The 111,809-nt window shown below is 61.7% G+C and carries 118 protein-coding genes (2 of these 118 cut by a window edge); 62 read left to right on the forward strand and 56 right to left on the reverse strand.

Annotation, left to right across the window (positions count from 1 at the left end):
* The 9 genes from phnG to ASE04_RS10695 all read left to right on the forward strand — a co-directional run.
* Positions 1–118, forward strand: partial view of a phosphonate C-P lyase system protein PhnG gene (phnG, locus tag ASE04_RS10655; protein ID WP_056816338.1) — the final stretch only. 350 nt of this gene lie to the left of the window's left edge; only the last 118 of its 468 coding nucleotides appear in the window; its start codon lies off the left edge, out of view; its stop codon occupies positions 116–118.
* Positions 118–741, forward strand: coding sequence for a phosphonate C-P lyase system protein PhnH (gene phnH / locus ASE04_RS10660; protein WP_056816341.1), 624 nt, complete (start codon positions 118–120; stop codon positions 739–741). The genes phnG and phnH overlap by 1 nt, the downstream gene beginning before the upstream one ends.
* Before the next feature lie 3 nt (positions 742–744).
* Entirely contained in the window at positions 745–1,854 is a 1,110-nt protein-coding gene (locus tag ASE04_RS10665; RefSeq protein ID WP_056816343.1) for a carbon-phosphorus lyase complex subunit PhnI, read from the forward strand.
* Complete coding sequence (locus ASE04_RS10670; protein ID WP_056816346.1) at positions 1,851–2,732, forward strand: alpha-D-ribose 1-methylphosphonate 5-phosphate C-P-lyase PhnJ; 882 nt, start codon at positions 1,851–1,853, stop codon at positions 2,730–2,732. The genes ASE04_RS10665 and ASE04_RS10670 overlap by 4 nt, the downstream gene beginning before the upstream one ends.
* The gene (gene phnK, locus ASE04_RS10675) at positions 2,729–3,505 is read left to right on the forward strand and encodes a phosphonate C-P lyase system protein PhnK (RefSeq protein ID WP_056816349.1); all 777 of its coding nucleotides are present in this window, start codon (positions 2,729–2,731) and stop codon (positions 3,503–3,505) included. Before ASE04_RS10670 ends, phnK begins: the two co-directional genes overlap by 4 nt.
* Before the next feature lie 64 nt (positions 3,506–3,569).
* Positions 3,570–4,280, forward strand: coding sequence for a phosphonate C-P lyase system protein PhnL (gene phnL / locus ASE04_RS10680; RefSeq protein WP_056816352.1), 711 nt, complete (start codon positions 3,570–3,572; stop codon positions 4,278–4,280).
* Complete coding sequence (locus ASE04_RS10685) at positions 4,277–4,894, forward strand: DapH/DapD/GlmU-related protein (RefSeq protein WP_056816354.1); 618 nt, start codon at positions 4,277–4,279, stop codon at positions 4,892–4,894. Before phnL ends, ASE04_RS10685 begins: the two co-directional genes overlap by 4 nt.
* 343 nt (positions 4,895–5,237) lie before the next feature.
* Complete coding sequence (locus ASE04_RS10690; RefSeq protein ID WP_056816358.1) at positions 5,238–5,639, forward strand: hypothetical protein; 402 nt, start codon at positions 5,238–5,240, stop codon at positions 5,637–5,639.
* A gap of 78 nt (positions 5,640–5,717) precedes the next feature.
* Entirely contained in the window at positions 5,718–6,245 is a 528-nt protein-coding gene (locus ASE04_RS10695; protein ID WP_056816361.1) for a ribonuclease H family protein, read from the forward strand.
* 93 nt (positions 6,246–6,338) lie between these two features.
* Here the strand turns inward: ASE04_RS10695 and ASE04_RS10700 are convergent, their stop codons facing one another.
* Positions 6,339–6,551: a hypothetical protein gene (locus ASE04_RS10700; RefSeq protein ID WP_056816364.1), complete on the reverse strand. Its 213-nt coding sequence runs from the start codon at positions 6,549–6,551 to the stop codon at positions 6,339–6,341.
* Positions 6,552–6,814: 263 nt separating this feature from the next.
* On the opposite strand from ASE04_RS10700, the gene phnC reads away from it, so the two are divergent.
* The 9 genes from phnC (at position 6,815) to ASE04_RS29945 (ending at position 14,747) form a co-directional block, all read left to right on the forward strand.
* Positions 6,815–7,660 carry a phosphonate ABC transporter ATP-binding protein gene (gene phnC, locus ASE04_RS10705; RefSeq protein ID WP_056816367.1) on the forward strand — a complete coding sequence of 282 codons (846 nt, stop codon included), beginning with the start codon at positions 6,815–6,817 and terminating at the stop codon, positions 7,658–7,660.
* A gap of 87 nt (positions 7,661–7,747) precedes the next feature.
* Positions 7,748–8,653 (forward strand): phosphonate ABC transporter substrate-binding protein, encoded by a 906-nt coding sequence (gene phnD / locus ASE04_RS10710; protein WP_056816370.1) that lies wholly within the window; start codon positions 7,748–7,750, stop codon positions 8,651–8,653.
* A gap of 70 nt (positions 8,654–8,723) precedes the next feature.
* On the forward strand, positions 8,724–9,704 hold the full coding sequence (gene phnE, locus ASE04_RS10715) for a phosphonate ABC transporter, permease protein PhnE (RefSeq protein ID WP_056816373.1): 981 nt from the start codon (positions 8,724–8,726) through the stop codon (positions 9,702–9,704).
* 8 nt (positions 9,705–9,712) lie between these two features.
* Positions 9,713–11,053, forward strand: coding sequence for a phosphonate ABC transporter, permease protein PhnE (gene phnE, locus ASE04_RS10720; RefSeq protein WP_056816375.1), 1,341 nt, complete (start codon positions 9,713–9,715; stop codon positions 11,051–11,053).
* Between the two features lie 132 nt (positions 11,054–11,185).
* The gene (locus ASE04_RS10725; protein WP_056816378.1) at positions 11,186–11,881 is read left to right on the forward strand and encodes a DUF1045 domain-containing protein; all 696 of its coding nucleotides are present in this window, start codon (positions 11,186–11,188) and stop codon (positions 11,879–11,881) included.
* A 12-nt stretch (positions 11,882–11,893) separates the two neighbouring features.
* Positions 11,894–13,033 (forward strand): alpha-D-ribose 1-methylphosphonate 5-triphosphate diphosphatase, encoded by a 1,140-nt coding sequence (locus ASE04_RS10730; protein WP_056816381.1) that lies wholly within the window; start codon positions 11,894–11,896, stop codon positions 13,031–13,033.
* On the forward strand, positions 13,030–13,629 hold the full coding sequence (phnN, locus tag ASE04_RS10735; RefSeq protein WP_056816384.1) for a phosphonate metabolism protein/1,5-bisphosphokinase (PRPP-forming) PhnN: 600 nt from the start codon (positions 13,030–13,032) through the stop codon (positions 13,627–13,629). Before ASE04_RS10730 ends, phnN begins: the two co-directional genes overlap by 4 nt.
* A gap of 14 nt (positions 13,630–13,643) precedes the next feature.
* Complete coding sequence (locus tag ASE04_RS10740; protein ID WP_056816386.1) at positions 13,644–14,150, forward strand: GrpB family protein; 507 nt, start codon at positions 13,644–13,646, stop codon at positions 14,148–14,150.
* 96 nt (positions 14,151–14,246) lie between these two features.
* A complete protein-coding gene (locus ASE04_RS29945) occupies positions 14,247–14,747 on the forward strand; it encodes a thermonuclease family protein (protein ID WP_082597314.1) in 501 nt (166 codons plus the stop codon).
* A 343-nt stretch (positions 14,748–15,090) separates the two neighbouring features.
* Here ASE04_RS29945 and ASE04_RS30960 read toward each other — a convergent pair whose 3' ends face one another.
* From ASE04_RS30960 to polA, 4 genes are all read right to left on the reverse strand, one after another.
* A complete protein-coding gene (locus tag ASE04_RS30960; RefSeq protein ID WP_056816389.1) occupies positions 15,091–15,312 on the reverse strand; it encodes a hypothetical protein in 222 nt (73 codons plus the stop codon).
* 9 nt (positions 15,313–15,321) lie between these two features.
* Positions 15,322–15,699 carry a VOC family protein gene (locus ASE04_RS10755; RefSeq protein WP_056816391.1) on the reverse strand — a complete coding sequence of 126 codons (378 nt, stop codon included), beginning with the start codon at positions 15,697–15,699 and terminating at the stop codon, positions 15,322–15,324.
* 247 nt (positions 15,700–15,946) lie between these two features.
* Positions 15,947–18,346, reverse strand: coding sequence for a DNA translocase FtsK (locus ASE04_RS10760; RefSeq protein WP_056816394.1), 2,400 nt, complete (start codon positions 18,344–18,346; stop codon positions 15,947–15,949).
* 172 nt (positions 18,347–18,518) lie between these two features.
* The gene (gene polA / locus ASE04_RS10765) at positions 18,519–21,515 is read right to left on the reverse strand and encodes a DNA polymerase I (RefSeq protein ID WP_056816397.1); all 2,997 of its coding nucleotides are present in this window, start codon (positions 21,513–21,515) and stop codon (positions 18,519–18,521) included.
* A 419-nt stretch (positions 21,516–21,934) separates the two neighbouring features.
* On the opposite strand from polA, the gene ASE04_RS10770 reads away from it, so the two are divergent.
* Positions 21,935–22,351 carry a MarR family winged helix-turn-helix transcriptional regulator gene (locus tag ASE04_RS10770; protein WP_056816400.1) on the forward strand — a complete coding sequence of 139 codons (417 nt, stop codon included), beginning with the start codon at positions 21,935–21,937 and terminating at the stop codon, positions 22,349–22,351.
* A 6-nt stretch (positions 22,352–22,357) separates the two neighbouring features.
* Here the strand turns inward: ASE04_RS10770 and ASE04_RS10775 are convergent, their stop codons facing one another.
* Positions 22,358–24,727: a bifunctional diguanylate cyclase/phosphodiesterase gene (locus ASE04_RS10775; RefSeq protein WP_056817633.1), complete on the reverse strand. Its 2,370-nt coding sequence runs from the start codon at positions 24,725–24,727 to the stop codon at positions 22,358–22,360.
* Between the two features lie 185 nt (positions 24,728–24,912).
* On the opposite strand from ASE04_RS10775, the gene ASE04_RS10780 reads away from it, so the two are divergent.
* Positions 24,913–26,301: a M20/M25/M40 family metallo-hydrolase gene (locus tag ASE04_RS10780; RefSeq protein WP_056816403.1), complete on the forward strand. Its 1,389-nt coding sequence runs from the start codon at positions 24,913–24,915 to the stop codon at positions 26,299–26,301.
* A 412-nt stretch (positions 26,302–26,713) separates the two neighbouring features.
* On the opposite strand, the gene ASE04_RS10785 is transcribed toward ASE04_RS10780, so the two are convergent.
* Positions 26,714–26,896 carry a hypothetical protein gene (locus ASE04_RS10785; RefSeq protein WP_056816405.1) on the reverse strand — a complete coding sequence of 61 codons (183 nt, stop codon included), beginning with the start codon at positions 26,894–26,896 and terminating at the stop codon, positions 26,714–26,716.
* Positions 26,897–27,065: 169 nt separating this feature from the next.
* Complete coding sequence (locus tag ASE04_RS10790) at positions 27,066–27,392, reverse strand: GCG_CRPN prefix-to-repeats domain-containing protein (RefSeq protein ID WP_056816408.1); 327 nt, start codon at positions 27,390–27,392, stop codon at positions 27,066–27,068.
* 291 nt (positions 27,393–27,683) lie between these two features.
* Here ASE04_RS10790 and ASE04_RS10795 point away from each other — a divergent pair, with 291 nt between their 5' ends.
* From ASE04_RS10795 to ASE04_RS10815, 5 genes are all read left to right on the forward strand, one after another.
* Complete coding sequence (locus tag ASE04_RS10795; protein WP_056816411.1) at positions 27,684–30,125, forward strand: transglycosylase domain-containing protein; 2,442 nt, start codon at positions 27,684–27,686, stop codon at positions 30,123–30,125.
* Between the two features lie 236 nt (positions 30,126–30,361).
* On the forward strand, positions 30,362–32,278 hold the full coding sequence (gene dnaK, locus ASE04_RS10800; protein WP_056816414.1) for a molecular chaperone DnaK: 1,917 nt from the start codon (positions 30,362–30,364) through the stop codon (positions 32,276–32,278).
* A gap of 84 nt (positions 32,279–32,362) precedes the next feature.
* Positions 32,363–33,487, forward strand: a complete 1,125-nt coding sequence (dnaJ, locus tag ASE04_RS10805; RefSeq protein WP_056816418.1) for a molecular chaperone DnaJ — start codon at positions 32,363–32,365, stop codon at positions 33,485–33,487.
* 207 nt (positions 33,488–33,694) lie between these two features.
* Positions 33,695–35,590: an adenylate/guanylate cyclase domain-containing protein gene (locus tag ASE04_RS10810; protein ID WP_056816422.1), complete on the forward strand. Its 1,896-nt coding sequence runs from the start codon at positions 33,695–33,697 to the stop codon at positions 35,588–35,590.
* Positions 35,591–35,723: 133 nt separating this feature from the next.
* The gene (locus ASE04_RS10815) at positions 35,724–35,930 is read left to right on the forward strand and encodes a hypothetical protein (protein ID WP_056817635.1); all 207 of its coding nucleotides are present in this window, start codon (positions 35,724–35,726) and stop codon (positions 35,928–35,930) included.
* 54 nt (positions 35,931–35,984) lie between these two features.
* Here the strand turns inward: ASE04_RS10815 and ASE04_RS10820 are convergent, their stop codons facing one another.
* Positions 35,985–36,332: a helix-turn-helix domain-containing protein gene (locus ASE04_RS10820; protein ID WP_056816427.1), complete on the reverse strand. Its 348-nt coding sequence runs from the start codon at positions 36,330–36,332 to the stop codon at positions 35,985–35,987.
* 311 nt (positions 36,333–36,643) lie between these two features.
* Here ASE04_RS10820 and mbfA point away from each other — a divergent pair, with 311 nt between their 5' ends.
* Positions 36,644–37,627: an iron exporter MbfA gene (gene mbfA, locus ASE04_RS10825; RefSeq protein WP_056816430.1), complete on the forward strand. Its 984-nt coding sequence runs from the start codon at positions 36,644–36,646 to the stop codon at positions 37,625–37,627.
* A 56-nt stretch (positions 37,628–37,683) separates the two neighbouring features.
* On the opposite strand, the gene ASE04_RS10830 is transcribed toward mbfA, so the two are convergent.
* Together ASE04_RS10830 and ASE04_RS10835 are read right to left on the reverse strand one after the other, a co-directional pair.
* Positions 37,684–38,283 carry a transglutaminase-like cysteine peptidase gene (locus ASE04_RS10830; protein ID WP_056816432.1) on the reverse strand — a complete coding sequence of 200 codons (600 nt, stop codon included), beginning with the start codon at positions 38,281–38,283 and terminating at the stop codon, positions 37,684–37,686.
* A gap of 238 nt (positions 38,284–38,521) precedes the next feature.
* The gene (locus ASE04_RS10835; protein ID WP_056816436.1) at positions 38,522–39,322 is read right to left on the reverse strand and encodes an alpha/beta hydrolase; all 801 of its coding nucleotides are present in this window, start codon (positions 39,320–39,322) and stop codon (positions 38,522–38,524) included.
* A gap of 175 nt (positions 39,323–39,497) precedes the next feature.
* On the opposite strand from ASE04_RS10835, the gene infC reads away from it, so the two are divergent.
* From infC to pheT, 12 genes are all read left to right on the forward strand, one after another.
* Positions 39,498–40,034 (forward strand): translation initiation factor IF-3, encoded by a 537-nt coding sequence (infC, locus tag ASE04_RS10840; protein WP_056817636.1) that lies wholly within the window; start codon positions 39,498–39,500, stop codon positions 40,032–40,034.
* Between the two features lie 172 nt (positions 40,035–40,206).
* Positions 40,207–40,782, forward strand: a complete 576-nt coding sequence (locus ASE04_RS10845) for a hypothetical protein (protein WP_056816441.1) — start codon at positions 40,207–40,209, stop codon at positions 40,780–40,782.
* 138 nt (positions 40,783–40,920) lie between these two features.
* A complete protein-coding gene (locus tag ASE04_RS10850; protein WP_056816444.1) occupies positions 40,921–41,442 on the forward strand; it encodes a PepSY domain-containing protein in 522 nt (173 codons plus the stop codon).
* A gap of 3 nt (positions 41,443–41,445) precedes the next feature.
* A complete protein-coding gene (locus tag ASE04_RS10855; protein ID WP_056816449.1) occupies positions 41,446–42,087 on the forward strand; it encodes a response regulator transcription factor in 642 nt (213 codons plus the stop codon).
* A 23-nt stretch (positions 42,088–42,110) separates the two neighbouring features.
* Entirely contained in the window at positions 42,111–43,451 is a 1,341-nt protein-coding gene (locus ASE04_RS10860) for an ATP-binding protein (protein ID WP_056816452.1), read from the forward strand.
* Positions 43,452–43,711: 260 nt separating this feature from the next.
* The gene (gene rpmI, locus ASE04_RS10865) at positions 43,712–43,915 is read left to right on the forward strand and encodes a 50S ribosomal protein L35 (protein WP_056816455.1); all 204 of its coding nucleotides are present in this window, start codon (positions 43,712–43,714) and stop codon (positions 43,913–43,915) included.
* A gap of 38 nt (positions 43,916–43,953) precedes the next feature.
* Positions 43,954–44,358 (forward strand): 50S ribosomal protein L20, encoded by a 405-nt coding sequence (rplT, locus tag ASE04_RS10870; RefSeq protein ID WP_056816458.1) that lies wholly within the window; start codon positions 43,954–43,956, stop codon positions 44,356–44,358.
* Between the two features lie 100 nt (positions 44,359–44,458).
* Complete coding sequence (locus ASE04_RS10875; RefSeq protein ID WP_156408756.1) at positions 44,459–45,292, forward strand: serine/threonine protein phosphatase; 834 nt, start codon at positions 44,459–44,461, stop codon at positions 45,290–45,292.
* A gap of 21 nt (positions 45,293–45,313) precedes the next feature.
* Positions 45,314–46,396, forward strand: coding sequence for a phenylalanine--tRNA ligase subunit alpha (pheS, locus tag ASE04_RS10880; protein ID WP_056816460.1), 1,083 nt, complete (start codon positions 45,314–45,316; stop codon positions 46,394–46,396).
* A gap of 4 nt (positions 46,397–46,400) precedes the next feature.
* Positions 46,401–46,637: a DUF4160 domain-containing protein gene (locus ASE04_RS10885; RefSeq protein ID WP_056816463.1), complete on the forward strand. Its 237-nt coding sequence runs from the start codon at positions 46,401–46,403 to the stop codon at positions 46,635–46,637.
* Positions 46,618–46,893 (forward strand): DUF2442 domain-containing protein, encoded by a 276-nt coding sequence (locus tag ASE04_RS10890; protein WP_244490384.1) that lies wholly within the window; start codon positions 46,618–46,620, stop codon positions 46,891–46,893. The genes ASE04_RS10885 and ASE04_RS10890 overlap by 20 nt, the downstream gene beginning before the upstream one ends.
* A gap of 37 nt (positions 46,894–46,930) precedes the next feature.
* Positions 46,931–49,366, forward strand: coding sequence for a phenylalanine--tRNA ligase subunit beta (pheT, locus tag ASE04_RS10895; protein WP_056816466.1), 2,436 nt, complete (start codon positions 46,931–46,933; stop codon positions 49,364–49,366).
* A gap of 276 nt (positions 49,367–49,642) precedes the next feature.
* On the opposite strand, the gene ASE04_RS10900 is transcribed toward pheT, so the two are convergent.
* Positions 49,643–50,002 (reverse strand): nuclear transport factor 2 family protein, encoded by a 360-nt coding sequence (locus tag ASE04_RS10900; protein ID WP_056816470.1) that lies wholly within the window; start codon positions 50,000–50,002, stop codon positions 49,643–49,645.
* 94 nt (positions 50,003–50,096) lie between these two features.
* Positions 50,097–51,092 (reverse strand): aldo/keto reductase, encoded by a 996-nt coding sequence (locus ASE04_RS10905; protein ID WP_056816474.1) that lies wholly within the window; start codon positions 51,090–51,092, stop codon positions 50,097–50,099.
* A 123-nt stretch (positions 51,093–51,215) separates the two neighbouring features.
* Between ASE04_RS10905 and ASE04_RS10910 the strand changes: the two genes are divergently transcribed.
* Entirely contained in the window at positions 51,216–52,106 is an 891-nt protein-coding gene (locus tag ASE04_RS10910) for a LysR family transcriptional regulator (RefSeq protein WP_056816476.1), read from the forward strand.
* Between the two features lie 44 nt (positions 52,107–52,150).
* Here the strand turns inward: ASE04_RS10910 and ASE04_RS10915 are convergent, their stop codons facing one another.
* Entirely contained in the window at positions 52,151–52,645 is a 495-nt protein-coding gene (locus tag ASE04_RS10915; RefSeq protein WP_056816478.1) for a YciE/YciF ferroxidase family protein, read from the reverse strand.
* Between the two features lie 143 nt (positions 52,646–52,788).
* Between ASE04_RS10915 and ASE04_RS10920 the strand changes: the two genes are divergently transcribed.
* A complete protein-coding gene (locus ASE04_RS10920; RefSeq protein ID WP_056816481.1) occupies positions 52,789–53,406 on the forward strand; it encodes a hypothetical protein in 618 nt (205 codons plus the stop codon).
* On the opposite strand, the gene ASE04_RS10925 is transcribed toward ASE04_RS10920, so the two are convergent.
* Positions 53,396–53,839, reverse strand: coding sequence for a GNAT family N-acetyltransferase (locus ASE04_RS10925; RefSeq protein WP_056816482.1), 444 nt, complete (start codon positions 53,837–53,839; stop codon positions 53,396–53,398). The two genes, ASE04_RS10920 and ASE04_RS10925, sit on opposite strands and share 11 nt — an antisense overlap.
* Before the next feature lie 13 nt (positions 53,840–53,852).
* Positions 53,853–54,800, reverse strand: a complete 948-nt coding sequence (locus ASE04_RS10930) for an aldo/keto reductase (RefSeq protein WP_056816487.1) — start codon at positions 54,798–54,800, stop codon at positions 53,853–53,855.
* A gap of 181 nt (positions 54,801–54,981) precedes the next feature.
* Between ASE04_RS10930 and ASE04_RS10935 the strand changes: the two genes are divergently transcribed.
* Positions 54,982–55,968, forward strand: a complete 987-nt coding sequence (locus ASE04_RS10935; RefSeq protein WP_056816491.1) for a Gfo/Idh/MocA family protein — start codon at positions 54,982–54,984, stop codon at positions 55,966–55,968.
* Here ASE04_RS10935 and ASE04_RS10940 read toward each other — a convergent pair whose 3' ends face one another.
* Together ASE04_RS10940 and ASE04_RS10945 are read right to left on the reverse strand one after the other, a co-directional pair.
* Entirely contained in the window at positions 55,969–56,346 is a 378-nt protein-coding gene (locus ASE04_RS10940; RefSeq protein ID WP_056816494.1) for a GtrA family protein, read from the reverse strand. It abuts the gene before it with no gap.
* Entirely contained in the window at positions 56,343–57,356 is a 1,014-nt protein-coding gene (locus ASE04_RS10945) for a glycosyltransferase (protein ID WP_082597315.1), read from the reverse strand. The genes ASE04_RS10940 and ASE04_RS10945 overlap by 4 nt, the downstream gene beginning before the upstream one ends.
* 143 nt (positions 57,357–57,499) lie before the next feature.
* Here ASE04_RS10945 and ASE04_RS10950 point away from each other — a divergent pair, with 143 nt between their 5' ends.
* Positions 57,500–59,335, forward strand: coding sequence for a hypothetical protein (locus ASE04_RS10950; RefSeq protein ID WP_056816497.1), 1,836 nt, complete (start codon positions 57,500–57,502; stop codon positions 59,333–59,335).
* 3 nt (positions 59,336–59,338) lie between these two features.
* On the opposite strand, the gene ASE04_RS10955 is transcribed toward ASE04_RS10950, so the two are convergent.
* Entirely contained in the window at positions 59,339–59,581 is a 243-nt protein-coding gene (locus tag ASE04_RS10955) for a hypothetical protein (protein ID WP_056816500.1), read from the reverse strand.
* Positions 59,582–59,716: 135 nt separating this feature from the next.
* Entirely contained in the window at positions 59,717–59,980 is a 264-nt protein-coding gene (locus ASE04_RS10960) for a spike base protein, RCAP_Rcc01079 family (protein ID WP_056816502.1), read from the reverse strand.
* Between the two features lie 199 nt (positions 59,981–60,179).
* Here ASE04_RS10960 and xseA point away from each other — a divergent pair, with 199 nt between their 5' ends.
* Both xseA and ASE04_RS10970 read left to right on the forward strand, forming a co-directional pair.
* A complete protein-coding gene (gene xseA, locus ASE04_RS10965; protein WP_056816505.1) occupies positions 60,180–61,778 on the forward strand; it encodes an exodeoxyribonuclease VII large subunit in 1,599 nt (532 codons plus the stop codon).
* Complete coding sequence (locus ASE04_RS10970; protein WP_056816508.1) at positions 61,779–62,381, forward strand: NAD(P)H-dependent oxidoreductase; 603 nt, start codon at positions 61,779–61,781, stop codon at positions 62,379–62,381.
* A gap of 90 nt (positions 62,382–62,471) precedes the next feature.
* Here ASE04_RS10970 and ASE04_RS10975 read toward each other — a convergent pair whose 3' ends face one another.
* The 5 genes from ASE04_RS10975 to ASE04_RS10995 form a co-directional block, all read right to left on the reverse strand.
* Positions 62,472–63,725: an aminopeptidase gene (locus tag ASE04_RS10975; protein WP_056816512.1), complete on the reverse strand. Its 1,254-nt coding sequence runs from the start codon at positions 63,723–63,725 to the stop codon at positions 62,472–62,474.
* A gap of 75 nt (positions 63,726–63,800) precedes the next feature.
* The gene (ybaK, locus tag ASE04_RS10980) at positions 63,801–64,274 is read right to left on the reverse strand and encodes a Cys-tRNA(Pro) deacylase (protein ID WP_056816515.1); all 474 of its coding nucleotides are present in this window, start codon (positions 64,272–64,274) and stop codon (positions 63,801–63,803) included.
* 3 nt (positions 64,275–64,277) lie between these two features.
* On the reverse strand, positions 64,278–64,628 hold the full coding sequence (locus ASE04_RS10985) for an ArsC family reductase (RefSeq protein ID WP_056816518.1): 351 nt from the start codon (positions 64,626–64,628) through the stop codon (positions 64,278–64,280).
* Positions 64,629–65,687, reverse strand: coding sequence for a M14 family zinc carboxypeptidase (locus ASE04_RS10990; RefSeq protein WP_056816521.1), 1,059 nt, complete (start codon positions 65,685–65,687; stop codon positions 64,629–64,631).
* Positions 65,688–65,752: 65 nt separating this feature from the next.
* Positions 65,753–66,370, reverse strand: a complete 618-nt coding sequence (locus ASE04_RS10995; RefSeq protein ID WP_056817640.1) for a 2'-5' RNA ligase family protein — start codon at positions 66,368–66,370, stop codon at positions 65,753–65,755.
* Between the two features lie 123 nt (positions 66,371–66,493).
* On the opposite strand from ASE04_RS10995, the gene ASE04_RS11000 reads away from it, so the two are divergent.
* Together ASE04_RS11000 and ASE04_RS11005 are read left to right on the forward strand one after the other, a co-directional pair.
* Positions 66,494–67,723 carry a glycosyltransferase gene (locus ASE04_RS11000; protein WP_056816526.1) on the forward strand — a complete coding sequence of 410 codons (1,230 nt, stop codon included), beginning with the start codon at positions 66,494–66,496 and terminating at the stop codon, positions 67,721–67,723.
* Positions 67,724–67,831: 108 nt separating this feature from the next.
* On the forward strand, positions 67,832–68,392 hold the full coding sequence (locus tag ASE04_RS11005) for a methylated-DNA--[protein]-cysteine S-methyltransferase (protein ID WP_056816529.1): 561 nt from the start codon (positions 67,832–67,834) through the stop codon (positions 68,390–68,392).
* 2 nt (positions 68,393–68,394) lie between these two features.
* Here the strand turns inward: ASE04_RS11005 and ASE04_RS11010 are convergent, their stop codons facing one another.
* From ASE04_RS11010 to ASE04_RS11030, 5 genes are all read right to left on the reverse strand, one after another.
* Positions 68,395–68,784 carry a type II toxin-antitoxin system VapC family toxin gene (locus tag ASE04_RS11010; RefSeq protein WP_056816533.1) on the reverse strand — a complete coding sequence of 130 codons (390 nt, stop codon included), beginning with the start codon at positions 68,782–68,784 and terminating at the stop codon, positions 68,395–68,397.
* A complete protein-coding gene (locus ASE04_RS11015; protein ID WP_056816536.1) occupies positions 68,781–69,071 on the reverse strand; it encodes an AbrB/MazE/SpoVT family DNA-binding domain-containing protein in 291 nt (96 codons plus the stop codon). Before ASE04_RS11015 ends, ASE04_RS11010 begins: the two co-directional genes overlap by 4 nt.
* Positions 69,072–69,138: 67 nt before the next feature.
* Positions 69,139–70,701, reverse strand: a complete 1,563-nt coding sequence (guaA, locus tag ASE04_RS11020; RefSeq protein WP_056816540.1) for a glutamine-hydrolyzing GMP synthase — start codon at positions 70,699–70,701, stop codon at positions 69,139–69,141.
* A gap of 92 nt (positions 70,702–70,793) precedes the next feature.
* A complete protein-coding gene (locus tag ASE04_RS11025; protein ID WP_056816542.1) occupies positions 70,794–71,432 on the reverse strand; it encodes a 5'-methylthioadenosine/S-adenosylhomocysteine nucleosidase in 639 nt (212 codons plus the stop codon).
* Complete coding sequence (locus ASE04_RS11030; RefSeq protein WP_056816544.1) at positions 71,429–71,878, reverse strand: PaaI family thioesterase; 450 nt, start codon at positions 71,876–71,878, stop codon at positions 71,429–71,431. The genes ASE04_RS11025 and ASE04_RS11030 overlap by 4 nt, the downstream gene beginning before the upstream one ends.
* Positions 71,879–72,088: 210 nt before the next feature.
* Here ASE04_RS11030 and ASE04_RS11035 point away from each other — a divergent pair, with 210 nt between their 5' ends.
* A complete protein-coding gene (locus ASE04_RS11035; RefSeq protein WP_056816548.1) occupies positions 72,089–73,153 on the forward strand; it encodes a glycoside hydrolase family 25 protein in 1,065 nt (354 codons plus the stop codon).
* Between the two features lie 8 nt (positions 73,154–73,161).
* On the opposite strand, the gene ASE04_RS11040 is transcribed toward ASE04_RS11035, so the two are convergent.
* The 10 genes from ASE04_RS11040 to ASE04_RS11085 all read right to left on the reverse strand — a co-directional run bounded on the left by ASE04_RS11040 (position 73,162) and on the right by ASE04_RS11085 (position 83,951).
* On the reverse strand, positions 73,162–73,614 hold the full coding sequence (locus ASE04_RS11040; RefSeq protein WP_056817642.1) for a TspO/MBR family protein: 453 nt from the start codon (positions 73,612–73,614) through the stop codon (positions 73,162–73,164).
* Between the two features lie 100 nt (positions 73,615–73,714).
* Positions 73,715–74,812 (reverse strand): DUF1513 domain-containing protein, encoded by a 1,098-nt coding sequence (locus ASE04_RS11045; RefSeq protein WP_056816552.1) that lies wholly within the window; start codon positions 74,810–74,812, stop codon positions 73,715–73,717.
* A 4-nt stretch (positions 74,813–74,816) separates the two neighbouring features.
* Positions 74,817–75,908 (reverse strand): imelysin family protein, encoded by a 1,092-nt coding sequence (locus tag ASE04_RS11050; RefSeq protein WP_056816555.1) that lies wholly within the window; start codon positions 75,906–75,908, stop codon positions 74,817–74,819.
* Positions 75,908–77,446, reverse strand: a complete 1,539-nt coding sequence (locus ASE04_RS11055) for a di-heme oxidoreductase family protein (RefSeq protein WP_056816559.1) — start codon at positions 77,444–77,446, stop codon at positions 75,908–75,910. The genes ASE04_RS11050 and ASE04_RS11055 overlap by 1 nt, the downstream gene beginning before the upstream one ends.
* 45 nt (positions 77,447–77,491) lie before the next feature.
* A complete protein-coding gene (locus ASE04_RS11060) occupies positions 77,492–78,772 on the reverse strand; it encodes an imelysin family protein (RefSeq protein WP_056816561.1) in 1,281 nt (426 codons plus the stop codon).
* A gap of 232 nt (positions 78,773–79,004) precedes the next feature.
* Positions 79,005–80,294: an RsmB/NOP family class I SAM-dependent RNA methyltransferase gene (locus ASE04_RS11065; RefSeq protein ID WP_056816564.1), complete on the reverse strand. Its 1,290-nt coding sequence runs from the start codon at positions 80,292–80,294 to the stop codon at positions 79,005–79,007.
* 147 nt (positions 80,295–80,441) lie between these two features.
* On the reverse strand, positions 80,442–80,804 hold the full coding sequence (locus ASE04_RS11070) for a septal ring lytic transglycosylase RlpA family protein (protein ID WP_056816567.1): 363 nt from the start codon (positions 80,802–80,804) through the stop codon (positions 80,442–80,444).
* 406 nt (positions 80,805–81,210) lie between these two features.
* On the reverse strand, positions 81,211–82,086 hold the full coding sequence (locus tag ASE04_RS11075) for an SDR family oxidoreductase (protein ID WP_056816569.1): 876 nt from the start codon (positions 82,084–82,086) through the stop codon (positions 81,211–81,213).
* Positions 82,086–83,246 carry a tRNA epoxyqueuosine(34) reductase QueG gene (queG, locus tag ASE04_RS11080; protein WP_056816572.1) on the reverse strand — a complete coding sequence of 387 codons (1,161 nt, stop codon included), beginning with the start codon at positions 83,244–83,246 and terminating at the stop codon, positions 82,086–82,088. Before queG ends, ASE04_RS11075 begins: the two co-directional genes overlap by 1 nt.
* Before the next feature lie 12 nt (positions 83,247–83,258).
* The gene (locus tag ASE04_RS11085; protein ID WP_056816575.1) at positions 83,259–83,951 is read right to left on the reverse strand and encodes a glutathione S-transferase family protein; all 693 of its coding nucleotides are present in this window, start codon (positions 83,949–83,951) and stop codon (positions 83,259–83,261) included.
* A gap of 265 nt (positions 83,952–84,216) precedes the next feature.
* Between ASE04_RS11085 and ASE04_RS11090 the strand changes: the two genes are divergently transcribed.
* Positions 84,217–85,014, forward strand: a complete 798-nt coding sequence (locus tag ASE04_RS11090; RefSeq protein ID WP_056816577.1) for an undecaprenyl-diphosphate phosphatase — start codon at positions 84,217–84,219, stop codon at positions 85,012–85,014.
* 149 nt (positions 85,015–85,163) lie between these two features.
* Here ASE04_RS11090 and ASE04_RS31165 read toward each other — a convergent pair whose 3' ends face one another.
* From ASE04_RS31165 to dnaN, 7 genes are all read right to left on the reverse strand, one after another.
* Positions 85,164–85,316, reverse strand: coding sequence for a hypothetical protein (locus tag ASE04_RS31165; protein WP_007799501.1), 153 nt, complete (start codon positions 85,314–85,316; stop codon positions 85,164–85,166).
* A 284-nt stretch (positions 85,317–85,600) separates the two neighbouring features.
* Positions 85,601–86,581 (reverse strand): complex I NDUFA9 subunit family protein, encoded by a 981-nt coding sequence (locus ASE04_RS11095; RefSeq protein ID WP_056816581.1) that lies wholly within the window; start codon positions 86,579–86,581, stop codon positions 85,601–85,603.
* A 112-nt stretch (positions 86,582–86,693) separates the two neighbouring features.
* Complete coding sequence (locus tag ASE04_RS11100; protein WP_056816583.1) at positions 86,694–86,981, reverse strand: DUF1330 domain-containing protein; 288 nt, start codon at positions 86,979–86,981, stop codon at positions 86,694–86,696.
* Between the two features lie 25 nt (positions 86,982–87,006).
* The gene (pyrF, locus tag ASE04_RS11105) at positions 87,007–87,702 is read right to left on the reverse strand and encodes an orotidine-5'-phosphate decarboxylase (protein ID WP_056816586.1); all 696 of its coding nucleotides are present in this window, start codon (positions 87,700–87,702) and stop codon (positions 87,007–87,009) included.
* A 1-nt stretch (position 87,703) separates the two neighbouring features.
* Entirely contained in the window at positions 87,704–88,291 is a 588-nt protein-coding gene (locus ASE04_RS11110; protein ID WP_056816589.1) for a histidine phosphatase family protein, read from the reverse strand.
* A 4-nt stretch (positions 88,292–88,295) separates the two neighbouring features.
* Entirely contained in the window at positions 88,296–88,889 is a 594-nt protein-coding gene (gene pmtA / locus ASE04_RS11115) for a phospholipid N-methyltransferase PmtA (protein WP_056816593.1), read from the reverse strand.
* Between the two features lie 116 nt (positions 88,890–89,005).
* Positions 89,006–90,124: a DNA polymerase III subunit beta gene (gene dnaN, locus ASE04_RS11120; protein WP_056816596.1), complete on the reverse strand. Its 1,119-nt coding sequence runs from the start codon at positions 90,122–90,124 to the stop codon at positions 89,006–89,008.
* Positions 90,125–90,393: 269 nt separating this feature from the next.
* Between dnaN and rsmI the strand changes: the two genes are divergently transcribed.
* The 9 genes from rsmI to ASE04_RS11165 all read left to right on the forward strand — a co-directional run bounded on the left by rsmI (position 90,394) and on the right by ASE04_RS11165 (position 99,729).
* Positions 90,394–91,296, forward strand: coding sequence for a 16S rRNA (cytidine(1402)-2'-O)-methyltransferase (gene rsmI / locus ASE04_RS11125; protein ID WP_056817646.1), 903 nt, complete (start codon positions 90,394–90,396; stop codon positions 91,294–91,296).
* Positions 91,286–91,651 carry a YraN family protein gene (locus ASE04_RS11130; RefSeq protein ID WP_056816599.1) on the forward strand — a complete coding sequence of 122 codons (366 nt, stop codon included), beginning with the start codon at positions 91,286–91,288 and terminating at the stop codon, positions 91,649–91,651. Before rsmI ends, ASE04_RS11130 begins: the two co-directional genes overlap by 11 nt.
* Positions 91,652–91,776: 125 nt before the next feature.
* On the forward strand, positions 91,777–93,075 hold the full coding sequence (locus tag ASE04_RS11135) for an extracellular solute-binding protein (RefSeq protein WP_056816602.1): 1,299 nt from the start codon (positions 91,777–91,779) through the stop codon (positions 93,073–93,075).
* Between the two features lie 79 nt (positions 93,076–93,154).
* Entirely contained in the window at positions 93,155–94,132 is a 978-nt protein-coding gene (locus tag ASE04_RS11140) for an ABC transporter permease subunit (protein ID WP_056816606.1), read from the forward strand.
* Between the two features lie 13 nt (positions 94,133–94,145).
* Entirely contained in the window at positions 94,146–94,988 is an 843-nt protein-coding gene (gene ugpE / locus ASE04_RS11145) for a sn-glycerol-3-phosphate ABC transporter permease UgpE (RefSeq protein WP_056816611.1), read from the forward strand.
* 11 nt (positions 94,989–94,999) lie between these two features.
* Positions 95,000–96,109 (forward strand): sn-glycerol-3-phosphate import ATP-binding protein UgpC, encoded by a 1,110-nt coding sequence (locus tag ASE04_RS11150; RefSeq protein ID WP_056816615.1) that lies wholly within the window; start codon positions 95,000–95,002, stop codon positions 96,107–96,109.
* Between the two features lie 79 nt (positions 96,110–96,188).
* Positions 96,189–96,695 (forward strand): cupin domain-containing protein, encoded by a 507-nt coding sequence (locus ASE04_RS11155; protein ID WP_056816619.1) that lies wholly within the window; start codon positions 96,189–96,191, stop codon positions 96,693–96,695.
* A 95-nt stretch (positions 96,696–96,790) separates the two neighbouring features.
* Positions 96,791–97,738: a glutathione synthase gene (gshB, locus tag ASE04_RS11160; RefSeq protein WP_056816622.1), complete on the forward strand. Its 948-nt coding sequence runs from the start codon at positions 96,791–96,793 to the stop codon at positions 97,736–97,738.
* A 458-nt stretch (positions 97,739–98,196) separates the two neighbouring features.
* The gene (locus ASE04_RS11165) at positions 98,197–99,729 is read left to right on the forward strand and encodes a YifB family Mg chelatase-like AAA ATPase (RefSeq protein WP_056816625.1); all 1,533 of its coding nucleotides are present in this window, start codon (positions 98,197–98,199) and stop codon (positions 99,727–99,729) included.
* Between the two features lie 50 nt (positions 99,730–99,779).
* On the opposite strand, the gene cysK is transcribed toward ASE04_RS11165, so the two are convergent.
* Positions 99,780–100,742: a cysteine synthase A gene (gene cysK / locus ASE04_RS11170; RefSeq protein ID WP_056816629.1), complete on the reverse strand. Its 963-nt coding sequence runs from the start codon at positions 100,740–100,742 to the stop codon at positions 99,780–99,782.
* Positions 100,743–100,873: 131 nt separating this feature from the next.
* Complete coding sequence (locus ASE04_RS11175) at positions 100,874–101,491, reverse strand: LysE family translocator (protein ID WP_056816634.1); 618 nt, start codon at positions 101,489–101,491, stop codon at positions 100,874–100,876.
* Between the two features lie 227 nt (positions 101,492–101,718).
* Here ASE04_RS11175 and ASE04_RS11180 point away from each other — a divergent pair, with 227 nt between their 5' ends.
* Entirely contained in the window at positions 101,719–102,237 is a 519-nt protein-coding gene (locus tag ASE04_RS11180; RefSeq protein WP_056816638.1) for a Dps family protein, read from the forward strand.
* Between the two features lie 7 nt (positions 102,238–102,244).
* Here ASE04_RS11180 and ASE04_RS11185 read toward each other — a convergent pair whose 3' ends face one another.
* On the reverse strand, positions 102,245–103,141 hold the full coding sequence (locus ASE04_RS11185) for a DMT family transporter (RefSeq protein WP_056816641.1): 897 nt from the start codon (positions 103,139–103,141) through the stop codon (positions 102,245–102,247).
* A gap of 106 nt (positions 103,142–103,247) precedes the next feature.
* Between ASE04_RS11185 and ASE04_RS11190 the strand changes: the two genes are divergently transcribed.
* Positions 103,248–103,703, forward strand: a complete 456-nt coding sequence (locus tag ASE04_RS11190) for an Lrp/AsnC family transcriptional regulator (protein ID WP_156408758.1) — start codon at positions 103,248–103,250, stop codon at positions 103,701–103,703.
* 3 nt (positions 103,704–103,706) lie between these two features.
* Here the strand turns inward: ASE04_RS11190 and ASE04_RS11195 are convergent, their stop codons facing one another.
* Positions 103,707–104,606 carry a GNAT family N-acetyltransferase gene (locus ASE04_RS11195; protein ID WP_056816644.1) on the reverse strand — a complete coding sequence of 300 codons (900 nt, stop codon included), beginning with the start codon at positions 104,604–104,606 and terminating at the stop codon, positions 103,707–103,709.
* Entirely contained in the window at positions 104,606–105,076 is a 471-nt protein-coding gene (gene dut, locus ASE04_RS11200; protein WP_056816646.1) for a dUTP diphosphatase, read from the reverse strand. The genes ASE04_RS11195 and dut overlap by 1 nt, the downstream gene beginning before the upstream one ends.
* A 91-nt stretch (positions 105,077–105,167) precedes the next feature.
* Between dut and ASE04_RS11205 the strand changes: the two genes are divergently transcribed.
* Positions 105,168–106,751 (forward strand): peptide chain release factor 3, encoded by a 1,584-nt coding sequence (locus ASE04_RS11205; RefSeq protein ID WP_056816649.1) that lies wholly within the window; start codon positions 105,168–105,170, stop codon positions 106,749–106,751.
* A 4-nt stretch (positions 106,752–106,755) separates the two neighbouring features.
* On the opposite strand, the gene ASE04_RS11210 is transcribed toward ASE04_RS11205, so the two are convergent.
* The gene (locus tag ASE04_RS11210) at positions 106,756–107,469 is read right to left on the reverse strand and encodes a hypothetical protein (RefSeq protein WP_056816653.1); all 714 of its coding nucleotides are present in this window, start codon (positions 107,467–107,469) and stop codon (positions 106,756–106,758) included.
* A 311-nt stretch (positions 107,470–107,780) separates the two neighbouring features.
* Here ASE04_RS11210 and tsaA point away from each other — a divergent pair, with 311 nt between their 5' ends.
* Positions 107,781–108,305: a tRNA (N6-threonylcarbamoyladenosine(37)-N6)-methyltransferase TrmO gene (tsaA, locus tag ASE04_RS11215; protein WP_056816658.1), complete on the forward strand. Its 525-nt coding sequence runs from the start codon at positions 107,781–107,783 to the stop codon at positions 108,303–108,305.
* Here tsaA and ASE04_RS11220 read toward each other — a convergent pair whose 3' ends face one another.
* The 3 genes from ASE04_RS11220 to ASE04_RS11230 are packed head-to-tail and all read right to left on the reverse strand — an operon-like array spanning position 108,306 to position 111,044.
* A complete protein-coding gene (locus ASE04_RS11220; RefSeq protein ID WP_018898137.1) occupies positions 108,306–108,515 on the reverse strand; it encodes a TOBE domain-containing protein in 210 nt (69 codons plus the stop codon).
* Between the two features lie 57 nt (positions 108,516–108,572).
* Positions 108,573–110,087 (reverse strand): choline-sulfatase, encoded by a 1,515-nt coding sequence (gene betC / locus ASE04_RS11225; protein ID WP_056816660.1) that lies wholly within the window; start codon positions 110,085–110,087, stop codon positions 108,573–108,575.
* 21 nt (positions 110,088–110,108) lie between these two features.
* Complete coding sequence (locus ASE04_RS11230; RefSeq protein WP_443216862.1) at positions 110,109–111,044, reverse strand: choline ABC transporter substrate-binding protein; 936 nt, start codon at positions 111,042–111,044, stop codon at positions 110,109–110,111.
* A 111-nt stretch (positions 111,045–111,155) separates the two neighbouring features.
* On the opposite strand from ASE04_RS11230, the gene ASE04_RS11235 reads away from it, so the two are divergent.
* Positions 111,156–111,809, forward strand: partial view of a choline sulfate utilization transcriptional regulator gene (locus ASE04_RS11235; RefSeq protein ID WP_056816667.1) — the 5' portion only. Its footprint extends 267 nt past the window's final position; only the first 654 of its 921 coding nucleotides appear in the window; its start codon is at positions 111,156–111,158; its stop codon lies beyond the right edge, outside the window.

Genomic DNA, 111,809 nt, shown 5'->3' on the forward strand with positions numbered 1-111,809 from the left:
CGAGCAGGCGCTTCTGCAGCCGATCGCTGCACGCGTGGCCGATGCCGATCGCCGCAAGGCCGATGAGACGGCGGCAACCCGCGTCGATTTCTTCACCATGGTTCGCGGAGACGACTGATGAGCCTCAAGACGGAAGCCCCCAAGAATGATGCGTTGGCCGGCGGCTTTGCCGAACCAGTCTTCCACGCCCAGAGCGTCTTCAAGCTGATGATGGATGCGATGGCGCGTCCGGGCACGATCCAGACGGTCGCCCCCGACGCCTTGCCGCCGGCACCCCTCGGCGTTGCGGCCGGTGCCATCGCGCTGACGCTCTGCGATCACGACACCCCGGTCTGGCTGTCATCAGGGCTGGCAAAATCCGCCGTGCCGCAATGGCTCGGCTTTCACACCGGTGCGCCGGTCACGCCGGAGAAGGCCGAAGCGCGCTTCGCGTTCGTCGAAGCCGGAACGCCTCTGTCGTCCTTCGGTCTCTTTGCCGCCGGCACCCAGGAATATCCGGACCGTTCGACGACTGTTGTCATCGAGCTGGCGGATATCGAGGGCGGCCGCAAGCTGGCGCTGATGGGTCCCGGCATCAAGACCGTGACCGATATCGCGCCGCTCGGCCTGCCCGACAGCTTCCTGCGCCTCTGGACGGAGAACCGCGCCCTCTTCCCGCGCGGCATCGATATCGTGCTGACCTCGGGCAGCCGGTTCCTCTGCCTGCCGCGCACCACCAAGATCACCGCAACGGAGATGTGACCCATGTATGTTGCTGTTAAGGGTGGCGAAGCCGCCATTGCCAACGCCCATCGCCTGCTGGCGGATCGCCGTCGCGGTGACCGTTCGTTGCCGGCTATCGGTATCGATCAGATCGTGGCGCAGCTGGCGCTGGCCGTCGACCGCGTCATGGCCGAAGCCTCGCTCTACGATCGCACGCTTGCCGCTCTCGCCGTCCGCCAGTCGCGCGGCGACATGATCGAAGCGATCTTCCTGCTCCGCGCCTACCGCACGACGCTGCCGCGCTTCGGCTATAGCAAGCCTGTCGATACCGCCCGCATGAAGATCGAGCGCCGCGTCTCCGCCACCTACAAGGATCTTCCGGGCGGCCAGTTGCTCGGTCCGACCTTCGACTATACGCATCGCCTCCTCGACCCGTCGCTCCTGACTGACGAAGCCGTCGAGGAACCGACGCTTCGCGATGCGGAAACCGGCCGTGTCATGCGCGTTTCGGAAATCCTCGCGCAGGAAGGTCTGATCGAGGGCGATGGCGAAATGCCCGAGGATCACGAGATCGGTGACCTCACGCGCGAGCCGATGGAGTTCCCGATGACCCGCGATCTGCGCCTGCAGGCGCTGGCCCGTGGCGACGAAGGCTTCCTCCTGGCGCTCGGCTATTCGACCCAGCGCGGTTACGGCCGCAACCATCCCTTCACCGGCGAAATCCGCATCGGTGAGGTCGAGGTCGAATTCGATGTTCCCGAACTCGGCTTCGCCGTTTCGCTCGGGACCATCCAGGTCACCGAATGCCAGATGGTCAACCAGTTCAAGGGTTCGTCCAAAGCGCCGCCGCAGTTCACCCGCGGCTATGGCCTCGTCTTCGGCCAGAGCGAGCGCAAGGCAATGTCCATGTCGCTCGTCGACCGTGCGCTGCGCGCCGAAGAACTCGGCGAGGACATCACCGCCCCGGCGCAGGACGAGGAATTCGTCATCTCCCATGCCGACAACGTGCAGTCGACCGGCTTCGTCGAGCACCTGAAGCTGCCGCATTACGTCGACTTCCAGGCTGAACTCGATCTGGTCCGCCGCATGCGCAACGAATTCGAAGCCAACCGCATCGGCGGCGACGATACCATCAAGGAGGCTGCGGAATGACCGATCTGGCCACGTACAATTTCGCCTATCTCGACGAGCAGACGAAGCGCATGATCCGCCGCGCGATCCTGAAGGCGATCGCCATCCCTGGCTATCAGGTTCCCTTCGCGTCGCGCGAAATGCCGATGCCCTACGGCTGGGGCACCGGCGGCGTGCAGGTCACGGCCTCGATCATCGGGCCGGATGATGTGCTGAAGGTCATCGACCAGGGCGCCGACGATACGACCAACGCAGTCTCCATCCGCGCCTTCTTCCAGAAGGTCGCGAATGTCGCGGTGACGACACACACCAAGGACGCGACGATCATTCAGACACGCCACCGCATCCCTGAAGAAAAGCTCGGCACCAACCAGGTGCTGGTCTACCAGGTGCCGATCCCCGAGCCGCTGCGCTTCCTCGAGCCACGCGAGACCGAAACCCGCAAGATGCACGCGCTTGAGGAATACGGCCTCATGCATGTGAAGCTCTACGAGGACATCGCCCACAACGGCCGCATTTCCAAGACCTACGCCTATCCGGTCAAGGTCGCTGGCCGCTACGTCATGGATCCGTCGCCGACGCCGAAGTTCGACAATCCGAAAATGCACATGTCGGATGCGTTGCAGCTCTTCGGGGCAGGGCGCGAGAAGCGCATCTATGCCGTTCCGCCCTATACCGAAGTCGTCAGCCTCGATTTCGACGACTACCCCTTCGAGATCCAGCGCTTCGGCAAGCCCTGTGCGCTCTGCGGCGCCGAAGAGGTCTACCTCGACGAAGTCATCCTCGACGACAAGGGCGGGCGCATGTTCGTCTGCTCCGACACCGACCATTGCGAAGACCGCCGCGCCCACGGGCATGCCGGCGAGATGTTGGCACCCAATCAGGAGGCCGCCGAATGAGCGACACCCCGCTTCTCAAAGTCAACGACGTCTCGAAGTTCTATGGCAACCGCATCGGCTGCCGGAATGTCTCCTTCGAGCTCTGGCCTGGCGAAGTGCTCGCCATCGTCGGTGAATCCGGCTCGGGCAAGACGACGCTGCTCAACTGCATCTCGACCCGCCTGATGCCGACGACGGGCAGCGTCGAATACCAGATGCGCGATGGCGCCTATCGCGACCTCTACCGCATGAACGAGGCCGAGCGCCGCTTCCTGATGCGTACCGACTGGGGTTTCGTGCATCAGAATCCGGCTGACGGCCTGCGCATGACGGTCTCGGCCGGTGCCAATGTCGGCGAACGCCTGATGGCGATCGGCGACCGTCACTACGGCAACATCCGCTCAACCGCCATTGACTGGCTGCAGCGCGTCGAAATCGACGAAGGCCGCATCGACGACCAGCCGCGCGCCTTCTCCGGCGGCATGCGCCAGCGCCTGCAGATTGCCCGCAACCTGGTGACCGGCCCGCGCCTGGTGTTCATGGACGAGCCGACCGGCGGCCTGGACGTGTCGGTGCAGGCTCGCCTGCTGGATCTCGTGCGCGGCCTAGTCAACGATCTTGGCCTTGCCGCCATCATCGTCACCCACGACCTCGCCGTCGCGCGCCTGCTGTCGCACCGCATGATGGTGATGAAGGACGGCCATGTCATCGAGCACGGGCTGACCGATCGCGTCCTTGACGATCCGCGTGAGCCGTACACGCAGCTCCTCGTTTCCTCCATCCTGCAGGTCTGATCGCGAATGCCGTTCTGACTCCGGCTACCGGTGTCCGTGGCAAGCGAAACTAAGGAAAGAAATCATGGCAACGCCACTCGTTGTTTCTGAAGTCGTCAAGAGCTTCACCATGCACCTGCGCGACGGCATCAAGCTGCCGGTTGTCTCGGATGTATCCTTTTCCGTGGCATCAGGGGAATGCGTCGTCCTCGGCGGCCCGTCGGGCATCGGCAAGAGTTCGCTGCTGAAGATGATCTACGGTAACTACGCCGTCGATAGCGGCCAGATCCTCATCAAGCATCACGACAAGATCGTCGATCTGGCAACTGCGGACCCGCGTACTGTCATCGCCGTGCGCCGCGATACGCTCGGCTATGTCAGCCAGTTCCTGCGCACCGTCCCGCGTGTTGCGGCCATCGACGTGGTGGCAGAACCGCTGGTCGCCCGTGGCCTAACTGCGGAAACAGCGCGCGAGAAGGCCGCAAACCTTCTCTCGAAGCTGAACCTGCCGGAAGCGCTCTGGCAGCTTCCGCCCGCGACCTTCTCCGGCGGCGAGCAGCAGCGCGTCAACATCGCCCGCGGTTTCATCACCGACCACACCGTCCTGTTGCTCGACGAGCCGACCGCCTCGCTAGATGCCAGGAACCGCGCCGTCGTCGTCGGCATGATCGAGGAGAAGAAAAAGGCGGGTGTCGCCCTCCTCGGGATCTTCCACGATGAAGAGGTGCGCGAGGCCGTCGCCGACCGCATTCTCGACGTCCAGAAGTTCTCGCCGCGAAAGGCAATCGCCGCATGAGCCGCAAGATTGGCCTCGAGCCCTATTTCCACGAAACCGCATCCGTGAAGAACGCCACCTTCGGGCGCTTCACGGAGGTTTCCGAGCGTTGCCGCATCGAGGAAGTCGAGTTCGGCGACTATTCCTACGTCATGCAGGACGGCGCCATCTGGTGCGCGACGGTCGGCAAGTTCGTTAACATCGCCGCCTCGGTGCGCATCAATGCCACCAATCACCCGACCTGGCGCGCAACGTTGCATCACTTCACCTATCGCGCCGCCGATTATTGGCCGGATGCCGATATGGAGACCGACTTTTTCGAATGGCGCCGCTCCAATCGCGTCGTCATCGGCCATGATGTCTGGATCGGCCACGGCGTCACCATCCTGCCCGGTGTCACGGTCGGCAATGGAGCCGTCATTGGCGCTGGTGCCGTCGTCTCGAAAGATGTCGCTCCCTACACCATCGTCGGCGGCGTCCCTGCCAAACTGATCCGCGAACGCTTCCCGAAGGGCGTCGGCGAACGCATGGACAAGCTCGCCTGGTGGGATTGGGAGCACGACCGTCTGCGCGTTGCCCTGGCCGATTTCCGTGCGCTGAGCGCTGAAGATTTCCTCGCCCGCTACGAAGCATGATCGGGCGCCCCGGACAGGGGCGCTCATGCCGCCCGGAGTTTGGCCGGCCCAAAGCCGTCGATATTGTCGCTCGCCTGGGCGTTTAAAAACCTGCAGCCGACGAAGCATCGGGGAGCCCCATTGTCACAATAGTAGCGTCTGTCCCTGCTAGGAAAGAACAGGAGGCGACCTCTGTTTGTCGCAGGGATAATCATGCGTCTTGGCCATGGATGAGCTTGCGCGAATGCCAGTTCCTGTAAGAATTGGAAACACATTGTGACTAAGTCGTTACAAAAGCTACAATTTTCCGGCTTGTCTCGCAAACGTACTTCATGGATATTAGACTGATCTTGAGGAAGTCGTCATGATCAGAATGATTGAAGATCCGGCAGAATTGGCCGGCGAAGATATCACTGGCAAGTATATTCTGCGGAAGCTGAACTATCATTGGTTCGCTTACGGCAAGGCTGCGATCGTGACGGCTTGCAAGGGCACGATCCTGGAGCTTGACCGCGAGGAAACAGTCTATTCGGAACGGTGGGGCCGCCGCGCCTACACGGGAACCGGCAAGCGCTATCCAGGTGGCATCTGTCCGATATCGGCGGTCGCCTGCGTCTGCGATACCGCGGACGACGTAAATGCCGTGATCCAGCTCGATGTCGAAGCACAGGACGAGTTTTATCAGTTGATCGCCAAGACGGAAGCCAAGGTTCGCGCCCTTGCGTCGCCGGCGGAGAATACGGTGTTTCTGGCTGCTGCCGAATAGGTCTGGCGTTCCGGTGGTTCGGTATAGAGCCGAGCGTCCCGCGATCCGCCCCTCGCGGATGGATGTCCACAAGGCCAGATGACCGATCACACCGACACGATCCTCCTCCCCGAAAATATTGCCGCCAGGAGTCTCCACGTCTTCGCCGATGGTTGCTACGAACCTAATTCAGGAGAGGGCGGATGGGCGTTCGTGGTCTATCGCGACGATGCGGAAGTCGCTTCCGGCTTTGGTGGCGTCAAGCAAGCCGCCAACAACACGACGGAACTGATCGCGCTTCTCGAAGCCGTGACCTGGGTCAACGGCAACGTTACGGTGGAAACAGCGGTCGTCTGGTCCGATTCGGCGTACGCGGTCAGAGGCTGCAATCAGTGGCGCCACATCTGGAAGAACAACGGCTGGAAGAAGATAAGCGCCAATGCGAACGTCCGAAGCCGAACCATCGCAAATCCGGAGCTCTGGAAGGCGATCGACGATCAGCTGTCCCGCAATCGCCTGCTGACCATTGCTTGGTGCAAGGGCCATTCGGGCCTTGCCGGCAACGAGCGCGCCGATGAACTCGCGGAGCACGGCCGCCTGTCGTTGGGTGGTAAAGCTACCCGCTGAACGCTTGCCCCAACCATGCCCGCGGGCAGCTGCGCCGGTTGCCGATAGGCGCCGCCACGTAACCGTGCCGCGATCAACTCTCGGCTTCGGCCCTTACGCCCACGGGTTCTTCGCGAGCTGCCATTCTCCGGTCTCGTCCGGTTCGACGCGCTTGTTGCCGCGATAGAAGATCGGCAGTCCGGTCTTCTTGTCCATGGAGAAACGGCTGGGCGTGAACTTCTCATCCTCGTGTCCGCGGATGGCGAGACCGAGTGCCTCTTTGAACTTCCCGGCGTTGCACAGGTTTTTGAAGAGTGTCTGGTCCATCGCTTTACTCCAGTATCGTCGCGGTCTCGAAATTGCCTGCCATCGACCGCCGCTCGGGTCAACCGCCAACGGCAACAGGCTCGGCTTGAAATACCCGAACAGGCGGCAATTTGCGGCTTTTCGGCTATCAAGAGCCCGGCCGGCTTCCAGCGCCCGCCAAAGCTTCGATTATGACAGTCCTTACATAAAACTGACATTGGAGCTTCATGAACCGGGACTAATGCACTCCCCCATATCGCACCTGGACTATGAGGAAGAGCATGATGTTCGAACTGAAGAATGTCACCCGCCGTTTCGGAAACAAGACTGCCGTCGATTCCGTGACGCTCGACATTCCTCAGGGCCAGATGGTCGGCATCATCGGCCGTTCCGGCGCCGGCAAGTCCACGCTTCTGCGCATGATCAACCGCCTGCAGGAGCCGACATCGGGTTCGATCCATTTCGCCGGCGTCGAAGTCTCGCGTCTGCGTGGCCATGCGCTGCGCAACTGGCAGCGCGACTGCGCGATGATCTTTCAGCAGTTCAATCTCGTGCCGCGCCTCGACGTGCTGACCAACGTCATGCTTGGCCGTCTCAATCATCGCTCGACGACAATGAGCCTGCTCGGCGTTTTCAGCCGCGAAGAGCGCATCCACGCCATCGCCGCGCTCGAGCGCCTCGGCATCGAGCAGACGGCGCTGCAGATGGCGGGTACCTTGTCGGGTGGTCAGCAGCAGCGCGTCGCCATCGCTCGCGCCCTGATGCAGAACCCGAAGATGCTTCTCGCCGATGAGCCGATCGCCTCGCTCGATCCGCTGAACGCCAAGATCGTCATGGACGCGCTGCGCGACATCAACGAGCGCGAAGGCATCACCGTCGTCACCAACCTGCATACGCTCGACACCGCGCGCAATTACTGCGAGCGCATCGTCGGCATGTCGGCCGGCCGCGTCGTGTTCGACGGCAAGCCGTCCGAACTGACGGCGGAAGCCGTCAAGCAGATCTACGGCACCGACAAGGACGGCGCCGGCATCGACGAAACGTTGACGTCGACCGCAATCAACATTCCCGCGGCCGCAGCCGCGCACCAATCCGCCGGCTTGCAACCGCTGGCGCTGGCCGGTCTCTGAGAGGGGCGGCCTCGATCGTAAGCCTGCGTTATGGGCACACTTCTTAAACAGAATTGCCGGGGGACCCCGGTCAATCAGGAGAGAACCATGTTGAAGAAAGCACTTTTTGCCGCCACGGCGCTGTTTGCGCTCGCTGGCGTTTCGCATGCTGCGGACCTCAAGGAATTCCGCGTCGGTATCCTCGGCGGTGAAAACGAGGCCGACCGTCTTCGCAACTACGCTTGCCTTGCCGACCACCTGAAGAAGGAATTCGGCTTCGAGAAGGTTTCGCTCTTCCCGGCTGCCGACTATGACGGCGTTATCCAGGGTCTCCTCGGCGGCACGCTAGACTTCGCGGAACTCGGCGCTTCCGGCTACGCAGCCGTCAACATCAAGGATCCGAAGGCTGTGACCCCGATCCTGACGACGCAGCAGGAAGACGGCTCGACCGGCTACTACTCGATCGGTCTCGCTCTGAAGTCCTCCGGCATCAAGGACATCAAGGACGCCAAGGGCAAGAAGCTCGGCTACGCGGATCCGGACTCCACGTCTGGCTACCTGATCCCGCTGACGCAGATCCCGAAGGACACCGGCGTTCCGAACGACAAGTACTTCGCTTCGACGCAGTTCAACGGCGGTCACGAGAACAACCTTCTTGCTGCCTATGACGGCAAGGTCGACGTCGCTGTTGACGACTCTTCGGGCATCGGCGATTTCAAGGACGGCTACACCTCCGGCACCTTCCGCAAGGCTGTCGACAAGGGCACCGTTGATCCGAACAAGCTGGTCGAAGTCTGGCGCTCGCCGCTGATCCCGAACGGCCCGCTCGTCGTTCGCAACGAACTCGGCACCGAGTGGCAGGCCAAGCTGACGGACTTCTTCATGAAGCTTCCGGAAAAGGACGCCAAGTGCTTCGCAGCCATCGAAGGCGGCGATTTCAAGGGCTACTCCAAGGTCACGCCTGACTTCTACAACGCGATCATCGACGCTCGTAAGGCTGCCATCGGCGGCTGATCGATCTCCAGATCGAGAGGGGCGGTCCTTGTGGCCGCCCTTTTTCCTGCCAAGAAAGCGGACATCCACCATGACCTTTGCCGATCCTCATTCTCAGACGCACCGCGCGCAGCAACCGCAGCAGAGCGCCCATGAAATCGGCGAGGCGTGGAGCAAGATGGTGGCCCGCCGCCGCCTCTACACCGGTCTCGGCTTGGTGATCCTGCTGGTCGCTTTCGTCAGCTCCGTGAAGTTCGCGGACGAAAGCAATGCCGGCCATTTCATCGAACGCCTGCCGCATCTCTTCGATTTCGTGAGCTGGCTAGTTCCCAAGGACTGGACCGACGTCTGGCGGGCGCTGTTCGATATCGAAAGCCCGAGCCACCAGACGGGCGAAGAGTATAATTTCGCGCTCGGTCGCGTGCCCGTATGGGGCAGCTTCTACATTCCCGAATACTTCGAGCTGATGATCGTGACGATCAACATCGCGCTGGTCTCGACCATCGTCGGTGTGGTCTTCGCCATGCCGCTGAGCTTCCTCGCGGCCCGCAATCTGTCGCCGTCCTCTCCGCTGCGTATCGTCGTCAAGCGCTTCATGGAATTCCTGCGCGCTTTTCCCGAGATCGTCATTGCCGGTCTCTTTGCCGCGATCCTGTCGATCGGGCCCGTCGCCGCCATCATCGCCGTCAGCCTCCATACGGTCGGCGCGCTCGGAAAGCTCTTCTACGAAGTCGTCGAAAACATCGACATGAAGCCGGATGAAGGCATGAAAGCCGTCGGCGCCAGCTGGGCCGAGCGCGTCCGCTTCGCAGCCCTGCCGCAGGTCATGCCGAACTTCATGTCCTATGCCCTGCTTCGGCTCGAGGTGAACGTCCGTGCGTCCACGATCATCGGCGCCGTCGGCGGCGGCGGTATCGGCGAGGAGTTGAAGCTTTCCATCTCGCGCGGTTTCGGTGCCAAGACCGTGGCACTGGTTCTGTTGCTCTTCATCACCATCGTCGCGGTCGACCAGTTCTCCGCATGGCTGCGCCGCCGCCTCGTCGGCGAGCATGCCTTCCTTCTGCAGCATTGAGGTCCGCCATGACGGTGATCGACGCCAACCGGATGCATGAAATCGAACTCCGCTATCCGGACTACTTCAAACGTTCCTTCCGTCAGCGGTTCGGTGGCCTGATGATGGTCGTCGCCACGCTGCTTTACGGCATCTATGCCAGCTGGTTCTTCGACCTGCCGAAGTTGCTTGCCGAGGCGCATTGGGAGCGCGTCGGCCTCTATCTCAGCCAGTGGGTGAGCTATGACGTCCAGCCGGAGTTTCGCATCGGCGATACCGGCATCACCGTCAAGTATCCGCGCTTCTCGCCGCTTGGCGACAACCCGCATCCCGATTGGGTGGTCAACAATCCGGACGGTACCATCTCGGTTTCGGTAAGCGGCAAGGGACGCATGGTAACGGTTTCGAAGACCGAGGCTGTCGTCACCGCCCACGGCATCACCGTTCCGGTCGAACTGTCGAGCGGTGCGCCAAAGGTCGTCGGCCCCGTTCCGAGCTGGATGACCGTCTATGACGACAACGTTCTTGCCGATCTCGGTTTTGCCGGCGATGTCAGCATCTCCGCCGACCGCGTGAAGATCCGCAAGCGCTTCCTCGGCTGGGCGAATTTCGTATTCGACACCCAATCGCCCTTCTTCGACAAGCCGGCAGGCGAGGTTTTGAGCCTGATCGTTTCGGGCCCGGAACTGAAGCCCGGCCAATCCAATCTGTCGCTCGCCTTCGACAACATCTGGTACAACAGCGCCTGGCAGCATGGCGATGTCTGGACCAAGCTCTTCCAGACCATCGTCATGGCCTTCCTCGGCACCTTGCTCGGTGCGCTGGTAGCCTTCCCGCTGGCGTTCCTGGCGGCGCGCAACATCACGCCGAACAGGCTGCTCAATCAGGTCCTGAAGCGCTTCTTCGACTTCCTGCGCTCCGTCGACATGCTGATCTGGGCGCTCTTCCTGACCCGCGCGTTCGGCCCCGGACCGCTCGCCGGCTCCGGCGCGATCTTCCTCACGGAAACCGGCACGCTCGGCAAGCTCTATTCCGAAGGCCTTGAAAACATCGACAACAAGCCGCGCGAAGGCATCAAGTCCACCGGCGCCTCGACGATGCTCACACACCGCTACGGCATCATTCCGCAGATCGTTCCGGTTTTCGTCAGCCAGACGCTCTACCAGTGGGAATCGAACGTCCGCGGCGCGACGATCATCGGCGCCGTCGGCGCCGGCGGTATCGGCCTCAAGCTCTGGGAATCGATGCGCACCAACGCCAACTGGGAAAACGTCGCATACATGGTTCTGCTGATCCTGATGGTGGTGTTCCTGTTCGACATGGCCTCGAACGCCCTGCGTCACCGGCTGATGGGAACGAAGACACATTAAAAGATGAAGATCGGCTCCGGCCATCATCATTCTGTCACGGAAATCTTTTAGCCGGAAACCGGTCTTGAAGTTGCCGCGCAAATCGCGGCAGACTGCGGCCCGCTTTCAGAACGATTTCCCAGGATACGAGCCTTGCGTTACGGACTCTATTTCACGCCGCCGGAGGACCATCCTTTGAACGGCACGGCCTCGCTCTGGCTTGGCCGTGATGCCTTCACCGGCGAAACTTATCCGGCTCCCGAATATCAGGACATGCCGGGCAGCGAACAGTTCGAGCTGACCGCCGATCCGCGGCGTTACGGCTTTCATGCGACCATCAAGGCGCCGTTCAGCCTGGCGGCCTCGGTGACCGAGAAGGACCTGATCCCGGTGGTCGAGGATTTTGCCGCCCGCACGCCCGCTTTCGAGATCCCGGAACTGGTGCTCGGGCAGCTCGGCCGCTTTTTTGCGTTGGTCCCCGGTTTCCTGCATCCGCCGCTTCAGGATTTCGCTGCGAAGGTGGTAAAGTCCTTCGAACCGTTCCGCGCCGCGCTGTCGGATGCCGATGTCGCGCGTCGCAAGCCGGAGGAATTGACGGAAAGCCAGAGGGCCAATCTGCTGCGCTGGGGCTATCCCTACGTAATGGATGACTTTGGTTTCCACATGACCCTGACCGGCAAGGTTCCGCCCGAGCGATCCGGCGTGATGAAGGAGATTCTGGCCGAGCGATTTTCGGCCTTTACGGGCCGGCCGCTGGCAATTTCCGGCCTGGCCGTATTCGTCGAAGAGGCGCGCGGCGCCCCGTTCAAAGTTCATTCCTGGTGGCCGCTTGCCGGCGCCGAAAGCTGAAAGACCTGATCCATGAGCAAAGAAACCGCCTTTTCCAATGCGCGTATCGTCCTCGAGGACGAGATCGTCAACGGATCGGTCCTCGTCCGCGACGGCAAGATTGCCGATATCTCGACGGGCAGCTCGCATGTCGGCGAAGACTTCGAGGGTGACTATCTGATCCCCGGTCTGGTCGAACTGCACACCGATCATCTCGAAGGTCATTATTCGCCGCGCCCCGGTCTGCGCTGGCACAAGACGGCCGCGATCCAGGCGCATGACGCCCAGATCGTCACCTCGGGTATCACCACGGTTTTCGATTGCCTGCGCATGGGCGCTGACGAAGACGGCGGCTTCGAGCACGGCGAAATGCGCGAGATGGCCGATGCGATCCAGCAGGCGGAACAGGAAGGCCGCTTGCGCGCCGAGCACCTGATCCACCTGCGTTGCGAGGTCTCCGCCGACAACGTGCTCGAGCACTTTGCCGATTTCGAAAACGATCGCTATGTGCGCCTCGTCTCGCTGATGGACCATGCCCCCGGCCAGCGCCAGTTCCAGACGATGGACCAGTACACCTTCTACTACCAGAAGAAGCGCGGCCTCTCCGACGCCGAGTTCGCGCGCTTCGTCGAAAAGCGCGTCAGCGAATCGGAGCGCAACTCCACGCCGCACCGCATCGCCATTGCCAAGGTCTGCGCGGAGCGCGGCATCACCGTCGCCAGCCACGATGACGCAACGCTCTCTCACGTCGACGAAGCGATCGAGAACGGCGTGCGCCTCGCGGAATTCCCGACGAGCTTCGACGCCGCCAAGGCATCGCATGGCCATGGCATGAGCGTATTGATGGGTGCGCCGAACGTGGTGCGGGGCAAGTCGCACTCGGGCAATATCGCCGCCCGCGATCTCGCCGAACGCGGCGTGCTTGACGTTCTTTCCTCCGACTATGTGCCGCTCAGTTTGCTCTACGCGCCCTTCATCCTCGCTGACGAGGTCGAAGGGATGACCCTGCCCAAGGCGATCGCCATGGTCACCTCGACGCCCGCCCGCACGGTCAGCCTTGATGACCGCGGTCGGATCGCTCAGGGCCTGCGTGCCGACCTCGTCCGTGTTCACCGCGATCATGGCGTTCCGGTCTGCCGCTCTGTCTGGCGCGAAGGGCGCCGTGTCGCATGAACCCGTCACACGAACCCCACGTTGTTCCCGGTACCGAACGCGGCATCATGGTCGTTGTCGTCGGGCCAAGCGGCGCCGGCAAGGACACGCTGATGGCGCTTGCCGCCAAGCATTTCCACGGCCGCCCGGATGTGCATTTCGTCCGCCGCGTCATCACCCGTGACAGCGAGGCGGGCGGCGAACATCATCTCGCGGTGTCGAACCAGGGCTTTGCGTCGATGGAGCAGGCCGGAAACTTCGCCGTCTGGTGGGAAGCGCACGGCTTGAAGTACGGCATTCCGGCCGAGGTGTCGGTGGCGCTGGCGCAGGGTAACCTGGTGATCGCCAACGGCTCGCGTTCGGCGCTTCATCACTTCAAGGCGGTCTTCCCGCGCCTCAAGGTCATCAATGTGACGGCGCGTGCCGAGGTGCTGGCAACCCGTCTCGAGGCTCGCGGCCGCGAAACGCATGAGGACATCATGGCGCGTCTCGCCCGTGGTCCGCTGACCGTGCGCGGCGATTACGACGTGATCGACCTCGACAACAGCGACTCGCTGGAAGACGGCGAGCGCAGGATCGTGGATGCGCTGAACGGCTTCCTCGCGGAAGTCGCCTAGATCGGGGAGGGACGATGACCATCGTTGTCGTTCCCTACGATCCCAAGTGGCCGAGCCTTTTCGACGAGGTCGTCAAAGCGGAACTGCAGCCGGTGCTCTCCGACCTGGCGCCGGTCTTCCATCATGTCGGCAGCACCTCCGTTCCGGGTCTTGCCGCCAAGCCGAAGATCGATCTGCATGCCGCGTTCAGCGATCAGGAAAGCTTGCTGGTCGCCATCGAGCGCATCAAGGGCCTGCCCGCCTACACCTTTCACGGCGACAAGTACAACGACCAGAGCTGGACCTTCACCAGCGGCAAGGGCTCCTACGGCGCCCGGCTCTATCTCTGCACCTCCGACAACACAGTGCTTCGCGACCGCATCATTTTCCGCGACTATCTGAGGGCACATCCTGAGCGGGCCCAGGCCTATGCCGCGCTCAAGCTTCGCCTTATGGGTGAGGCGAACGACGACTGGTCCTATTACACCGGCGGCAAGACGGACTTCGTGGGGGAGACGTTGCAGCGCGCTCGATATAGTTGAAAAGAGCTCTATGCTTGCGCTCAACGCTGAATTGCGCAAAGCTTCGAAGCAATACACCAGCGCGGCGCGCTAGGAGAAGTGTATCGCGGAGGGGGCATGCGCCTGTTTCGGGTCTTGGTTCGGTTGTTTTCCAGCAAGGGGAGAGTTCAGGAGCGACGCTATGAACCGATTGTCGTTGTAACCACCCCGATCCCGCCGCCTAAAGTCGAAACCGTTCTCAGTGGCCGGTGCTGGGTCGTCGATGGGGACACCATCATCATCGATAGTGTTCGCATTCGCTTAGCAGGGATTGACGCGCCGGAACTCGATCATCCTTGGGGAAAGCAATCGAAATGGGCCTTGGTTCAGCTCTGCAAGGGGCAGACCGTAGCGGCTCGGATGAGGCCTGAACTGTCTTATGATCGCGTAGTCGCGGATTGTTTCCTGCCGGATGGTCGCGATCTCTCAGCCGAACTCGTCCGCATGGGCCTGGCGTTGGATTGGCCCAAGTTCTCGGGAGGGAAGTATCGTCACCTCGAAACGGTGGATGCACGGCGCAAGTTGTGGCGCGCCGATGCGCGGCAACGCGGCAAGCTTCGCCCACAGATGGATGGTTAGCGATAATGCTGGCCGGACCGCGAGGATAGCAATCTTACGCCGCGAAAAGATACCGCAGCAATTTCAGCTGTTTGTTGATTCGACTCTTCTCCATCTATCCCCATCGCAATTGCCCAACCCATACTGATCACGTCATTGGACAGGGAGCCGGGTCGCGAACCGGATCTCACAAAACTGGTCGAAAGTCCGGCGTTCGATGATGGTTGCAGAAGAGGGATCGCAAGTCGTCAGGGCCGGCGATCCACCGCATCGGAAAGGCCGAGAGACGCTCCTGTCGGCCCGGAAGTGCGGAAATCTCGATGCGACCGGGCAGGCTGCACCGCCTGACAATCCCAATCCAACACTACTGCCGCCTGCCTGTTCCCAGCCAGACCACGCCGCCCCGGATCATTTCGGCGCGGGGCTTGGTGGTGTCCGGTGGGAGAATACGATGGACAACCTTGTTCGACAGATTTGCGGTTTCCCGATAGCTGCGCATCGAGCTGCCGGTATCCTCCGGTTCGAGCAGGCGAAACCCAAGTCGCGCCTGCTCCAGAGACCCGAACGCGCGATGCGCCCGGGTCAAAGCGTCGGCCTAGATTGCCTGTCCGACATCGATACGGTTGCCATCCGGATCCTCGAACACGAAGGCGCGCAGGCCATAGTCCTTGTCCTGCAACCGCTTGATGATCCGCGCGCCATGCGCCTTGCACAGCGTATAGAGAGCATCCGCATCGTCGACCATGAGATGGGCGACGTTGAAGTTGGGCGTTTCGTGGTTCGGCTGCAACGTCAGATGCAGTTCGGCGGCATCGCGCTTCAGGATAACGAAACCGACCGGGTTGCCGTTTTCGAACACCTTGGTTAAGCCCAGGACGCCGCTGTAAAAGTCCATTGCCCGACGGATATCTTTTACGGGAAGCATCGCGGCGATGCGTCCGAAGCGGACACCGTGATCAGCGATCTCTTTCATCGCTCAATCTCCTTCTGAGACGTCGCGAATGGATCCGGCGGTGCGGAAGACCATGCGCGCGCTCCAATGTTTCAACATGAAGGGCGGTGCCTACAGGCGTATCTATAGCTACCGACGTGTCGTGTCGCAATCGCCGGCTTCCTCGGTAGTTGCACCCGTGGCTTATCTTCGTAAGAAGCCAAGTCCTGGCATTGTCGGGGACTGGCGGTCACCTATGGCGCCCGCCAGCCGTTCATGCTCCGGGAAGTCACTCCCCTTCGCTGCGTCCAGCCACGATCTCGCGCTTGCCGACATGGTTTGCCGGGCCGACGAGACCTTCTTTTTCCATGCGTTCGACGAGCGAAGCCGCACGGTTGTAGCCGATGCCGAGGCGGCGCTGGATGTAGGAGGTCGAGCACTTCTTGTCGCGCAGGACGACCTTGACCGCCTGCTGGTAGAGTTCGTCGCCGTCCTCGGAGCCCATGGCGCTCTTGTCGAAGACCGCGCTGTCCTCTTCCTCGCCGCCGTCCTCATCCTCGTCAGCCGTAACGGTATCGAGATATTCAGGGCGACCCTGCGTCTTCAGATGTGCCACGACCTTCTCGACTTCGGCATCCGAAACGAACGGGCCGTGGACGCGCGAAATCCGCCCGCCGCCTTGCATGTGCAGCATGTCGCCCTGGCCGAGCAGCTGTTCGGCGCCCTGTTCGCCAAGGATGGTGCGGCTGTCGATCTTCGAGGTCACCTGGAAGGAGATGCGGGTCGGGAAGTTCGCCTTGATCGTGCCGGTGATGACGTCGACCGAGGGGCGCTGTGTTGCCATGATCAGGTGGATGCCCGCCGCACGCGCCATCTGCGCCAGACGCTGGATCGCGCCTTCGATTTCCTTGCCGGCAACCATCATCAGGTCGGCCATCTCGTCGACGATGACGACGATGTAAGGCATCGGCGTCAGGTCCATCTCTTGGCTCTCCTCGATCGGAGCGCCGGTGCTTCTGTCGAAGCCGGTCTGGACCATGACGTGGATGGTTTCGCCCTTGTCGCGCGCCTGCGCCACGCGGCTATTGTAGCCGTCGATATTGCGCACGCCGAGGCGCGACATCTTGCGATAGCGATCCTCCATCTCGCGCACCGCCCACTTCAGCGCCATCACGGCCTTCTTGGGGTCGGTAACGACAGGCGTCAGAAGATGCGGGATGCCGTCATAGACGGAGAGTTCCAGCATCTTCGGATCGACCATGATCAGGCGGCACTGTTCCGGCGACAGCCGGTAGAGCAGCGACAGGATCATCGTGTTGATGGCGACGGACTTGCCCGAGCCGGTGGTGCCGGCGACGAGCAGATGCGGCATCTTCGCAAGCTCGGCGATGACGGGCTCGCCGCCGATCGTCTTGCCGAGACCGAGCGCCAGCTTGTAGCCGCTCTTCTCGAAATCCTGGCTTTCGATCATCTCGCGGAAATAGACGGTTTCGCGCAGCGCGTTCGGCAGTTCGATGCCGATGACGTTGCGGCCGGGCACGACGGCGACACGCGCCGACAGCGCCGACATCGAGCGGGCGATGTCGTCGGCCAGGCCGATGACGCGGGAGGACTTGACGCCCGGTGCCGGCTCGAACTCGTAAAGCGTGACGACGGGGCCGGGGCGGACATGGATGATCTCGCCCTTGATGCCGAAATCCTCAAGCACGCTTTCGAGCAGGCCGGCGTTTTGCTCCAGGGCCTCCTGGGACATGATTTCGCCAACGCGCTCGGGCGGCTCCTGCAGCAGCGAATGCGACGGGAATTCGTAGCCTGAAGCGTCGACCCTCGGAGGAACGACCTTAGGCACGGCAAAGCGGGGCAGCGGCGCAAGCGGCTGCGGCGCCAGCGTGCGAACCGGCAACGGCGCGATCGGCTGCGACCTGGCTTGCGGAGCCGTTACCTGAACGATCGGAGCCGGGGCGGGCTCCGGCTCGACGGTTACGATCGGCACTAGCGCCGGCGCTACGACCGCGACCGGAGGTTCCGGCACGATGGCGACGGGTGCCACGACCGGCTGCTTGCCGGGACGCCATTCCATGATGCGGAAACGGCTGATGATCGATTCGGCACTGACCTCAGCCCTCTGGATCACGACGGGCGGAACCGGAACGGGAAGAGGGGCGGGCGCTGCCGCGACTTCGTCGAACGACATGGCTTCCCAGAACGCGAAATCCGAGATGGATGCGAGACGCGGTGACGCGTGCAGGGTGCTTGCGGCAGCTTCGACCATCGGGATTTCGACCGGCAGCCGTCTGACGACAATGGCCCCCAGGGCCGGAGCCGCTTCGGGCACATAGATGTCGAACGGCACATCGACCACGACAGGCGCCTGCGGCTGGGCGTAGACGGTGGCTGGCGGCTGTATCTGCACGCGCGGTTGCACCTGCGCGGTTTCAGCCGCTACGCAGGGTGTCGGTGGCACCGCAATGTCGGCCTGAGGCTTCTGAACAGCCTCCGCCTGTACCCGGCGAGGATTGATCTGGCTCTCGGGCGTACGCGTGAAGCGCACGTTCGGAGCCAGCGAGAAATTGTTCTGCCAGATCGGGGGCGTCGGCTTCTCGCCGGCAACCTCGTCGTGTCGCTGTTCGCCGGCGACTTCCGTCTGAATGTCCCCGGCGTCCGTCTGATTGTTTCTAGGAAAGCGCATGCGACCGCTACTCACTCATGATTAGCAACTATTACCCACTTCCGGATTAGGAAATGAAGGTTAATAAGTTCCTTCCGAGGCAGTCGTCCGCGAACCCTGAAATCGTCGATAATGACGAAATATCAATTGCTTGAGTGAAGTATAAAATTTTAAGGTATTTTCGACGAAGCGCTCAGTGCGCCTCGTCCCAGTTGCTGGCGGCGCGCGCGTCGACCTTCAGCGGCACGCGCATTTCCAAAGCCGGCATGGCGGCATTTTCCATGACGGAGACGATGATCGGCGTGGCCTTCTCGACATCCGCGTCCTCGACTTCGAAAATCAATTCGTCGTGCACTTGCAACAGCATGCGCACGCGCTCGCCAAGCCCGGCTTCACTGAGTGCCGGTTCCATCTTGATCATCGCGCGGCGGATGATATCGGCCGCCGACCCCTGGATCGGCGCGTTGATGGCCGCACGCTCGTTGAAGGCGCGTACCGACGGGTTGGAGGAGCGAATCTCCGGATAGTTGATTCGCCGCCCGAAGATCGTCTCGACATAGCCCTTGTCGCGCGCCATCTGCTTGCGGCTGTCCATGTAGTCGCGAATGCCGGGGAAGCGCTCGAAGTACCGCTTGATGTAATCGCTTGCTTCCGAGCGTTCGATCGACAGCTGGTTGGCAAGGCCGAAGGCCGAAATGCCGTAGATGATGCCGAAGTTGATCGCCTTGGCGCGGCGGCGCACGTCCGAGGGCATGCCTTCGACCGGCACGCTGAACATTTCCGAGGCCGTCATCGCATGAATGTCGATACCGTCGGCAAAGGCCTGCGTCAGCTGCGGAATGTGCGCGACATGCGCCAGAACGCGCAATTCGATCTGGCTGTAGTCGGCGGAAATGAGCTTGTGTCCCGGCGCGGCGATGAAGGCCGTGCGGATCTTGCGACCCTCCGCGGTGCGAACCGGGATGTTCTGCAGGTTTGGTTCCGACGAGGAGAGGCGGCCTGTCGTGGTTGATGCCAGCGAATAGGATGTGTGAACCCGCTTCGTCTGCGGATGGATGTATCCCGGCAGGGCGTCGGTATAGGTCGACTTCAGCTTGGTAAGCTGGCGCCAGTCGACGATCTTGCGCGGCAGTTCGAACCCGGCCGCCGCCAGATCCTCGAGAACGCTGGCCGAGGTGGACCATTGACCCGTTTTCGTCTTGGTGCCGCCCTCGAGCCCCATCTTGCCGAACAGGATGTCGCCAAGCTGCTTCGGCGAGCCGATGGTAAAGCGCCCGCCGGCAAGCTTGAAGATCTCGTCCTCGAGCGCGGCAGCCCCTTGTGCGAGTTCGCCGGAGAGACGCGACAGGATCTGCCGATCCACCGTTATGCCACGCTCCTCCATATGTGCGAGCACGGGCAGCAGCGGGCGCTCGAGCCGTTCGTACACGCTCGTCAGCTTGTCGGCGGCAAGCCGCGGCTTCAGTACCATCCACAGGCGAAGCGTGATGTCGGCATCCTCGGCCGCATAGTGCGTCGCCCGGTCGATGTCGACGAGATCGAAGGTCACGTTCGACTTGCCGCTGCCGGCAACGTCCTTGTAGGCGATCGGCTTGTGTCCGAGGAACTTTTCCGACAGCGGATCCATCCCGTGGGCGCCGGTTCCGGCGTCGAGCACATAAGAGATCAGCATGGTGTCGTCGAAGTTCTTGGTCTCGACGCCATAGCGCTTCAGCAGCAGGTAGTCGTATTTCAGGTTCTGCGCGACCTTCAGCACGGACGCGTCCTCGAGCAATGCCTTTAGGCGCGGCAGCGCATCGCGCATCGGAATCTGATTGTCCGCAAGGCCGCCGCCGAGAAGATCGCCGTAGCCGGTCTTGTGCGTAAGCGGCACGTAGGCCGCGCGGATAGTGGTGCCGGTCGAATTCTTGGCATTGTCGGCGATCGCCATCGAGAAGCCGACGAGTTCGGCCTGCATCGCGTCGAGCGAGGTGGTTTCCGTGTCGAAGGCAACCAGCCCCGTCTGCCGCGCATCGGCGATCCATTGGTCGAGGATGGCGAGGTCGCGGATCGTCACGTAGCGGGAATGGTCGAACGGCAGCGACGCGAACGCCTCGGCGCGGCTCTGTGCCAGCGACGCCGGCTGGAACACGCCTTCTCCACCAGCTTCCTTCGCCTTGGCTGGAACCGGCACGCTGTCGCCAACGACATCGGGAACACCGCCGGCAACCGGAGCGGGCGCGGCGGCGTCGAGATCCGGCCCGTGAGCCGCGGCACCCCATTCGACCTGAACGTCCACCGCATCGATCGCGCCGGCGTCGCATTCGCAGGCGTCCGCGACGCGTCGCGTCAGCGAGGTGAACTGCATGGCCTTCAGGAAGCCGATCAGCTTCGGCCCGTCCTGCTTTTCGAGCACCAGATCCTGGATCGTCAGATCGAGCGGTACGTCGGTTCGCAGGCGAACGAGCTCGCGCGACAGTCTTGCCTTGTCGGCGTTCTCGATGATGGTCTGCCGGCGCTTCTCCTGCTTGATCTCGGTTGCCCGGTCGAGCAGCGTATCGAGGTCGCCGTACTCCGCCAGAAGCTGGGCGGCCGTTTTCGGGCCGATGCCCGGAATGCCAGGCACGTTGTCGACCGAGTCGCCGGTCATTGCCTGGAGATCGATCATCTTCTCCGGCGGCACGCCCCACTTCTCGACGACATCAGGGACGCCGATCTGCTTGTCCTTCATGCTGTCGTACATGTGGACGTTTTGCGTAACGAGCTGCATCAAATCCTTGTCGGACGAAACGATCGTGACGTCGGCGCCGACCGCCTCCGCCTGCCTTGCATAGGTGGCGATGATGTCGTCGGCCTCGAAGCCCTCGACCTCAATGCAGGGCAGGTTGAAGGCCCGCGTCGCCTGCCGGATCAGTCCGAACTGCGGAACTAGCTCTTCCGGCGGTGCCGAGCGGTTGGCCTTGTAGGCGTCGTACAGGTCCTTGCGAAAGGTTTTCGACGAATAGTCGAAGATCACGGCCAAGTGCGTCGGCGTCACGCCGACGGAAGTGTCGCGTGCATCCGTCAGCAATTTCCACAGCATGTTGCAGAAACCGGAGACGGCCCCGACGGGCAGGCCGTCGGATTTGCGCGTCAGTGGCGGAAGTGCGTGAAAGGCCCGAAATATGAAGCCGGAACCGTCGACAAGGAAAAGATGATCGCCTTTTTTCATGGCAGCATGGATAGCGTGCCGCCTTTGCAAGGTCCATATAAACTTGGGCGGCCAAAAAGATTCTGACTCACCAAACTGTTACCAAAATGTAATAGTCAAATGATAATTCTCCCTTGAAAAGCCACATTCGGAATCACAAATCAGCATTACCGACGGCAGATCATTGATCGCGTCGCGGGTCTGATAGCCGGCTTGTCCCCCGCCGCGTCGGACTTGGACAAAGGCCTCATCCCCTCTCCGGGCCTTTGTCCCCATTTTTAAGCCGCCATAGCCAACCTCCAGGCTATGGCGGCTTTGTTTTTCTGCTCTATCTCAAGCTGTATGAAGCGGAATGAACATTTTTTGATGCATCGCATACGATTTGTTGCATTGCTCAGGGTCGGTTTTTGGGCCTAAGTGAGAAAATGGGATTTGATCGAATGGACTCGGGAGCCTATCTCGCCAGCCAATTGGCCAAAGGCTTTGCCCGCTCGCTCCAGCAGCGTGCGGCAAGGCTTGGTTTCTCTCCCGGTCAGTTTCCAATTCTTCTCGAACTGTGGGCCGAAGACGGCCTGACGCAGAAGCAGTTGCTGGCGCGCGTCGATATCGAACAGGCGACCATGGCCAACACCCTGTCGAGAATGGAGCGCGACGGCCTCATCGAGCGACGTCCCCATCCGTCGGACAAGAGAGCCCAGCTGATCTTCCTGACCGAAAAGTCACGGCGGATGGAAAAGGATGCCGTGGAAGCGGCGCAGCTGGCCGATCTCGCGCTTTTCGACGGCTTCAAGACCTTCGAGCGGGAACTCACCCTCGAATATATCAGGCGGCTTCTGGAAAACGCCAAGAAGCTCTGACCAATCCTACTTGATCGCCGCGGTCGGCCTCAGGTGGCGCGGCTCGGCTCTGGCGGCAAGATAGCTCTCGCGCGCCGCCATCTTCACGCTTGGCTCGATATCCGGTTTCCCGAGCAGCAGGCCCTGGATCTGCTGGCAGCCTTCGTTCGTCACGATCTGACGCTGCATCTCCGTCTCGACGCCCTCGGTCACCACTTGGATGCCGAGGCTGTGTCCGAGGCCGATGATGGCGCGGACGATGGAGCGGGCGGCGGGGTCGTGTTCCAGTATGCCCGTGAAGCTCCTGTCGACCTTGATCTTGTCGAAGGGCAGGGCACGCAGGTTGGACAGCGAGGAGAAGCCGGTGCCGAAATCGTCCATGACGATGCGGATGCCGAGATCGTGCAGGCGCATCAATGTCGAGATCGTGGCCTTCCTGTCGCGCACGAAGGCGGCTTCGGTGATTTCCAGTTCCAGTCGCTCCGGCGCCAGGCCGGTTTCCTGCAGGATGCTGGCGATGCGGTCGTAGAGGTTCGGCAGCATGAATTGCACCGGTGAGACGTTGACCGCGATCGAAAGCGGCTGCGGCCACCGTGAGGCCTCGATGCACGCCTCTCTCAGCACCCATTCGCCGAGCTGGATGATGGTGCCGCTCTCTTCGGCGATCGTGATGAAGATGCTGGGCTCGCTCGTGCCGTGCCCGGGCCGGTTCCATCGCATCAGCGCCTCGTAGCCGCTGACAGCCGAGCTTACGCTGTCGAGGATCGGCTGGTAGTGGACATAAAGCTGATTGCGGGTGATCGCATGCCGCAGCTCGTTCTCAATCTCGCGGCGTGCCTTGATCGAGGCATCCATTTCCGCGTCGAAGAAGCAGGCTTTGCCGCGACCCGCATGCTTTGCGCGGTAAAGGGCCGTATCGGCATTGCCGCACAGCTGTTCGACGGTCTCGCCGTCGGCGGGATAGACGGCAATGCCGACGCTGACGCCGACCGCTGTCGGATCGCGGGCGATGTCCATTTCGGCGGCAACGCCGTCCAGTATCTGGTCGGCGAGACGCCGCCCGCCGTCCGGCTGTCTCTGCCCGGTCTGTATGATCGCGAACTCGTCGCCGCCCAGGCGGGCGATGGTTGCGCTCTCATCGACGACACGGCGCAGGATGGCCGCGACCTTGCACAGGATCCGGTCCCCCTCGGCGTGCCCGAAGATGTCGTTGACTGCCTTGAATCGATCGAGATCGAGATAGAACACGGCGACCTGCGCCCGTTTTCGGCTGGCGACCTGGATCGCCTGGCGCATGCGCGTGTCGAAAAGCGAGCGGTTCGGCAGGCCGGTCAGGACGTCGTGCTGCGCCAGATGCTCGATCATCTGTTCGGCGCGCTTGCGCTCCGTGAGATCGCGTATCGCCAGAACCTCGCAGGTGCGGCCTCGATAGACCATCCGCCGCGTCATGGTTTCGACCGGAATCTCGCGCTCTTCGCGCGTCGTCAGCAGCGTTTCGATGTTGCCCGTCGTGGCGCTGCCCGTCGTCATCAGTATTCCGTCCGGGCCTCGTCCGATGAGATCGGCAAGCGGCCAGCCGGAGAGCTGCTGAATGCGTTCGTTGGCATCGACGATGGTGCCCTCGTGCAGAACGAGCAGGCCTTCCATGGTGGCGTTCGCGAGACCGCGTAGGTCCGTCAGATGGCTCGCAAGGAAAACCGCGCCGAGTGCGAGGAGAATGAGCGAGGTCGAGACACCCATGACGATTGCCGCCACGGACTTCGGCTCAAGCATCGCAGTGGCGCTACGACCGGCGACCGGCACCAGCGTGATGCTGCTCATCGAGATGAAGTGCATCAGCGATATCGCCAGCACCATCGCGAGGGCCGAGACGATCAACCTTTGTGCGCCCTTGAGCTTGCTGAAGGCGAGAAACGCAGCGCTCGTCAACGTCGCGCCGATCACCAGCGCCACGAGCGTCGCATAGAGATCGTAGACGATGTCAACAGGGGCTTCGATCGCCTGCATGCCGGTCAGATGCATGGCACCGATGCCAAGCGCCATCAGCACGCCGCCGGACGCGAACGCATACCGGCTCGTTCCTTCGGAGGCAACGAGGATTGCCAGCAGCGACATGCCGATCGCGATGATGACCGAGAGGGCGGTCAGGCCGAGGCCGTAGGTAATCGGAAAGCCGCCGTCATAGGCGAGCATGGCGATGAAATGCGTCGCCCAGATGCCGACGCCGCAGGCAAATGCCGAAGCCATGATCCACAGACGCTGTTGGACCCGATCATACTGCTGGGCCCTGAAGAGCAGCAGCATGGCTGTCAGATTGCCGATGAGGCAGACGACAACCGCGGCGACGATGAGGCGCCAGTCATGGTTGTCACGAATACAGGTGATGACTGAAAACATGTTCACCTCGATCGACGACTGGATCGAGATTATCAAGCAGTTGCTAAATAACTGTAAATTGTATTTTGATTGCCGCACCCCTTTATGGCGTGCGTGTTTATGTCGTGCCGGTTCCCACGGTTTTTCGCCTCGAAAGCAGCGTCTCTTTGGTCTATCGTCCCGCCAGATTTTCAAAGGAGTCGAAAATGACCGATATAGTACCGGTACTTGCGCGTGCGGATCAGAACCTCACCTCGAGTCTGGATAAGCTGTTTGAGCTGCTGCGGATCAAGTCCATCTCGACCGATCCCGCCTACAAGGCCGAATGCCGGAAGGGCGCCGAATGGCTGGTGGCCTACCTCAAGTCGATCGGATTTGACGCGTCGGTACGCGACACGCCCGGACATCCGATGGTCGTTGCCCATCACGATGGCGCGACGTCGGATGCGCCGCATTTGCTTTTCTACGGCCATTACGACGTCCAGCCCGTCGATCCGATCGAGCTGTGGGAAAATGATCCGTTCGAGCCGTCGATCAAGGATGTCGGCGATGGTAGGAAGATCCTCACCGGCCGTGGCACGGCCGACGACAAGGGCCAGTTGATGACCTTCGTCGAGGCCTGCCGCGCCTACAAGGAAATAGAGGGCGCGCTCCCCTGCCGCATCACCATTCTCTTCGAAGGCGAGGAAGAATCCGGTTCGCCGTCCCTGAAGCCGTTCCTGCAGGCAAATGCCGATGAGCTGAAAGCGGATTATGCGCTCGTCTGCGACACCAGCATGTGGGACCGCGAGACGCCGGCCATCGCCGGGGCCCTGCGCGGCCTCGTCGGTGAGGAGATCGTCGTGACCGCTGCGGATCGCGATCTGCATTCCGGTCTCTTCGGTGGCGCCGCCGCCAATCCGATCCACATCCTGACATCGGTGCTGGCAGGCCTGCATGATGAAACGGGCCGGATCACGCTTGAAGGCTTCTATGACGGTGTCGAGGAAACGCCAGAGAACATCAAGGCGTCCTGGGACTCGCTCGGAAAGACAGCTGAGAGTTTCCTCGGCGAAGTCGGCCTATCGGTTCCCGCGGGCGAAAAGGGCCGGTCGGTGCTGGAACTCACCTGGGCGCGTCCGACGGCTGAGGTCAACGGCATCTGGGGCGGCTACACCGGCGAGGGCTTCAAGACCGTGATCGCCGCCAAGGCGTCCGCCAAGGTTTCCTTCCGTCTCGTCGGCACCCAGGATCCGGACACCATCCGGCAGAGCTTCCGCAATTTCGTTCGCTCGAAGGTGCCGGCGGATTGCTCCGTCGAATTCCATCCGCACGGCGGCTCCCCGGCAATTCATCTGGCCTACGATTCGCCTGTTCTCACCAAGGCGAAGACGGCGCTGTCGGACGAATGGCCGAAGCCCGCCGTCGTCATCGGCATGGGCGGGTCGATCCCGATCGTCGGCGACTTCCAGAAGATGCTCGGAATGGAATCGCTGCTTGTCGGCTTCGGCCTCAGCGACGATCGCATCCACTCGCCGAACGAAAAATACGAGCTCACGTCCTACCACAAGGGTATTCGCTCGTGGATCCGCATCTTGAGCGCGCTTGCCGCCTGAGCTGCTTGATCATTGCGCTGAAAAAACAAAAAGGCCGGATCAATCCGGCCTTTCGTCATTCGCTTCGCGTCGATGCCAGTACATCCGTGGTCAAGGAGGAAGCGAACACTGCAGCTAAAGTGATCTCGAAAGGTTAACGAAGAGTTAACGGAACTTCGGACCACAATGTCGATACCGACGGCGCGAAACGCGCTCACGGTCGAACGCTGCAGCTTGTGAACCCTATATCGGGATGCCGTGTTCTCGTTTCAAGGGGTGGGGGCGAAACGGTTTCGGCAATGAAAAGCCCGGCGCTCCGCAGGGAGACACCGGGCCTAATTTCGGTCGGAACGTTTGAGGGAGACGACCGACCAATCGCGAAGCTTGGGTGCCTCGCTGCATCAATAACCCGTGCGCGTGCTAAAGGTTCCGGTCACCAGACGGTAATCGAGCTTTCTCGTCCGGCGAGCAGTTCGCGCATTTCGGCGAATGGGCCGTGCAGCATCTTCAGCCGGCTCTCCTCCATCTTGCTCAAGCGATAGCGGCGCGCAAATTCTTGAACGCTCCAGACTTCGCGCAGCTTGAATTCTTCGGATTTGGAAAGGTCGATGGTCATGAATGCCTACATAATGCGCGCACTGCGCTAATCTTAGGCGCAAGTCGGCGCGATATATGTCAGATTTGTGACGGTAGCAACGAATGGCAGCCATGCGAAAATATCGAGGCTCGGCCGGAAACACGAAGCCCGACCTTGGAGGCCGGGCTTGGAGGCATTTTTGGTGCCGTCAGTAGCGGTATCGGTCACGAGCCCAGGGCGGCGGGCCGCGATAGCCCTCGGAGCGTTCGTAGCCCCAGCCGTAGCGCGGTGGCGGACGGTCCCAGCGAGGCCGGCCATAGCCGTATCCGCCGCCATAATAGCGTGGTGGTGGCGGCCGCCAGTTCGGTCGGCAATTGCCCCAGCGGGAAAGATGATAGCCGCGCCCGCAGGCGTAATCGACCTTGACGACATTTCCTGCCGCGCCGTTGTCAACGGCGGGCACCGGCATTGCTTCGGCGATCGAAACACCGAAGCCGCTCATCGCAATCGCCAGTGCGATCGTAGTTATGCGCATTTCTGCACCTCTGTTCTGCAGTCCCTTGCCTCTCGATTAGAGGGCCGGCGAGGTGAACGGGGGCTGAACCAAACGAGGCATTATTGCGGCAGGAAAACCGTCGCTGTTGTGCGCCGGAAACGCTTGATTCTAAAGCAATCGCGCGTGCCTAACGAGTTCTTAACCACCCCTTAAATCGCCGCATTTAAAGTTCAACCGGGTAGACATGCGACAGGCGCTATGCGGTCGTCGCGGCCAGAGGGGCGCGCAGGCTTCGGCCTTGCGGCAGGAACAGGGGTTTATCAGGCGTAGATGGCGGGCAGAGGCAGATCAGGCGATAGAATCGAACCGTCCTTCAGCGGCCGCGACAGCAGGCGTGACGAGGACGATTTCACGCTCAGTGCCGGCGACCGGGTTGCCGGCGGGCGCGGCCCGGCCCGCTCCGCCGACAAGCGGACATCCGCCAAACCCTTGCGCCGCGAGCCCGACTATGATCGCGACGATTATGATGATCGCTATGAGGACGACGAGCCGCCGCGCTCGCGCGAACCGAGGCGTCGTCGCAGCACCAGTAGCGGCAAGCGCCGGCCGCCGCAGCGCGAAAGCCTCGGCTTCTTCGGCCTCATTCGCCGCATGCTCTATTGGTGCATCGTTCTCGGCATCTGGGCCGGCATCGGCATAACCGGCCTTGTTGTCTATTACGGCTCCCGCATGCCGAGCGCATCCACCTGGGCCATTCCCGAACGTCCGCCGAACGTCAAGATCACAGCCGTCGACGGCAGCGTCATGGCGAACCGCGGGACGACGGGCGGCGAGGCGCTGGCGCTTGAGGACATGTCGCCGTACATCCCGGAAGCGATCGTGGCGATCGAGGACCGGCGCTTCTACTCGCATTTCGGCGTGGATCCGCTCGGTCTCGCCCGCGCCTTCGTCGTCAACCTGACGACCGGCCACATGGTTCAGGGCGGCTCGACGCTGACCCAGCAGCTGGCCAAGAACATGTTCCTGTCCCCGGACAGGACACTGGAGCGCAAGGTGCAGGAAGTTCTCCTCGCACTCTGGCTCGAGCAGAAATACACCAAGGATCAGATCCTCGCGATGTATCTGAACCGGGTGTTCTTCGGCTCCAACGCCTATGGCGTCGAGGCCGCGTCGCGTCGCTACTTCAACAAGTCGGCGCGTGACGTCAATCTCGGCGAAGCCGCGTTGCTCGCGGGTCTTGTGAAGGCGCCGTCGCGCCTGTCGCCGGCGCGCGACCCGGAAGCGGCCAACGCCCGGGCGCAGGTGGTCCTGCAGACCATGCGTGAGCAGGGTTACATCACCGACGATGAAGTGAAGAGCGCGATGTCGCAGACACCGGCAAAGGCGAAGCGCTACTGGTCGGGTGCCGGCCACTATGTCGCCGATATGATCATGGACCAGCTTCCCGCTTTGATCGGTGACGTGAAGGAAGACATTGTCGTCGACACGACGATCGACAAGACGCTCGAGAAACGGGCCGAGCAATCGCTGGACGACGTTCTCGCCAAGGACGGCGCCAAGCTCGATGCGTCGCAGGCGGCCCTCGTCTCGCTCGATGGGACGGGTGCGATCCGTGCGCTGGTCGGCGGCCGCGACTATGCCGACAGCCAGTTCAACCGGGCGGTGAAGGCAAAGCGCCAGCCGGGCTCGTCCTTCAAGCCCTTCGTTTACGCCGCCGCGCTGGAAAAGGGGCTGACGCCGTTTTCGGTCTTCAACGATGCGCCTGTTCGCATCGGCGACTGGACGCCTGAGAACTACGAGAAGAAGTACAACGGCGAAGTGACGCTGGCGACCGCGCTCTCGAAATCGTTGAACACGGTGGCCGCGCAGCTGGTGATGTATGACGGCCCAGATCAGGTGATCAAGCTCGCACATCGTCTCGGCATCGAGTCGGAACTGCAGCCGAACGCCTCGATCGCGCTCGGGACTTCGGAAGTGACCCTGATGGAACTGACGGGCGCCTATGCCGCATTCATGAATGGCGGATACAAGGCGACGCCGCATGTCATCCGCCGCGTCACGACCGCCGACGGCAGCAAGGTGCTTTACGAAAACACCTACGACAGCCCGCCGCGTGTCTTGTCGGAAACCGTGGCCGCAAACATGAACGCGATGATGATGGGTGTCATCGACCAGGGCACCGGCAAGAGCGCCAAGCTTTCCGGATGGCAGGCGGCGGGCAAGACCGGCACGACGCAGAATTCGCGTGACGCCCTCTTCGTCGGCTTCACCAGCAACCTGACCACCGGCGTCTGGTTCGGCAACGACGACGGCAAGCCGATGAAGAAGGTCACGGGTGGCGGGTTGCCGGCCAAGGCATGGCAGGAATACATGATCGCCGCTCACAAGGGCCTGTCCCCGGCGCCGCTCTTCGGCAGTGGCCGGTTTGTCAACGATCCTGCTGTCCTCGATAACGGAGGCCAGCCGATGGCCTCCGCCGATCCGGCGATGCCGCCACAGCCTGCCGAACAGCCGACAACGATCGGAAACATCATCTCCAATGTCTTCGGAGGATCGAGCGAGGAAGAGCGCTATCCGCAGGCGCCGGTGCGTTCCGACAACCGCCGTTCACCTGCGCCGATGGGCGGCGGACCGGTGCCTCCCGCAAACGTCGCGGACGGCCGCTACGGCTATGACGATGCCGTCCCGCCGGGCGATATCGGACAAGTCGAGGAAGCGCCGTCGGGACGACCGCGCAGAACGACGCTTCTCGATCTGATCATGGGGCAATAGCAGGCCCGACAGGCGCGGTAAAACGCACTATTCGGGCTGTCATAAAAATTAATCGCCGCAGGCTCGTTTTGCTGGTTTTCAGGCCATTTCTCGCCTTGCAGTCCCGAAAACCGCTCCTTATATACGCCGCATCACCGCAATCACGATTGCGTTAATCTTAAGGACCCATCCCGTAAGGGGCTGTCATAGAAATGCCTTCCAGGGGTTCAGACAGCTTGCTTCAAGGAGAGAATGACATGGCAAAAGTAATTGGTATCGACCTTGGAACGACGAATTCCTGCGTCGCTGTCATGGACGGCAAGGACGCAAAGGTCATTGAGAACGCCGAAGGTGCGCGCACGACGCCTTCGATCGTTGCATTTTCCGAAGATGGCGAACGCCTCGTCGGTCAGCCGGCCAAGCGCCAGGCAGTCACCAACCCCACGGATACGCTGTTCGCAGTGAAGCGCCTCATCGGCCGCCGCTACGACGATCCGACGGTTGAAAAGGACAAGGCTCTCGTGCCTTTCGAGATCGCCAAGGGCGACAACGGCGACGCATGGGTCAAGGCCCGCGGCACCGGCTATTCGCCTGCCCAGATCTCCGCGATGATCCTTCAGAAGATGAAGGAAACCGCTGAATCCTACCTCGGTGAAAAGGTCGAGAAGGCCGTCATCACCGTTCCCGCATACTTCAACGACGCACAACGCCAGGCAACCAAGGATGCCGGCCGTATCGCTGGTCTCGAAGTTCTGCGCATCATCAACGAGCCGACGGCGGCTGCGCTGGCTTACGGTCTCGACAAGAAGGACGGCAAGACCATCGCCGTTTACGACTTGGGTGGCGGTACCTTCGATATCTCGATCCTCGAAATCGGCGACGGCGTCTTCGAAGTGAAGTCCACCAACGGCGATACCTTCCTCGGCGGTGAAGACTTCGACATGCGTCTCGTCGAATACCTCGTCGGCGAGTTCAAGAAGGACAACGGCATCGACCTCAAGGGCGACAAGCTTGCTCTGCAGCGCCTCAAGGAAGCTGCCGAAAAGGCGAAGATCGAACTGTCGTCGGCCCAGCAGACCGAAATCAACCTGCCATTCATCACGGCCGATGCAACCGGTCCGAAGCACCTGACGCTGAAGCTGACCCGCGCCAAGCTGGAAAGCCTCGTCGACGATCTCGTCCAGCGCACCATCGCGCCATGCAAGGCAGCCCTCAAGGATGCCGGCGTCACGCCAGCCGAGATCGACGAAGTCGTTCTGGTCGGTGGCATGAGCCGCATGCCGAAGGTACAGGAAGTCGTCAAGCAGCTGTTTGGCAAGGAGCCTCACAAGGGCGTCAACCCGGATGAAGTCGTTGCTCTCGGCGCGGCCATCCAGGCCGGCGTTCTGCAGGGCGACGTCAAGGACGTTCTGCTTCTCGACGTAACCCCGCTGTCTCTCGGCATCGAGACCCTGGGTGGCGTCTTCACCCGTCTGATCGAGCGTAACACCACGATCCCGACGAAGAAGTCGCAGACCTTCTCGACCGCCGATGACAACCAGCAGGCCGTCACCATCCGCGTTTCGCAGGGCGAGCGCGAAATGGCCCAGGACAACAAGCTGCTCGGCCAGTTCGACCTCGTCGGCCTGCCGCCGTCGCCGCGTGGCGTTCCGCAGATCGAAGTCACCTTCGATATCGACGCCAACGGCATCGTCCAGGTTTCGGCCAAGGACAAGGGTACCGGCAAGGAACAGCAGATCCGCATCCAGGCCTCTGGTGGTCTCTCCGACGCCGACATCGAGAAAATGGTCAAGGACGCTGAAGCCAATGCCGAAGCCGACAAGAAGCGTCGCGAAGGCGTGGAAGCCAAGAACCAGGCCGAAAGCCTGATCCACTCCAGCGAGAAGTCGCTGAAGGATTACGGTGACAAGGTGACCGAGGCCGATCGCACCGCGATCTCCGACGCCATCGCCGCCCTGAAGACCTCTGTGGAGGCGACCGAACCGGACGCCGAGGACATCAAGGCGAAGACCCAGACCCTCATGGAAGTCTCCATGAAGCTTGGTCAGGCGATCTATGAAGCCCAGCAGGCAGAAGCCGGTTCGGCTGATGCCTCCGCTGCCGGCGGCGACGAAAATGTCGTTGATGCCGACTATGAAGAAGTCAAGGACGACGACCACAAGAAGTCCGCGTAAGCTGGGCTGAACGGTCACGTTTGAAACTGACATTCCGGCTGTCTTCGTGGCAGCCGGAAATCCATTTCCGGGGTCTGATCCTTAATGGCAAAAGCCGATTTTTACGAAACGCTGGGTGTCGCCAAGACGGCGGACGAAAAAGAGCTGAAGAGCGCTTTCCGCAAACTGGCCATGAAGTACCATCCGGATAAGAATCCCGATGATCACAACGCCGAGCACAAGTTCAAGGAAATCAACGAAGCCTACGAGACGCTGAAGGACCCGCAGAAGCGCGCGGCCTATGACCGCTACGGTCACGCGGCCTTCGAGCATGGCGGCATGGGCGGCGGCGGTGGTTTTGCCGGCGGCGGTTTCTCCGATATTTTCGAGGACATCTTCGGCGAGATGATGGGCGGCGGCCGCCAGCGGCAGCGCTCGTCCGGTGGTCGCGAACGCGGCGCCGACCTTCGCTACAACATGGAAATTTCGCTGGAGGAATCCTTCTCCGGCAAGACCGCGCAGATCCGCGTCCCGACCTCGATCACCTGCGACGTCTGTTCCGGTTCGGGCGCCAAGCCCGGCACGCAGCCGAAGACTTGCGGAACCTGTCAGGGTTCCGGTCGTGTTCGCGCCGCGCAAGGCTTCTTCTCGATCGAGCGTACCTGCCCGACCTGCCACGGCCGCGGCCAGATCATTCCCGATCCCTGCACCAAGTGCCACGGCCAGGGCCGCGTCACCGAAGAGCGTTCGCTCTCGGTGAACATTCCCTCGGGTATCGAGGACGGCACGCGCATTCGTCTTCAGGGCGAGGGCGAGGCCGGTACGCGCGGCGGCCCATCAGGCGATCTCTACATCTTCCTGTCGGTCAAGCCGCATGAGTTCTATCAGCGCGACGGGGCGGACCTCTACTGCACCATCCCGATCTCGATGACGACGGCGGCGCTCGGCGGCACCTTCGATGTGGCGACGCTCGACGGCACCAAGTCGCGGGTGACGGTGCCCGAGGGCACGCAGGCCGGCAAGCAGTTCCGCCTGAAGAGCAAGGGCATGCCGGTGCTGCGCTCCTCGCAGACGGGGGATCTCTATATCCAGATCCAGATCGAGACACCGCAGAAGCTCACCAAGCGCCAGCGCGAACTGCTGCAGGAGTTCGAATCTCTCTCGTCCAAGGAAAACAATCCGGAATCCACCGGCTTCTTCGCCCGGATGAAGGAATTCTTCGAAGGCTGATCAAGCCTTCATGCGTTTATCAAGGCCCGGTTGTTTCAGCCGGGCTTTTCTATTTGTCAAATTATTTGATAAACGCGAGTTTGATTGTCGATTGCACTCGACTTTTGTATTTTTAGCTTCTTTACTACCGAACAGTAAATGTCGCGATAGCCTCTTATAGGAGGCTAGACTTGTATCCCTGATTGGTCAGCCAGCGCCGAGGTCCCATTGGAACGTCGTCTCGCAGCTATTCTCGCAGCAGATATCGTCGGCTACAGCCGGTTGATGGGTTCAGACGAACAGGGGACGCTGAATGCGGTCAAGCTTTGCCGCGCGCAGCTTGTCGACCCTGTCATCACGCGCTGCAGGGGCCGCATCGTCAAGTTGACCGGCGACGGCATGCTCATCGAATTCTCAAGCATCGTCAATGCCGTGGCCTGCGCCAGCGAGATCCAGGAGGCCATGGCCGAGCGCAACCGTGCGGTCCAATCTGATCAACGGATCGATTTTCGCATTGGCATCCATCTCGGCGACGTGCTGGTCGAGGACGGCGATATCTTCGGCGACGGGGTGAATGTCGCGGCCCGGCTGGAAGCGATTGCAGAACCCGGCGGGATCGCCTTGTCCGCGACGGCGAGGGATCACGTCGGCACCAGGCTGAACCTGTCTTTCGAGGACCGCGGCGAACACCGGCTGAAAAACATCGAGCGCCCCGTCAAGGTCTACGCCATCTCGCCACGCCGCGGACTGCCGCTGAAGGTCAATGAGGCGGCCTTGGCTGCCGCCAGGGAAAAGCACAAGCAACTGGTCGCCGTCCTGCCCTTCACGAACATGAGCGGCGATCCGGAGCAGGAGTATTTTTCCGACGGCATCACGGAAGACATCATCACCGATCTCTCCAAGATATCGAACCTCTACGTCGTTGCCCGCAACACCGCCTTCACCTACAAGGGAAAATCCGTCCAGGTGAAGCAGGTGGCCTCCGAGCTCGGCGTCAATTTCGTGTTGCAGGGCAGCGTGCGCAAGGCCGGTCAGCGCGTGCGCATCACCGGGCAGCTGATCGACGCGCGCAATGGCGCGCATCTGTGGGCCGACCGCTTCGACCGCGATCTGACCGACATCTTCGCCATCCAGGACGAGATCACCCACGCAATCGTCGACCAGCTGAAGATCAAGCTGCTGCCGGAAGAAAAGCGGGCGATTGCCAACGATCCGACCAACAATGTCGAGGCCTACACCTACTATCTCAGGGGACGGCAGTTCTCGCACACATGGACCCGTCATTACCTGCTGATGGCGCGACGGATGTTCTCGACGGCGGTTGCACTTGATCCGGATTACGCGCGCGCCTATGCCGGCATAGCGGACTGTGAATCCGCTCTCAGGGACTGGCATGCGGGCGAATACACGCTGGAAGGCATCCTCAGCCTGACCGCAAAGGCGCTGGCGCTGGATCCGAACCTCGCCGAAGCGCACGCATCGCGTGGTCTGGCGCTGCATCAGGACGGTCGCGACGTGGAGGCGCTGGCGGAGTTCGAAAAGGCTCTGAAGCTCGAGCCCGATCTTTACGAGGTGAACTTTCACTACGCGCGCTTCCTCTTCATGCAGGGCAAGTTCGAGAAGGCGATCACCTTCTTCACCCGCGCCTCCGAAATTCGCCCCGACGATTACCTGTCGCCGATCCACCTGATGAGCGCCTGCCGCTCACTCGGGCTGCAGGCGGAGCGGGAACGTTGGGCGAGCATCGGCATAGAGCGCGCCGAGCGCGCTCTGGAGGATCATCCGGAGAACGCCGGGCCGGCCCACCGCGGCGCGCTGGCGCTTGCGCATATGGGCGAAAGCGAACGCGCCAAGGAATGGCTGAAGCGCGCCCAGGCGATCGATCCGGATGACATCGTCGCGCAGTACAACATCGCCTGCGTCTACGCGCTTCTCGACGAGCGCGAGACGGCCCTCGACCTGCTCGAGGCACTGTTGCCGCAGTCCTCATGCTACCAGATCCTCTGGTTCAAGCACGATTCGGACCTCGATTCGGTGCGCGACCATCCGCGTTTCCAGGCGATGCTCGACGCGATCGAGGCCTGCTCCTTCCCGCAGGAGGGCTACCGAGTGGCCTCGGAGTAGCGATCTGTTCCAAAATGAAACTGGGCGAGACGGCGTTGTGTCTTATGTTAACGCAGGTCTCTGAACGCGCTTTTCAGCCGCGCGTCTTGTTGCCACTATGCTCGCAGGGGAATTTCAAACAAAGGGCAACTCCATGACGGTAGCCGCCGCCTTATCCATGCAGTCGGATGATACCGACGTACTCGCAGGTGCACTCTATTCCTGGTGCGCGGAACGCAACATCAAGCTTCGCAGCCAGCAGGGCCTGTCGATCGCAAGCATAGCGATCGATCTCTACCATGCCGGCCATCACACGCAGGATGCGCTTCTCGTCGCGCTCCACGAACGCGACCTTCACTAGTTTCTGGCACTAACCCCTTGGGAAACGGTTCTTGCCGCCGGGGTCTCCGGCGGTTCAGGCGTAGCTGTCGCCGTTGATCAAGGTCAGGATCGTCTTGACCGCCTGCTTGCCGGCAGTGGATTGCATGCGGTCGTAGTGGACCGCAAGTTCGTAGGCTTCTGCACTGAGCCCCGGGCGCGACTTGGTCTCGACGCCCTCGAAAAGAGCAGAAATATCGACATCGAGAAACACCGCGATCTGGTGCAGCTTGCTTGCCGATACCCGGTTCGTGCCCTTCTCGTATTTCTGGATTTGCTGGAAGGTCAGACCCAGCGCTTCGCCCAATTCCAGCTGTGAAATCTTTCGCTGCGCCCGAAGCGCTCTAACATTTTGTCCGACAATAATATCGACCGGATCTGGCACGTGAGTGTTCCCTTATTAGCGAGTAAATCGCGCCTTGTACTATGGCGACGTTTTGAAATATCGCAATCCGGAAGTTGAAAATTTCAACCAGGTTTTCCCTCTTCAGCGACAGCAATGGCGCGTCGATATACGCTTATAGACTTTAAGATGCAAAAACTTTACATACTACCATCTCGAAGATGCGGCGGTTTTACTCGGATTTGCCATCGTCTTCTCCACCAATATGCGATCCTTCCGAAGAGGGCGGGAAAGGCGGGCTTGACCGCCTCTCGCACGGCGCCTATTTTAGAATAATTCTAAAAGAGGTTCCCATGTTGAGTCGCATTTTCCGGTCGTCGAAACGGTCCTTCGATAGCTTGTCGGAGCAGGAAATCCTGGCTTTGGCGATCAGCTCCGAAGAGGACGACGCCCGCATCTATCTTTCCTATGCCGAAATGCTCCGTCCCCAGTCTCCCGCCTCCGCCAAAGTGTTCGAGGATATGGCGGAGGTCGAGGATACCCATCGCAAATCCCTGATCGCGATCTACCGCGAACGATTTGGCGAGCGCATTACGCTCATCCGTCGCGAACATGTGAGGGGCTTCTACGAGCGCAAGCCCGATTGGCTGCGGCGCAATCTCTCGCTGGAGAAGATCCGCAACGAGGCGGAGGCGATGGAGCAGCAGGCCTATCGCTTCTATGTGGAGGCCACCAAGCGCGTTTCCGATGCCAAGACGCGCCAGTTGCTCGGCGATCTCGCGCTTGCCGAGCAGGGGCACGAAGATATCACCCGCATGCTCAGCGAAAAGCACGTGCCCGCCGATGTCAGAGGTGAGGAGGACGTGGCCGTTCGGCGGCAGTTCGTGCTGACCTATGTGCAGCCCGGTCTTGCCGGACTGATGGACGGATCGGTGTCGACGCTGGCCCCGATCTTTGCCGCGGCATTCGCCACGCAGGACACCTGGCAGACGTTTCTGGTCGGCATGTCCGCGTCGGTCGGCGCCGGCATCTCAATGGGCTTCACCGAAGCCGCGCATGATGACGGCAAGATCTCCGGGCGCGGGTCGCCGATCAAGCGTGGCCTGTCGTGCGGTATCATGACCGCGCTCGGCGGTCTTGGACACACGCTGCCCTATCTCATCCCGAATTTCTGGACGGCGACGACGACAGCCGTGATCATCGCGATCTTCGAACTGTGGGCGATCGCGTTCATCCAGAACCGCTTCATGGAGACGCCTTTTCTCCGGGCGGCGCTGCAGGTCGTGGTCGGCGGTGGACTGGTTCTCGGCGCCGGTATTCTGATCGGCAACAGCTGACCAATAAAAAAGGCCGGCTTCGAGCCGGCCTTTTTGAATTCGCAATGTGCCGTAGCTTACTTCAGGGCGCCGACCAGGACGTCGCGGCCGTTCTCGATGGTCACCCAGCGACCGGCATTGGCGCTCGACTGGCGCTTGATGAACGAGTAGGGCGTGTCGAACCACGGCTTGACCGTGGAGGCCAGGTTGTCGAGCACGAAGTCGCCCTTGGTGGTGCGCAGCGTCAGGATCGCGTGGCCTTCGCCATCCGGCTTGCGGACGACGGTCATCAGAAGGTTGGCAGCCGAGAAGCCGCGCTGGATCAGGATACGGCGCTTCAGTAGCGCGAAATCCTCGCAATCGCCGGCGGTGGTCGGGTAGGCCCAGACTTCGTCCTTGCCGTAGATTTCCTTGTCGGTCATCGGGATGATGGTGGTGTTGACCTTGGTGTTGACGGCGCGGACGATCGCCCACTTGTCATCAGTCATATCGGCGACTGCCGAGTTACGGTTAGGGCCGCACTCTTCGCGATGCGTCTGACAGAATTCGTAATGGCCGATCGGCTGGGACGTGGGGGCACCCGTCACCATGGAGAAATTGCTTGTGGGGGCCGGTATCGCGGCCGTCGACATCGCACACATGGCCATCATGGCCACCAGGAAACCCTTGATCCGCACGCCCGATATTCCTTGCATCGCCCCTGAATTCTTAACAAAAAGTTAATTGAGGGACGTGCGGAGAGTCAATCGCTACTTCTGGGGAGGGGGTGAAAGCGCTGGATATGGTTAAAATACGTTAGGATTTGACACATCGCCACCGGCCTGCCGCAGCTGGCCGCTGCGGCAATATTCATTCAAGTATCTAATATTACTAAAGATATTGCGAAGTCGAGGCTCGGAGCCGGGCCTGCGGCGATCAGCCCGCCATTTCCTTAACGGCAAATAGCATGCGTTCTATGTCCTGTGGACGGGACAGGCGGTGATCCCCATCACGGATGAAGGTCAGCACGACGTCGTCGGCGGGCAGATGCTCGACGAGCTTCATCGCATGTTGAAAGGGGACATCCGGATCCTTCATTCCCTGCAGGATGTGAACCGGGCATCCGACCTCGATAATGCCTGTCAGTACCTGGTTTTCGCGCCCGTCTTCGATCAGCGCCCGGGTGTAGATATTGGGCTCCGGGCTGTATTCGGAGCGCTCTTCGAAGAAGCCGCGCTCGGCAAGCGAGGCCTTTTCCTTCTTCGTGAGGTTCGGCTCGATGAGATCGGAGGTGAAGTCCGGGGCGGGCGCGATCAGCACCATGCCCTGAAGCTTCGGCGCATCGGCGCGCTTGGCGAATTCCTGGGCGAGCCGCAGCGCGATCCAGCCGCCCATGGACGAACCGACCAGAATGACGCGCTCAGGCTTGGTGTGCGCGACGACGCCGAGCGCCTCTTCCAGCCAGCGCGAAATGGTGCCGTCGGTGAATGCGCCTTTCGACACGCCGTGTCCGGAATAGTCGAAACGGATGCACGACAGTCCGCTCTCGGCGGCGAGTCGGTCGAGTTCGATCGCCTTCGTGCCTTCCATGTCGGAGCGATATCCGGACAGCCAGACGAGAGCCGGGCCGTTATTGCCTTCCTGCGCCGGACGCACCACATAGGCGATATCGCGGGCAGCGGCGCCTTCGCCAACGGCCAGAAATTGCGGTTCGGAGGCGGAAATGGCGTCGGACATGCGAAAACTCCTTCGTTTCGGCCTATAAAACAGATTCTTGACAGGCTGACAGCGGGTGATTTTTCCGCTAAAGCGTGCTAATGACTTGGTTGCAGCGATGGCGAAACTCGGTCGTCTTCCTTATATAGAGGCGATCCGCTGCAGCAATCCGAAACAACGCGAGGAGAGTACGACCATTCGCAGACCTTTCAAGAACGACGCGCCCGTAAAGGAAGGGCCGCGCTCGAACAGGGAAATTCGCATTCCCAAAATTCAGCTCATCGATGCTGAAGGACAGAACCTAGGCGTCGTTGCGACGGACCAGGCGCTGAAGATGGCTGAGGAAGCCGGCCTCGACCTGGTGGAGATTTCCCCCAACGCCGAACCGCCTGTGTGCAAGATCCTCGATCTGGGCAAGCTGAAATACGCCAACCAGAAGAAGGCCGCCGAGGCGCGCAAGAAGCAGAAGATTGTCGAAGTCAAAGAAATCAAGATGCGCCCGAATATCGACACCCATGACTATGAGGTGAAGATGAAGGCGATGGGTCGTTTCTTCGAAGAAGGCGACAAGGTCAAGGTGACGCTGAAGTTCCGCGGCCGCGAAATGGCCCACCAGGAACTCGGCATGAAGCTTTTGCAGCAGGTCAAGGCCGACACCCTGGAATATGCCAAGGTCGAAGCCGAGCCCAAGCTCGAAGGCCGCCAGATGATGATGGTCCTCGCACCGAAATAAGATGTCGTAACAGGGCGCATCGCCGCCGTTCGTATCAAAGCCGTCCGAAAGGGCGGCTTTTGTATTTCTGGGTTGTCCCGTCAATCTGACAGGATGCTGACATCGGCGCTCAAGGCCTTGTCAGTCGGCCTTTGCCATTCTCTCCGCATCGAAACGACAGAGGAGGCAAGTCATGACAATCAAGATTCGCAATATGGCGTTCGCATCGGTTGCCGCATTGGCGCTAACCGCGGCGATGCCGGTCGTTCAATCGTTCGGCCCGCTTTCGATGACGACGGCTGCTCTGGCCCGGGGCGGCCACGACGATGGTGGTTCTTCAAGCAGCAGCGGCGGCGGTAGCTCTGGTCGAAGCGGCGGCAATGATCATGGCAGCGACGACCATGGTGGTCGCAGTGGCGGTCATGACGACGACGGCAATGATGACCACGGCGGTCGGCGCGGCGATCGCTCCTCTGACGATGGCGCTTCTCACGACGTCGGCGACGACAATCCCGGAAACCATAGCGGGCGAGGAGACCGTGGTCGGTCCGACCGACCGCGGACTGTCCTGACGGTTTCCGACGCCAGCCTGCGCGGTCTGCTGAACGGATCGCTGGTGGCTCGCGATCAGCTCGGCCGTCTGCTGGAAGTCGAGGTCGAGCGCGAACATGGAGCACGCCTTATCAAGGCCCAGGTCCACCGGTCGGATGCTCGCCGCAATCCTGGAGCAATCACCAGTGTCCAGATCGTCCCCGCTGCCGCGCAGTAAAACGTGCGACAGATCTTCCGACCGCCTCGGAAGAAAGAGGCTCCGTCGCCATGCGACGGGGTCTCTTGGTCTGGCGACCTTGCCTCGCCGCAGTGAAGCGTACAATCTAGCTGCTGGCCCTTCATCGCCGGAACGACCATGCACCCCAAACGCCGCTCGCTTCTATCTCTTTTGTTATTGACCTGCTGGCTGGCGGCGGCCGGCACCCTCGCGGTGCGTGATGCATCCGCCAAGGACGGAGGCAGCAACAGCGGGTCCGGCAGCTCGGGCAGCGGCGCCTCTGGTTCCGGTTCGTCCGGATCGAATTCCGGAAGTTCCGGCTCCGGAAGCGATAACAGCGGCCATGGCGGCGGCGATGATCACGGAGGTGGTCACGGCGGTGACGACGGTGATGATGGCGACGACGACAGCGGCAGCGGCAATCAGGGGCATGGTTCGGATTACGATCGCGCCAGGGATGCAGTCCGAGACGGCAAGGTGCTGCCCCTGAAGGCGATCCTGAAAAACATCGGCATGCGACGCTATGGCCGCGTCATCGACGTTCGGCTGCAGCGGTCGATGGTCAGCGATACCTATCAGTTGAAAGTCAGGGACGGCGCCGGAACCATCAGAACCCTGCGCATCAACGCCCGTAACGGCACGTTGCTTGGAGGATCCTGATCGATGCGGATCTTGCTGGGGGAGGACGACGCCAACATTTCCAGTCATGTGGTCGAGGCACTCGAGCGCGAGGGCTACCGCATCGACGTTCTCGCGACCGGGCCGCAGGTCTGGGAAGAGGGCGAGACCGGTGACTTCGCCGCGATCATCCTCGATCTCGGCTTGCCAGGCATGGACGGACTGTCGATCCTGAAGCGATGGCGCATGGCCGGCATCAATACACCTGTCCTGGTGCTGACGGCTCGCGGCTCATGGATGGAGCGCGTCGATGGCTTCGATGCCGGCGCCGACGACTATCTGCCGAAGCCGTTTCGCACCGAGGAATTGATCGCGCGTCTGCGCGCCTTGTTGCGGCGCTCGGGTGTCGGCCACTCACGCGTCAAATCCGCCGATCGCTTCACACTGGATGAAAACGCCCGCCGGGTGACATTCGACGGCAGGGAGTTGGACCTCAGCCCGCTGGAATATCGGATGCTGGCGCTTTTCATCGCAAGACCGGGCGCGGTGCTCACCGCGGCTGAACTTGCGAGCCAGGTTCAGGGCCGGGACGACGACGCCGCCAAGAATGCCGTCGAGGCCATGGTGGCGCGGCTGAGAAAGAAGACCGACAGCGACGCGATCGAGACGCGTCGCGGCTTCGGCTAGTTGCTGCCGGAGCGGCGCGGCGCATGATGGGGTCGCTGCGATTTCGCCTTGCCGTCGGTGCGCTGGTCGCCATTGGCGTTGCATTGACGATCGTCTGGTTCGTGCTCAGTCATCTGTTCACCGATTATCTCGCCGACCAGTATTCCTATGAGATGACGGGCGTCATGGATTCTCTCGCCGCACGCCTCACGGTCGAAGATGGTCGGCTCGCGCTGACGGGTGAACTGACCGACACCCGCTTCGACCTGCCGACCGGCGGTCGCTACTGGCAGATCTCTCCGAGCGACGGCGGCAGCCCCTTGCGCTCGCGCTCGCTGTGGGATGAGGAGATTGCCGCCGGCGATCTGTCTGCCGATCTCTATTGCGGCTTCCGCCAGACGGATGGCCCCGACGGCCTGCCGGTTCTTGTTTCCGAAAGGCGGATGAGCCTCGGGGAGGGCGCTGCCCGCAAGGACTTCACGGTCTATACGGGTTTCTCCAAGGCCGAGATGGAGACCGTGCTTGAAAGCTATCACCGGCCGCTGCGGTTGATGCTGCTATCGATCGGCGGGATCTTGCTTCTGGCTGCCTTTCTGCAGGGGTGGATTGGCCTTCGCCCGCTCGCGCGGCTCCGTGACAGCGTTGCCGATATCCGCGCTGGCCGCCTCGCCAATATCGGCTGGAGCGGACCAAGCGAGGTGACGCCGCTGGTGCGCGAGATCAACCTCTTGCTGACCGAGCGGGAAACAGCGGTGGAGCGGGCGCGGGCGCGGGCAAGCGATTTGGCGCATGGGCTGAAGACACCGCTGACGGTTCTGTCGCATCTCGCCGAGAGCCTGCCGGCGGAAAAGCGCGATACCGCCTTGCAGCAGATAGAACTCGTGCGCCAGCGCTCCGATCGCCAGTTACAGGCCGCCCGCATGGGCGTCGAACAGATGGCGACGACGTCGCTGCTCGGCATATCGGGAAAACTGGTCAATGTCCTGCAGGCTTTCACCTCGGGAAAGGGCATCGATTGGTATGTCGACATCGATCCGGCGCTGACCATCCAGGCTGATCCCGCTGATATCGCGGAGGCGCTGGGCAATGTGCTCGACAATGCCGTACGCTTTGCCCGCTCACGAATAGAACTCAGCGCCCGTCACGACGAACGTCATGTCGTGGTGATAGTCTCCGACGATGGACCCGGCGCGGGCTCCGAGAGCTACGACCGGATGCTGAAGCGCGGTGGCACCATCGACGACGAGACCTCGGGCTCCGGGCTCGGGCTTGCAATCTCGGCCGATATCGTCGAAGCCTACGGCGGCAAGCTCGATCTCCTGGCATCGAAACTGGGTGGGTTGATGGTGAAAATGACCTTGCCCGCCAGCGAGGGTGCCTCCTGATTTCGGGGCACGGAAGATTCCTCGCCTCGCCCCGTTGCACTTTTATGACGTCGCGGTTATAAGCGCGCGTCCGAACTGACCGGCAGGGCATGCCGTGGCAGTTTCGAATGCTTGCGGAACGGTTCGTCACCGGAGCCGCAGATCAACAACAAACGCTCCCGCACTTGTTGCGACTCCAGGGAAACCGGGCATCGCGAGAAGGCTTCTTTGAGGCACGCCTCTTTAAAGGCAAGTGGGGGGATCAGAAACGGAGTAGCAAAATGCCCAAGATGAAGACGAAGTCTGCTGCCAAGAAGCGGTTCAAGATCACCGCGACCGGCAAGGTCAAGGCTGCAGCTGCTGGCAAGCGCCATGGCATGATCAAGCGTTCCAACAAGTTCATTCGCGATGCACGTGGCACCATGGTTCTCGCTGAACCGGATGGCCGCAAGGTCGTGAAGAACTACCTGCCGAACGGTCTCTAAGACTATTCCGCGAACGTATAGATTAAGGAGATCATGAAATGGCACGTGTAAAAAGAGGCGTAACGTCTCACGCCAAGCATAAGAAGGTTTTGAAGGCCGCTAAGGGCTTCTACGGTCGTCGCAAGAACACCATCCGCGCCGCTAAGGCCGCTGTTGATCGTTCGAAGCAGTACGCCTACCGCGACCGCAAGGTCAACAAGCGCAACTTCCGCGCTCTCTGGATCCAGCGTATCAACGCTGCTGTCCGCGAATTCGGTCTGACCTACGGCCGCTTCATCGATGGCCTGAACAAGGCTGGCATCGAAGTTGACCGTAAGGTTCTATCCGACATGGCAATCCATGAGCCGGAAGCATTCGGTGCACTCGTTGCAGCCTCCAAGAAGGCTCTCGAGTACCTGAAGGACGCTGGTACGAAGAACGAGTTTGAAGCAGCCGTCAACTAAGCCGGCGCTATCAAAGCTTTTGCTTCGATGATTTTGAACCCGCGCTGGCAAGGCTTGCGCGGGTTCTTTCGTTTTAGTCAGGAGAAGGCATCGAGAAGGCGTGGCGAACGACCTCGAAAATCTGACGGCGAAAGCCGGGCTGAAGGAAGCGGACGTGCCGGTCCTGCTTGCCGCCCTGCTGAACAGCTCGCGGCGCGTCGAGCGCGTGGCGCTGTCGAACGGTGCCGTCTGGATCAAGCGCTATGGCACCGAGCGCGCATCGCGCTGGGTCAGCCTGCAGCGCATGCTGGCCAATCTGATCAAGGCGCCATTTCTCCGTCCGTCACCGCTTCTTGGCGATGAGGGCATGGCGGCGCGCGAGATGCGCCGTGTCGCGCAGTTTTCCGCGCAAGGCGTTCCGACGGCGCGCGTCCTCTATTCTTCCGGCGCGGCCATCGTGTTCAGCGATGTCGGCAAGACCGTCGACCAGTACCTCAACGCTGCGAAGCCCGATGCCGCTGCTCACGACGCGCTGCTGGTGCGCTGCGCCGCCGAGCTCGGAGAGCTGCACGCGAAACGGCTTTGCCACGGCCGCCCTTATCCGAGAGACATGTTTCTTGCGGATGGCCGCATCGGCTTCATGGATTTCGAGGAGGAGCCCGATACCGTCATGCCGTTGGAAGTCGCCCAGGCGCGTGACATCTGGCTGCTGTTTCTTCAGGTTGCCACCCGCGCGCAGCTTGGGCGGCAGACGCATGACAGGGCCTACGAGGCCTGGGCGGACGCCGCTCCGCCCGAAGCGATTGCCGAACTGCGCAAGCTTACCGGATTCCTGGGCGGCTTTTTATCCGCTGCCCGGTTGATTGGCCGCGTGCACATGGGTAGTGATCTGCGACGTTTCATCGTGGCGACCAGCTATCTGAAGCATGTTTTCGTGAATTATCGACAAGACTGACGCCCTGTGAGGCAGGAAAAGATGACCGAACTCGAAACTCTGGAAAAGCAACTTCTGTCTGACGTGGCGGCCGCTGCCGACGAGCCGGCGATCGAAGCCGTGCGTGTCGGGGCACTCGGCAAGAAGGGTTCGGTCTCCGAACTCCTGAAGACGCTCGGGTCGATGACGCCGGAAGAGCGCCAGACGCGCGGCGCGGCGATCAACGCGCTGAAGAACGCTGTCAGCGACGCGATCACGGAACGCAAGGCGGAATTGAAGAAGGTCGCGATCGATGCGCGCCTGAAGGCCGAGACGGTCGACGTCAGCCTGCCGGTCCGCTCTTCGCCGGTCGAACGCGGCCGCATCCATCCGATCAGCCAGATCGTCGATGAGATCACCGCGATCTTCGGCGACATGGGCTTCTCGATCGCCGAGGGTCCGGATGTCGAGACCGATTACTACAATTTCACGGCGCTGAACTTCCCCGAGGGCCATCCGGCCCGCGAGATGCATGACACCTTCTTCTTCAATCCGGATGAGAACGGCGAGCGCAAGGTGCTGCGCACCCACACCTCGCCGGTGCAGATCCGCACCATGGAAGCGCAGAAGCCGCCGATCCGCATCATTATCCCCGGCAAGACCTATCGACAGGATAGCGACGCGACGCACTCGCCGATGTTCCATCAGGTCGAGGGCCTCGTCGTCGACAAGAAGGCCAATGTCGCCAATATCCGCTGGGTGCTGGAAGAGTTCTGCAAGACCTTCTTCGAGGTCGACAGCGTGACGATGCGCTTCCGTCCGTCCTTCTTCCCGTTCACCGAACCGTCGTTCGAGGTCGACATCCAGTGCGACCGCTCCGGCCCGATCGTCAAGTTCGGCGAAGGCACCGACTGGATGGAAATCTTGGGCTGCGGCATGGTGCACCCGAACGTGCTACGCGCCGGCGGTCTCGATCCCGATGAGTACCAGGGCTTTGCCTGGGGCATGGGCCTCGACCGCATCGCCATGCTGAAATACGGCATGCCCGACCTGCGCGACTTCTTCAACGCCGATGTCCGCTGGATGACCCATTACGGCTTCCGCCCGCTCGACATGCCGACGCTGTTCGGCGGTCTGAGCGCGTAACACAATGCCGACCTTGCTGATCTGGCACGGTTACAAATTCAGGTTCTACGCCTTGGATGTCGGCGAACCGCCACATGTCCATATCGTCAAGGACGGGAAGTCCCTGAAGGTCTGGTTGAAGAGTTTGGAAGTCGCGCAGAACAAAGGGTATAGTGACCAGGAAATCGGAAGGCTGCTTCAGGTGGCCTCCGAGCATCGCGAGGAATGGATAGGCGCTTGGAATGACTTCTTTGGCCTTTGAAACCGATGACATGCGACCAGTTCGGGCGTGGTGTGCCGATGGCGAGGTCCACGTGGCGCTCGCGGACGGCCGCGTCATTGCGACGCCGATCTGGTGGTATCCCTTCCTGTCGGAACTTGCCGATACCGAACTGAACGACATCGAGCTGATGTATGAGGGTATCTGGTGGACTGCCATCGACGAGGGTATTTCGGTGAAAAGCATGTTCCTGGGCATAAAGGCCCCCGGTGCCAAGGCTCCGGAAAAGGCTGCCTGATCGAACAATTGATGATTTTTGAGACGAGAACAACACAATGAAATTCACGCTTTCCTGGCTCAAGGATCATCTTGAGACCGACGCCACCCTCGATGAAATCTGCAAGCGCCTGACGGAAATCGGCCTCGAGGTCGAGGATGTCGACGACAAGGCGGCGTTCAAGCCCTTCGTCATCGCCAAGGTTCTGTCGGCTGAAAGACATCCTGAAGCCGATCGTCTGAAGGTCTTGTCGGTCGATGCCGGCCCTGACGTCAACGGCGGCAAGCCGTTGCAGATCGTCTGCGGTGCGCCGAACGCCCGCGCCGGTCTGGTCGGCGCGCTGGCGCAGCCGGGCGATTATGTGCCGGGTATCGACGTGACGCTTGGCGTCGGCAAGATTCGTGGCGTCGAAAGCCACGGCATGATGTGCTCCGAAAAGGAGCTGAACATGTCCGACAGCCACGACGGCATCATCGACTTGCCTGCTGATGCGCCCGTCGGCACCTCTTTTGCCGCCTACGCCCATCTCGACGATCCGGTCATTGAGATCAACCTGACGCCGAACCGTCCGGACTGCACCTCGATCTACGGTATCGCCCGCGATCTGGCGGCATCAGGCCTTGGCACGCTGAAGACACGGCCCGCGCCGTCCTTCGCCGTCGACGGCGAGACGCCCGTCAAGGTGACGCTCGATCTCGACGACGACAAGCTCTGCCCGGGTTTCGCGCTCCGCCTCGTGCGCGGCGTCAAGAACGGCCCGAGCCCGAAGTGGATGCAGCAGCGCCTGCTGGCGATCGGCCTGCGCCCCATCAACGCGCTCGTCGACATCACCAACTACATGACCTTCGATCAGGGTCGGCCGATGCACGTCTTCGACGCAGCGAAGGTCAAGGGCGACCTGACCGTCCGCCGCGCCAAGGGCGGCGAGACGGTGCTGGCGCTCGATCAGCGCGAGTACAAGCTTGGACCGAACAATGTCGTGATCGCCGACGCCGATGGCATCGAGTCGATCGGCGGCATCATGGGCGGCGAGCATTCCGGCTGCGACGAGAACACGACGGATGTCCTGATCGAGAGTGCTCTCTGGGATCCGATGAACATCGCCAAGTCGGGCCGCGGCCTCGGCATCATCACCGATGCCCGCTACCGCTTCGAGCGCGGCGTCGATCCCGAATACATGGTTCCGGGTATCGAGCGCACCACCGAACTGGTCCTCGAGCTCTGCGGCGGTACGGCGGCCAAGGCCGATGTCGTCGGCTACAAGGGCTATGAGCCCAAGGTCGTCGATTTCCCCTTCTCCGAGGTCAAGCGCCTGACGGGCCTTGAGGTCTCGACCGAAGAGAGTGTCGCCATCCTGACCCGCCTCGGCTTCAAGGTGTCCGGCACCGGCGAGCGTGTCTCCGTTGCCGTTCCGTCCTGGCGTCCCGATGTCGACGGCAAGGCCGACCTCGTCGAGGAAGTCATGCGTATCCACGGCGTCGACAACATCAAGCCGGCGCCGCTGGAAAGCCATGCGGCCGTAAACGGCAAGATCCTGACGACGCTGCAGATCCGCACCCGCACCGCCAAGCGCGCGCTCGCCTCGCGCGGCATGCTGGAGGCCGTGACCTGGTCGTTCATCTCGGAAGATCAGGCAAAGCTTTTCGGCGGCGGCTCGCCTGCGCTGAAGCTTGCCAACCCGATCGCTGCCGATATGTCGGACATGCGTCCGTCGCTGCTGCCGGGCCTGCTGAGCGCTGCCCAGCGCAATGCCGCCAAGGGCTATGGCGACGTCGCGATCTTCGAAGTTTCCGGCACCTATGAGAACGATCGCCCCGAGGGCCAGCGCCGCGTTGCCGGTGGTGTGCGCCGTGGCACCGCCTCGTTCGCCGGCGCCGGCCGCATGTGGCTGAACGCAGCCAAGGGCGGCGGCAAGCCGGTCGACGTCTTCGACGCCAAGGCCGATGCGCTTGCCGTGATCGAGGCTTGCGGCCTGCCGATGGGCAACATCCAGATCGAGCAGGGCGGTCCTGCTTGGTACCACCCGGGCCGTTCAGGCACGATCAAGATGGGCCCGAAGATCATTCTCGGCTATTTCGGCGAGTTCCACCCCTCGACGCTGGAAGCGCTCGATGTCTCCGGTGCGCTCTCGGGCTTCGAAGTCTATATCGATGCCATGGCCGAGCCGAAGAAGAAGGCGACCCGCACCAAGCCGGCGCTGGAGCTTTCGCCGTTCCAGGCCGTAAAGCGCGACTTCGCTTTCGTCGTCGACAAGTCGGTGGAAGCCGGCGCGATCATCAAGGCCGCCTCCGGCGTCGATCGCAAGCTGGTCACATCAGTCAACGTCTTCGACGTCTTCGAAGGTCCGTCGCTCGGTGAAGGCAAGAAGTCGGTGGCGATCGAAGTCCAGATCCAGCCGGTCGACCGTACGCTGACCGACGAGGATTTCGAGGCGCTGACGCAGAAAATTGTCGCCAGCGTCACCAAGGTCACCGGCGGCGTCCTCAGAGCCTGAGGCGCATGATCTTTTGAAGCACAAGGCCGGCGATCATTTCGCCGGCTCAGACTGCTCACGAAGTCTTATGGCATAATAGGGTGGATACCCATCCATCGTCACCCCGGCCGACGAGCCGGGGTCCAGCGCGCGCAAGTCCTTGCGCGCAATAGGCTCTTTGGCACCGCAGACGCGGTGCCGCTGGATGCCGGCTCAAGGCCGGCATGACGGAGAAAGGGATCGCTCCGCAAAACACTTTCTCAACAAGCTGGGCCGGCGATCGTCTCGCCGGCTTTTCTAGGTGTGGAGATAGTAGAGCTTGTTGACGATCGTCCAGCGGCCGTCGATCTTCAGCATCGAGAGATAGTCGGTGAAGCGCATGCCGGCGAAATCGTCGCTGACCTTCACGCTTGCCGCATCGCCGGCGATGTCGAGCATCTGGATGTCCATATGCGGCTGTGTCGTGGGCGGCGCCGAGCCTTCGGCGACGATCGCGGCGATGAACTCGTCCCGGCTCAGCCATTCGACGGCGTTTTCATAGTGTCCGATGATGGCGCATCGCGGATGAAAGGCCTTCCGCAATGCTGCTTCGTTCGCGAAGGTCATGCCTTCGACGTAGAGATGAACGACTGCTTCGATTGCTTGCTGGTCCGACATGTCTCACCTCGCCAGAACATGTTCTTAGCATAGTGCAGGGACTGCGCGCGGCAAGGCCGAAGAGGAACACGGCAAGCATTCGAAGCGTCAACCTTTAGAGGTTGGTCATCGCCAGCGATGCCTCCGAGTAGCGCTTGCCGGCAATCTGATCGAGCGAGATCGTCTCCGTCAACTCGGTCAGTTCGCCCTTGCTGAGCACGATGTCGGCGGCAGCCGCATTCTGCTCCAGATGGTTGACCTTGCGCGCGCCGGGGATCGGCACGATGTCGTCGCCCTGGTGTAGAACCCAGGCGAGCGCCAGTTGTGCCGTCGTCACGCCCTTCTGCTTCGCAAGCGCCTCGAGCTTTGCCACCAGCGCGGCATTGGCGTCGAAGTTCTCGGCCTGGAAGCGCGGCAGCTGGCTGCGGAAATCGTCCGCGCCGAGATCCTCCCGCTTCTGGATCGCACCGGTCAGGAAGCCGCGGCCAAGCGGGCTATAGGGTACGAAGCCGATGCCCAGCTCGCGGCAGGTATCGAGGACGTCATGCTCGGGGTCGCGGGACCAGAGGGAATATTCGCTCTGCAGCGCCGCGATCGGGTGGACCGCATGGGCGCGGCGGATGGTAGCGCTGCCGGCTTCCGACAGGCCGAGAGCCCGCACTTTGCCCTCCCGAACCAGCTCGGCCATGGCGCCGACGGTCTCCTCAATCGGGACGTTGGGGTCGACGCGATGCTGGTAGAAGAGGTCGATGACGTCGGTGCCGAGCCGCTTCAGCGATGCCTCGGCAACCCGCTTCACATTCTCAGGACGGCTGTCGACGCCTGTTAGGGCCGCGGCGCCCGATTTTGTCGGGTCGAACGTGAAGCCGAACTTGGTGGCAATGACGACGCGGTCGCGCACCGGTTTCAGCGCCCGCCCGAGAAGCTCTTCGTTGGTGTAGGGGCCGTACATTTCAGCCGTGTCGAAGAAGGTGATGCCGAGGTCGACGGCGCGGTTCAGCGTCCTGATCGACTCGTTCTCGTCGCTGGCGCCATAGGCAAAGCTCATGCCCATGCAGCCAAGGCCGACGGCGGAGACTTCAAGGTCGTTTCCGAGTTTGCGGGTTTTCATATGCGGGCTCCTTTGTCGAGCGAAGATCGAACCGCCGTGCTGCGGTATGAGAGAAACCTAGCGCTTCGGCAGCCATCAAAAAATACGTGCAATACGTAACAGGCTGTTCTAACAGATAGATCAATGAACCGTACCCAACTCGCTCAACTCGCCGTCCTCGCCGCCGTTTCCGAACGGCGGAGCTTTCGCGCTGCCGCCAAGGAATTGCAGATCGCACCGTCGGCCGTCAGCCACGCGGTCTCGAGCTTGGAGGAAAGCCTTGGCGTCCGGTTGCTTGCGCGCACGACCCGCAGCGTGGCGCCGACGGAGGAGGGGCGGCTTTTGCTGCAGCGGCTGAAGCCGGCGCTGGATGAGATCGGGATCGCCCTGGAAGCCGTAACCGAAGCGGGCGGACGACCGGCCGGCAATCTCCGCGTCACGGCGCCGCGTTTCGCCTCGGATATCCTGCTCGCGCCGCGCCTCGGCGAGTTCCTGAACCGCTATCCCGACATCACGCTGGAAATCGCCAACGAGGATGGCTTCATCGACATCGTGCGCGAGGGCTTCGATGCCGGCATTCGCCTGGAGGAGAGCCTGGAGGCTGATATGATCGCCGTGCGGGCCTCACCGAACTTGACCACCGTCATCGCCGGATCTCGGGAGTATTTCGAGCGGCACCCGAAACCTCTGCATCCCTCCGATCTCGTCCACCATCGATGCATCAAGCGCCGCTTTACCAACGGCACGATCTACCGCTGGGAGTTCGAGAAGGATGGCCAGGAACTGGTGGTCTCGGTCGACGGTCCGCTTATCGTCAGCGAGGACAGGCTGGCGCTGATTGCGGCGCTGAACGGCGTCGGCCTCGCCTATCTCTTCGATCTCCGTGTCGAGAATGAGCTGACAAGCGGCAAGCTCGTTCGTGTTCTGGAGGATTGGTGTTCGCCCTATCCGGGCCCGTTCATTTATTATCCGAGCCGCCGCCAGATGCGGCCGGCCCTGCGTGCTTTCATCGACTTCTTTCGCCATGTCCCCTGAGGCGGAGGGATGCCTGGCGGCATCCACTCCGACAGAACAGGCGATCAGGCCGCTGCCTTCTGGTTCGCAGCCGTCGTGGCGAGCTGCGTCAGCGTCTTGTCCGTCGCCGTTTCTTCCTGCAGCGTCTTGTCGAGCAGGGCAACGGCGTCCTTCTTGCCGAGCGTTTGCGCCCAGGTCTTCAGCGTGCCGTAGCGGGCAATCTCGTAATGTTCGACCGCCTGCGCCGCGGAGATCAGACCGGCATCTATCGCCGGCGAGCCCTTGAACTCCTCGATGATCTCCTCGCCCTCGGCAATGATGCCCTGGATCGCCTCGCAGGTCTTGCCCTGGGCCCGCTTGCCGACAAGTTCGAAGACTTGCTGCAGACGTTCGACGTGGCCTTCCGTCTGCTCGCGATGCTTTTCGAAGCCGGCTTTCAGCTCTTGCGATTGCGCCGCCCGCGCCATCTTCGGCAGGGCACGCAGGATCTGCCGTTCGGCAAAATAGATGTCTTTCAGCGTATCGTAGAACAGATCGTCGAGCGTCTTTTCTTTGGCCATTGTCTCTTCCCTTGTTGTGTGGAGAACCGTGAAGCGCGGACGAAAGGGTAAGATAAGAGGACGCTAATTGTTCCGGCAGTTTTTCGGGTTGCGCCGATCGTCAGGGAGCGCAGACTGCACCGTTCAAGCAATGGGAGCCTTGTGTGAAGAAACCTGGATCGATGAAGGGCCTGGAAGAACTCGGGCGTGCGCGTCTTTCGAAGAATTTCTTCCTCCGCGATTTCCTGCACTCCGAGATCGCCGATTTCTATCGCATTCCCAATATTCCCGAAAATCCCGATCTGGCGATCGAGGCGGGGAGGCGGCTCTGCGAGGAACTGCTGGAACCGTTGCAGGCAACCTTCGGACGGCTGCACATCCGTTCCGGCTATCGTTCGCCCGAGGTCAACCAGTTCGGCAACCGCAACAATCTCAATTGCTCGTCAAATGCCGCAACGGCCGCCGATCACATCTGGGACCTTCGCGATTTCGATGGCTGCATGGGGGCAACGGCCTGCGTCGTCGTCCCGTGGATGATCGATAATTACAGCAACGAGGAGGACTGGCAGCGGCTTGCCTGGTGGATCCACGACCATCTGCCCTATGCCGCACTCTGCTTTTTCCCGAAACTCTGGGCCTTCAACATCCAGTGGCACGAGCGGCCACGCCGTATCATCCAGAGCTATGTCAGGCCGCGCGGCATCTTGACGAAGCGGGGGATGGAAAACTGGGATGGCAGCCACTCCGGGTTCTACGAGGGCTTCCCGCCGCTCAGAAGCTGATGCGGTAGCGAATGTGCCCGTCGTTTTCGACGTAGCTGTCGTAGAGCGCCCGCGCCGTCTTGTTCTGCTCGCTGGTGTGCCAGTAGAGCCGCGACCAGCCGTTCTTCCCGCAGAGCGAAACGAGGTCGTCCATCAAGGCGCGACCGACGCCCTTGCCGCGCGCGGCCGGATCGACGAAGAGGTCTTCCAGATAGCAGTCCTTGCCATGGATCCATGTCCCTTCATGCGTCAGGCTGAGCGTGAAGCCCATCACCTTGCCGTCCACTTCGGCGACGCGCATGAAGATCGCTGACGCCGGATCGAAGACCCGGCGCCATGTCGCATCGGTTATGTCAGGATCGACCGTGACCTCGTAGAAGGCGAGATAGGCGGCCCAAAGCTCGCGCCAACGCGCTTCGTCTTCGGGCTTCGCATCGCGGATCGTCACGGTCATCGCATGGCTCCCGTCAGGCGCCCGCCTTGTCGAGCAGCGCCATCGCGTCGTCGGAGAATGAAAGTGTTGCCGACTTGGTCAGGCTGTCAAGCTGCGACAGGCTGGTGGCGCTGGCGATCGGGGCGGTCACGCCCTTCTTTCTCAGCAGCCATGCAAGCGCGATCTCGGCCGGCTTGGCGCCGGTTTCCGCCGCGACCTTGTCGAGGGCTGCGAGGATCTTCAGCCCCTTGTCGTCGAGATAGCCGGCTGCCTTGCCGCCGCGTGCCTTGCCTTCGGTATCGGCCTTGCTGCGGTACTTGCCGGAGAGGAAGCCGGCGGCAAGACTGAAATAGGTGATGACGCCGATGTCTTCCTTGACGCAGAGGTCCGCCAGAGGGCCTTCGAACGGGGCGCGGTCGTAGAGATTGTATTCCGGTTGGATGACGTCGTAGCGCGGCACGCCGGCCTTCTCGGCGGCATCGAAGGACGCCTGAAGCTGCGTGGCATCCAGATTGGAGCAACCGATCGCGCGGACCTTGCCCTGCTGCTTCAGCTTGGCAAAGGCGCCGAGTGTTTCTTCATAGGGTGTGTTCTCATCCGGCCAATGCGAGAGGTAGAGATCAATATGGTCCCTCTGCAGCCGGCGCAGCGAATCCTCGACCGCCTTCAGGATATAGGTTTCCTTCAGCGACTTGCCCTGGCCCATGTCGGAGCCGACCTTGGTGATGATCACAGCCTTGTCGCGCGAGACCTTGCCGCGCTTCAGCCACTTGCCGATGATCTCCTCGGAATCGCCCCCCTTGTTGCCCGGAACCCAGGCCGAATAGACGTCGGCCGTGTCGATCGTGTTGAACCCGGCGTCGAAGAAGGCGTCGAGAATATCGAAGGACATCTTCTCGTCGGCGGTCCAGCCGAAGACGTTGCCGCCGAAGACGATCGGGGCGATCGAAAGGTCAGTTTTTCCAAGACGGCGCATATCCATGGCGCTCTCCTAAAGTGCTGAATTGATTGAAATCGATGACGCGACAGAACGCCGCCGGGAGGTAACCTAGCGCGGCCGTCGTGCGATGGAAACCTGCTCCTTGAATTGTGATCGCGACATTGCGCCGCCGCTGTCGCCTTACTAAGGTGCGCAAAAATCGAAACAGGAGAGGAGTGAGGCTATGCTGCGTTTTGGTATTCTTTCGACCGCGAAGATCGGCCGTGAACTCGTTGTTCCCGCCATCCAGGACGCGGAAAACTGCGTCGTGACGGCGGTTGCCAGCCGCGATCTCGGTCGAGCCCGGGAGATGGCGGATCGTTTTTCCGTTCCGCACGCCTTCGGCTCCTATGAGGAGATGCTGGCCTCCGACAAGATCGACGCGGTCTACATCCCGCTGCCGACCTCGCAGCACGTCGAGTGGACCATCAAGGCCGCCGATGCCGGCAAGCATGTCCTCTGCGAAAAGCCGATCGCGCTGAAGGCCGATGAGATCGACAGCCTGATTGCTGCCCGCGACCGCAACAAGGTTCTCGTCACCGAGGCCTACATGGTCACCTATACGCCGGTCTGGCGGAAGGTCCGCTCGCTGATTGCGGAGGGCGCGATCGGCACGCTCTTGCATGTCCAGGGTGCGTTCACCTATTTTAACCGCGATCCCGGCAATATGCGCAATATCCCCGAGCTCGGCGGTGGTGCGCTTCCCGATATCGGCGTCTACCCGACGATCGCAACGCGCTTCACGACCGGCAAGGAGCCGCTCCGCGTCCAGGCCGTCACCCGTCGCGATCCGGAGTTCGGCACCGACATCTATTCCAGCGTCAAGGCCGACTTCGGCGACTTCGAACTGACCTTCTATGTCGCCACGCAGATGGCGAACCGCCAGGTCATGGTCTTCCACGGCACCGATGGCTTCATCGAGGTGAAGTCTCCCTTCAACGCCGATCGCTGGGGCGCCGAGGAAATCGAGCTGACCAACCGCAGCCACAATGAATCGACGATCTTCCGCTTCCCGGACAGCCGTCAGTACAAGCGCGAAGCGGAAGCCTTTGCGCGGGCTGCCAAGGGTGAGAATGAAGAGATCGTGTCGCTGGAGAGCTCGAAGCTCAGCCAGAAGTTCATCGATTCGATCTATCGCGCCAGCGAGAAGGACGGCTGGGAGCCGGTCTGATCAGTCGCCTCGGAAGACGAAGCGGGAATAGCCGAAGAAGCTGAAAAGCGTGGATGCGGCGGTGGAAAGAACCATCGCCGCCAGCGGCTGCAGGTCGGGCAGCCGCAGCAGCAGCGCCGAATAGAGCCCATAGTTCACCAGCGCCGCCGTCACCCCGACGGAGCCGTAGCGAAATCCTTCGACCGCCAGCGAATGACGGGACGGCTCGAAGGTGAATGTGCGGTTGAAAACCCACGTCGTCGCCATCGCTGCGGCGATCGCAATCAGCCTGGAGATGAATGGCCCGAGCGTCGTCAGATGCAGCAACAGGCTGAGCAGGCCGGCATCGACCACGAAGCCGAGGCCGCCGGCCATGCCAAAGCGCAAGAGCTTTCTCATGCCGCGTCCGTCTTCCGGGCGCGGGGAATGTGGATCGCCGCGTCATCGGATGTCGTCACGACCTGCTCGGCGATAAGCTGTTTCGAAAGACCCATGTAGTGGATCCGAAGCTGCTCGGCGCGGGCGCGGGAAACGGAGTCGAGAATGACGCCAGCCGTGAACATCATGAAGGATACCATCATCAGCGCCATCGATAGCACCCATGTCGGCATACGGCTGACGAGGCCGGTCTGGAAGTATTCGGCGAGCACCGGTGTCATGAAGACAAGGCTGCCGGCCATGAAGACGCCGCTGATGATGCTGAAGAAGGCGAAGGGTCGCGTTTCCTTCATCAGCATCGCAAACATCCAGAGGATCTTGGCGCCATCCTTGAAGGTCGAAAGCTTCGAGTGCGATCCCTCGGGCCGGCGGCCGTAGTCCAGCTCCAGTTCGGTTACCGGCAGCTTCAGCCGCGAGGCATGCACCGACATCTCGGTCTCGATCTCGAACCCGCCGGAAACGGCCGGAAAGCTCTTCACGAAACGGCGCGAGAACACGCGGTAGCCCGAGAAGATGTCGGTAAAATCAGGCCCGAAAATCGCGCGGTAGAGAACGTTGAAGATGCGGTTTCCGAACGCATGGCCCTGGCGCCCCGCGTCGGCATGGACGCCGCGGCGCGTCCCCACGACCATGTCGGATCGCTCGGTCAGCATCGTGCGGATCAGTTCTTCCGCATCGTCAGGCGAATAGGTGCCGTCGCCGTCGGCCATCAGGTAGATGTCGGCATCGATATCGGCGAACATGCGGCGGACGACATGGCCCTTGCCCTGGCGTCGCTCGCGAACGACGTGGGCGCCGGCGAGCATCGCATGCAGCGCCGTCCCGTCAATCGAGTTGTTGTCGTAAACGTAGATGCGCGCATCCGGCAGAGCGGCACGGAAGCCGCGCACGACATCGGTTATCGTCGCCGCCTCGTTGTAGCAGGGTAACAGCACTGCAACGCTCATCGTGTCGTTACGCGATCCAATCATTGGTCCTACCCGTCGCGAGAAATTCGACGAAGTCTAGACGTCGGCCGTTAACAAGTAGCTATATCGCGCTGCTTTTGGCGGTCTTTTACGGTTTCTTGATATGCGGCCCCTAAGGTCGTCCAAACTCAATGATGAGACCGCTGATGGCGACATTTGCTCCGATGATTGGTTCACCACCCGTGTCGCTTGGTAGCCGGATAAGGCAGGCATTCAAGAGGCTTTGGCCGTCGGTGCTGTTCTACAGCCTTGTCACTATGGTCGTCATCCTGGCTCTGAAGATTCCGAATGCGAAGGATTACGTCGGCGCCGACAATGACGACGGAATGCGGCTCGTCGAAGTTCGCGATTTCCTGAACGGCCAGGGCTGGTTCGATCTGATGCAGTATCGCATGGGGTTGGGCTCCGGCACGCTCATGCATTGGTCGCGGCTGATCGATCTGCCGATCGCCGGCCTGATCAAGTTCTTCGGCCTGTTTCTTGCGCCGGAGCGCGCGGAAGCGGCAGCTCTGCTGGTCTGGCCGCTCTCGCTGATCATACCGAGCCTGTGGGCTATGGCTGTTGCCGGAAGGCGCGTCGGCGGCCTGCTCGGAATGCACATAGCGCTGACCTTCTCCGTGTTTCTGTTGATCACCAGTAACCGTTTTCTCCCCGGATCGATCGATCACCACAATGCGCAGTTCGCGCTCGTCGCGATCATGACGGCGATGCTTCTCGACGAAAAACACGGTGCGTGGAGCTATGCCGCTGCGGGTCTGGCAGCGGCTGTTGCGATCGCCATCGGCGCCGAGACGACCCCCTTTGTCGCGGCGGTCTGCCTGATTGTTGCCATTGCCTGGGCATGGGAAGGGGAGGCTTATGCGACGGCCGCGAAGTCTTTCGGCCTGACGCTTGCGCTGTCGATCAGCGTTCTCTTCTTCGGAACGGTGCCGCCACGGCTTTACTCGGCGGTGACCTGCGACAACCTCTCGCTCGGCTATTACAGCCTTGCCGCGATCGGAGGCGGGCTGCTGCTTGCCAGCGCCACCCTGGCCAGCCGCTATCGCCGCTCTGTTCGTTTCTTGGTTCTCGGCGGCGTCGGCATTGCCGTCCTGGGGTCGGCGATCTCCATCGCTCCGCAGTGCCTGCACAATCCGCTCGCGGACCTTGATCCGATGCTGGTGGATCTCTGGCTCAACAATGTGCAGGAGGCGCAATCGATCTTCGGTGCCAACCGGCAGGATACCTATACACTCGGGTATTTCTACGCCACCGGCCTGTTCGCGCTCGCCGTCTGCATCTTCCGCCTGGCGTATGGCGATCGGGTTCGCATCCACCTTGTCCTGCTTTGCCTACTTTTCGTCAGCTGGGGCATTGCGGCAGTGCAGGTTCGCGGTTCGCCATTCTCGAATCTCGTGGCGATTTTCCCGCTCACTTTGCTGATTATCGATATGCGTCGCGTATCGAACGGAGACCGCGAAAACGTCGTTGCGGCATTCTTCTATATCGCAACCGTTCTTCTGAGCGTCGCGACGGTCTGGGGCTTTGCCGGCGGCTTGATTGGAAGCCGGTTGAGCACCGGTTACACCGATCCGACCGACGATATCGACAAGCGCTCCTGCTCGTCGCGGACAACAATCGCGCCATTGGTGGATCTCCCCGCCGGCCTGGTGGTTGGCCCGTCGGACATGGGTGTTTCGATCCTTCGATTTACCGGCAATCGCATCCTCTCGGCGCCCTATCACCGCAATCAGGGTGGCATGCTGACGGAGATGCACATCGGCCTTGCTCCGCCGAAGGAGGCCGAAGCCTTCCTGCGCGGCACGGGCGTCACCGTGCTCGCCTTCTGCTCCGAGAACCCTCAGACCGCCGAAATCGCCAAGATCAAGCCGGATGGGCTCTATGCGCAGTTGGAAAAGGGCAATGTGCCTGATTACCTGCAGGCGTTGCCGAGACCGGATGGATCACCGGTGCAGTTCTTCCGTTACGTCGGAAGCAACTGAGGCTCAGACGAAACGCGCGCGAGCCCGGGCGCGTTCGAGGACGTGGATGCCGAAGAGGCCGGCGAGCAGGCTGAAATTGTAGGAAACGAGCGCCAGCGCGAAGGACAGGAACGACGCTGCCGCCGGTGACGTGAAGACCGCCGCGACATAGACTACACAGACCAGAAAACCGACAACGACCATCGAGACCACGGAGCGCATCGGTGCTGTGGCAAGTCCAAGGGCAATGGCTGTAAGAGCGATCATTCGACATCTCCTGAGTCGCGGTCAGTATATGGCCTGCACCTTTTAGGAACAATTAATGTACCGGGCTATCCCCATATTACTGGATAGACAGTGCCGTTACGGTTGTAATGCGTAGCGGCACTATTTTGTTCTCCGTTAGACTAAGCCTATGATATTTCCGGCTGTTGTCCCGGTTTGATGGATGCGCGATACTCGCAGAGGCAGCAAGGCGCTATCGGCCACCGCGTCGAAGGTCAGGACGCCTCCGGAAGCCATGGTCACGGTCAGCATTCCGCCCGTGCCGACGAAAAGCGCGCGGGTCGTCTCGGCAAGATCTGTGTCGTCGTTGGGGGTGACGGCAAAGCCGGAGCTGGCGGGACCGCTAAGCGAGGGCGCATGCGAGGCGAAGCGATCGGACATCTGAGGGGCTCCTTGTGTTGAGAAGACCCATCATGCGGTGCGCATCGGAATGCGGGGAAACAGCTCGCCGGCGCGAAGGTCCGCGATCTTGCTAACGATCTGAAATCGATGATTTTCCGTCTGGAATGAGGCGTTAACGGCGCGAGAAACGTCCCCGCCTGGGGCTGCTCTTTCCCGACGCTTCGGCTAGAACAATGGCATGAGCAGCATCTTCGAGAGCGATTCGCCGACCAATCTCAGCGCCTATTCGGTGTCCGAACTGTCGGGCTCGATCAAGCGTACGGTCGAAACGGCATTCGACCAGGTGCGCGTGCGCGGCGAAATCTCCGGCTATCGCGGACCGCATTCGTCCGGCCATGCCTATTTCTCGATGAAGGACGACCGCGCCCGCATCGACGCCGTTATCTGGAAGGGCACCTTCTCGAAGCTGAAATTCCGCCCCGAGGAGGGGATGGAAGTCATCGCCACCGGCAAGGTCACCACTTTTCCCGGCTCGTCCAAGTACCAGATCGTCATCGAAACGCTGGAGCCCGCCGGTGCCGGCGCCCTGATGGCGCTGATCGAGGAGCGGAAACGAAAGCTCGGTGCCGAAGGCCTGTTCGATCCCGCGAGCAAGCGCCGCCTGCCGTTCATGCCGCGGGTGATCGGCGTCGTGACCTCGCCGACCGGCGCGGTTATCCGGGACATCCTCCACCGCATCTCCGACCGCTTTCCTGTCCATGTCCTCGTTTGGCCGGTCAAGGTGCAGGGTGAAGGATCGGGCGAGGAGGTCGCCAATGCCATCCGTGGCTTCAACAGCCTGGCGCCCGGCGCCGATCTGCCACGGCCCGATGTGTTGATCGTCGCGCGCGGAGGCGGCAGCCTTGAGGACCTCTGGAGCTTCAACGACGAGATCGTCGTGCGCGCCACGGCGGAAAGCGATATTCCGCTGATTTCGGCAGTCGGCCACGAGACCGACTGGACCCTGATCGACTACGCCGCCGACGTGCGTGCCCCGACGCCGACGGGGGCTGCCGAGATGGCGGTTCCGGTCAGGGCGGAGCTGGAAGCGCAGGTGACCGCTCTGGCGGCGCGCCATCGCGGCTGCATCAACCGGCAGATGGATCATCGTCGTCAATCGGTGCGCGCGCTGATGCGTGCCTTGCCCTCGCTGGACCAGTTGCTGGCGCTTCCGCGTCGCCGGTTCGATGAAGCGGCGACCGCCCTCGGCAGGGGGATGGAGCTCAACACCATCAACAAGCGCCGGAGTTTCGAAAGGGCAGCGGCGCATCTCAGGCCCGATGTTCTGTCGAACCGGATCGGCGAACGGCGACAGCTGCTCACCGATCGCATGGCGCGCGCCGAGCGAATGGTGGAACGGCTGGTTGATCGTTCGAAGGCCCGCATCGATCGCGCCGATGCGATCTTTGCGTCGCTGCCGGCACGGCTGATGACCCAGACGGCCCGCATGCGCGATCGGCTGGGCAATCTGGCGCGGCATGGCGATACGGCCGTCCGCCACAAGCTGACGCGCGCCCGCGCCGAACTTGTCGGGCATGATCGCGTGCTGCAGTCTCTGTCCTACAAGAATGTTCTGAAGCGCGGCTATGCCGTCATCCGGGACGAGGATAACCATCCCTTGTCGCAGGCCGCGATGCTGGCGCCTGACATGAACATCTCGATCGAGTTCGCGGATGGTCGCATCGACGCCGTCACACGCGATGGCGACGACGTGCCGGCGCCTGCGAGAAAGCGGCCGGCAAAGCCCGCCGACACCGGCGATCCCGTGGCTCCGCCGAAGCAGGGTAGCCTCTTCTAGATGAGCGACCGGCGCCATTTTCTGATTGTCCTGGCGCATCCGCTCGAAACGAGCTTCGCGGCTTCGGTCGCGGCGGCTGCTCGCGAAACACTGGAGGCCAACGGTCACAGCGTCGATCTGCTTGATCTTTACCGGGAGGATTTCGACCCGCGCCTGTCATCGGCGGAGCGCGTCGGATATTTCGATAGTCCCTACGACCTTTCGGGCGTGGCCGGCATCGTGACGCGGTTACGCGCCGCTGACGGTTTGGTGCTGGTCTTTCCGCAATGGTGGTTTAATTTCCCGGCGATCCTGAAAGGGTTCTTCGACCGCATTCTGGCGCCCGGCGTCGCGTTCACCCATGATCAGGCCGGTGGCCGCATCGTACCCGAGCTCACCAATATCAATACGCTCTGGGCGCTGACCAGCACCGGATCGCCTTGGTGGCTCGTGCATCTCTACATGGGCAACCCGGTTCGCCGCCTGCTGAAGCGCGGCATCGCCAATTTCTGCTCGAAATCCCTGAATTTCCGGATGCTCACGCTGCACGACATGGATCGCGCCACGCCCGCGAAACGCGAGGCTCATCTGGCGCGCGTCAAGAAAAGCCTGAGCGCGATCTAGCCGCACATTCGCCTGTCGCAAAACGCTGACGCCCGCACGTTTTATGCGGGCGCCTCAGGTCTTGTTAGTCGGCTATTTGTCTGCCGAAGCTCAGGCCCACTCGCCCTGGCGCATGACCGGAACACGCGAGCCGTCGGGCTTGATGCCGTCGATATCGACCTTGTTCGATCCGATCATCCAGTCAATATGGATCAGGCTCGAATTGCCGCCCTGTGCCTTGATCTGCTCCTGGCTCAATTGCGCACCGTTGATGAAGCACTTCGAGTAGCACTGGCCGAGAGCGATGTGGCACGACGCGTTTTCATCGAACAGCGTGTTGTAGAACAGGATGCCGCTCGCCGAGATCGGCGAGGAATGCGGCACCAGCGCCACTTCGCCGAGGCGGCGTGCGCCTTCGTCGGTATCGAGAACCTTGTTCAACACTTCCTCGCCGCGCGACGCCTTGGCCTCGACAATCCGGCCGCCTTCGAATTTCACCCGGATGTTGTCGATCAGCGTGCCCTGGTGCGACAGCGGCTTGGTGCTCGAGACGTAACCTTCCACGCGCAGCGCATGCGGCGTCGTGAAGACTTCCTCGGTCGGGATGTTCGGGTTGCAGGTGACGCCGTTCTTCGCCGTGGATGCGCCGCCATGCCATTCGTGCCCGTCGGCAAGCCCGACGGTCAGATCCGTGCCTGGTCCCTTGAAATGCAGCGATGCGAAGCGCTGACCGTTCAGCCAGGCGGAGCGCTTTGCAAGATTGGCGTTATGCTCCGCCCATGCGGCGATCGGATCCTCGCGATCGACACGGGAAGCGGCAAAGATCGCCTTCGCAAGCTTGGCGACCGCGATCGGCTCCGGATCGTTAGGGAACACCAGCTTTGCCCAGGAGGGGTTGGGGTAGGAGACGATGTTCCAGTTGATGTCGAAATTGGAGATCTTCTCGAGCGCCGGCTTGTAGGCGGTCGAGTTCGCGCGATTGGCCCGTCCGACCTTTGACGGATCCTGCTCGGAAAGAAGCATCGGGTTGTCGCCGGCGACCGCAAGCCGCGCGGCACCACCCTCATAGGCCTTCGCCATGCCTTCGTAGAGCCAGTTCGAGGCGCGATCGAAGCTCGCCTCGTTGCCATACTGATAGCGCGCCAGCGTCGATTCCTCGTCGGAATAGAACGCCGTCACGAGCCCGGCTCCGGCTTGGTAGGCATGCTTGGTGATCAGCCGCACCAGCGGCAGCGCTACCACAGGGGCGGTGACGACGAGATCCTGGCCGCTCTGTAGCTGCAACCCCACCTTGACGGCGACTTCGGCGAGCTTGTCGAGCTTGATGGGGTCTATGGCGTTCTGGCTTTGCGGCATGACGTTCATAATCGATCACCTTCTTGAAAAACGGACAGAGTGAGAGAGAGTTAGATCGCTTTGCGGCGAAAATGAAGCACGGCTCTAAGCAATGAGCGGCGCCGCGCTTGCCTTCAGCGCCTTGAGTGCGTCCTGCGGCGCAAGCCGGACCTGCAAGCCGCGTTGGCCGCCGTTGATGTAGACGAGGGCCTCGTTCATCGCCACTTCCTCGATCGCCGTCGGCACGGCCTTCCTCTGGCCGAACGGACTGATGCCGCCGACGTGGTATCCTGTCAGACGTTCAGCGTCGGCGGGCTTCATCATGTTCGCGGATTTGCCGCCGAAGGCGGCGGCGAGCTTCTTCATGCTCACCTCGCGGTCGGAGGGGACGACGACGCAGACAGCTTTCCCGTCGACTTCGGCCATCAGCGTCTTGAGCACCCGATGCGGCTCTTCGCCAAGCGCTTCAGCCGCCTGCAGACCCACGCGCTCTGCATTCGGGTCGTAATCATAGGTGTGAACGGTAAAGGTCACGCCTGCTTTGGCCAAAACCTGCGTGGCGCGCGTCGTCTTCGACATGGATCAGTCCTTGAAGAAGGCGCCGTAGATATCGGGTTTGAAGCCAACCAGCAGCTTGCCGTCGGCTTCGACGACCGGTCGCTTGATCATCGACGGCTGCTCAAGCATCAGTTCGATCGCCTTCTCTCGGTCGAGATTTTCACGGGCGTTGTCGGGCAGCTTGCGGAAGGTCGTGCCGGCGCGGTTGAGAACCGTTTCCCAGCCGGCCTCCTGCGTCCATTTCGCCAGATGCGCCCGGTCGATGCCGGAGGTCTTATAGTCGTGGAAGTCGTAAGCGACGTCGTGCTCTTCCAGCCAGCTGCGGGCCTTCTTCATCGTGTCGCAGTTCTTGATGCCATAGACGGTGACAGTCATTCAGTTCTCCAGCGTTCCGGCCTTGCGCACAGCCTTGCTGGCGGCCTTGCAGGCAATTTTCATCAGGTCGGCGCGGCGGCGAACCAGACGTGCCGAGCATCGCGTCAGGATCAGGCCGGCCTGCGGCGCGCGCACCTCGACCGTGCCGTCGGGCATGCCGGGCCGGGTGATGATCGTCGCCAGCAAATCGCCTTCGCTGACCTGATCGCCGAGGTTGCGATGGAAGAGCAAGGTGCCCGCTTCGGGCGCCCGGATCATCTCGACATTGTCGAGCGGAACGGCAGGCCCGGCAAATGGCGAAAGCGTCACGGGCACATCGATCGCGCCACGCTTGGCGAGGAACTTGAACAGTCCTTCCGCATCCTTCTTCGCCAGATCAGGATAGACGTCGCGTCCGCCGCGAAGCTCTACCGTGACCGAGAGCTTGCCCGGCAACTGCGTTTTCTTCTCGCCCGCCGTTTCGTGTTTCCAGGCATGGCCGACCGCCTCTTCGAAGGCCGAACTCTCGCCGTCCGAGAGCAATACGGCCTCCATGTCGAGCGCCGATGCAAGGTCGGACGCTTCAGGCCAGAAGGCGTCGTCGATATAGGCATACTGCAGCGATTCATCGTCGCAATGCAGGTCGATCACCAGATCGCAGCCGAGCGCCATGTGCATCAGCTGTCGCTTCAGCCGGTCGACCGCATCGTAGCGGCTGAGATTGGCCACGAGCCCATCGCGCTCCTTGACTGAGATCAGCGGGAATTCGCGGTTGAAATTGGTCCGGGTGCCCAGGTCGAAGCGGCCCTGAAGTTCGCCGAAATGCGACTGTGCCGCGCCAACAGGATTGGCATGCGGGATGATGGTGATATCGTTGCGGATCTGGCCGGCACTCTCGGCCTTGCGCAGCATCTCGCAGAGAAAATGGACAAGCGCCGTGCCCGGCAGTTCGTTGGCATGCAGGGCGGCCTGGATGTGAATCTTCGGCGCGTCAGGGTCGCTGCCCTTGAAGCGCAGCACCGGAAGCCGCCACTCGATACCTGCCGTATCGCCTGAAATGATGATCTCGGACGTATCCATTGCTGTCTCCGCTGCTGCCATTGCTGCAGGAGCTTTAAGCGTGTTCCTGCTGTAGAGGCAAGCCGTCAGCCACGGTTCTGTAGCGGCCAGCGCGCGATCGGCTGGTAGGCTTGCTCACCCGGCCGCTTGTGCAGCAGCACGAACTCCCGCACAGGGAGGACGACCGGCACCTCGAGCTCGGTTCTGGCAATGACGTCATCGGCGTAGAACAGCGTCGCGTGCGGCTGGAAATCGATCTTCACGTGAGGGTCGCAGCCAATGGCATGCATCTCGATGCCGATCCGGACATGCAGCTGACGCAGAAGCTCGCGACCACCATTGCCTGACAACACGATCGCGTTGCGCGGCGCGGTCTTGAACGTCGCGACATGGTCGAAGCTTAGATCGAAACAACAGGCGTCGATCGCCGATGCCGCCCGGCAGGCAGCGAAGATCATCTCGTCCTTGATGCGCTCGGCGCTGCCAACGCCGTAGAGCGAAACATGTAGCCGCTCCGGCAGCAAGGGCGAGAGGAGAGCGTCGTGGTCTCGCTGCAGTTTTTGCTGGATCTCCAGGCAGTGCTGTCTGGCTTCGCAATCCGGCAGGATCGCGAAAAACAGGGTTTCTTTGCCAAATCTTGACGATTTCGGGTGCATCCTGCGGCTTGTGAAATCGAAGGACGATTGCGTGTTCTGTTCGTGCATGACCAACCACCGGAGCATCGGCCCCGCCTCTGTCTATCCAGGGAACGCGAGGATGGTAGCAGGTGAACTGAGGAAATCAAGAACAAAAGAAGAACATTCAGCATCGATGCCGGGAGTCTTGTCATGCGTATCCTGATGGCCTGCGCGGCCTTTCCGCCCTTCATCGATGGCGGCGGCCCGATTTCGGCGATGATGGTCGCCAAGCTCTTGATCGCGGCTGGTCACGACCTCGAAGTCGTGAACGTCTCGGGTGAGGACAAGCACGAGGTCTATGACGGCGTGCCGGTGCACCGCCTGAAGACGCTGAACATCGACTGGAATTACCGTCTACCTCGGCCGGGCTGGAAGAAGCTGATCTGGCACGCGCTGGAGAATTTCAATCCGCGCGCCTATCTCGTCATGCGCCGCGAAATCCGCCGCTTCAAGCCGGATATCGTGCTGACCGACAGCATCGAAAACATCAACGTCGCCACCTGGGCGGCAGCCAAGCGCTCAGGCGTGCCGGTCTGCCATATCCTGCGCAGCGCCTTTCTGCTCTGCTGGAAGGCCAGCATGCGGCGCGGCGACGACAATTGCGTGCGCGCCTGTTCCTCCTGCCAGGTTTCGTCCTACGGCAAGAAATTCTTCTCGCGCTATGTCGATGCCGTGATCGGCGAAACCGATTTCATCATCGGCCGCCACACCGAGCATGATTATTTCCCCAATGCCAGCACCCACCGCGTGCCCGGCGCCGTCCCGCCGATCGCCCACAGCGAACCGCGCAAACAGCCGGAGGGGCCGATGCGCTTCGGCTTCATCGGCGTGCATGATCCGGTGAAGGGCCTCGATACGCTCGCCCGCGCCGCCCATCGGCTGGTCAACGACCAGAACGTCCGCTTCGTCATCGCCGGCAGCGCCAAGAGCGATTATTCGAAGTCGTTGCCGCAGAAATTTCCGGGCGAAAACACCAAATTCCTCGGCTGGACCAAGCCCGAGGATTTCTTCCCGCAGATCGACGTGCTGGTCGTGCCCTCGCTCTTTCGCGAGCCCTTCGGCCGCGTGGTGATCGAGGCCTTCGCGCAAGGCGTCCCCGTCATCGGCGCCCGTTCCGGCGGCATTCCGGAATCGATCGATCCCGGCAAGGACGGCTATCTCTTCGACCCCGGCGACGACAAGGCGCTGGCCGCCGAGATCGCCTCCATGGCGGCGAAGCCCGAGGCCATTCCGGCGTTGTCGCGCGCAGCCCTTGAGGCCGCGCGCCGCTACGAGCCGCAAAAGATCGCCGCCGGCTTCGACGCCGTTTTCGCCAAGCTGCGCCCGGATTTGGCAAAGCCAGCCCAAGAGGAAGCCGAGCCCCGGCAGGCACGCGGCTGATCGCCAGTTCGCACGCGCAAGAAACGGGTTGAATTCTTAGCCAGCAGGTACGATTTTGGGGTGAGGCCGATCCTATGGCCGAAGCTCCAGTATCGGGAGGCGAGACCCATGGCTCATCAAGCGCAGCATTACGCCATCTTCGAAACCGCGGGCGGCTTCTGCGGCATCGCATGGAACGCCATCGGCATCACCCGTTTCCAGCTGCCGACATCAAGCGCTGATGCCACCGAACGCCTGCTGCTGCGCCGCGTCCCCGATGCCGAGCCGTCAGCCTCGACGCCTGACATCGCGCAGGCCATCGCCGCCGTGAAGCGCTATTTCGCCGGGGAGTCGATCGACTTCTCCGACCTCGCGCTCGATCTCGCCGGCCAGGACGATTTTTTCCGCGACATCTACGCCGCCGCCCGCCGCCTGCGCTGGGGCGAAACGACCACCTACGGCGCTCTCGCCAAAGAGCTCGGCCACGGCCCCGAAGCCGCCCGCGACGTCGGTCAGGCCATGGCCAGGAACCCTATCGCGCTCATCATCCCCTGCCACCGCGTTCTCGCCGCCGGCAACAAGATCGGCGGCTTCTCGGCCCCCGGCGGCTCGGTGTCGAAGGCGCGCATGCTGGAGCTGGAGGGTGTGAAGATGGCGCCCCCGAAGCCGGTGCAGCAGTCGTTGTTTTGAGTTCAGGGTTCGCGGACGAACGGGTGGCCCGCGGCATGCGCTGCCTTGATGAACTTGCGATCGAACGTGACCAAGGCGTCGCAATGCTGGACGCGAAGCAGATGCAGCGCATCCGCAAAGTCCATGCCTTTTTCAACGAGATCGAATGCGGCAGCCACCAAGTCGGCATCTTCGATCGTCACACTCGGCATGCCCGCGAAGATGCGCAGCGAGTTCACGATATCCGTCCGAGAAAAGCCGAAGGTCGTCCTGAGAACCGAGGCCACCTCCATCACGACCGTGGCGGCAACGAAAACGCTCTCAGTGTCGATAATTTCACGAGCCCGAAGCGACTGCTCAGGATGGTCGCCTGCTATGTACCGCACGATAAGGTTCGTATCGATAGCGATCATGTTTCCGAATCGCGACTGCGCGCATAGCGAGCCTTTGCCTCGGCCGCGACACCGGCGTCCATCTCTTCAAGCGTCTTCGGCTCGCCCTTGTATGCCAAGATTCCGAACGCCGAGCCCTGCGGCGTGGGCGCAAACGCCGGAGCCTGCTTGAGCAGAACGCCGTCTGGCGTTTCCTCAACGATCAGACGCGTACCGGCTTCCCAGTCCCGCCGCCGGCGGATTGCCTTGGGTAGAATGACCTGCCCTTTGGTCGAGACGGTCGTGATCAGGATTTCGCTCTGCGCCATCGCTTGAATTCCAGAGGTAAGACGGATGTAAGATAATCCGCCTTGCCCCTGTCTTCAACCCCGAGCCTCACTCCCACTCGATCGTGCCCGGTGGCTTGCTGGTCACATCATACACCACGCGGTTGATCCCGCGCACTTCGTTGATGATGCGGGTCGCGGCGCGGCCGAGGAACTCCATGTCGTAGTGGTAGAAATCCGCCGTCATGCCGTCGACGGAGGTCACGGCGCGCAGTGCGCAGACGAATTCGTAGGTGCGGCCATCGCCCATGACGCCGACGGTCTGGACCGGGAGTAGCACGGCGAAAGCCTGCCAGATCGCGTCGTAGAGACCGGCCTTGCGGATTTCGTCGAGATAGATGGCGTCGGCTTCGCGCAGAATCTCCAGCTTTTCGCGGGTGATGCCGCCGGGGCAGCGGATCGCGAGGCCGGGGCCGGGGAAGGGGTGGCGGCCGATGAACGAGTCAGGCAGGCCGAGCTCCTTGCCGAGCACGCGCACTTCGTCCTTGAAGAGTTCGCGCAGCGGCTCGACGAGCTGCATGTTCATGCGCTCGGGCAGGCCGCCGACATTGTGGTGCGACTTGATCGTCACCGACGGGCCGCCGGTGAAGGAAACGCTTTCGATCACGTCGGGATAGAGCGTGCCCTGGCCGAGGAAATCGGCGCCGCCGAGCTTCTTGGCTTCTTCCTCAAAAGTCTCGATGAACAAACGGCCGATGATCTTGCGCTTGGTCTCGGGGTCGGAAACGCCCTCGAGCTCGCCGATGAACTTGTCGGCTGCATCGACGTGGATCAGGTGCAGATTGTAGTGTTCGCGGAACATGGCGACGACATTGGCCGCCTCGTCCTTGCGCATCAGGCCGTGGTCGACGAGTACGCAGGTGAGCTTGTCGCCGATCGCCTCGTGGATCAGGAGTGCCGCGACCGAGCTGTCGACGCCGCCGGAAAGAGCGCAAAGCACGCGCTTGTCGCCGACCTGCTTGCGGATATCTTCGACCGCCTTCTGGCGGTAGGCAGACATCGACCAGTCGCCCTTGATGCCGGCGATGTTGTGAATGAAGTTGCCGATCAGCTTGGCGCCATCGGGCGTGTGGACCACCTCAGGGTGGAACTGCACGCCGTAATACTTGCGCTTCTCGTCGGCGATGAAGGCGTAGGGCGCGTTCGGCGAGGTCGCAACGACCTTGAAGCCTTCAGGCAATGCCGTGACGCGGTCGCCATGGCTCATCCAGACCTGGTGGCGCGAACCCCTAGACCAGAGGCCTTCGAACAGTTCGCTGTCTTCGTCGACTTCGAGGAAGGCGCGGCCGAATTCGCGGTGATGGCCGCTCTCGACCTTGCCGCCGAGCTGCATGCACATCGTCTGCTGGCCATAGCAGATGCCGAAGACGGGAAGGCCGCTGTCGAAGATGATCTGAGGCGCGCGGGGCGAACCTTCATCGACCGTCGAGGCCGGGCTGCCGGACAGGATCACGGCTTTCGGCTTCAGGCTCTTGAAGCCTTCTTCGGCGGACTGGAAGGGAACGATCTCGCAGTAGACGCCCGCTTCGCGCACGCGGCGCGCGATCAGCTGGGTTACCTGGCTGCCGAAATCGACGATGAGAACGCTGTCGGGATGTGCTGTCTGGGTCATGGCGAGCCTTTAATGAAAAGCACCCGGTCTTGCAATGCGGGAAATCCGCCGCCGCGGGATTTTATTGTGCCGATTGTCCGGCTTCTCAGGGCCTAGAACCAGAATACGCCGTCTTCCAGCGCGGTAAACAGGTTGTCGACGGCATAGGAAAGTTTGCGATCGATGACATGCAGGTATTCGGTCCAGCCGGAAATGTGCTGCAGCTCTTCCACGCCGTCCGAAATGCCGCGCAATCCGATCAGCGGAAGCTTGTAGGCCTGGCAGGCCCGCAGGACGGCGAAGGTTTCCATGTCGACCATTTCGGCGGCAATGCCGGCATAGGCCGGTCCGGATACGACGTTGCCGCCGGTCGACAGGCTCGCCTCGGGAATGCCGGGGATGCGGAGCGGCAGATCGATGGTCGCCGGCAGATCGAGAAAGGGGGTGCATCCCTTTTCAAAGCCGAGCGGAGAAGCATCCATGTCGCGATAGGAAACGGAGCTGACCTGATAGACCTCGGTCTGCTCGAGCTTGGCCGAACCCGCGGAGCCGAGCGATACGACGAGCTGCGGCATGTCGCCCTGGTGGTCGAGTTCGGATAGCGCGCGTGTCAGGACAACCGCAGCCTCCACCGGGCCGACGCCGGTCATCAACGGTTCGAAGCGCGAGCGCAGGAAGGGACCGTACTCGGCCTCCGCCGCCATCACGAAAAGGATGGACTTGCCAGCGACCGACTTCAACTCGAACTTCATCCCGTAATTCCCTCTCTGCCGCGGATGATCATCATGGTGCTCGTCATCGAGGCGATCAGCTTTGCCGCTCCGTCGCCGACCGCGTAGCCGCGGCCGTCGGCAACGATGATGTTGCTGCCGGGCTTGGTGATCTCGCCGCGAAAAAGAAAGCGGTCGCCCCGTCCCGGCGACATCAGGTTGACCTTGAATTCGATGGTCAGGATCGATGCTTCCGCGTCAATCACCGTATAGGCGGCGAACCCGCAGGCGGAATCGAGCGCCGCCGAAATGACCCCGGCATGGAGAATGCCGTGCTGCTGCGTGAGCTTCACATCGAACGGCAGCTCGATTTCCACCATCGCGTGCTCGATGCGCGTCAATTCGGCACCAATCGTCTGCAATGCCGCCTGGCGTGCGAAATTCTGGCGGATTCGCTCGCGGAAATCGCCGTGCTGCTTTTCTGTCATCAGATGTGCCCTCTTGCGGGCGTGAAATTGGCATGGCGCGCCGCATTCGACAAGCGCTGAAACGCTCGAGCTTTTCACGAGTGTCGCAGCGTCGCGATACGTAAAGATTGGATTCAGTCTTTCTTGGTAAATCTCTGTTAGCCATGTGTCCTGGGGGATCAGTCTTTTTCGAAAGGCGTGCCCTCGTCCTTGTTTTGCGTGTGAGTTGTTATGCGTTTATCGGCTGTGCCAGCGATCGTCCTTACCTGCCTGACTTTGTCGGGCTGCTCATCCAGTTTGGGCCCGGAACCGCTGTTGAATGTTGGCCCATCGCCGGAGACGACGAGCTCCGTGGTCCGCCCGACCGCGCCGGTGCCGGCAGCGGAAGTGGCTCAGGTCACGGACGCCGAGCCGGTACAGCCTAAGGCGCCGCCGCAACCGCTGCCGCACGAATTGGCCTGGGCAGGGGCAGTTCCCCAGTCGCCCGCCTTCCTGCAGCAGCAAAACGCAGTGCCGGCAGCCATGCCCGTTCCATCCGACCGGCCGCTCGCATTGTCCGAGCCTGACGACACCGATATGGATGCACCGCCGCGCCGCTCGCGCAGCCGCATCTTCAGCCACCGCTTTCGCGACGCGAAGCCGATCAACTTCGGTTCCGCCTCGCCGCGAAAGCTCGCCGTACACGGCGTCGATGTTTCGCGCTGGCAGGGCGATATCGATTGGCCGAAGCTTCAATCGCAGGGCGCCAATTTCGTTTACATCAAGGCGACCGATGGTGGTGACCATCTCGATCCGATGTTCCGCAAGAACTGGCGCAATGCCCATGCCGCCGGTCTCAAGCGCGGCGCCTATCATTTCTTCTACTGGTGCCGGACAGCCGGCGAGCAGGCGGATTGGTTCATCCGCAACGTGCCGAGGGAAGCGAACGCGCTGCCGCCGGTCATCGATGTCGAGTGGAATGGTGAATCCAGCTGCAAGAGGCGTGTCTCGCCCGAAAAGGTCCGCGAGAAGATGCAGGTCTTCATGGACAAGCTCGAGCGGCACTATGGCCAGCGTCCGATCATCTATACCGCGCCCGACTTCTATCGCGACAATCTGAAGGGCGCCTTCATGGACTATCCGTTCTGGCTGCGCTCGGTCGCCGCGCACCCGTCGAAGGTCTATCCGGGCCGCAAGTGGGTGTTCTGGCAATATTCGGGCTCCGGCATCTCGCACGGCGTAGACAACCGTATCGACCTCAACGTCTTCCACGGTAACGAGGACGACTGGCACGACTGGCTGTCGTCGAGGACCTGAGCGGACGTTCAGTTCAGGTAGACGATCGAGGCGTTGAGCGCGGTGGCGAATGCCACCCAGGCGGCGTAGGGGACGAAGAGCAGGGCGGAGACCCTGTTGGCGTTCCAGCGGTTGCGGATGAAGGCGATCACCAGCGCAAGGAGCGCGATGATGATCGTCAGAGCCACCGCCGGCATCCGCAGGCCGAAGAAAAATGGCGACCAGAGAAAATTCAGAACCATCTGGCCGGCCCAGATCAGCATGCCGACCGACAGGTGACCCCGCAGCCATGTCTTGGCGCCGGCAATGCCGATCAGCACGTAGAGCACCGACCAGACGGGACCGAACACCGAATTCGGCGGATTGAAAGCGGGCTTGGCAAGGGATTGATACCATTCGCCCGGCAGGTTGTTGATGCCGATGACCAGGCCACCACCAAGAACGATGGCGATGAAGACGATATAGGTGAGGGCTCTGCTCATGCCCCGAAGATAGGGCAGTCCAAAATCCACGCCAGATGCCTCTTGGGTTAGCGCGCCACAGCTAAAGTGGTGATTGCTCTACGCGTTGACGTGCGGCCGCTCACGCGCCCTTCAGCGGGGCGATGCGTGCGATATGCTGATCCCATGCCACATCGCTGTGCGTGGCGAGGAAGTCGCCATCGTAGGAAGAGACGGCAAACCCGTCTCTGGAGGCGGCAATTCCCGCAGCATCGGCAACACTTGCTTCCGACAGCACCTTGCCGCTTTTCGCATCGATCGTCACGGCGATGCCGCCCTTCGGCGAACTGACGCCGACGAGCCCGGCCGCGCGATTGACCGCGATCGCGCCGACATAATTCGCCAGTCGCCGCGTCGTTTCTTCCGGCAGGTCGACGAATGTCAGGTCTTCCCCCTTCGAGAAGTGGCCGACCAGCGGCGGCAGATCGTTGCGGTGACCCTCGTACTGGCAGGCAAACCAGATCCTGCCGCTCTCATCGATGTCGACGTGCCGCGTCGAAACCTGCGCCCACTGGGAGGGAAGCGCGTGCTTTTCCAAGAGAGCGCCCGTCTTCGCGTCGACCAGCGTCAGCGACGGCCGCATGCTGTCGAGATTGAGTTTCGTGCGCCCGAAATCCGGATGGGTTTCGATACCCCCGTTTGCGACGATCAGCATCCGGCCATCGTCGGAAACCGTCATGTCGTGAGGCCCGACGCCATAGGTCTCGAACTCGCCGAGCCGGGCAAAGCGGTTGGTGGCGTCGTAGAGCCCGATCATGCCCCGGTCGCCCTCGAAGTCATTCTCGCTGGCGTAAAGGACGCGGCCATCCGGAGAAAAGACGCCGTGCCCGTAGAAATGCCGCCCTTCGGCAGAGGTTATGACGATCGGCTCGCTGCGGCCGCTTGGATCGAAGATCATCGCGTAGGTGCCGGGGCGCCGCGCAAAGGCCACGGCCTTGCCCGTCGCCATGCTGTGCGCCATGCCATGCGCACGCGCCGGCAGGGCAACCTGATCGACGATCTCGCCTCGCTCCGTCACCGTGGCGACGGCAAATCCGCCCTTTGCGGTACGAAGGCCCGAGGCGTAGACGGCGTCGGCCCTCTGCAGCGCCATCGCGCCACGCGGCGCGAGCCCTGCGAGAAAGCTCAGGCCCGCAGCCTTCATGAAGCTGCGTCGATCGATCGCCGCGCTGTTCCACATGGGATCAATCGCCGTCGGAGAACGAGAAGCCGGCGGAGAGGCCGACAGCAGAACCATAGTCGTCGCTGATCTTGGTGATCAGCTCGCGGCTGCTCACGAGAAGCGCGTCCAGCTTCGCCTTCTCGGCGTCACCGGTCGCGACTTCGATATCCGGGTTGAGCTTGGGAACCGTTTCCAGCAGAGACTTGAAGCTCGCGTCGATGGCGTCGGCAACCGGCTTGCTGTCAGGCGGCAGGAGTTCGGCCATGCCGGCCTTCTGCCAGAGCGTGCGCAGCCCTTCGAGATTGGCGGTCATCGACTTCCAGGTGTTCTTCGAGCGCCAGTAGATCGCCATGCGGGGGCGCGGCGTGCTGTCCTTGCCCTTGTAGAACTGCTCGAGCCGCTGGTCGCGGACCGTCTCGGCGCCGTGCACGAGGATGCCGAGGAGCGCGGTCACCGCTTCCTTGTTGTCCATGAAGTCTTGGCTCTGCGGGCCGGGGTGCTTCCAGCTGGCCTGCACGCCATCTGGCTTCTCCCACGCGGCGACGACTTCGCCGGCTTCACGCTGGATATTGCCGGCCACCGCCGCGCCATACTGGCATCGGAAGCCGTTCTTCTGCTTCGTCAGGTCTTCGGACCCGGTGCCGTAGAGCACGTATTCCAGCGCCGTCAGGCCTTGCAGGGCGACACTCTTGCCGGCGATCGCATCGACGGTGGTGTCCTTCGGATCGGCCTTGGCGATCAATGCCTGTACCTGTTTCAGGCCGACGCCCTTGCGGTCGGGATAGAACAGGATGTGCTCGAAGAGATTGTCCTGGATAACAGGGCCGGTCTGCACGATCTCGATGATCGACCAATAGCGGATCGTATCGTCGAAAGCCGATTTCGCCTTGTCGAGCGTCTGCTGGGTGCCGTTGTCGCACAAATCCTTCATCGCCGTCGTCAGCCGAGCCGCCGACTGCTGGGCGTTGCGGTAGCCAGGACGGATCACTTCGTCCACGGCCCGCTGCATGACGGCGGGTACGGCCTCTTCATTCAGTCCGGCCTGCGGTGCGTTCTGGGCAAGTGCGGAGGAGGCGAAGGCAAGCGAAAGAAGAAGGGGATGCCAAAGGCGCATTAAAGGGACTCCAGGAATGTAATCAACGCCTGCCTATCATCCTTCGACGAGGATGCGAATGCGTCACGCGCTTTCTGTGCTTCGCCGCCATGCCAGAGAATGGCTTCGGTAAGATTTCTGGCACGGCCGTCATGAAGGAAAAAGCTGTGCCCGCTGACAGTCTTGGTCAGACCTATACCCCAAAGCGGTGGCGTGCGCCATTCACGTCGACTTGCGATTCCGACCTGCTGGCCATCGGCGAGATCGTCTCCCATATCGTGCAGCAGGAAGTCGGAATAGGGCCAGATAAGCTGGAACGATTGCGCCTTGTCGGCGCTGTCTCGCCGCGTCACGAACTTCGGAACGTGGCAGGAGATGCAGCCGGCCTGATAGAAGACCTGCTTGCCCTTCAGCGTCTCGGGAAAGCTCGCCTTGCGGCGCGCGGGCACGGCGAGGTTTGCCGAGTAAAAGGTCACGAGATCGAGGATCGGATCGGGCGCTTCCTCGTTTCCCAGCCGTTTCTGCACGCCGTTCGGCATCTGGCGGCATCTTGCCTCGGCTTCCGTGCAGTCCCCGTAGGCATCCGGTCGGTCCGGCGTCGAGATCCCGATGTCGTTCGAGAAAGCGTCGGCGCTCTGATCCCGCACGGTGGCATTCTGCGCCTTCCAGCCGAAGCGCCCGAGTGCGATCTCGCCGGTCCGGTGGTCACGCACGACTGCTGCCCTTCCCGAAATTCCGTCGCCATTGGCGTCTTCAGGATCGGCGTGCGCGAGAATGTCGGCTTCGGGGATTGCCTCGATCAGTCCGAGGCCGATCATGCCTGGTGCCACGCGCGGCGAGAGCGTCGTTTCCTGGGCAAGCGGTCCATAGCCGAGATCGGTCACGGAATAGCTTGGGTGCCGCAGCGAAACGACCTCGCCGCCGTTAAGCGTCACCGGCTGTTCGCGGTAGCCGATGGCCATCTTGCCCTCGGCCGGCAGGCCGGGAACGGCGAGATCCTGCAGCTGATGCCCGTAGGTCGGATCGGGAAGATTGAGCACGTCGGACTTCGCGATTGCCTCTTGCTCGGCAGGCTCCGTGGCCGGGCGGGCGAGGCGAAGGAGCATCGACATCGAGCCCTGATCACCTTCCGGAGGCTTTCCGCGTCCGTCGTTGACGTGGCAGCTCATGCAGGAACGGGCGTTGAACAACGGCCCGAGGCCGTCGGATGCCTGGGTGGAGGAGGGCGCGGAGACCCAGAGCTTCTTGAAGAGCGCGTTGCCGAGCCTGAAGCGCTGTTCCTCGTCGAAAGGGATATTTCCCGAGATGTGGGAGAAAGACTTCTTCGAAACGGGATCGATCGACGTCGCGCCGCCGCCGGACATCGCCTCGTACTGCTCCGCGTGGCTGAAATCGGTGGCGGGGCGGGTAACGTCGACAACCCGCTTCAGGTCTTCACCTGAGAGGTCGGTGCGCACCTTCGGAAATTCGCGTTCCCCGGCGAAGGCAACGGATAGGCCGGCGATGGCAGCGTAGAGTGCAGCGCCTGCGACGATGCGGCGAGCCGGAATGGGCGACATTTCAGAGTTCGGGCCGCTCCGTTGCGAAGCGGCCCTCCTTTTTTCTTATTTGAAGACGGCGCTAGGATTATCCAAGCTGTCCGAACCTTCAAGCTTGACCGTGCCGAGATCGAGTGCGGCAATAACGCGCTGGATCGACTTCGTCTGGTCGACGAGGCCATCGATGGCAGCCTGAACGACGGCGTTGCCCTTCTTGTTGCCCTCGGCGATCATCTGATCGTACTTCTCGACGTTCTGGCCGCGCTTGGCCATGATCGCCATCGCCTTGAGCGTCGCGTCGAGCTTGCCCTGCGTTTCCTTGTCGAGCTTCTTGTCCTTGGCAGCGACGAGATCGTGCAGCGACGGACCCTTCATCTTCGTGCCGTCGACGCGGGTGTAGTTGCCCGTATAGGCGGCCGCGATGCCGACTGCATCGTTGAGATGCGAGTTGTAGGTGTTGTCCGAGAAGCAATCGTGCTCTTCTTCCGGATCGTGGAGGATGAGACCGAGCTTCATGCGCTCGCCTGCCAGTTCGCCGTAGGAGAGCGAGCCCATGCCGGTCAGGATGGCGACGAGGCCAGCCTTGGGATCGGCTTCGACGTGCTTGGCGGCTTCACCTTCCGGTGCCCAGTTGTCGGTCATCTCCTGCAGGTCGGAAACCAGCAGGGTCGATGCGGACTTCAGGTACTCGGCGCGGCGATCGCAATTGCCGTGCGTGCAATTCTTGAGGTCGTAGTCGGTTGCCGGGCGGTTGCCGGCGCCAGGTCCGGTGCCGTTCAGGTCCTGGCCCCAGAGCAGGAATTCGATGGCATGATAGCCGGTCGCGACGTTGGCTTCCACGCCGCCGGCTTCCGCCAGCGTGCCAGACAGGAATTCAGGCGTCAGCTTCGATGCGTCGACATCCTTGCCGTTGATCTTGATCGTCTTGTTGGCGATGACGTTCGCGACGTAGAGCGAGTTTTCGTCGCTTTCGGTGCCATAGGAGGCGTCGACGTAGTCGATCAGGCCTTCATCGAGCGGCCAGGCGTTCACCTTGCCTTCCCAATCATCGACGATCGGGTTGCCAAAGCGGTAAACTTCGGTCTGCTGATACGGCACGCGGGCCTTGATCCAGGCGGCACGAGCAGCCTTCAGGGTGGTATCCGTCGGATCCTTCAGAAGCGCGTCGATGGCTGCGTCCAATGCCTTGGCAGTGGTGAGCGAGTCTTCGTACTTCGCATGTCCGACTTCGACATAGTGCTTGACGACTGCAGCAGCATCGGTAGCCGCGTAGGCTGGGATGGCGGACAACGCGGTCGGGGCTACCGCAAGCGCCAGTGCTGCGCAAAAATTCCTGTTGAGTTTCATGGTCCTCTCCTGTGACGGATGTTCCGTCCGAACTCCGTCAAAAATCTCTTCGCGCAAAAGCAAACTGGTGTCAAACACTCTAGTTTGGAATTGTTTTAAGAACGAAATCGCGCCGAAAACCGGCAAGTTTGAAATTCATTTGCCCGGCAAGCGGCCGGGCTTCCGCCCTTGAGGCGAACCGGTTGTCCGACCGCGTGCGAAAGCAATGCGGAAAATGCTTGAAGCGTCGAAATCAGGCTTTGCGCTGCATCCGGCAGAAGAAGAAGCCGTCCGTGTCTGTCGATGCCGGCGTCAGCGTGATCGTCTTGCCGTCGGCAGAGCGCGGACGCGGGCTGTTCTTGCCAAACAGGCCGTCCCAGGCGGGCAATGCGCTGGCGATCTCGAACTCGGGATTGGCGGACACGAAGGCACGCACCTGATCGTCGTTTTCCTGCGGCAGGACAGAGCATGTCACATAGATCAACTCGCCGCCGGGACGGACGAAGGCGCTCGCCTGCTTCAAGGCGTCCTGTTGCTGGGCCGTGCGCTCGTCGAGGTTCTTGGCCGTCAGCCGCCATTTCGTATCCGGGCGACGTCGCCAGGTTCCGGTGCCGGTGCAGGGCGCATCGACGAGCACCTTGTCGCAGCGTTCGCTGAGGCTTTGAAGAGCCTTTGCATTGTCGTGCACCTGCACGTTCCGGGTCCCGGCGCGCTTCAGCCGTTCGATGATCGGCGCCAGGCGCTTGCGATCGGCGTCGAAGGCATGGACCTGACCCTTGTTGTGCATGGACGCCGACATCGCCAGCGTCTTGCCGCCGCCGCCGGCGCAATAGTCTAGCACCTGCTCGCCCTCTTGCGGCAGCACTAGGTCGGCCACGATCTGCGACCCTTCGTCCTGTACTTCGAACCAGCCTTTTTGGAACGAAAGCTCCGCCGTCACGTTGGGGAGACGGGAAGCGCCTTCGCCGGCAGGTATCCGGATGCCATAACGCGCGATTTTTGCTTCCTGTGCGCCGGAGCGCTCAAGTGCCTTGAGAGCCTTGTCGCGGCTGGCCTTTAGAATGTTGGCACGAAGGTCGAGCGTCGGGCGTTCTGCCAGCGCCTGGGCTTCGGCCAGCCAGTTCTCGGCAAAACCGAGTTCCAGGGATGGCTGGACCCATTCGGGTATGTCGCCCTGTATGTAGGAAGGAGCGTCGATGAGATTTCGGGTGCGGAAGGATGCGATCGCATCGTCGGACAGAGGCGGTGGCGCGAACTTGTCGTCGGTAAGTTCCGCCGCGAGGCTGTCAGGAGTGAAGCCCCACTGGCGGAAGAGGACGGCATAGGCGATCGCGGCAGGGCTGTCGTCGTCCATGAGCCAGGCGTGGGAGAGCCGCATGCGGAGAGCGTCGTAGACGATGTTTCCGATAGCGGCCCGGTCTCCCGAGCCGGCGAAGCGATGGGCCAGGCCCCAATCCTTCAGGGCATCGGCCACGGGGCGCCTGCGGGTTTCGATGTCCGCAAGAACAGAAATTGCGCCTTCCAGCCGTCCGCCCAATCGCACTTTGCACCGCTCCTTGCCGTTAAGTCGAAACATCGGGCTTGTGAACAATCCGCAGGAAGCGCGACAGACGCAGCGGATAGCTCACAAGTCTCAATCGCGTGGTATCCGCGATTGCGGGCAAGAGCAAGCGATGAACGCGGTGGTACCTTAGCCGATCACTTCGTAGCAGACTTTTGCCGTACCGCTGGAAACCATGCCGATGTTCTTCGCGGCAGCCCGCGAGAGATCGAGAACCCGGCCGCGAATGAAGGGACCACGGTCGTTGACGCGAACGACGACGCTGCGGCCGTTGTTGCGGTTGGTGACCTTGAGCTTGGTGCCGAATGCGAGCGAGCGATGGGCAGCAGTATTGATGGAGGGGTTCATGCGTTCCCCGGAAGCTGTTTTGGAGTGAAGTGCGTACCATGACGCGCCACCACAACCATTTGCAGCAAAACCTTCCATCGGAAGGATTGTAGAACAGGCTGCAAGAGTTGCTGCGGCGATAACGGAGCGGCAGATTTTCTTCAAAACGGATTGTCCCTCTACTGTTGAACTTACGCCTTTGCGGGCGGCGGCGCTTAAATCCCCGGAAAAATGGCGAAAAAAGGCCATATGTGATCACGCAATGTTACATTGCGTAACATTTGTGATTACTCGACAAATGATTCGCGACGGCCGCAAAGGGCTGTTCGTGGAAAAAGGATAATGAAATCAAGTAAAATTAGAACTTTTTTTGCAAGGATGACTCCTTGCAACTGGCGATCACAAAATCACGGAAAATAATTTTGCGTGAGCGCCATAATCTTTGCCTCATTTGCGCAAATTCAAAGGCCGTTAACCATAAATCGGAGCTAATCTTGGCTGTACAGCTAGGTTAAGTAGGAATTTCCTACCCTTTTCAATCTCTACCAAAGGCGTAACCTTGGCGCGATTTTCACGCGCCGCGCCACAGGTCTCCATGCAACAACTGCGCGAGTGAAGCAGGATAGTTGGGGAAAGCGAAGTTGAATCCGGCGGCCTTCAGCTTCTCGTTCGAGACTCGCTTGTTCTCGCCGTAGAACGACCGCGCCATGGGGGTCAGCTCCGCCGTCTCGAAGGGCTGCTCCGGTGGCGGCTCAACGCCCATCAGCCGGGCAGCCTCGACGATCACGTCCTGCGGCGGACCGGGCAGATCGTCGGTCACATTATAGATGCCGCCAAGTTTGCCGTCGGCGAGGAACCGCGTCGACGCTCCGATGTCCTCGACGCGGATGCGGTTGAAGACCTGATCCTTCTTGATCAGGCGCCGTGCCGTTCCCCGTGCGAGATTGCAGAAGGCGTTGCGTCCGGGCCCATAGATGCCCGAGAGCCGCAGCACGGCGGCGGGAATGCCGAGATCTTCTCCGAGCGCCAGCCATGCCTGTTCCGCCTCCAACCGTTCCCTAGAGCGGCCGGACACCGGAATGCACGGCGTGTCCTCGTTGACCCAGTTGCCCTTGTGATCGCCGTAGACGCCGACGGTGGAGAGGTAACCGATCCACTCAAGTTGCGGGATCAGCGTTCTTACTCGGTCGGCGGTGAGACGGATGACCGGATCGCCGGCCTCGCGCGGCGCGATCGACTGCACGACATGCGTGGCCGATTCCATCGCCGCCAGCAGTTCGCCGCTCAGCGTCTCGCCATCGAAGAGCAGCGCATCGATACCCTTGGCGCGCAAGGCATCGACCTTCTCGCTGGAGCGGGTTGTCCCGAGAACGCGAAAACCGTCGGCCTGAAAGGCCTGCGCGATCGCCGTGCCGGAATATCCGCAGCCAAAAATAACAACCTGCATCACGCCGCTCCCGCCATGTCCCATTCCCTGAGCACGTCGCTGTCCGACTCGCTCGCGGAACGTTGTGCCGCAAAGATCGCGAATTCGCCAGCCGTCATCAATCGCGACAAGGCCCAGACCGCCATTGCCCGCACGACGGGCGAGGCATCGGATGCGAGCAGGCGACAGGGCGGGATCAGCTGCGCATCGCCGGAGTTGCCGGCCGCAATCAGCACGTTTCTGACGAAGCGATCCCGCCCGATGCGTTTGACGGGGGAACCGCTGAAGAGCGCACGAAAGGCCGGATCGTCCAGCGTAAGAAGATGGGCGATCGATGGTTCCTTGAGGTCTTCGCGTGCCCTGAGCTTCATCTCGGATGCCTCGCGGGCAAACTTGTTCCACGGGCAGGCGGCAAGACAGTCGTCGCAGCCGTAGATGCGGTTTCCGATCAGCGGCCGGAGTGCCGGGTCTATCGGTCCTTTGTGTTCGATCGTCAGATAGGAAATGCAGCGGCGCGCGTCGATCTGATAAGGAGCCGGAAAGGCGTCGGTCGGACAGGCGTCGAGACAGGCGCGGCAGGAACCGCAGTGATCCTTCTCCGGCGCGTCGATCGCAAGCTCCGCGGTCGTGAACATCGATCCGAGGAAGAGCCAGGAGCCATGTTCGCGGCTGACGAGATTGGTGTGCTTGCCTTGCCAGCCGAGCCCCGCCGCGGCCGCCAGGGGCTTTTCCATGACAGGCGCGGTATCGACGAAGACCTTGACGTCGGCGCCCGCGCGCGCGGCAAAGCGCGTCGCGATCTCCTTCAGCCGGCCCTTGATGACGTCGTGATAGTCGCGATTGCGGGCATAGACTGATATCGCTGCCTTGTCCGGCTTTTCCAGAATACCGCGAGGATCCTCGTCCGGTGCATAGTTGAGACCGAAGACGACGACGGATTTGACGTCGCTCCAGAGCGTGCGGGGATCGCCGCGCCGGTCGCGGGTCTCGGCCATCCACTCCATTGTGCCGTGGCGGCCTTCATCGAGAAACGTGCCGAGACGGTCCCTGGCCTCGGGAATGGAATCCGGGCGCGTGATCCTGCAGAGGTCGAAACCCTGAGCTTCGGCCTCGCCCCGCACGAATGCGGTCAGCGTGGCGAGACGTTTCTGTTCCTTCGCCTCTGCAGTTCGTTCGGGCACGGTTGCCCTCCGTCAGAAGTCCAGATCTGCGTAGTGCGGGACCGGCGTAAGTCCGCGCACGCGCTCCGTCAGCAGCGGCCGGAAGGAGGGGCGCGACTTCATGCGCTGATACCACTCCTTGACCATCGGGGCTTCCGACCAGTCGATCTCTCCAAGGTAATCGAGGATCGAGACCGACGAGGCGGCGGCGAGATCGGCGTAGCTCATCCGGTCGCCGGCGAGCCACTGGCGCGAGCCTGCAAGCCAGGTCAGATACTTCATATGCTGGCGGATGTTAGCGCGCGCCGTGCGCAGGATCTTCGAATCCGGAGCGCCACCGCCCTGGTCCGCCGTCATTTGCAGCTTGTAGACGCGTTCGCGCGCAAGCGGTCTCGTGACATCGGTTTCCATCTTCTGCATGAACCATTCGGCCAGGCGGCGGATTTCGGCGCGCTGGAAGGGGTCTTCCGCCAGCAGGCGCCGGTCGCGCTTGAGCACGCCGTGGGTCTCGTCGAGATATTCCGAGATGACGGTCGCGCCACAGAGCGCGCGCATGCTGTCGTCGACATAGACGGGAAGCGTCCCGGCCGGGTTGAGCGCCAGGAAGTCGCGGCGCTTTTCCCAGGTCTGTTCCTCGATGAGATCTGCCTGATACCCGTATTCGGTCAGGATCAGCCGAACGAAGCGTGACGCGGATGACATGGGGTGATGGTAGAGCGTGGGCATCGAGACTCGAATTTTTTGAGGGGTGTAGCACGTTGCAGGAGCGCGATGATTATAGCGCCCTAGTCATGACTCATTCGTTGAAGCTATAGGAGTTTGGCCCCTCCAATACAAGCGAGTCGGGCTGCTCAACGCTTGGCAAAGGAAGCAGACGTGGCTGAAAATCCCCCTGTGGCCGATCCTGGCCGTCGCCACGCCTTTGTCGCATGAAGAAGATCGCGCCTCCCCACCGGCATAAGTCAGAGCGAACCGCTAACCGGAGACATTTATGGAATACATAAACTCAATACTTCTGGGTGTTATCGAGGGCATTACCGAGTTTCTGCCGATCTCGAGCACCGGCCACCTGATCATTGCCGAACAATGGCTCGGTCACCGCTCGGACATGTTCAATATCGTGATCCAGGCCGGCGCGATCCTTGCCGTCACCATCATCTACTGGCGCCGCCTTGTTGACCTGCTGCTCGGCTGGAGGGATCCGAAGAACCGTGCCTATGCCGGCAAGCTGATCCTCGCCTTCCTGATCACTGCTGTTCTCGGCCTGATCGTCAAGAAGCTCGGCTTCGAGCTTCCCGAGACAGCAGCCCCGATCGCCTGGGCGCTCATCATCGGCGGTTTCTGGATGATCTTCGCGGAGTGGGCCGCCGCCCGCCGCCCGCCGCACAAGGAGATCACCTGGCTGGTTGCCATCCTTGTCGGTATCGCCCAGGTCGTTGCCGGTGTCTTCCCGGGAACCTCGCGCTCTGGCGCCACGATTTTCGTTGCCATGCTGGCGGGAACCGGCAATCGCGCCGCCGCCACGGAATTCGCGTTTCTCGTCGGCATTCCGACAATGTACGCGGCAAGCGCCTATGAACTGCTGAAGACCTTCAAGGATGGCGGCGCTGCGAACGAAGACTGGACGGGACTGGGGATCGCTTTCGTCGTCTCGACGATCGTTGCCTTCGTCGCGGTGAAATGGCTGCTGTCCTATATCAGGAGCAACCGCTTCACGCTCTTTGCGATCTACCGCATCATTCTCGGCGTTGCGCTGCTCGGCATGGCGGCGGCAGGCATCATCGCCTGAGTCCATCGGGCTCACGCATTCGCGCCTCAGGGCGCGAATGCAAAGCTATTGCCGGCGCATAACCCCGCTGTTTGGGAAATCATATATGGCAGTCTCGACTGCCCGGCATCGAGGGATGCCTAAGGCCGGCTCAGGAAGCCGGCATTTTGTTATCGGCTGATGGAGCCGGTCTCGCAGGGATCCACGCCATAAGCCGGCGAGCATTCGCCCTTCACGGCCGCGACCGAGCCGGGCGCAATGAACGAACCTGCCAGAATAACCAGCGCCGCGCACGCGAACAGAAGCGCGATTGACCTACCCATCGAGAAAAGCCTTTCAAGTCATTTGAGCACGCCGTGGCGAGGCGCCGAGTCCATCCACAACGCGCGGGGTGTGTAGTCAGAGGAATGACAAATAGCAATAAACGTTCCTGCTAAATTTGGTGTTAATTCCGCTAATTTTCCCATGCGACTTTTATGCAACGTTCGGTCGGTCCAAAGTGTGGAAAACACCCCCGCCGACGGACTGTTTCCAAGGCTTCGGACAAACAAAAACGCCGCCTGCAGGTGTTGCCGGCGGCGTTTGATCAAGGCGAAGGATACGGGGCTCAGGCGGCCTTGCCGGAGCCCGTGTACTGGCCATGCGGGCGGTAGTGAACGAGATAGGATCCGATGACGGAGGTTACCATCGTCGGCGTGACGCCGATATCCTTCAACGTGCGGCCTTCGGCAACGGCTTCCTTGGAAACGACGTTGTCCTTCTTCAGCAGCCGAACCTGGTCGGCGGTGATCGGAGGCGCGACGAACGGCACAAGCGAGGCAACGCTGCCGATCAGCGAGGCGATGCCAAAGGGAATGGAAACGAGCGGGTTCTTGCGGCTGGTTGCTTTCAGCACGGCCTGGAGACAGTCACGGAAGCTGAGTACCTCAGGTCCGCCGAGTTCGTAGGTCTTGCCCGCCTCGACCTTGCCCTCGATCGCCTTGGCAACGGCCTCGGCGACGTCGACGACGTAGACCGGCTGGAACTTCGTCTTGCCGCCGCCGATCAAGGGCAGGACAGGAGCGATACGAGCCATGTCGGCGAACTTGTTGAAGAAATTATCCTCAGGTCCGAAAACGATGGACGGGCGATAGATGATGGCGTCCGGCTTGACCGAATGAATGACGGCTTCGGCGCGGCCCTTGGTGCGGGCATAGGCCGAGTCGGAATGCGCGTTTGCGCCGAGGGCCGAGATATGGACCAGCTTGGCGCCGACGCCGTGGGCTGCCTCGGCAACGGCGCGCGCGCCGAATTCCTGAACCGCCTCGAAGGAGTTGCGGCCTGCTTCGTGCAGGATGCCGACGCAATTGACGACAAAGTCGGCGCCGTCGACCGCGCGGTCGATCGAGCTGCGGTAGCGCAGGTTTGCCTGAACGAAGGAAATCTGGCCGACATTGCCGAGCGGCTGTAGGAAGCCGGCGAGGTCAGGGCGGCGAACGGCAACGCGGATGCGATAGCCGCGCTTTGCCAGCGCGCGGACGATATGCCTGCCGATGAAGCCGGACCCTCCGAACACGGTGACGAGTGGCGGCAGGTTGGCAAGGGTCATGACAGGCTCCTCGAAAGGCTCAGTTGTGTGGTCGATATGGTTTCGTCTTAGACCAATCGCGGCGCGACGAAAAGGGTAATCGCGCCGCAGTTCTCACCGCTCAGAACTCGTCTCAGATGCCTTCGACGACGACCATCTCGGCATCGGCGATTTCCTGGCGGATTTTCGCGGCGATCTGGTACTCAGGCGAGTTGTAGCAATCGACGGCATGCTGCATCGAGGGAAACTCGATGACGACGTTGCGTGCGCGGGATTGCCCCTCGAGTTCAGTGATAGGGCCGCCGCGGGCAAGGAAGTTGGCGCCGTACTTGTCGAAAGCCAGTTTTCCTGCCGCGACGTAATCCTTGTAGCGCTCGAGGTCGCGAACATCGACGCGTGCGATCCAATATGCTTTTGCCATCTGGAGTGCTCCCTGGTGTGTCTGGTTATTGTAGGGCGGCCGACATTTCGGCGAGGATCGCTCGCGCCGCCTCGCGGGGGTCAGCGGCCTTCACGATCGGACGGGCAACGACCAGATGGCTGGAGCCGGCTTTCAAGGCGTCAGCCGGTGTCATCACGCGCTTCTGGTCGCCCTTGTCGGCGCCGGCAGGGCGGATGCCCGGCGTGACGAGCGCCATATCGGGGCCGATGATCTTGCGCACGGCAGCGGATTCCTCCGCCGAGCAGACGATGCCGCCCATGCCGGCGAGATGGGCCTGTTCGGCGCGGCGCAGCACGAGCGTATGCGGATCATATTCGTAGCCGGCGGCGATCAGGTCCTGTTCGTCCATCGATGTCAGCACGGTGACGCCGAGGAGACAGAGATCGGAGCCCTTGGCGGCCTCGACCGCAGCCTTCATCGCTTTCGGATAGGCGTGCAGCGTCAGCATCGACATGCCCATCTTGACGATGTTCTCGACACCCGAGGCGACCGTGTTGTCGATGTCGAGCAGCTTCATGTCGAGGAAGATCTTCTTGCCGCTCTTGGCGAGGTCACGCGCAAATTCCAGGCCGCCGGCAAAGGCCAGCTGGTAGCCGATCTTGTAAAAAACCACGTCGTCGCCGAGCGTATCGACGATCCGTTCGGCTTCGCCAAGCGTTGGAACATCCAGCCCGACGATCAGGCGCTCGCGTGCATCCATGTCACATCCATCCATGCCACTCTTCGATAGGCGTCCAGTCGCATGATAGGCGTTGATCTGCAAGGCTGAAACAATAGAGATTGCCGCCGCCACCCGGCTGGTCGCCATTGCGCCGGATCGTCCGGCCCTGGAGGTGACACTTCAACAGCGTGCCGACGCCTCCGTGCCCGACGAAGGCGATGGGCAGGGCCGGATCATGCGATGCGAGGACATCGGTGACCGCCGAAACGATACGTCGCTGCGCATCGATCGCGCGCTCCCAACCGCGGAAGCTCTCCTCGGGATGCGCGAAGAACCAGTCGGCGGCCTTTTCGAACTCCGGTGGCGGCAGGAAGCCGGTGGCCGAACGGTCGTTCTCATGCATGCCGTGGACGACTTCGACCGTCAGTCCGGCTGCGGCCGCAAGGATCTCGGCGGTCTCTATCGCCTTCGTCTCGTCGCTGGAAATGATGCGCCGCAGCTGCCTTGCCCAGCCGCTTTCGGCCGCCCTGACGGCGCGCGCGGCACCGATCTCCGATAGTCCCCATTTCGGCACGGGGACATCGGGGTCGATCTTCACCTGCGGATGCGTGATGTAGAGGCCGAACACCGGTTCAGCCGCGCCGGTAGATCCAGAGCTGCGCTGGCGGAATGTTCCGGACGATGAAGTCGAAATGCTGGATGTGGTAGCGATCCGGGCGCGCGATGATCGGCGAAACCGGACCATAGGAGATCTGCACGACAGGCCGGCCGGCCGGCAGGCGGTCAAGCAGGCTTTCGAGAAGGGCGATGCGGGCCTGCATCGGGAAGTTCAGGAGCGGCACGGCTGATATGACGGAATCGAACGTCTGACCCTTCAGGTCGGCAAGCGTCTTGTCGAGATTGAACGCGTCGCCATTGATGAAGTTCACGCCCGGATAAAGCCGCAGCAGGTGTTCGTAGAAATCGGTCGAGTATTCGATGGCGACCAGATTTTCCGGCTTCACGCCGCGCCCGAGGATCGCCTTGGTGATCGCTCCGGTGCCGGGACCGAGTTCGAGGACAGGCAGGCCGGAATGGGTGTTGATGACGCTGGCCATCTTGCGGGCCGTTATGGAGGAAGTGGGGACGATCGAGCCGACCGTCTTTGGCCCCTGCATCATTCCTTTGAAGAAACGAATCTCTTCGTCGAATTTCCTGCCAAGCCGTTCCTTCAGGCGCAACGCCATGCCCGTCCTCCTAGATATGCAATAAGCAGCCCGGTTTCTAATTGCAGTTAGTCGGGCCGAAAAACAAGGCCCGACGTCGCAATCGGCAAAGTTTGAGCAAGAAATGCGACGCGCGACTAAACGCGCATCGGCATCAGCACATAGAGGGCGTCGTCGCCTGCCGTGTCGCGAATGAGCGTCGGCGAACCGGCGTCGGCCAGCAGGAAGATCGCTGCATCACCCGAAAGCTGTGCGGTGATATCGAGCAGGTATTTCGCGTTGAAGCCGATTTCCATCGCGTCCATGTCGTAACCCACGGCGACTTCTTCGGTGGCGCTGCCCGAATCCGGGTTGTTGACGGTGAGCAGCAGTTGCCCGTCGGAAAGGGCAAGCTTGACTGCACGGCCGCGCTCAGAGGAAATCGTCGATACGCGGTCGACGGCCTGCGCGAACGTCGTGCAATCGACACGCATTTCCTTGTCGTTGCCGGTCGGGATCACGCGCTGGTAGTCGGGGAAGGTGCCGTCGATCAGCTTCGACGTGATCACGATCGAGCCGATGCTGATACGGATCTTGGCGTCGGAAACCTCGACAGTGACCGTTGCATCAGGCACGTCGACGAGCTTCTGAAGCTCGCCCACCGTCTTGCGCGGGATGATGATGCCGGGCATGCCTTCCGAACCCGATGGCGCCTTGACGTCGGCGCGGGCGAGGCGGTGACCATCGGTGGCGACGGCGCGCAGCTTCAGGTCGCCTTCGCTTTCGATCGTGTGGAAGAAGATGCCGTTCAGGTAATAACGGGTTTCCTCGGTCGAGATCGCGAACTGGGTGCGATCGATCAGCATTTTGAGGTCTGTCGCCTTCAGCTTGAAGGTGTGGCTGAAGGTGCCGGCGGTCAGATCCGGGAAGTCGGACTCCGGCAGGCACTGCAGCGAGAATTTGGAGCGGCCGGACTGGACCGTCATCGAGCCGCCGTCGGTGCTGGTCGCCAGAAGCACCTCGGATCCGTCGGAAAGCTTGCGCACGATGTCGTAGAGAAGATGCGCGGGAACGGTCGTGGAGCCCGCCTGCTCGACGTTCGCCGGCGTCGCCTCGGTGATTTCGAGGTCGAGGTCGGTTGCCTTCATGTCCAGATTCTGTCCTTCGGCGCGCAGCAGAATGTTGGACAGGATCGGGATCGTGTTCCGGCGTTCGACCACGCGATGCACGTGGTTCAGCGACTTCAAAAGGTTGGACCGCTCAATAGTAATACGCATGGGATGCTACCGCTTTCGACCGTTACTGCTCGGGCGCACACGATAGCGCGCCACAAGGAATGCCTTTGCCCAAAAGGACCGGAGTGGACAGGCAAAATGGCAGAACTCTTAGGCTGATTGCAAGAGGCGCAAATGGAAGCGTCAATGCAATTGCTGTTTTCCGGTGCGATGCTCACAGAAATCGCGACGGCCTTGCCGAACTGCGAGGCCTCGCCCATAAAGACGGCGAAGCCAAAGGAAGTGGAATTACCTTGAACAATGACGAAGTGATGGCCGATGGCGGCAGGCAGCGCAGCTTTCGCCTGCACAACATGACGGTTCCGGCGCGGCCGCTGGAGCCGGCGCTTTATCTCGTCGCGACGCCGATCGGCAATCTCGGCGACATCACGCTTCGTGCATTGGAAACCCTTGCCGGCGCCGACGTGCTGGCCTGCGAGGATACGCGCGTCACCCGCGTCCTGCTTGATCGCTACGGCATTCAGAACCGTCCCTATGCCTATCATGAGTACAATGCCGATGAGGCCGGCCCGCGATTGCTGCAGGCGCTGGAGGCGGGCAAGTCGGTCGCCTTGGTTTCGGATGCCGGTACGCCCCTGGTCTCCGACCCCGGCTATCGCCTGGCGCAGAGCGCGATCGAGGTCGGGTACCGTGTGGTCCCCATTCCCGGCGCGTCCGCGCCGCTCGCCGCACTCGTCGGTTCCGGCCTTCCCAACGATGCCTTTCTCTTTGCCGGCTTCCTGCCGACCAAGGACAAGGCGCGCCGCGACCGGCTCGCCGTGTTCGAGGCTGTCCAGGCGACGCTGATGTTCTTTGAATCGCCGCACCGCATCGCCGCAACGCTTGTCGCTGCCGCCGATGTGCTGGGCGGCGATCGCGTGGCGTCCGTCTGTCGCGAGCTGACCAAGACCTATGAGGAGTTTCGCCGTGGCTCTCTCACCGAGCTTGCGGCACATTATGCCGATGTCGACAACGTCAAGGGCGAAATCGTACTGGTGATCGGGCCGCCGCCGGAGCGCGCCGTCGAGGCGGCCGATGTCGATGCGATCCTGGCCGATCTGTCGAAGACAATGCCGACGTCCAAGGCCGCCGCCGAAGCCTCTCGACTGACGGGAGTTTCCAAGAAAGAACTTTATCAGCGGCTTCTCGACATGAAGGGCGCGGATGGGCGATAGGGCGATCAGCGATCGCCGAAGGGCGCTGCGCCGGGGGCATGTCTCCGAGTATCTGGCTGCTCTTTACCTCATGCTGAAGGGCTATCGCATCGTGGCGTTCCGCTACCGGACGAAGCTCGGCGAGGTCGACATCATTGCACGCAAGCGCAATCTCGCTGTTTTCGTCGAGGTCAAGGCTCGGCGTGACGCGATGGGCGCCATCGATGCCGTGTCGCAAACCGCGCAGAGGCGCATCAAAGCCGCCAGCGACATGTGGTTGTCACGCCAGGCGGATTATGCTGTTCTTTCCCAGCGTTACGACATCATCGCCGTGCTCCCGGGGCGTCTGCCGCGGCATTTCGCGGATGCTTTTTGAACGACATTGCAAGCGCGTGCAAAAAGTTGGCGCTGTAACATTACTGTCATGAAACTGTTAAGGTGGCGTCACGCAACGCCTCTATTGCACTCCTCGCGCCCAATAACGGGTGGAGAGGGATTGCCATGTTCAAGAAATTTACGATGGCGGCCGTGGCCGTTAGCTTCTCGGCCTCGTCGTCTTTTGCCGCGACCAATATCACTTGGTGGCACGGCATGGGCGGCCGCAACGGCGAAGTCATCAACGAAGTATCGCAGAAGTTCAACGCCTCCCAGACGAGCTGCGCGATCACGCCGGTTTCCAAGGGGTCCTACGAAGAAGCGCTGGCAGCCGGCATCGCCGCTTTCCGTTCGGGCGAACAGCCGAACATCCTGCAGGTTTTCGATGCGGGTGCAGCCACGATCATCAACGCCAAGGGTGCTGTTATCCCGGCTGAAGACCTGATCAACAACGCTGGCTACAAGTTCGACCGCAACGCCTTCATTCCGGGCGTTCGCTATCTCTACGCTGCGGCTGACGGCAAGTTCGTCGGCATGCCGTTCAACTCTTCCGCTCCGATCATGTACACCAATCCGGAAGCGCTGAAGAAGGCCGGCGTCGAAGCCCCGAAGACCTGGGAAGAGTTCGAGGCGATCGCGCCGAAGCTCAAGGAAGCCGGTTACATCCCGCTCGTCCAGACGCAGCTGACCTGGGAGTTCACCGAAAACTTCTTCTCGCGCAACAACATCCAGTTCGCAACCAACAACAACGGCTACGACAGCATTGTCGACACCAAGCTGAAGGTCACCGACCCGAACCTCATCATGATGTTCGAAAAGCTGAAGGCCTGGAAGGATGAAGGCTACTTCGCTTACTACGGCGCCGGCTGGAACGACAACCAGAAGCCCTTCGAAGAAGGCAAGGTCGCTCTGTGGATCGGCTCCTCGGGCTCGTTCGGCGGCCTGAAGAAGACGGCAACCATGCCCTTCTCGGCAACCTTCCTGCCTTACTGGGGTTCCATCAACGGCGCCGGCAAGAACACCTTCATCGGTGGTGCGGCTCTTTTCGCGATGGCCGGCAAGCCGGAAGCCGAGAACAAGTGCGTTGCCGACTTCTTCCAGTTCCTGACCTCGCCTGAGATCCAGAAGTTCTACCACCAGGCAACCGGCTACGTCGCCATCACCGAAGCAGCCTACGAGCTCGCCAAGAAGGAAGGCTACTACGAGAAGGAGCCTGTCGCCGAAGTCGGTATCAAGCAGCTGAAGCTCGAAAGCGGTGAATGGTCCAAGGGCTATCGCCTCGGCTTCTACCCGCAGATCCGCTCGATCATGGAGCGCGAATACAACCGCATCTTCGCGGGTGAGACCACCGTCAAGGACGCTTTCGACACCATCGAGAAGGAAGGTAACGAACTTCTCGCCCGTTTCGCAAAGACGGCCGGCTGATCTCAGCCACCTCGACTGACAGTCAACAGGGGCCTCCTTTCTCAGGAAGGGAGGTCCCATTATCGATAGAGGACCGCGCGTGGCCTACACTCCATCCCAACCCCGCTTCGGCCGGTTCATTCCGGGCCTCGCGGCAGGCGCCAGAAAACCGGCAGCCGCTGCCGAGCCGGCGGGCGCCAAGCGCGTGCAGTTCTCGCCATCGTTCATTCCCTATCTGTTTCTGGCGCCGCAGCTCGCGGTGATCGTCATTTTCTTCTACTGGCCGTCGGTACAGGCGGTGCAGTCGTCCTTCTATATCGAGGACCCCTTCGGTTTCGGCGCCACCTTCGTCGGCTTCGCCAACTATACGGACGCGATCTTCAGTCCGGAATATCTGAGCATCGCCAAGTTCACCGTGGTCTTCACGGCACTGGTGACCTTCTTCTCGCTGGCGCTCGGTCTGCTGCTGGCGGTCAAGGCTGATGCCGTCATTCGCGGCAGCTCCGCCTACAAGACGCTGCTGATCTCGGTCTACGCCATCGCCCCGCCGGTCGCCGGCCTCATCGGCATGATGTTCTTCGACCTGCATATCGGCCCCTTCGTCAAGCTGGCGGCCTGGTTCGGTTGGGACATGCAGGTCGGTCTCGATTACTACGACACCGCCTTTGCGCTGGTCGTCGTCGCGGTCTGGAAGCAGATCCCCTACAATTTCATCTTCTTCCTGTCGGGGCTGCAGGGCGTTCCGGTCTCGGTGCGCGAAGCGGCCACCATCGACTGCCGCTCCGGTTTCCGCCGGTTCTGGACAGTGACCCTGCCGCTGCTGGCGCCGACCGCCTTCTTCTTGCTGATCATCAACATTACCTACGCGCTGTTCGACACTTTCGGCGTGATCGACGTGATGGTGAAGGACAAGCCTGCCAACAATCCGATCACCCTTGTCTACAAGGTCTACATGGACGGGTTCCGCGGCAACGATATCGGCAGCTCGTCCGCCCAGTCGGTCATCCTGATGATCGTCGTCTTCGTCCTCACCATCATCCAGTTCCGCTTCATCGAGAAGCGCATCCACTACACGTGATCGGGGAAGACCAATGTACAAGACAAAACCTCTCGATCACCTGATCCTGATCCTCGGCGCGCTGTTCCTGATCCTGCCCGTGATCGTCGCCTTCATGACGTCAACGCACGAGGCGGCCGAGATCCACAGCAAGGGCCTGATGATCACGCCCGGCAACAACTTCGTCGGCACCTACGAGAAGGTCCTGACGCAGAAGGGCGGCTTCACCGGCGAGATCACCGGCCTCAACATGGTGCTGAACTCGCTGATCCTTGGTGTCGGCTTTGCCGTCGGCAAGATCGTGCTTTCGATGATGGCGGCCTATGCCATCGTCTATTTCCGCTTCCGCTTCGCGACGCTCGCCTTCTGGATCATCTTCACGACGCTGCTCCTGCCGCTCGAAGTCCGCATCATGCCGTCCTACGAGGTGATGAGCAAACTCGGGCTGCTGAATTCCTATACCGGCCTGATCGTGCCGCTGCTGGCTTCCGCGACCGGCACCTTCTATTTCCGCCAGTTCTTCAAGTCCGTTCCCGAGGAACTGCTGGAGGCCGCCCGCATCGATGGCGCCGGGCCGTTCAAGTTCTTCGTCGATATCCTGATCCCGCTGTCGCGCACCATGATGGCGGCGATCTTCATCATCATGTTCGTCTATGGCTGGAACCAGTATCTCTGGCCCATGCTGATGACCACCGACGAGAGCTTCTTCACGCTCATGCGTGGCATCAAGTCGATCCTGCAGGTCTGGGTCGGTTCGCAAATTCCCGATTACAACGAAGCCTTTGCACTCGCCGTGCTGGCCATGCTGCCGCCGGTGCTGATCGTCGTGATTTTCCAGAGATGGTTCATCAAGGGCCTCACCGAGAGCGATAAGTAAGGAAGAGAAACATGGCACGGATCGAAATCTCGAAGGTCTGCAAGGATTATCATGGCGGCGTCCGCGCCGTGAACGGCGTCGACATCTCGATTGCGGATGGCGAGTTCATCGTCCTCGTCGGCCCGTCGGGCTGCGGCAAGTCCACGCTGCTGCGCATGGTGGCGGGCTTGGAGGAGATCTCCGACGGCACCGTCAGCATCGGCGACCGCGTGGTCAACCAGGTCGACCCTGCCGATCGCGACATCGCCATGGTCTTCCAGAACTATGCGCTCTACCCGCACATGACCGTCTACGACAACCTCGCTTACGGACTGAAGAACCGCAAGACGCCGAAGTCGGAGATCGACGCGCGCGTCACCGAGGCCGCCCGCATGCTGCAGCTCGAGCCCTATCTCGACCGCCGCCCGCGCGCGCTCTCTGGTGGTCAGCGCCAGCGCGTCGCCATGGGCCGCGCCATCGTTCGCAAGCCGGCGGCCTTCCTCTTCGACGAGCCGCTGTCGAATCTCGATGCCAAACTGCGCGTCTCCATGCGCGGCGAGATCAAGCGCCTGCAGCGCCGCCTTGGCACCACCTCGCTCTACGTCACCCACGATCAGCTGGAAGCCATGACACTCGCCGACCGCCTCGTGGTCCTGAGCCATGGCGAGATCGAACAGATCGGCACACCGCTCGAAGTCTACCACCGTCCGGCCTCCACCTTCGTCGCCAGCTTCATCGGCTCGCCGGCGATGAACCTGCTCAAGGACGAACTGCACGGCGACAAGCTGGCGCTCGGTCCGAACCTGATCGATCTCGCGGGTCACGCGCCGACATCCGGCCCCGTCACCGTCGGTATCCGCGCCGAGGATCTGCGTCTCGCAGCCTCGAACGAGCAGGCTGTGACCATCGCTGTCGAATACGTCGAGGAACTCGGCTCGCAGCGTCTCGTGCACGGCCTGCTTGGAGATCAGCCTCTGACGGCAACGCTGCCGCCGGAAACGGAACTCTCGCCGCAGCTGCGTCTCGCGATCGCGGCCGACAAGCTGCATTTCTTTTCGCTGGAGACAGGCAAGCGCATCAGCGCGAGCCAGTCGGCGGCGGCTCGTCCGAGCCTTGTCACCGAGATCGAGGACGTTCGCTAAACTCTTAACGATCCTTTGAACCTGTCCGTTACGTCTCTTTGCTATTCCGCTCTCCTAGGGGTAGCAGAGAGGGGTTTTTATGGCTCTGAAGTTGATGTTTGCGAGTGCGCTGGCGATTGCCGTCCGTGCCGTGCCTTATACGGTCATGCCGCCGCGCGGCAAAACCTTCATCGCGCATTCGAGCGATCACCTTCCGATGCGCTCGACGCCGATCAACCCGGATTGGATCGTCGCGGGCGACCCGCAGGCCCGCACCGCCGAGCATTCGCGCGGCCACGACGACGCGGCCTTGACCGCGATCTGGGATTGCACCGCTGGCGAGTTCCGCTGGTTCTTCGGTTGGGACGAAACGGTGATGATCCTCGAGGGTGATGTCCACATTACCACCGAGGATGGCGTGGAGCGCGTCCTGCGCACCGGCGACGTGGCTTTCTTTGCCGGCGGCACTTGGGCGAGCTGGCGCGTCGATACCTACGTTCGCAAGGTCGCCTTCCTGCGCAAGCCGTTTCCGAAGCCGGTTGCGTTCGTCTATCGCCTTCGCAATATGCTCAGGAATTCAGGCACGCAGCAGGGCATTGCCGCCTGATAATTCGCTGAAACGGGACGCAGCGGCCATGCATTGGGCGTTGCGTTCGTACCCACTGCAGCCTACATCTGTCCGGCATCAGCTAAGGGACGGAAATGGCTAAGATCAAGAATGTAGCGGTCCAGATGGACCATGTCGCCTCCATCAATATTGCCGGCGATTCCACCTTTGCCATGAGCCTCGAGGCGCAGACCCGCGGCTACAAGCTTTTTCATTACACGCCCGACCGCCTGAGCTTCCGCGATGGCACGCTCTATGCGTCTGTGGAGCCGATGACGTTGCGCGACATCAAGGGCGATCATTTCGAACTGGGCGCGCCCGAGCGCGTCGATCTGTCGACCATGGACGTGGTGCTGCTGCGCCAGGATCCGCCCTTCGACATGTCCTACATCACCTCCACGCATCTGCTGGAGCGCATCCATCCGAAGACGCTGGTCGTCAATGATCCGGCCTGGGTCCGCAACTCGCCGGAGAAGATCTTCGTCACCGAGTTCGCCGATCTGATGCCGAAGACCCTGATCACCAAGGATGCCGGCGAGATCCGCCGCTTCCGCGATGAGATGGGCGACATCATCCTGAAGCCGCTCTACGGCAATGGTGGCGCCGGCGTATTCCACTCGACGAGGGACGATCGCAACCTGTCGTCGCTGCTCGAGATGTTCGGCCAGCTTTTCCGCGAGCCCTTTATTGCCCAGCAGTACCTGCCTGACGTCCGCAAGGGCGACAAGCGTATCATTCTCGTCGACGGCGAGCCTGTCGGTGCGATCAATCGGGTTCCCGCCGAGCACGACAGCCGGTCCAACATGCATGTGGGTGGCAGGGCCGAGGCGACCGAGTTGACCGCGCGGGAACGAGAAATCTGCAAGCGCATCGGGCCTGCCCTTCGCGAACGCGGCTTCCTGCTCGTCGGTATCGACGTCATCGGTGACTACATGACCGAGATCAACGTCACTTCGCCCACGGGAATCCGTGAAGTCCGCAAGTTCGGCGGCGCCGATATCGCAAGCCTGCTCTGGGACGCCATCGAGCGCAAACGCGGCTAAGCCGCGCCACCTCCACCGTCATGCTCGGCCTCGTGCCGAGCATCCTGCTTGCTAGACGTGATCGGCTCGCTTGACGGTGGCTGTAAATGTGGCCGTTCCGCACCCTTGCATCCGTGGAGGTGTGCTTAGATCCTCGGGACGAGCCCGAGGATGACGTCGCGTATTAGGAAGCTTTGTCTTTTCAATCGCTTGGCAATGGTCGCCCAACCCTCGGCGTCATGCTCGGCCTTGGCGAGTATCGGCGTGCTCGACGCACCACTACGTTCCCGCTGCCGAAAATCCCGTCCTTCGCCAGCTTTGTTCCATCGCCACAACCCATCGCAACCTCAACACAGCGATGGCGCGCAATTGTTCATCTCCTGTTCTTGTTTTATTCCGATTTCTATGCCAGATTGCAATCCGCGGCGATGAGGGGTCGCAGAATGCGGTGTAAAAGGTTGCGCTGGAGGGGATCGCGCATGGTCGCACGCGTCAGTACGGTTGCATTTCAGGGCATCGAAGGTCTGCCGGTCGAGGTCCAGGTCATGGTCGCGCCGGGCAAGGTCGTGACGCAGATTGTCGGCCTGCCGGACAAGGCGGTTGCCGAAAGCCGCGAGCGGGTCCATGCCGCCTTGCATGCCTCCGGGCTTGCGCTGCCGGCCAAGCGCGTGACCGTCAATCTGGCGCCGGCCGACCTTCCGAAAGAGGGCTCGCATTTCGATCTGCCCATTGCCTTGGGGCTGATGGCGGCACTTGGGGCGATACCGGCGGACGCATTATCGGGCTATGTCGTCATCGGTGAACTCAATCTCGATGGAACAATCGCGCCAGTGGCCGGCGCGCTGCCAGCCGCAATCGGTGCCAATGCTCTCGGCAAGGGGCTGATTTGCCCCGCCGACAGCGGCCCCGAAGCCGCCTGGGCGAGCAACGATCTCGATATTCTCGCTCCCCGCAGCCTGATCGCGCTCGCCAATCATTTTCGCGGCACGCAGGTCCTGTCGCGGCCGGAACCGTCGATTCGAGCGATCGGCGCGAACCTTCCGGATCTAGCCGATATCAAGGGCCAGGAAAGCGCCAAGCGCGCGCTGGAAGTCGCGGCGGCCGGTGGCCACAATCTCCTGATGATCGGCCCACCGGGATCGGGCAAATCGATGCTGGCAGCCCGCCTGCCGTCGATCCTGCCGCCGCTCTCGGCTGCGGAATTGCTGGAAGTTTCGATGATCCATTCGATCGCCGGGCAACTGCCGGGCGGCAAGCTGTCCGACCGTCGTCCCTTCCGCACGCCGCATCATTCCGCGACCATGGCGGCGCTTGTCGGCGGCGGCTTCAGGGCAAGGCCCGGCGAAGCCTCGCTCGCCCATCACGGCGTTCTTTTTCTCGATGAGTTTCCGGAGTTCTCGCCGCAGGCCCTCGATGCGCTCCGCCAGCCGTTGGAGACGGCCGAGTGCATCATCGCGCGGGCAAATCATCGCGTCACCTATCCGGCCGAGATCCAGCTGGTGGCCGCCATGAACCCCTGCCGCTGCGGCATGGCGGGAGAACCGGGGCACAGCTGCGCGCGCGGGCCGCGCTGCGTCAGCGACTACCAGGCTCGCATTTCCGGCCCGCTGATGGATCGCATCGATATTCGCATCGATGTCCCGGCGGTGTCGGCGGTCGATCTGATCCGCCCGATGCCCGCCGAGCGGAGTGCCGATATCGCGCGGCGGGTGGCAAAGGCGCGCGACATGCAGCGCGCGCGGTTCGCGGCGCATGGCGCGGCCGGAACAGGTACCAATGCGCGTTGCTCGACGGCGATGATCGAGACCCACGCCGCCCCGGATGCCGCCGGTCTGCAATTGCTGCGGGATGCGGCCGAGAAGCTGAAATTCTCCGCGCGCGGCTATCACCGGGTGTTGAAGGTCGCCCGCACGCTTGCCGATCTCGACGGCTCCGAGACCGTCGGCCGCATTCACCTGGCGGAAGCGATTTCCTACCGGATGGCAGGCGAACGCCTGAGCGCGGCGGTCTGAAGAAAAAAGGGGCGCAAGCGCGCCCCTTCAGGATCATCAGCTCGGTCGGCTCAACCGCCGAGGCCTTCGAATAGCGCCGTCGAGAGATAGCGTTCCGCGAACGACGGAATGATCACGACGATCGTCTTGCCGGCGTTCTCCTCGCGGCTGCCGACCTTGATGGCGGCGGCGAGCGCCGCGCCCGATGAAATGCCGACCGGCACACCCTCGAGCCTGGCGACGTGACGCGCCATATCGAGTGCTTCCGTGCTGTTGACGGTGACGACCTCGTCATAGATGTGCGTGTCGAGGATGGCGGGCGCAAAGCCGGCGCCGATCCCCTGGATCTTGTGCGGCCCCGGCTGGCCGCCTGACAGCACCGGCGATTCAGCCGGCTCGACGGCAATAACCTTGATGCCCGGCTTCTTCGATTTCAGAACCTGGCCAGCACCGGTAATCGTGCCGCCGGTACCGATGCCCGAGACGAAAATGTCGACGCTGCCTTCCGTATCGTTCCAGATTTCCTCTGCCGTGGTGCGGCGATGGATTTCGGGGTTCGCCGGGTTCTCGAACTGCTGCGGAATGATGGCATCCGGCAGCGTCGCGGCAAGCTCTTCGGCCTTGGCGATCGCGCCGCGCATGCCCTTTGCGCCTTCCGTCAGAACCAGTTCGGCGCCGAGCAGGGCCAGCATCTTGCGGCGCTCGACCGACATGGTCTCGGGCATCGTCAGGATCAGCTTGTAACCCTTTGCCGCCGCAGCGAAGGCAAGGGCGATACCGGTATTGCCTGATGTCGGCTCGATCAGCGTCGTCTTTCCGGGCGAGATCCGGCCCTGTGCCTCGAGCGACTCGATCATCGCTACGCCGATCCGGTCCTTGACGGATGCGATCGGGTTGAAAAACTCGAGCTTTGCCAAGAGGTTGGCTTTGACGCCATTTTCCTTGGCGAGCTTGTCGAGCCGTACGATCGGGGTGTCGCCGATGGTTTCGGTTATGGAGGAATAGATGCGGCCGCGGCCCGGTTTCTTCGACATGGCGATCTCCCGTTGTGAAACACGTCGTTACAATAGGGTCGAAGCGGCACGGAGACCAGATCGATCACCACGGCGCGGTTCCGGCGAATGAGAAAAAATCCCGCCGCAACGATCTTTGCCGGATGATTTTTTCAGGCCGCGCGCGCGGCGATGAAGGCGGCTGTCCCAGCCAGGATGCTCGCCGCCACGCGGTTCAGCGCCTGCAGCGCCCGTGGCTGCTTCAGCAGTATCCGGGCGCGCGAGGCGAGTGCCATGTAGGGGATCAGAACGCTGAGCAGCACCACGAAGGTCGTGACGAGCAGAATGCCGTATTCGCGCAGGCCGATGGCGCTGATGTCGATCAGCGTCGGAACCAGCGCCACATAGAACAGCATGGTCTTCGGGTTGCCGAGCGTCACGAGCAGGCCGGAAAGAAAGCTCATCGACATGCTGCTGGATTTCTTGGCGGCTATGTTCTGCGGCAGTAGCCCGGCGGTCCAGAGCTTGTAGGCGATGTAGCCGAGATAGAGCGCTCCGGCGATCTTGATGACGACAAACACCTCGGTGAAGGTCTGCGCGACGAAGGCAAGGCCGAGGATGACGGCGGTCAGATAGGTCATGTCGCCGAGGACGAGGCCCAGCCCCATGAAGAATGTCTCGCGGAAATTCGAGCCCAGCGCCCGCGCGACGATCGCGGTAATGCCGGGGCCGGGAATGGCGGCCGCGATGAACAGTGCCGCCGCGTAGGCGAATAGTGCGGTGAATGACATTGCGGCCTCCCTGGGTGGCCATCTTCTACGCCTGTGACGAAACGCTTTCAACTGGCCAATCACAAGGCGCGCAAACAGCCTCTATTGACGCCGCACGGGGCCGTTCTAGTTCACTGGCGATGTGTAGTGGTGGATGAGATGATCGCGTCAAAATCGACTACTACGCTCAAGGCGCCGGATCGTTGAATCCCAGTCCAACCGCTCTGCCTCGGCGAAGGAGAAACCTGATGAGCCCAACCGCAGTCGAAAAACGCAAGGTCGCCCCCCTTGCAACGCCCACCGATCTCAAGAGCAATGCCATTCAGGATATCTCGGGCGCCCTTGCGGCGCTGCTTGCCGACGTATTCGCGCTTTACCTGAAGACCAAGAATTTCCATTGGCACATGTCGGGACCGCATTTCCGCGACTATCATCTCTTGCTCGATGAACACGGCGAGCAGCTGTTCAACGCCACGGATGCGATCGCCGAGCGGGCCCGCAAGATCGGCGGCACCACCTTGCGTTCGATCGGCCACATCGCTCGCCTGCAGCGCATCAACGACAATGACGCGGACTATGTCACGCCGGAAGACATGCTCGCCGAGCTGCGCGACGACAACCAGCAGCTGGTTTCGATCCTGCGTGAAACGCATGATGTCTGCTCGGAACACAACGACGTCGCCACCACGAGCCTGCTCGAAAACTGGATCGACGAAGCCGAGCGCCGGGCCTGGTTCCTGTTCGAGATGACACGCCAGCCGAAATAGCGGCCGATCAGCCGGCGCGAAGCTTCAGCATTCGCGTCGGCATCCAGCCGAGATTCATCCCCGCAGCAGCAACAAGAATGATCGCCGCGCCGGCTATCTGCAATGGCTGCAGCGCATGGCCAAAGGCGAACCTGTCGACGACGATCGCGGCAATCGGATAGATGAAGGACAGGGCGCCGGTCAGATGGATCGGCAGCTTCTGGATCGCACCGTATAAGAGCACGTACATCACGCCCGTATGGACGATGCCCATGGTCGACAGAACAGACCATGTGCCGGCGTCGGACGGCAGGTTCGATAAATCGGTCAGGGGCAGCAGCATCAGCGCGCCGGTTGTCACCTGGATCAGCGCGATCAGATGCGGTGGTGTCCCGCGCAGCCATTTGGCGGCGAGCGCGGCCAGCGCGTAAAAGAAGGCCGCGCCGAGCGCCATTGCAATCCCGAGACCGTAATGGCCGTCGCCCGTCTCTCCTGCCGGTCTGGCTTCGATGATAACAGCCATGCCCGCAAAGGCGAGGGTCAGCCAGAAGAGCTTCGTGACGGTGATCTTGTCGCCCAGAAAGAGCACTCCGAGTGCCAGCAGCATGAATGGCTGCGTGTTGTAGACAGTCGTTGCCACCGATATCGATGCATGGGCGTAGGATGCGAACAGCAACAGCCAGTTGAGGACGATCGCGACGCCGCCGAAAACCGCTATTGCGAAGGATCGCCAGCTGAGCATCCCGGGACGCAGCAGGCCCATCGCGGCGCAAACGGCAAGCAGGCTGACCGCGCCGAACAGGCATCGCCAGAACACCACGGCGCTGACCGGTTGGCCCGAGATCACCACGAACCAGCCGATCGTTCCCGAGATCAACATCGCCGCCGTCATCTGGATGGTTCCGACGCGGATATCGCTTTGCATAGGCTGTCTCCTCAATATTCGCCTTATGATATTGTGGAGGGATAGAGAACGATATATATTTTGTAAGGATTATGAGGTTTTTGACCTAATATTGTCAGGAAATAGAATGGCGTTGCCTAATCACGTTCTGGATGACGTTGACCAGCGGATTCTCGCGGCGCTTGCCGGCGATGCCCGCATGTCCCTGAAAGAGCTGGCGCAACAGGTCGGATTGTCCTCGCCAAGCGCGGCAGAGCGGGTGCGCCGCCTTGAGGAACGTGGCGTGATCTCCGCATTCACCGTGGACATCGATCCCGCTGCCCTCGGCTATCCCCTGCAGGCGATCGTGCGCGTGCGGCCGTTGCCGGGGCAGCTGCATCTGGTCGAGCGGATCATCCAGGAGACGCCTGAAATCATCGAGTGCGACAAGGTGACGGGCGACGATTGTTTCATCGCGCGGTTGGTCGTGCGCTCTATGGGGCAACTGGATACGATCCTCGACAAGATTGCGGAGAGGGCCGAAACCAATACGTCGATGATCAAGGCGTCGCCCGTGAAGCGCCGGCTGCCGCCGCTATCCTGAGATCTAGAAATCCGCCATCGGCGACAGCATTGCCGGTACGTCCAGCACAAACGGCGTCTCGCAGCGGATCATGAAATGCGTGTAGCTCTGCAGCGGCTGGGCGAGGAGTTCGCAGCCGAGCTTGTCCGGCGAGAACAGCACCTCGATGGAGGTTGCCTCGATGCCGAGGCCGCCGAGGATCGCCGACAGCGGCGGAATGACCTCCGCGACCACATCCACGAGCACGAAGCGGTCTTCAGCCTCGGATTTCCAGGCGATGACCGCCCTCTCGTTCGCGAGCCAGCTTAGTCTCACATCGCGATCGAACTGGGTGTTGATGAGAAACATCGCCGCACTCTCGCGCACGGCAATCACATCCGAGACGGGCGTTCGCGTCCGCAGTGTTCGGCGCAGAAGATCGAGATCCTCGGCAACCGTCGGATCGAGACTTCGTGCAGCGGCGGTGGACGTTGGCGCTTCCGGCGCCGGACCTGAGTAGGCGTGGAAGGGCAGGGCACGAAAACCGTAGGGTTCGTAGAGAGCCGGCTTGTCGGTGTAGAGTACGATCGCCTCGAATTGCTGCGCCGCGCACCATTCCAGCGCTTTCCGGGTCACGTCGCCATAGAGCCCCCGCCCGCGCCATTCGGGCCGCACGGCGCCAGATTGAAACGCTCCGGCTCTGACAACTCTGCCGTTGATCACGATCGGCATCGCAAAGGCCGAAAGATTGGCAACCAGCGTGCCTTGGTCGTCGAACCAGCCGAACGGCATGCTTGTCGGGTCCGCTCCGCCAAGCCGCCGCAGCGGATCGAGATCGATGCCGAATGTATCCTGGAGCAGGCTCACCAGAGCCGCCCAGGCGGCGGGATCGTCGAAATAGTCCTGCCGGAAGGTCAGTGAAGGATAGCGCGGATCGGTCGTCATCAGACGCCGGTCGAGCCGAAGCCGCCGCCGCCGCGTGTCGTCACGCTGCTTTCGGTGATTTCGTGGACGGCAGCCTGGATCGCCGGGGCGATCACCATCTGCGCGATGCGCATGCCACGGGTGATCTCGAACGGCACTTCGCCGAGATTGATCAGCAGGACCTTCACCTCGCCGCGGTAATCGCTGTCGATCGTGCCCGGCGTGTTCAGGCAGGTGATGCCATGCTTCAGCGCAAGGCCGGAGCGCGGTCGCACCTGGCCCTCGAACCCCTCAGGAATCTCGAAAATAAAACCCGTCGGCACGAGCGCACGCTTGCCGGGTTCCAGGATCATCGGGTTGCCGGCGTCGACGGCTGCGCGCAGGTCCATGCCCGCTGCGCCCTTGCTTTCGTACGACGGCAGCTCCAGCCCGACGCCATCAGGCAAACGGACGAGATTGAGTGTGGGGTGGTTCTCGGTGTGAATGGTCATACTGGCATTAGTTTTCGCCCATGCGGCCAAGGTCAATTGCAATCGCGGCCTTTAATCGCTAGATAGCCCGCAATTCCACAGGATTTACATTATGGCCGAAAGTCTCGCCGAGGCGGTCTCCCGTCGCCGCACATTCGCTATTATTGCGCACCCGGACGCGGGTAAGACGACGCTGACCGAAAAGCTGCTGCTTTTCGGCGGCGCCATCCAGCTCGCCGGCGAAGTCAAGGCGAAGAAGGATCGCATCCAGACCCGGTCGGACTGGATGAAGATCGAGCGCGAGCGCGGCATCTCCGTCGTCACCTCGGTGATGACCTTCGAATATGAAGGCAATGTCTTCAACATTCTCGACACGCCCGGCCATGAAGACTTCGCCGACGACACCTACCGCACGCTGACGGCGGTGGATGCGGCCGTCATGGTCATCGACGCCGCCAAGGGCATCGAGCCCAGAACGCTGAAGCTGTTCGAAGTCTGCCGCATGCGCGACATCCCGATCATCACCTTCATCAACAAGATGGACCGCGAAAGCCGCGATCCCTTCGAGATCCTGGATGAGGTCGAGGAAAAGCTGGCGCTCGACACCGCTCCGATCACTTGGCCGATCGGCCGCGCCAAGAGCTTCTGCGGCTCCTATCACCTGGCCGACAACACGGTGCGCGGTTCCGATACGGAAGTAACGCCCACCAAGGTCAATGGCCCGCAGGCCGTTGCAGACCGTCTGCCGGAGAACGAGCGCTCCGCCTTTATCGAGGAAACCGAATTGGCGATGGAGGCCTGCCGTCCGTTCGACCGCCAGGCCTTCCTCGAGGGCCACATGACCCCGGTCTTCTTCGGTTCTGCGCTCCGCAACTTCGGCGTCCGCGATCTCATCAACGCGCTTGGCGCCTTCGCGCCGCCGCCGCGGGATCAGGTCGCCGACATCAGGACGGTGCATGCCGCTGAGGACAAGATGACGGCCTTCGTCTTCAAGATCCAGGCCAACATGGACCCCAACCACCGCGACCGCATCGCCTTTGCCCGCATCTGCTCCGGCAAGCTGGAGCGCGGCATGAAGGCGCGGCTCGCTCGCACCGGCAAGCAGCTCGGCCTCACCGCACCGCAGTTCTTCTTCGCCTCGCAGCGCCAGCTGGCCGATACCGCCTTTGCCGGCGACGTCGTCGGCATCCCGAACCACGGGACGCTCCGCATCGGCGATACGCTGACCGAAGGCGAGGCGCTGGTGTTCCAGGGCGTGCCGAACTTCTCGCCCGAAATCCTGCGCCGCGTGCGCCTCGAAGACGCGATGAAGGCGAAGAAGCTCAAGGAAGCGCTGCAGCAGATGGCCGAGGAAGGCGTCGTTCAGCTCTTCTCGCCGGAAGATGGTTCGCCGGCTATCGTTGGCGTCGTCGGCGCCCTGCAGCTCGATGTTCTGAAGGAGCGCCTGTCGGCTGAATACACGCTGCCGGTCTCGTTCGAAATGTCGCGCTTCTCCGTCTGCCGCTGGATCTCCTCGGATCAGCCGGCCGAGCTCGACAAATTCCTGAACGTCAAGCGTGGCGATATCGCCCGCGATCTGGACGGCGACCCGGTCTTCCTGGCGCAGGACAGCTTCTCGCTGCGGTATGAGGCGGAGCGCTTCCCCGCAATCAAGATGGTTGCGATCAAGGAATATCACATCGCCAAGGCGGCGTGATATTTTATCCGGATCGTTGTCCGAACATCGGCGTCGAGCGCTCGGACGATGGGTCGTTTACTGAGGGGCCTCCCGCCTGAGGCGGGCGCCTCCAAGCGACGATCAACGCGGCGGACAGGGCCGCGAAGATCAGCGGCTGCCCAAACGGATAAATCAGAATATGGTTCAGGAACGTGATGGCTTGCCCGGTCGCTATCGCGATGCTCGTACTGCCGAGCAGCGCTATCGAGACATAGGGCAAGATACGAAGCAGGCAGATCGCGACCGACACGAACAACGCGGTACACCAGAGCCGATATCGCGTCTCGGGCCTGCCGCTTGCGGGCGGCTCGTCGAAATCCTTGAGAAGGCTGAGTGTGACGACGGTGATCGCCGCCATAAGCAGCGAGACTGGGAGAGGAATGGCGAGAATGCCGAGGGAGAAGCCGACGGCCCAGAACGATCCGAAACTTATCCCGAATGCAAAGTCCGCCAGCACAAGCAAGGTGACACTGATCCCGATCAGCGGCGAGATATCGAGAGCTCTGGATCGCCTCATCGAGATGCGGAGCAGCGAAAAGGCAAACAGCAGGTAGATCAGGGGTTTTAGGTAGAGGCCGATAACCAGAGCCAACGCGCCGGCGGCACCGCCAGTTCCTCGAGCGCCTGTTATTTCAATCACACCATAGACGAAAAACGGGAAGCCCAACGTTATCGCGACAAAGATGCCGAAGCGCATTGCTGCGCCAACTGCGTAGTCTCGAGCACTGATCCACCGCCGCAAAATCTGCGCCTTTCGTTGTTTTCAGAGACCTGAATAACAGGCATGCGTCTATCAGTGTCGAATTAATCTCTTAAAGTTGCATATTTCGGCATTTGCTCGCGTCGTCAGTCGACGGTGGGACTGAATGCCAAATCGCCTCGGGCCGCCGCAAACGGTGTTGACGCGCGGTAGACCAAGCAGCTTTATGATGTCGATGTTGTCAGGGGCGTTTTAGCGGGCGGTAGTGCGCCCGGCTGTTCGCGACGCCACGGATGCGGGAGAAACTGATGGTGCGCGAAAACGAAATCCGGAAAAACGAAGTGGCGGTCGATGCTCCGCCGCCCGCCGATGCCGGCCTGGTTTTCATCGGCCGCATCCTGACACCCTGGACCTCGCGCATGGAAACGCCGCGTCAGGGCCGCCATGACGGGCCGATCTGCCGGATCGAGATTTTCAAGCCCTGGACGCAGGCGCTGCAGGGCGTCGAGGCCTTCGAGCGGCTGGAAATCCTTTATTGGCTGGATCGCTCGCGCCGCGATCTCGTGCTGCAGAGCCCGGCCAATTCGGGCAAGGTGCACGGCACCTTCTCGCTGCGCTCCCCCGTCCGCCCCAATCCGATTGGTACGTCCATCGTCAAGCTGGAGGCGATGGAAGGATCGATGCTTTTGGTGCGCGGCATGGATTGCCTCGACGGCACGCCGCTGCTCGACCTGAAGCCGGATCGCACGCTCTTCAAGCCGATCGCGCCGCCGCAGCCCGGTGATTTCCAGACGGGCGACGACGGCACGGCGCATTATTGCCAGAAGGCCTAATCAGTCGACGGCGACCATCACGTCGGACGCCTTGACCACGGCGTATGCGTCGGAGCCGACGGTCAGCCCGAGTTCCTTGACCGCCTCGTTGGTGATCGACGACGTCACGATCGAGCCGCCGCCGATGTCGATGCGCACATGCGCTGTCGTGGCGCCGAGCGTGATCTCGACGACCTTGCCCTTGAGGCGGTTGCGTGCGCTGATTTTCATGAGTTTTCTCCCTGTTTCGATGGCGGAACTTAGTGTCTCGCCAGCGAAACGGCAATCTCACTCGCCGCGCGGATAGCGCTGGTTTTCTTCCAGCACGTTCAAATCCATGTGGTTGCGCATGTAGCGTTCCGAGGCGCGCTGCAGCGGCTGGTAATCCCAGGGATAATAGGCGCCGTTGCGCAGCGCCTCGTACACCACCCAGCGCCGCGCCTGGCTTTCGCGCACGGCGGCATCGAAGCCCGCAAGGTTCCACCGCTGTTTCGCCTGCGCGGTCAGATGCGCCAGTGTCTCGGCATAGGCAGGGTCGGCGGCGAGGTTCTTTAATTCCTTCGGATCGGCGTCGAGGTCGAACAGCATCGGCGCGTCCGCGTCGCAGAGCGTCAGCTTGAACCTGCCGTCGCGCAAGGCCACCAGCGGCGCGATCGAACCTTCCGCCGCATATTCCATCGGCACCGGCCCGCGTCCGCCCGTACCTGTCGCGAGCGGCGTCAGATCCTCGCCATCGGTCCAGGGTTTCAGCTTGGTGATATCGATGCCGGCGAGCGCCGCCAGCGTTGGCGTCACGTCCAGCGTCGAAACCGGCTGACTGATCAGCTTGGGCTCCCAGCCGGGCGCCGATATCGAAAGCGGCACGCGCGAGGAGCCGTCGAAGAAGCACATCTTGAACCACAGCCCGCGCTCGCCTAGCATGTCGCCATGGTCTGAGACGAAGAGGATAACGGTATCCTCGGCCATCCGCCCGCGCTCGAGAACGTCAAGCAGCTCGCCGACCTTCTCGTCGATGTAGGAGATATTGGCGAAATAGCCGCGCCGGGCGTTGCGCACCTGCTCGCGGGTGATCTCGAAGGCGTCGTAGTCGCAGGCCTTCAACAGCCGCTGCGAATGCTGGTCCTGCTCGTCGAAGGGGATCGTGCCGACCTCCGGGTCAAGATGAGGGCAATCCTCATAGAGATCCCAGAACTTGCGGCGCGCAACATAGGGGTCGTGCGGATGCGTGAAGCTGACCGTCAGGCACCAGGGACGATCGTCCTGCCGGCGCGAGAGGTCGTAGAGCTTGCGGGTCGCGTTGTAGGCGACCTCGTCGTCATATTCCATCTGGTTGGTGATTTCGGCCACGCCCGCGCCCGTCACCGAGCCGAGATTGTGGTACCACCAGTCGATGCGCTCACCGGGCTTGGTATAGTCAGGCGTCCAGCCGAAATCGGCCGGATAGATATCGGTCGTCAGCCGCTCCTCGAAGCCGTGCAGCTGGTCGGGACCGACGAAGTGCATCTTGCCCGAGAGAGCGGTGTGATAGCCGGCTGCTCTGAGATGATGGGCGAAGGTCGGGATATCGGAGGCGAATTCGGCGGCGTTGTCGTAGACGCGGGTGCGGCTTGGAAGCTGGCCGGACATGAAGGAAGCCCGCGCCGGCGCGCAGAGCGGGCTTGCCGTATAGGTGTTGGCAAAGCGCACGGAGCGCTTCGCCAGGGCCTTGAGATGCGGCGCGTGAAGAAACTCGGCCGGCCCATCGGGAAACAGCGTCCCGTTGTATTGGTCGACCATCAGGATGAGAAAATTCGGGCGCGCCATGTCAGTCAGGTCCTTGAGGTACTAGAGGCCGAGAGAGCCTTTTACTGCGTCGGCAGCAGGCTTTCCGTCAAGCGCGGTGACGCCTGACAGCCACGGGTTGATCGCCTTGGGATTGGCCTTCAGCCACGCCGTTGCCGCCGCTTTCGGATCCTCGCCGCCGAGGATCGAGCCCATCAACGCGTTCTCCATGCTGATCTCGAACTTAAGGTTCTTCATCAGCGCGGCCGCGTTCGGGCATTTTTCCGACCATCCGGTGCGCGCCAGCGTGTAGACCACAGCGCCGCCGAAGTTCGGTCCGAAATAGGCGTCGCCGCCCGAGAGATACTCGATCGAGAACTTCTCGTTCATTGGATGCGGCGCCCAGGCCAGGAACACCACCGCACCCTTGTCCTTCGAGGCGCGATCGACCTGCGCCAGCATCGCCTGCTCGCCGGATTCCACCAGCTTCCAGTCCTTGAGGCCGAAGTCGTTGGCGTCGATCATCTTCTGAATGTTCGAATTGGCGGGAGCACCCGGCTCGATCCCGTAAATCTTGTGGTCGAACTCGTCCGCGTGCTTCTGCAGGTCGGAGAAGTCCTTCACGCCCTTGTCTGCAACATAGGTCGGGACCGCCAGCGTGAATTTCGCGCCTTCGAGGTTCTTGTTCATGACTTCGATCGCCTTGGCGGCGGTCAGGTCGTCGATGAATGCCTTCTGCGCCGGCATCCAGTTGCCGAGAAACACGTCGATCTCGCCGTTCTTCATCGACTGGTAGCCGATTGGCACCGACAGGGTCTTCACGTCGGGCTCATAGCCCAGCGCCGTCAGGATGACTGACGTGACGCCATTGGTGGCGGTGATATCGGTCCAGCCCGGGTCGGACATGCGGATCACCTTGCAGGATGCATCGTCCGCGGCGGCAGCCGAACCCATCGCCAGAGCCGAGAAGACAACGCCGGTGGCAAGACGGCGGATCATCGAAATTCCTGTCATCGCATTTCCCCTTTTGTCATTTGATAGTTTTATTGAAGTCGCTATCGTCTGTCTTGTGAAGTTGGCTTTTTTCGATCGTTGCCAAAAGGATTTTTTATGGCTGAGCGCCCGATCGACCTGGGGTGGATGCGCATCTTCGTCGAGATTGGAAAAGCCGGTAGCCTGTCTGCGGCAGCATCAGTCCTCGGCCTGACACAGCCCGCTGTCAGCTATCAGATTCGCAGGATCGAGGAACATCTCGGCGTGGCCTTGTTCAAGCGGCAGCATCGCGGCGTCGTGCTGACGCAGGAGGGCAAGAGGCTCTTCGATATCGCTGCAAGAAACGTTGATGAGATCGACCAGCTTGCCCGCCATTTCCGCAAGGGAACCACGAGGCCGGCGGTGAGGCTGCACACCGACTACGCTTTCTCCTCGCTATGGCTCATCCCGCGCATGCATGGCTTTCGGCTGATCTATCCCGATATGGATATCCAGATCGTCGCGACGCAGAGAATCGAGCGCGATAGTGTGGACGATGGAGATCTGGCCGTCGCCTTCGGGTCGCGGGCGGAACTCAGGCAGGACGCAGTGCTTCTCCTGCCGGAGCGCGTGGCGCCGGTCTGCAGCCGCGGCTTTCTCGATCGGAACGGGCCTTTCGCGGATGTCGGCGACCTTGCCCGCAGTCGTCTCATCCATCTCGATACCGCGACCCCTTCGCCGTGGTTCGACTGGCAGAGCTATTTCGCGCAGCTGCGGATCAATCGCGAGGCC

It is taken from the genome of Rhizobium sp. Root708, assembly GCF_001429725.1.
Lineage (GTDB): Bacteria > Pseudomonadota > Alphaproteobacteria > Rhizobiales > Rhizobiaceae > Rhizobium.

Bases quoted from the DNA above. Each gene is read 5' to 3' on its own strand.
- ASE04_RS10845 (WP_056816441.1), top strand. From the start codon at position 40,207: ATGACAATCAAGATTCGCAATATGGCGTTCGCATCGGTTGCCGCATTG.
- phnH (WP_056816341.1), top strand. From the start codon at position 118: ATGAGCCTCAAGACGGAAGCCCCCAAGAATGATGCGTTGGCCGGCGGC.
- ASE04_RS11135 (WP_056816602.1), top strand. From the start codon at position 91,777: ATGTTCAAGAAATTTACGATGGCGGCCGTGGCCGTTAGCTTCTCGGCC.
- ASE04_RS10785 (WP_056816405.1), bottom strand. From the start codon at position 26,896: ATGACCATCGACCTTTCCAAATCCGAAGAATTCAAGCTGCGCGAAGTC.
- ASE04_RS10975 (WP_056816512.1), bottom strand. From the start codon at position 63,725: ATGAACGTCATGCCGCAAAGCCAGAACGCCATAGACCCCATCAAGCTC.
- ASE04_RS10760 (WP_056816394.1), bottom strand. From the start codon at position 18,346: ATGCGCTTTCCTAGAAACAATCAGACGGACGCCGGGGACATTCAGACG.
- ASE04_RS10900 (WP_056816470.1), bottom strand. From the start codon at position 50,002: ATGTCGGACCAGCAAGCAATCGAAGCAGTCGTTCATCTCTACGTCGAA.
- ASE04_RS10930 (WP_056816487.1), bottom strand. From the start codon at position 54,800: ATGGATATGCGCCGTCTTGGAAAAACTGACCTTTCGATCGCCCCGATC.
- betC (WP_056816660.1), bottom strand. From the start codon at position 110,087: ATGGCGCGCCCGAATTTTCTCATCCTGATGGTCGACCAATACAACGGG.
- ASE04_RS10775 (WP_056817633.1), bottom strand. From the start codon at position 24,727: ATGTTTTCAGTCATCACCTGTATTCGTGACAACCATGACTGGCGCCTC.
- ASE04_RS10855 (WP_056816449.1), top strand. From the start codon at position 41,446: ATGCGGATCTTGCTGGGGGAGGACGACGCCAACATTTCCAGTCATGTG.
- ASE04_RS11210 (WP_056816653.1), bottom strand. From the start codon at position 107,469: ATGCGCTTCGGCATCTTTGTCGCGATAACGTTGGGCTTCCCGTTTTTC.
- ASE04_RS11055 (WP_056816559.1), bottom strand. From the start codon at position 77,446: ATGTCGCCCATTCCGGCTCGCCGCATCGTCGCAGGCGCTGCACTCTAC.
- phnL (WP_056816352.1), top strand. From the start codon at position 3,570: ATGGCAACGCCACTCGTTGTTTCTGAAGTCGTCAAGAGCTTCACCATG.
- pmtA (WP_056816593.1), bottom strand. From the start codon at position 88,889: ATGGCGTTGCGCCTGAAGGAACGGCTTGGCAGGAAATTCGACGAAGAG.
- ASE04_RS10960 (WP_056816502.1), bottom strand. From the start codon at position 59,980: ATGTCCGATCGCTTCGCCTCGCATGCGCCCTCGCTTAGCGGTCCCGCC.
- ASE04_RS11095 (WP_056816581.1), bottom strand. From the start codon at position 86,581: ATGACCCTTGCCAACCTGCCGCCACTCGTCACCGTGTTCGGAGGGTCC.
- ASE04_RS11165 (WP_056816625.1), top strand. From the start codon at position 98,197: ATGGTCGCACGCGTCAGTACGGTTGCATTTCAGGGCATCGAAGGTCTG.
- cysK (WP_056816629.1), bottom strand. From the start codon at position 100,742: ATGTCGAAGAAACCGGGCCGCGGCCGCATCTATTCCTCCATAACCGAA.
- ASE04_RS11005 (WP_056816529.1), top strand. From the start codon at position 67,832: ATGGCTCATCAAGCGCAGCATTACGCCATCTTCGAAACCGCGGGCGGC.
- guaA (WP_056816540.1), bottom strand. From the start codon at position 70,701: ATGACCCAGACAGCACATCCCGACAGCGTTCTCATCGTCGATTTCGGC.
- ASE04_RS10850 (WP_056816444.1), top strand. From the start codon at position 40,921: ATGCACCCCAAACGCCGCTCGCTTCTATCTCTTTTGTTATTGACCTGC.
- ASE04_RS10970 (WP_056816508.1), top strand. From the start codon at position 61,779: ATGAGCGACCGGCGCCATTTTCTGATTGTCCTGGCGCATCCGCTCGAA.
- ASE04_RS10950 (WP_056816497.1), top strand. From the start codon at position 57,500: ATGGCGACATTTGCTCCGATGATTGGTTCACCACCCGTGTCGCTTGGT.
- ASE04_RS11230 (WP_443216862.1), bottom strand. From the start codon at position 111,044: ATGATCCGCCGTCTTGCCACCGGCGTTGTCTTCTCGGCTCTGGCGATG.
- ASE04_RS11220 (WP_018898137.1), bottom strand. From the start codon at position 108,515: ATGAAAATCAGCGCACGCAACCGCCTCAAGGGCAAGGTCGTCGAGATC.
- ASE04_RS10795 (WP_056816411.1), top strand. From the start codon at position 27,684: ATGGCGGGCAGAGGCAGATCAGGCGATAGAATCGAACCGTCCTTCAGC.
- rsmI (WP_056817646.1), top strand. From the start codon at position 90,394: ATGGCCGATGGCGGCAGGCAGCGCAGCTTTCGCCTGCACAACATGACG.
- ASE04_RS10730 (WP_056816381.1), top strand. From the start codon at position 11,894: ATGAGCAAAGAAACCGCCTTTTCCAATGCGCGTATCGTCCTCGAGGAC.
- dnaN (WP_056816596.1), bottom strand. From the start codon at position 90,124: ATGCGTATTACTATTGAGCGGTCCAACCTTTTGAAGTCGCTGAACCAC.
- ASE04_RS11190 (WP_156408758.1), top strand. From the start codon at position 103,248: ATGGCGTTGCCTAATCACGTTCTGGATGACGTTGACCAGCGGATTCTC.
- ASE04_RS11085 (WP_056816575.1), bottom strand. From the start codon at position 83,951: ATGCCCACGCTCTACCATCACCCCATGTCATCCGCGTCACGCTTCGTT.
- ASE04_RS10690 (WP_056816358.1), top strand. From the start codon at position 5,238: ATGATCAGAATGATTGAAGATCCGGCAGAATTGGCCGGCGAAGATATC.
- ASE04_RS11090 (WP_056816577.1), top strand. From the start codon at position 84,217: ATGGAATACATAAACTCAATACTTCTGGGTGTTATCGAGGGCATTACC.
- phnD (WP_056816370.1), top strand. From the start codon at position 7,748: ATGTTGAAGAAAGCACTTTTTGCCGCCACGGCGCTGTTTGCGCTCGCT.
- ASE04_RS10755 (WP_056816391.1), bottom strand. From the start codon at position 15,699: ATGAAAGAGATCGCTGATCACGGTGTCCGCTTCGGACGCATCGCCGCG.
- ASE04_RS11075 (WP_056816569.1), bottom strand. From the start codon at position 82,086: ATGCAGGTTGTTATTTTTGGCTGCGGATATTCCGGCACGGCGATCGCG.
- ASE04_RS10770 (WP_056816400.1), top strand. From the start codon at position 21,935: ATGGACTCGGGAGCCTATCTCGCCAGCCAATTGGCCAAAGGCTTTGCC.
- phnK (WP_056816349.1), top strand. From the start codon at position 2,729: ATGAGCGACACCCCGCTTCTCAAAGTCAACGACGTCTCGAAGTTCTAT.
- ASE04_RS11010 (WP_056816533.1), bottom strand. From the start codon at position 68,784: ATGATCGCTATCGATACGAACCTTATCGTGCGGTACATAGCAGGCGAC.
- ASE04_RS10685 (WP_056816354.1), top strand. From the start codon at position 4,277: ATGAGCCGCAAGATTGGCCTCGAGCCCTATTTCCACGAAACCGCATCC.
- rplT (WP_056816458.1), top strand. From the start codon at position 43,954: ATGGCACGTGTAAAAAGAGGCGTAACGTCTCACGCCAAGCATAAGAAG.
- ASE04_RS10990 (WP_056816521.1), bottom strand. From the start codon at position 65,687: ATGGATACGTCCGAGATCATCATTTCAGGCGATACGGCAGGTATCGAG.
- ASE04_RS10985 (WP_056816518.1), bottom strand. From the start codon at position 64,628: ATGACTGTCACCGTCTATGGCATCAAGAACTGCGACACGATGAAGAAG.
- ASE04_RS10945 (WP_082597315.1), bottom strand. From the start codon at position 57,356: ATGATTGGATCGCGTAACGACACGATGAGCGTTGCAGTGCTGTTACCC.
- xseA (WP_056816505.1), top strand. From the start codon at position 60,180: ATGAGCAGCATCTTCGAGAGCGATTCGCCGACCAATCTCAGCGCCTAT.
- ASE04_RS11155 (WP_056816619.1), top strand. From the start codon at position 96,189: ATGGCTCTGAAGTTGATGTTTGCGAGTGCGCTGGCGATTGCCGTCCGT.
- ASE04_RS10670 (WP_056816346.1), top strand. From the start codon at position 1,851: ATGACCGATCTGGCCACGTACAATTTCGCCTATCTCGACGAGCAGACG.
- gshB (WP_056816622.1), top strand. From the start codon at position 96,791: ATGGCTAAGATCAAGAATGTAGCGGTCCAGATGGACCATGTCGCCTCC.
- ASE04_RS11025 (WP_056816542.1), bottom strand. From the start codon at position 71,432: ATGAAGTTCGAGTTGAAGTCGGTCGCTGGCAAGTCCATCCTTTTCGTG.
- ASE04_RS10815 (WP_056817635.1), top strand. From the start codon at position 35,724: ATGACGGTAGCCGCCGCCTTATCCATGCAGTCGGATGATACCGACGTA.
- phnC (WP_056816367.1), top strand. From the start codon at position 6,815: ATGTTCGAACTGAAGAATGTCACCCGCCGTTTCGGAAACAAGACTGCC.
- ASE04_RS10700 (WP_056816364.1), bottom strand. From the start codon at position 6,551: ATGGACCAGACACTCTTCAAAAACCTGTGCAACGCCGGGAAGTTCAAA.
- ASE04_RS11035 (WP_056816548.1), top strand. From the start codon at position 72,089: ATGCGTTTATCGGCTGTGCCAGCGATCGTCCTTACCTGCCTGACTTTG.
- mbfA (WP_056816430.1), top strand. From the start codon at position 36,644: ATGTTGAGTCGCATTTTCCGGTCGTCGAAACGGTCCTTCGATAGCTTG.
- dnaK (WP_056816414.1), top strand. From the start codon at position 30,362: ATGGCAAAAGTAATTGGTATCGACCTTGGAACGACGAATTCCTGCGTC.
- ASE04_RS10955 (WP_056816500.1), bottom strand. From the start codon at position 59,581: ATGATCGCTCTTACAGCCATTGCCCTTGGACTTGCCACAGCACCGATG.
- ASE04_RS29945 (WP_082597314.1), top strand. From the start codon at position 14,247: ATGCGCCTGTTTCGGGTCTTGGTTCGGTTGTTTTCCAGCAAGGGGAGA.
- phnE (WP_056816375.1), top strand. From the start codon at position 9,713: ATGACGGTGATCGACGCCAACCGGATGCATGAAATCGAACTCCGCTAT.
- ASE04_RS11045 (WP_056816552.1), bottom strand. From the start codon at position 74,812: ATGTGGAACAGCGCGGCGATCGATCGACGCAGCTTCATGAAGGCTGCG.
- ASE04_RS10935 (WP_056816491.1), top strand. From the start codon at position 54,982: ATGCTGCGTTTTGGTATTCTTTCGACCGCGAAGATCGGCCGTGAACTC.
- ASE04_RS11175 (WP_056816634.1), bottom strand. From the start codon at position 101,491: ATGTCATTCACCGCACTATTCGCCTACGCGGCGGCACTGTTCATCGCG.
- phnN (WP_056816384.1), top strand. From the start codon at position 13,030: ATGAACCCGTCACACGAACCCCACGTTGTTCCCGGTACCGAACGCGGC.
- ASE04_RS10890 (WP_244490384.1), top strand. From the start codon at position 46,618: ATGACTTCTTTGGCCTTTGAAACCGATGACATGCGACCAGTTCGGGCG.
- polA (WP_056816397.1), bottom strand. From the start codon at position 21,515: ATGAAAAAAGGCGATCATCTTTTCCTTGTCGACGGTTCCGGCTTCATA.
- ASE04_RS10695 (WP_056816361.1), top strand. From the start codon at position 5,718: ATGACCGATCACACCGACACGATCCTCCTCCCCGAAAATATTGCCGCC.
- ASE04_RS11050 (WP_056816555.1), bottom strand. From the start codon at position 75,908: ATGCGCCTTTGGCATCCCCTTCTTCTTTCGCTTGCCTTCGCCTCCTCC.
- pheS (WP_056816460.1), top strand. From the start codon at position 45,314: ATGACCGAACTCGAAACTCTGGAAAAGCAACTTCTGTCTGACGTGGCG.
- ASE04_RS11040 (WP_056817642.1), bottom strand. From the start codon at position 73,614: ATGAGCAGAGCCCTCACCTATATCGTCTTCATCGCCATCGTTCTTGGT.
- ASE04_RS11185 (WP_056816641.1), bottom strand. From the start codon at position 103,141: ATGCAAAGCGATATCCGCGTCGGAACCATCCAGATGACGGCGGCGATG.
- pyrF (WP_056816586.1), bottom strand. From the start codon at position 87,702: ATGGATGCACGCGAGCGCCTGATCGTCGGGCTGGATGTTCCAACGCTT.
- ASE04_RS10835 (WP_056816436.1), bottom strand. From the start codon at position 39,322: ATGTCCGACGCCATTTCCGCCTCCGAACCGCAATTTCTGGCCGTTGGC.
- dnaJ (WP_056816418.1), top strand. From the start codon at position 32,363: ATGGCAAAAGCCGATTTTTACGAAACGCTGGGTGTCGCCAAGACGGCG.
- ASE04_RS10995 (WP_056817640.1), bottom strand. From the start codon at position 66,370: ATGCACGAACAGAACACGCAATCGTCCTTCGATTTCACAAGCCGCAGG.
- ASE04_RS11150 (WP_056816615.1), top strand. From the start codon at position 95,000: ATGGCACGGATCGAAATCTCGAAGGTCTGCAAGGATTATCATGGCGGC.
- ASE04_RS10780 (WP_056816403.1), top strand. From the start codon at position 24,913: ATGACCGATATAGTACCGGTACTTGCGCGTGCGGATCAGAACCTCACC.
- ASE04_RS11030 (WP_056816544.1), bottom strand. From the start codon at position 71,878: ATGACAGAAAAGCAGCACGGCGATTTCCGCGAGCGAATCCGCCAGAAT.
- ASE04_RS11205 (WP_056816649.1), top strand. From the start codon at position 105,168: ATGGCCGAAAGTCTCGCCGAGGCGGTCTCCCGTCGCCGCACATTCGCT.
- ASE04_RS10915 (WP_056816478.1), bottom strand. From the start codon at position 52,645: ATGGCCAAAGAAAAGACGCTCGACGATCTGTTCTACGATACGCTGAAA.
- ASE04_RS11195 (WP_056816644.1), bottom strand. From the start codon at position 104,606: ATGACGACCGATCCGCGCTATCCTTCACTGACCTTCCGGCAGGACTAT.
- ASE04_RS10905 (WP_056816474.1), bottom strand. From the start codon at position 51,092: ATGAAAACCCGCAAACTCGGAAACGACCTTGAAGTCTCCGCCGTCGGC.
- ASE04_RS11100 (WP_056816583.1), bottom strand. From the start codon at position 86,981: ATGGCAAAAGCATATTGGATCGCACGCGTCGATGTTCGCGACCTCGAG.
- ASE04_RS11015 (WP_056816536.1), bottom strand. From the start codon at position 69,071: ATGGCGCAGAGCGAAATCCTGATCACGACCGTCTCGACCAAAGGGCAG.
- tsaA (WP_056816658.1), top strand. From the start codon at position 107,781: ATGGTGCGCGAAAACGAAATCCGGAAAAACGAAGTGGCGGTCGATGCT.
- ASE04_RS10790 (WP_056816408.1), bottom strand. From the start codon at position 27,392: ATGCGCATAACTACGATCGCACTGGCGATTGCGATGAGCGGCTTCGGT.
- ASE04_RS10740 (WP_056816386.1), top strand. From the start codon at position 13,644: ATGACCATCGTTGTCGTTCCCTACGATCCCAAGTGGCCGAGCCTTTTC.
- ASE04_RS11060 (WP_056816561.1), bottom strand. From the start codon at position 78,772: ATGAAACTCAACAGGAATTTTTGCGCAGCACTGGCGCTTGCGGTAGCC.
- ASE04_RS11130 (WP_056816599.1), top strand. From the start codon at position 91,286: ATGGGCGATAGGGCGATCAGCGATCGCCGAAGGGCGCTGCGCCGGGGG.
- ASE04_RS10910 (WP_056816476.1), top strand. From the start codon at position 51,216: ATGAACCGTACCCAACTCGCTCAACTCGCCGTCCTCGCCGCCGTTTCC.
- phnE (WP_056816373.1), top strand. From the start codon at position 8,724: ATGACCTTTGCCGATCCTCATTCTCAGACGCACCGCGCGCAGCAACCG.
- ybaK (WP_056816515.1), bottom strand. From the start codon at position 64,274: ATGTCGAAGACGACGCGCGCCACGCAGGTTTTGGCCAAAGCAGGCGTG.
- ASE04_RS11180 (WP_056816638.1), top strand. From the start codon at position 101,719: ATGAGCCCAACCGCAGTCGAAAAACGCAAGGTCGCCCCCCTTGCAACG.
- ugpE (WP_056816611.1), top strand. From the start codon at position 94,146: ATGTACAAGACAAAACCTCTCGATCACCTGATCCTGATCCTCGGCGCG.
- ASE04_RS10925 (WP_056816482.1), bottom strand. From the start codon at position 53,839: ATGACCGTGACGATCCGCGATGCGAAGCCCGAAGACGAAGCGCGTTGG.
- ASE04_RS10860 (WP_056816452.1), top strand. From the start codon at position 42,111: ATGATGGGGTCGCTGCGATTTCGCCTTGCCGTCGGTGCGCTGGTCGCC.
- ASE04_RS11000 (WP_056816526.1), top strand. From the start codon at position 66,494: ATGCGTATCCTGATGGCCTGCGCGGCCTTTCCGCCCTTCATCGATGGC.
- ASE04_RS10665 (WP_056816343.1), top strand. From the start codon at position 745: ATGTATGTTGCTGTTAAGGGTGGCGAAGCCGCCATTGCCAACGCCCAT.
- dut (WP_056816646.1), bottom strand. From the start codon at position 105,076: ATGACCATTCACACCGAGAACCACCCCACACTCAATCTCGTCCGTTTG.
- rpmI (WP_056816455.1), top strand. From the start codon at position 43,712: ATGCCCAAGATGAAGACGAAGTCTGCTGCCAAGAAGCGGTTCAAGATC.
- ASE04_RS10940 (WP_056816494.1), bottom strand. From the start codon at position 56,346: ATGAGAAAGCTCTTGCGCTTTGGCATGGCCGGCGGCCTCGGCTTCGTG.
- ASE04_RS31165 (WP_007799501.1), bottom strand. From the start codon at position 85,316: ATGGGTAGGTCAATCGCGCTTCTGTTCGCGTGCGCGGCGCTGGTTATT.
- ASE04_RS10885 (WP_056816463.1), top strand. From the start codon at position 46,401: ATGCCGACCTTGCTGATCTGGCACGGTTACAAATTCAGGTTCTACGCC.
- pheT (WP_056816466.1), top strand. From the start codon at position 46,931: ATGAAATTCACGCTTTCCTGGCTCAAGGATCATCTTGAGACCGACGCC.